This window comes from Microbacterium sp. CCNWLW134 (assembly GCF_037083565.1).
Lineage (GTDB): Bacteria > Actinomycetota > Actinomycetes > Actinomycetales > Microbacteriaceae > Microbacterium.
Genome location: NZ_JBAOJU010000001.1, coordinates 1,957,331 through 2,069,393, shown reverse-complemented (window position 1 = coordinate 2,069,393; position 112,063 = coordinate 1,957,331). Strand labels below are relative to the sequence as shown.

Annotated in this window: 109 protein-coding genes, 3 tRNA genes and 1 pseudogene (2 of these 113 cut by a window edge); 47 read left to right on the top strand and 66 right to left on the bottom strand. The window is 68.6% G+C overall.

The features are described from left to right. A protein-coding gene (locus V6S02_RS09855) for a DMT family transporter (RefSeq protein ID WP_336400686.1) crosses the window boundary here: on the bottom strand, positions 1-373 show its 5' portion. The gene continues 560 nt to the left of window position 1, outside the view; only the first 373 of its 933 coding nucleotides appear in the window; it begins with the start codon at positions 371-373; its stop codon lies beyond the left edge, outside the window. 79 nt (positions 374-452) lie between these two features. On the opposite strand from V6S02_RS09855, the gene cysS reads away from it, so the two are divergent. Further along, a complete protein-coding gene (gene cysS / locus V6S02_RS09850; protein WP_336400685.1) occupies positions 453-1,859 on the top strand; it encodes a cysteine--tRNA ligase in 1,407 nt (468 codons plus the stop codon). Further along, a complete protein-coding gene (gene rlmB / locus V6S02_RS09845; protein ID WP_124293798.1) occupies positions 1,852-2,850 on the top strand; it encodes a 23S rRNA (guanosine(2251)-2'-O)-methyltransferase RlmB in 999 nt (332 codons plus the stop codon). The genes cysS and rlmB overlap by 8 nt, the downstream gene beginning before the upstream one ends. A 63-nt stretch (positions 2,851-2,913) precedes the next feature. Here rlmB and V6S02_RS09840 read toward each other — a convergent pair whose 3' ends face one another. The 3 genes from V6S02_RS09840 to V6S02_RS09830 form a co-directional block, all read right to left on the bottom strand. After that, on the bottom strand, positions 2,914-4,341 hold the full coding sequence (locus tag V6S02_RS09840) for an amidohydrolase family protein (RefSeq protein ID WP_124293797.1): 1,428 nt from the start codon (positions 4,339-4,341) through the stop codon (positions 2,914-2,916). A gap of 69 nt (positions 4,342-4,410) precedes the next feature. Then, complete coding sequence (locus V6S02_RS09835) at positions 4,411-5,280, bottom strand: NAD(P)-dependent oxidoreductase (protein WP_336400684.1); 870 nt, start codon at positions 5,278-5,280, stop codon at positions 4,411-4,413. Further along, complete coding sequence (locus tag V6S02_RS09830) at positions 5,277-6,659, bottom strand: M24 family metallopeptidase (RefSeq protein ID WP_336400683.1); 1,383 nt, start codon at positions 6,657-6,659, stop codon at positions 5,277-5,279. The genes V6S02_RS09835 and V6S02_RS09830 overlap by 4 nt, the downstream gene beginning before the upstream one ends. Positions 6,660-6,832: 173 nt before the next feature. On the opposite strand from V6S02_RS09830, the gene V6S02_RS09825 reads away from it, so the two are divergent. Then, on the top strand, positions 6,833-7,540 hold the full coding sequence (locus V6S02_RS09825) for an SDR family NAD(P)-dependent oxidoreductase (protein WP_336400682.1): 708 nt from the start codon (positions 6,833-6,835) through the stop codon (positions 7,538-7,540). Between the two features lie 17 nt (positions 7,541-7,557). After that, positions 7,558-8,268, top strand: coding sequence for a cupin domain-containing protein (locus tag V6S02_RS09820; protein ID WP_124293793.1), 711 nt, complete (start codon positions 7,558-7,560; stop codon positions 8,266-8,268). Here V6S02_RS09820 and V6S02_RS09815 read toward each other — a convergent pair. Together V6S02_RS09815 and V6S02_RS09810 are read right to left on the bottom strand one after the other, a co-directional pair. Continuing rightward, complete coding sequence (locus V6S02_RS09815) at positions 8,190-9,308, bottom strand: zinc-dependent alcohol dehydrogenase (RefSeq protein ID WP_336400818.1); 1,119 nt, start codon at positions 9,306-9,308, stop codon at positions 8,190-8,192. The genes V6S02_RS09820 and V6S02_RS09815 overlap by 79 nt on opposite strands. 5 nt (positions 9,309-9,313) lie before the next feature. Then, positions 9,314-9,625 (bottom strand): Dabb family protein, encoded by a 312-nt coding sequence (locus tag V6S02_RS09810; RefSeq protein ID WP_124293791.1) that lies wholly within the window; start codon positions 9,623-9,625, stop codon positions 9,314-9,316. Between the two features lie 169 nt (positions 9,626-9,794). On the opposite strand from V6S02_RS09810, the gene V6S02_RS09805 reads away from it, so the two are divergent. Further along, positions 9,795-10,820, top strand: a complete 1,026-nt coding sequence (locus tag V6S02_RS09805; RefSeq protein ID WP_336400681.1) for a ketopantoate reductase family protein — start codon at positions 9,795-9,797, stop codon at positions 10,818-10,820. On the opposite strand, the gene V6S02_RS09800 is transcribed toward V6S02_RS09805, so the two are convergent. Together V6S02_RS09800 and V6S02_RS09795 are read right to left on the bottom strand one after the other, a co-directional pair. After that, positions 10,813-11,496 (bottom strand): GntR family transcriptional regulator, encoded by a 684-nt coding sequence (locus tag V6S02_RS09800; RefSeq protein WP_336400680.1) that lies wholly within the window; start codon positions 11,494-11,496, stop codon positions 10,813-10,815. The genes V6S02_RS09805 and V6S02_RS09800 overlap by 8 nt on opposite strands. Further along, positions 11,493-12,023 carry a VOC family protein gene (locus tag V6S02_RS09795; RefSeq protein ID WP_336400679.1) on the bottom strand — a complete coding sequence of 177 codons (531 nt, stop codon included), beginning with the start codon at positions 12,021-12,023 and terminating at the stop codon, positions 11,493-11,495. The genes V6S02_RS09800 and V6S02_RS09795 overlap by 4 nt, the downstream gene beginning before the upstream one ends. A 146-nt stretch (positions 12,024-12,169) precedes the next feature. Between V6S02_RS09795 and V6S02_RS09790 the strand changes: the two genes are divergently transcribed. From V6S02_RS09790 to V6S02_RS09780, 3 genes are read left to right on the top strand one after another with little or no spacing between them, the layout of a single operon-like run. Then, the gene (locus tag V6S02_RS09790) at positions 12,170-14,359 is read left to right on the top strand and encodes an alpha-ketoacid dehydrogenase subunit alpha/beta (RefSeq protein WP_336400678.1); all 2,190 of its coding nucleotides are present in this window, start codon (positions 12,170-12,172) and stop codon (positions 14,357-14,359) included. Further along, entirely contained in the window at positions 14,359-15,660 is a 1,302-nt protein-coding gene (locus tag V6S02_RS09785; RefSeq protein WP_336400677.1) for a dihydrolipoamide acetyltransferase family protein, read from the top strand. Before V6S02_RS09790 ends, V6S02_RS09785 begins: the two co-directional genes overlap by 1 nt. Before the next feature lie 60 nt (positions 15,661-15,720). Further along, on the top strand, positions 15,721-16,362 hold the full coding sequence (locus tag V6S02_RS09780) for an NAD(P)-dependent oxidoreductase (protein WP_336400676.1): 642 nt from the start codon (positions 15,721-15,723) through the stop codon (positions 16,360-16,362). An 8-nt stretch (positions 16,363-16,370) separates the two neighbouring features. Here V6S02_RS09780 and V6S02_RS09775 read toward each other — a convergent pair whose 3' ends face one another. Together V6S02_RS09775 and V6S02_RS09770 are read right to left on the bottom strand one after the other, a co-directional pair. Then, a complete protein-coding gene (locus V6S02_RS09775) occupies positions 16,371-17,681 on the bottom strand; it encodes a DUF4032 domain-containing protein (protein ID WP_124293785.1) in 1,311 nt (436 codons plus the stop codon). A gap of 67 nt (positions 17,682-17,748) precedes the next feature. Next, the gene (locus tag V6S02_RS09770; RefSeq protein ID WP_124293784.1) at positions 17,749-18,855 is read right to left on the bottom strand and encodes an ABC transporter ATP-binding protein; all 1,107 of its coding nucleotides are present in this window, start codon (positions 18,853-18,855) and stop codon (positions 17,749-17,751) included. 260 nt (positions 18,856-19,115) lie between these two features. Here V6S02_RS09770 and V6S02_RS09765 point away from each other — a divergent pair, with 260 nt between their 5' ends. Beyond that, positions 19,116-20,078: a DsbA family protein gene (locus V6S02_RS09765; RefSeq protein ID WP_336400675.1), complete on the top strand. Its 963-nt coding sequence runs from the start codon at positions 19,116-19,118 to the stop codon at positions 20,076-20,078. 34 nt (positions 20,079-20,112) lie between these two features. After that, positions 20,113-20,188 (top strand) — tRNA-Thr (locus tag V6S02_RS09760). 107 nt (positions 20,189-20,295) lie between these two features. On the opposite strand, the gene V6S02_RS09755 is transcribed toward V6S02_RS09760, so the two are convergent. Then, positions 20,296-20,958 (bottom strand): hypothetical protein, encoded by a 663-nt coding sequence (locus tag V6S02_RS09755; protein WP_336400674.1) that lies wholly within the window; start codon positions 20,956-20,958, stop codon positions 20,296-20,298. 74 nt (positions 20,959-21,032) lie between these two features. Between V6S02_RS09755 and V6S02_RS09750 the strand changes: the two genes are divergently transcribed. Beyond that, the gene (locus V6S02_RS09750) at positions 21,033-21,980 is read left to right on the top strand and encodes a DMT family transporter (protein ID WP_336400673.1); all 948 of its coding nucleotides are present in this window, start codon (positions 21,033-21,035) and stop codon (positions 21,978-21,980) included. Between the two features lie 18 nt (positions 21,981-21,998). On the opposite strand, the gene V6S02_RS09745 is transcribed toward V6S02_RS09750, so the two are convergent. After that, a complete protein-coding gene (locus V6S02_RS09745; RefSeq protein WP_124293780.1) occupies positions 21,999-22,559 on the bottom strand; it encodes a nitroreductase family protein in 561 nt (186 codons plus the stop codon). Between the two features lie 5 nt (positions 22,560-22,564). Further along, on the bottom strand, positions 22,565-22,972 hold the full coding sequence (msrB, locus tag V6S02_RS09740) for a peptide-methionine (R)-S-oxide reductase MsrB (RefSeq protein WP_124293779.1): 408 nt from the start codon (positions 22,970-22,972) through the stop codon (positions 22,565-22,567). Positions 22,973-23,092: 120 nt separating this feature from the next. On the opposite strand from msrB, the gene V6S02_RS09735 reads away from it, so the two are divergent. The 6 genes from V6S02_RS09735 to V6S02_RS09710 all read left to right on the top strand — a co-directional run bounded on the left by V6S02_RS09735 (position 23,093) and on the right by V6S02_RS09710 (position 27,955). Beyond that, entirely contained in the window at positions 23,093-24,118 is a 1,026-nt protein-coding gene (locus V6S02_RS09735; protein WP_336400672.1) for a DUF2332 domain-containing protein, read from the top strand. 30 nt (positions 24,119-24,148) lie between these two features. Then, positions 24,149-24,394: a DUF3263 domain-containing protein gene (locus V6S02_RS09730; protein ID WP_336400671.1), complete on the top strand. Its 246-nt coding sequence runs from the start codon at positions 24,149-24,151 to the stop codon at positions 24,392-24,394. 77 nt (positions 24,395-24,471) lie between these two features. Beyond that, entirely contained in the window at positions 24,472-25,074 is a 603-nt protein-coding gene (locus V6S02_RS09725) for a LytR C-terminal domain-containing protein (protein WP_124293777.1), read from the top strand. A 130-nt stretch (positions 25,075-25,204) separates the two neighbouring features. Next, positions 25,205-25,405 carry a cold-shock protein gene (locus V6S02_RS09720; RefSeq protein WP_124293776.1) on the top strand — a complete coding sequence of 67 codons (201 nt, stop codon included), beginning with the start codon at positions 25,205-25,207 and terminating at the stop codon, positions 25,403-25,405. Between the two features lie 155 nt (positions 25,406-25,560). Continuing rightward, positions 25,561-27,180, top strand: coding sequence for a chaperonin GroEL (gene groL, locus V6S02_RS09715; RefSeq protein ID WP_124293775.1), 1,620 nt, complete (start codon positions 25,561-25,563; stop codon positions 27,178-27,180). 106 nt (positions 27,181-27,286) lie between these two features. Continuing rightward, complete coding sequence (locus V6S02_RS09710) at positions 27,287-27,955, top strand: DUF2461 domain-containing protein (protein ID WP_124293774.1); 669 nt, start codon at positions 27,287-27,289, stop codon at positions 27,953-27,955. A gap of 10 nt (positions 27,956-27,965) precedes the next feature. On the opposite strand, the gene V6S02_RS09705 is transcribed toward V6S02_RS09710, so the two are convergent. The 9 genes from V6S02_RS09705 to V6S02_RS09665 all read right to left on the bottom strand — a co-directional run bounded on the left by V6S02_RS09705 (position 27,966) and on the right by V6S02_RS09665 (position 38,736). Next, a complete protein-coding gene (locus V6S02_RS09705) occupies positions 27,966-28,931 on the bottom strand; it encodes a bile acid:sodium symporter family protein (RefSeq protein WP_124293773.1) in 966 nt (321 codons plus the stop codon). Beyond that, on the bottom strand, positions 28,928-30,655 hold the full coding sequence (locus tag V6S02_RS09700; RefSeq protein WP_336400670.1) for an AMP-binding protein: 1,728 nt from the start codon (positions 30,653-30,655) through the stop codon (positions 28,928-28,930). The genes V6S02_RS09705 and V6S02_RS09700 overlap by 4 nt, the downstream gene beginning before the upstream one ends. Before the next feature lie 146 nt (positions 30,656-30,801). Then, positions 30,802-31,089: a WXG100 family type VII secretion target gene (locus V6S02_RS09695; RefSeq protein WP_124293771.1), complete on the bottom strand. Its 288-nt coding sequence runs from the start codon at positions 31,087-31,089 to the stop codon at positions 30,802-30,804. A 128-nt stretch (positions 31,090-31,217) separates the two neighbouring features. Beyond that, complete coding sequence (locus V6S02_RS09690; RefSeq protein ID WP_336400669.1) at positions 31,218-32,909, bottom strand: sensor histidine kinase; 1,692 nt, start codon at positions 32,907-32,909, stop codon at positions 31,218-31,220. 113 nt (positions 32,910-33,022) lie between these two features. Beyond that, positions 33,023-33,715: a response regulator transcription factor gene (locus tag V6S02_RS09685; protein ID WP_124293769.1), complete on the bottom strand. Its 693-nt coding sequence runs from the start codon at positions 33,713-33,715 to the stop codon at positions 33,023-33,025. Between the two features lie 96 nt (positions 33,716-33,811). Beyond that, the gene (locus tag V6S02_RS09680; protein ID WP_336400668.1) at positions 33,812-35,026 is read right to left on the bottom strand and encodes a saccharopine dehydrogenase family protein; all 1,215 of its coding nucleotides are present in this window, start codon (positions 35,024-35,026) and stop codon (positions 33,812-33,814) included. 7 nt (positions 35,027-35,033) lie between these two features. Further along, the gene (locus V6S02_RS09675; protein ID WP_336400667.1) at positions 35,034-36,677 is read right to left on the bottom strand and encodes a DNA repair helicase XPB; all 1,644 of its coding nucleotides are present in this window, start codon (positions 36,675-36,677) and stop codon (positions 35,034-35,036) included. Between the two features lie 59 nt (positions 36,678-36,736). After that, a complete protein-coding gene (locus V6S02_RS09670) occupies positions 36,737-38,470 on the bottom strand; it encodes a helicase-associated domain-containing protein (protein ID WP_336400666.1) in 1,734 nt (577 codons plus the stop codon). Then, positions 38,470-38,736 (bottom strand): multidrug ABC transporter ATPase, encoded by a 267-nt coding sequence (locus V6S02_RS09665; protein ID WP_124293765.1) that lies wholly within the window; start codon positions 38,734-38,736, stop codon positions 38,470-38,472. The genes V6S02_RS09670 and V6S02_RS09665 overlap by 1 nt, the downstream gene beginning before the upstream one ends. 153 nt (positions 38,737-38,889) lie before the next feature. On the opposite strand from V6S02_RS09665, the gene V6S02_RS09660 reads away from it, so the two are divergent. Further along, complete coding sequence (locus V6S02_RS09660) at positions 38,890-39,273, top strand: cold-shock protein (protein WP_336400665.1); 384 nt, start codon at positions 38,890-38,892, stop codon at positions 39,271-39,273. Continuing rightward, positions 39,257-39,856 (top strand): DUF3027 domain-containing protein, encoded by a 600-nt coding sequence (locus V6S02_RS09655; RefSeq protein WP_336400664.1) that lies wholly within the window; start codon positions 39,257-39,259, stop codon positions 39,854-39,856. Before V6S02_RS09660 ends, V6S02_RS09655 begins: the two co-directional genes overlap by 17 nt. A gap of 28 nt (positions 39,857-39,884) precedes the next feature. Here the strand turns inward: V6S02_RS09655 and V6S02_RS09650 are convergent, their stop codons facing one another. The 6 genes from V6S02_RS09650 to V6S02_RS09625 form a co-directional block, all read right to left on the bottom strand. After that, the gene (locus tag V6S02_RS09650) at positions 39,885-42,182 is read right to left on the bottom strand and encodes a glycoside hydrolase family 3 N-terminal domain-containing protein (protein WP_336400663.1); all 2,298 of its coding nucleotides are present in this window, start codon (positions 42,180-42,182) and stop codon (positions 39,885-39,887) included. Next, positions 42,179-43,207, bottom strand: a complete 1,029-nt coding sequence (locus tag V6S02_RS09645) for an ABC transporter permease (protein WP_336400662.1) — start codon at positions 43,205-43,207, stop codon at positions 42,179-42,181. Before V6S02_RS09645 ends, V6S02_RS09650 begins: the two co-directional genes overlap by 4 nt. A 3-nt stretch (positions 43,208-43,210) precedes the next feature. Further along, entirely contained in the window at positions 43,211-44,314 is a 1,104-nt protein-coding gene (locus V6S02_RS09640; RefSeq protein WP_336400661.1) for an ABC transporter permease, read from the bottom strand. Then, on the bottom strand, positions 44,311-45,120 hold the full coding sequence (locus V6S02_RS09635) for an ABC transporter ATP-binding protein (RefSeq protein ID WP_336400660.1): 810 nt from the start codon (positions 45,118-45,120) through the stop codon (positions 44,311-44,313). Before V6S02_RS09635 ends, V6S02_RS09640 begins: the two co-directional genes overlap by 4 nt. Then, on the bottom strand, positions 45,117-45,941 hold the full coding sequence (locus V6S02_RS09630) for an ABC transporter ATP-binding protein (RefSeq protein ID WP_336400659.1): 825 nt from the start codon (positions 45,939-45,941) through the stop codon (positions 45,117-45,119). The genes V6S02_RS09635 and V6S02_RS09630 overlap by 4 nt, the downstream gene beginning before the upstream one ends. 73 nt (positions 45,942-46,014) lie before the next feature. Continuing rightward, on the bottom strand, positions 46,015-47,670 hold the full coding sequence (locus V6S02_RS09625; protein ID WP_336400658.1) for an ABC transporter substrate-binding protein: 1,656 nt from the start codon (positions 47,668-47,670) through the stop codon (positions 46,015-46,017). A 173-nt stretch (positions 47,671-47,843) separates the two neighbouring features. On the opposite strand from V6S02_RS09625, the gene V6S02_RS09620 reads away from it, so the two are divergent. Continuing rightward, a complete protein-coding gene (locus V6S02_RS09620; protein ID WP_336400657.1) occupies positions 47,844-48,485 on the top strand; it encodes a TetR/AcrR family transcriptional regulator in 642 nt (213 codons plus the stop codon). A 1-nt stretch (position 48,486) separates the two neighbouring features. On the opposite strand, the gene serC is transcribed toward V6S02_RS09620, so the two are convergent. Continuing rightward, positions 48,487-49,599, bottom strand: a complete 1,113-nt coding sequence (gene serC / locus V6S02_RS09615; RefSeq protein ID WP_336400656.1) for a phosphoserine transaminase — start codon at positions 49,597-49,599, stop codon at positions 48,487-48,489. A gap of 119 nt (positions 49,600-49,718) precedes the next feature. Between serC and V6S02_RS09610 the strand changes: the two genes are divergently transcribed. The 7 genes from V6S02_RS09610 to V6S02_RS09580 all read left to right on the top strand — a co-directional run bounded on the left by V6S02_RS09610 (position 49,719) and on the right by V6S02_RS09580 (position 59,536). Further along, positions 49,719-50,435 (top strand): metal-dependent transcriptional regulator, encoded by a 717-nt coding sequence (locus tag V6S02_RS09610; RefSeq protein ID WP_336400655.1) that lies wholly within the window; start codon positions 49,719-49,721, stop codon positions 50,433-50,435. 208 nt (positions 50,436-50,643) lie between these two features. Further along, on the top strand, positions 50,644-51,525 hold the full coding sequence (locus V6S02_RS09605; RefSeq protein WP_336400654.1) for a M23 family metallopeptidase: 882 nt from the start codon (positions 50,644-50,646) through the stop codon (positions 51,523-51,525). Positions 51,526-51,878: 353 nt separating this feature from the next. Continuing rightward, the gene (locus V6S02_RS09600; protein ID WP_124293753.1) at positions 51,879-52,376 is read left to right on the top strand and encodes an HNH endonuclease; all 498 of its coding nucleotides are present in this window, start codon (positions 51,879-51,881) and stop codon (positions 52,374-52,376) included. Between the two features lie 75 nt (positions 52,377-52,451). Then, positions 52,452-53,720, top strand: a complete 1,269-nt coding sequence (locus tag V6S02_RS09595) for an endo-1,4-beta-xylanase (RefSeq protein ID WP_336400653.1) — start codon at positions 52,452-52,454, stop codon at positions 53,718-53,720. 102 nt (positions 53,721-53,822) lie between these two features. Beyond that, a complete protein-coding gene (locus V6S02_RS09590) occupies positions 53,823-54,536 on the top strand; it encodes a hypothetical protein (RefSeq protein WP_336400652.1) in 714 nt (237 codons plus the stop codon). Then, positions 54,536-56,104 (top strand): DNA polymerase Y family protein, encoded by a 1,569-nt coding sequence (locus V6S02_RS09585; protein ID WP_336400651.1) that lies wholly within the window; start codon positions 54,536-54,538, stop codon positions 56,102-56,104. Before V6S02_RS09590 ends, V6S02_RS09585 begins: the two co-directional genes overlap by 1 nt. A gap of 21 nt (positions 56,105-56,125) precedes the next feature. Next, entirely contained in the window at positions 56,126-59,536 is a 3,411-nt protein-coding gene (locus V6S02_RS09580; RefSeq protein WP_336400817.1) for an error-prone DNA polymerase, read from the top strand. A 16-nt stretch (positions 59,537-59,552) separates the two neighbouring features. Here the strand turns inward: V6S02_RS09580 and V6S02_RS09575 are convergent, their stop codons facing one another. The 6 genes from V6S02_RS09575 to V6S02_RS09550 all read right to left on the bottom strand — a co-directional run bounded on the left by V6S02_RS09575 (position 59,553) and on the right by V6S02_RS09550 (position 63,857). Then, on the bottom strand, positions 59,553-59,816 hold the full coding sequence (locus tag V6S02_RS09575; RefSeq protein ID WP_336400650.1) for a hypothetical protein: 264 nt from the start codon (positions 59,814-59,816) through the stop codon (positions 59,553-59,555). 105 nt (positions 59,817-59,921) lie between these two features. Continuing rightward, a complete protein-coding gene (locus V6S02_RS09570; RefSeq protein WP_336400649.1) occupies positions 59,922-60,647 on the bottom strand; it encodes a VIT1/CCC1 transporter family protein in 726 nt (241 codons plus the stop codon). Between the two features lie 46 nt (positions 60,648-60,693). Continuing rightward, positions 60,694-60,864 carry a hypothetical protein gene (locus V6S02_RS09565; protein WP_336400648.1) on the bottom strand — a complete coding sequence of 57 codons (171 nt, stop codon included), beginning with the start codon at positions 60,862-60,864 and terminating at the stop codon, positions 60,694-60,696. Between the two features lie 61 nt (positions 60,865-60,925). Beyond that, positions 60,926-61,357: an SRPBCC family protein gene (locus V6S02_RS09560; protein WP_124293748.1), complete on the bottom strand. Its 432-nt coding sequence runs from the start codon at positions 61,355-61,357 to the stop codon at positions 60,926-60,928. 19 nt (positions 61,358-61,376) lie between these two features. Continuing rightward, positions 61,377-62,159 (bottom strand): isocitrate lyase/PEP mutase family protein, encoded by a 783-nt coding sequence (locus V6S02_RS09555; RefSeq protein ID WP_124293747.1) that lies wholly within the window; start codon positions 62,157-62,159, stop codon positions 61,377-61,379. A 48-nt stretch (positions 62,160-62,207) separates the two neighbouring features. After that, entirely contained in the window at positions 62,208-63,857 is a 1,650-nt protein-coding gene (locus V6S02_RS09550) for a sulfatase-like hydrolase/transferase (RefSeq protein WP_336400647.1), read from the bottom strand. Between the two features lie 179 nt (positions 63,858-64,036). Here V6S02_RS09550 and V6S02_RS09545 point away from each other — a divergent pair, with 179 nt between their 5' ends. Continuing rightward, positions 64,037-65,314, top strand: coding sequence for an ATP-binding protein (locus V6S02_RS09545; protein ID WP_336400646.1), 1,278 nt, complete (start codon positions 64,037-64,039; stop codon positions 65,312-65,314). A gap of 30 nt (positions 65,315-65,344) precedes the next feature. Here V6S02_RS09545 and V6S02_RS09540 read toward each other — a convergent pair whose 3' ends face one another. Both V6S02_RS09540 and V6S02_RS09535 read right to left on the bottom strand, forming a co-directional pair. Beyond that, the gene (locus V6S02_RS09540; RefSeq protein ID WP_336400645.1) at positions 65,345-66,730 is read right to left on the bottom strand and encodes an LLM class flavin-dependent oxidoreductase; all 1,386 of its coding nucleotides are present in this window, start codon (positions 66,728-66,730) and stop codon (positions 65,345-65,347) included. Between the two features lie 171 nt (positions 66,731-66,901). Next, positions 66,902-69,364 carry a choice-of-anchor Q domain-containing protein gene (locus tag V6S02_RS09535; RefSeq protein WP_336400644.1) on the bottom strand — a complete coding sequence of 821 codons (2,463 nt, stop codon included), beginning with the start codon at positions 69,362-69,364 and terminating at the stop codon, positions 66,902-66,904. Between the two features lie 323 nt (positions 69,365-69,687). Between V6S02_RS09535 and V6S02_RS09530 the strand changes: the two genes are divergently transcribed. The 4 genes from V6S02_RS09530 to V6S02_RS09515 all read left to right on the top strand — a co-directional run bounded on the left by V6S02_RS09530 (position 69,688) and on the right by V6S02_RS09515 (position 73,585). Further along, complete coding sequence (locus tag V6S02_RS09530; protein WP_336400643.1) at positions 69,688-70,782, top strand: fatty acid desaturase family protein; 1,095 nt, start codon at positions 69,688-69,690, stop codon at positions 70,780-70,782. Between the two features lie 126 nt (positions 70,783-70,908). Continuing rightward, positions 70,909-71,430 carry a general stress protein gene (locus tag V6S02_RS09525; protein ID WP_336400642.1) on the top strand — a complete coding sequence of 174 codons (522 nt, stop codon included), beginning with the start codon at positions 70,909-70,911 and terminating at the stop codon, positions 71,428-71,430. Between the two features lie 465 nt (positions 71,431-71,895). Beyond that, on the top strand, positions 71,896-72,678 hold the full coding sequence (locus V6S02_RS09520) for a nucleotide-binding protein (RefSeq protein ID WP_336400641.1): 783 nt from the start codon (positions 71,896-71,898) through the stop codon (positions 72,676-72,678). Between the two features lie 253 nt (positions 72,679-72,931). Next, positions 72,932-73,585: a class I SAM-dependent methyltransferase gene (locus tag V6S02_RS09515; protein WP_336400640.1), complete on the top strand. Its 654-nt coding sequence runs from the start codon at positions 72,932-72,934 to the stop codon at positions 73,583-73,585. 55 nt (positions 73,586-73,640) lie between these two features. Here the strand turns inward: V6S02_RS09515 and V6S02_RS09510 are convergent, their stop codons facing one another. Beyond that, on the bottom strand, positions 73,641-73,988 hold the full coding sequence (locus tag V6S02_RS09510) for a nuclear transport factor 2 family protein (RefSeq protein WP_336400639.1): 348 nt from the start codon (positions 73,986-73,988) through the stop codon (positions 73,641-73,643). A 35-nt stretch (positions 73,989-74,023) separates the two neighbouring features. Then, on the bottom strand, positions 74,024-74,353 hold the full coding sequence (locus tag V6S02_RS09505; protein WP_336400638.1) for a GNAT family N-acetyltransferase: 330 nt from the start codon (positions 74,351-74,353) through the stop codon (positions 74,024-74,026). Positions 74,354-74,841: 488 nt separating this feature from the next. Here V6S02_RS09505 and V6S02_RS09500 point away from each other — a divergent pair, with 488 nt between their 5' ends. Beyond that, positions 74,842-75,366, top strand: coding sequence for a hypothetical protein (locus tag V6S02_RS09500; RefSeq protein ID WP_336400637.1), 525 nt, complete (start codon positions 74,842-74,844; stop codon positions 75,364-75,366). A 1-nt stretch (position 75,367) separates the two neighbouring features. Continuing rightward, positions 75,368-75,814, top strand: coding sequence for a hypothetical protein (locus V6S02_RS09495; protein ID WP_336400636.1), 447 nt, complete (start codon positions 75,368-75,370; stop codon positions 75,812-75,814). Here V6S02_RS09495 and V6S02_RS09490 read toward each other — a convergent pair. Continuing rightward, positions 75,811-75,996: a hypothetical protein gene (locus tag V6S02_RS09490; protein WP_336400635.1), complete on the bottom strand. Its 186-nt coding sequence runs from the start codon at positions 75,994-75,996 to the stop codon at positions 75,811-75,813. The two genes, V6S02_RS09495 and V6S02_RS09490, sit on opposite strands and share 4 nt — an antisense overlap. Before the next feature lie 31 nt (positions 75,997-76,027). On the opposite strand from V6S02_RS09490, the gene V6S02_RS09485 reads away from it, so the two are divergent. After that, on the top strand, positions 76,028-76,687 hold the full coding sequence (locus tag V6S02_RS09485) for a class I SAM-dependent methyltransferase (protein ID WP_336400634.1): 660 nt from the start codon (positions 76,028-76,030) through the stop codon (positions 76,685-76,687). A gap of 110 nt (positions 76,688-76,797) precedes the next feature. Here the strand turns inward: V6S02_RS09485 and V6S02_RS09480 are convergent, their stop codons facing one another. Together V6S02_RS09480 and V6S02_RS16960 are read right to left on the bottom strand one after the other, a co-directional pair. Next, positions 76,798-77,286: a hypothetical protein gene (locus V6S02_RS09480; RefSeq protein WP_336400633.1), complete on the bottom strand. Its 489-nt coding sequence runs from the start codon at positions 77,284-77,286 to the stop codon at positions 76,798-76,800. 93 nt (positions 77,287-77,379) lie between these two features. Then, positions 77,380-77,493: pseudogene (locus tag V6S02_RS16960) on the bottom strand (DUF2510 domain-containing protein); the annotation flags it as partial. Between the two features lie 188 nt (positions 77,494-77,681). Between V6S02_RS16960 and V6S02_RS09475 the strand changes: the two are divergent. Beyond that, positions 77,682-77,906, top strand: a complete 225-nt coding sequence (locus V6S02_RS09475) for a hypothetical protein (RefSeq protein ID WP_336400632.1) — start codon at positions 77,682-77,684, stop codon at positions 77,904-77,906. Positions 77,907-77,998: 92 nt separating this feature from the next. On the opposite strand, the gene V6S02_RS09470 is transcribed toward V6S02_RS09475, so the two are convergent. From V6S02_RS09470 to V6S02_RS09410, 13 genes are all read right to left on the bottom strand, one after another. Continuing rightward, entirely contained in the window at positions 77,999-78,703 is a 705-nt protein-coding gene (locus V6S02_RS09470; RefSeq protein WP_336400631.1) for a hypothetical protein, read from the bottom strand. Positions 78,704-79,152: 449 nt separating this feature from the next. After that, positions 79,153-79,470 carry a type II toxin-antitoxin system PemK/MazF family toxin gene (locus V6S02_RS09465; RefSeq protein WP_336400630.1) on the bottom strand — a complete coding sequence of 106 codons (318 nt, stop codon included), beginning with the start codon at positions 79,468-79,470 and terminating at the stop codon, positions 79,153-79,155. Beyond that, positions 79,467-79,724 (bottom strand): hypothetical protein, encoded by a 258-nt coding sequence (locus V6S02_RS09460; protein ID WP_336400629.1) that lies wholly within the window; start codon positions 79,722-79,724, stop codon positions 79,467-79,469. Before V6S02_RS09460 ends, V6S02_RS09465 begins: the two co-directional genes overlap by 4 nt. A gap of 354 nt (positions 79,725-80,078) precedes the next feature. Continuing rightward, positions 80,079-81,155, bottom strand: a complete 1,077-nt coding sequence (locus V6S02_RS09455) for an HNH endonuclease (protein WP_336400628.1) — start codon at positions 81,153-81,155, stop codon at positions 80,079-80,081. A 138-nt stretch (positions 81,156-81,293) separates the two neighbouring features. Beyond that, the gene (locus V6S02_RS09450; RefSeq protein ID WP_336400627.1) at positions 81,294-84,356 is read right to left on the bottom strand and encodes a hypothetical protein; all 3,063 of its coding nucleotides are present in this window, start codon (positions 84,354-84,356) and stop codon (positions 81,294-81,296) included. Between the two features lie 237 nt (positions 84,357-84,593). Continuing rightward, on the bottom strand, positions 84,594-87,980 hold the full coding sequence (locus tag V6S02_RS09445) for a DEAD/DEAH box helicase family protein (protein WP_336400626.1): 3,387 nt from the start codon (positions 87,978-87,980) through the stop codon (positions 84,594-84,596). A 201-nt stretch (positions 87,981-88,181) separates the two neighbouring features. Further along, complete coding sequence (locus tag V6S02_RS09440) at positions 88,182-89,123, bottom strand: restriction endonuclease (RefSeq protein WP_336400625.1); 942 nt, start codon at positions 89,121-89,123, stop codon at positions 88,182-88,184. Beyond that, positions 89,120-90,289, bottom strand: a complete 1,170-nt coding sequence (locus tag V6S02_RS09435) for a restriction endonuclease subunit S (RefSeq protein WP_336400624.1) — start codon at positions 90,287-90,289, stop codon at positions 89,120-89,122. The genes V6S02_RS09440 and V6S02_RS09435 overlap by 4 nt, the downstream gene beginning before the upstream one ends. After that, entirely contained in the window at positions 90,286-91,770 is a 1,485-nt protein-coding gene (locus V6S02_RS09430) for a type I restriction-modification system subunit M (protein ID WP_336400623.1), read from the bottom strand. The genes V6S02_RS09435 and V6S02_RS09430 overlap by 4 nt, the downstream gene beginning before the upstream one ends. A 133-nt stretch (positions 91,771-91,903) precedes the next feature. Next, positions 91,904-91,975, bottom strand: a tRNA-Arg gene (locus V6S02_RS09425). A gap of 77 nt (positions 91,976-92,052) precedes the next feature. Then, positions 92,053-92,337 (bottom strand): Fe-S cluster assembly protein HesB, encoded by a 285-nt coding sequence (locus V6S02_RS09420; RefSeq protein WP_124293736.1) that lies wholly within the window; start codon positions 92,335-92,337, stop codon positions 92,053-92,055. A gap of 145 nt (positions 92,338-92,482) precedes the next feature. Continuing rightward, positions 92,483-92,830, bottom strand: coding sequence for a histone-like nucleoid-structuring protein Lsr2 (locus tag V6S02_RS09415; RefSeq protein WP_124294518.1), 348 nt, complete (start codon positions 92,828-92,830; stop codon positions 92,483-92,485). 60 nt (positions 92,831-92,890) lie between these two features. Then, positions 92,891-93,718: a LuxR C-terminal-related transcriptional regulator gene (locus V6S02_RS09410; RefSeq protein ID WP_336400622.1), complete on the bottom strand. Its 828-nt coding sequence runs from the start codon at positions 93,716-93,718 to the stop codon at positions 92,891-92,893. A gap of 171 nt (positions 93,719-93,889) precedes the next feature. Here V6S02_RS09410 and V6S02_RS09405 point away from each other — a divergent pair, with 171 nt between their 5' ends. Both V6S02_RS09405 and V6S02_RS09400 read left to right on the top strand, forming a co-directional pair. After that, positions 93,890-94,243, top strand: a complete 354-nt coding sequence (locus tag V6S02_RS09405; RefSeq protein WP_336400621.1) for a DUF485 domain-containing protein — start codon at positions 93,890-93,892, stop codon at positions 94,241-94,243. Then, entirely contained in the window at positions 94,240-95,871 is a 1,632-nt protein-coding gene (locus V6S02_RS09400; RefSeq protein WP_124293732.1) for a solute symporter family protein, read from the top strand. The genes V6S02_RS09405 and V6S02_RS09400 overlap by 4 nt, the downstream gene beginning before the upstream one ends. Before the next feature lie 81 nt (positions 95,872-95,952). Here the strand turns inward: V6S02_RS09400 and V6S02_RS09395 are convergent, their stop codons facing one another. Continuing rightward, complete coding sequence (locus V6S02_RS09395) at positions 95,953-96,474, bottom strand: methylated-DNA--[protein]-cysteine S-methyltransferase (RefSeq protein WP_336400620.1); 522 nt, start codon at positions 96,472-96,474, stop codon at positions 95,953-95,955. A 200-nt stretch (positions 96,475-96,674) separates the two neighbouring features. On the opposite strand from V6S02_RS09395, the gene V6S02_RS09390 reads away from it, so the two are divergent. Together V6S02_RS09390 and V6S02_RS09385 are read left to right on the top strand one after the other, a co-directional pair. Beyond that, on the top strand, positions 96,675-100,373 hold the full coding sequence (locus tag V6S02_RS09390) for an AAA family ATPase (protein WP_336400816.1): 3,699 nt from the start codon (positions 96,675-96,677) through the stop codon (positions 100,371-100,373). A gap of 4 nt (positions 100,374-100,377) precedes the next feature. Continuing rightward, positions 100,378-100,572: a hypothetical protein gene (locus V6S02_RS09385; protein WP_124293730.1), complete on the top strand. Its 195-nt coding sequence runs from the start codon at positions 100,378-100,380 to the stop codon at positions 100,570-100,572. 21 nt (positions 100,573-100,593) lie between these two features. On the opposite strand, the gene mscL is transcribed toward V6S02_RS09385, so the two are convergent. Genes mscL through V6S02_RS09370 form a run of 3 tightly spaced genes read right to left on the bottom strand, consistent with a single transcriptional unit; the run spans position 100,594 to position 102,012 of the window. Beyond that, a complete protein-coding gene (mscL, locus tag V6S02_RS09380) occupies positions 100,594-101,049 on the bottom strand; it encodes a large conductance mechanosensitive channel protein MscL (RefSeq protein WP_336400619.1) in 456 nt (151 codons plus the stop codon). A gap of 36 nt (positions 101,050-101,085) precedes the next feature. After that, a complete protein-coding gene (locus V6S02_RS09375) occupies positions 101,086-101,385 on the bottom strand; it encodes an FmdB family zinc ribbon protein (RefSeq protein ID WP_124293728.1) in 300 nt (99 codons plus the stop codon). Between the two features lie 30 nt (positions 101,386-101,415). Then, entirely contained in the window at positions 101,416-102,012 is a 597-nt protein-coding gene (locus V6S02_RS09370) for a 5-formyltetrahydrofolate cyclo-ligase (RefSeq protein ID WP_336400618.1), read from the bottom strand. Positions 102,013-102,103: 91 nt separating this feature from the next. Between V6S02_RS09370 and galU the strand changes: the two genes are divergently transcribed. From galU to arr, 7 genes are all read left to right on the top strand, one after another. Further along, positions 102,104-102,991 carry a UTP--glucose-1-phosphate uridylyltransferase GalU gene (gene galU, locus V6S02_RS09365; protein ID WP_124293726.1) on the top strand — a complete coding sequence of 296 codons (888 nt, stop codon included), beginning with the start codon at positions 102,104-102,106 and terminating at the stop codon, positions 102,989-102,991. A gap of 38 nt (positions 102,992-103,029) precedes the next feature. Continuing rightward, entirely contained in the window at positions 103,030-103,659 is a 630-nt protein-coding gene (locus V6S02_RS09360; RefSeq protein ID WP_124293725.1) for a GNAT family N-acetyltransferase, read from the top strand. A gap of 245 nt (positions 103,660-103,904) precedes the next feature. Continuing rightward, positions 103,905-104,861 (top strand): DUF222 domain-containing protein, encoded by a 957-nt coding sequence (locus V6S02_RS09355; protein WP_336400617.1) that lies wholly within the window; start codon positions 103,905-103,907, stop codon positions 104,859-104,861. Positions 104,862-104,863: 2 nt separating this feature from the next. After that, positions 104,864-105,280, top strand: coding sequence for an HNH endonuclease (locus tag V6S02_RS09350; protein WP_336400616.1), 417 nt, complete (start codon positions 104,864-104,866; stop codon positions 105,278-105,280). Positions 105,281-105,387: 107 nt separating this feature from the next. After that, positions 105,388-106,287 carry a large exoprotein gene (locus V6S02_RS09345; RefSeq protein WP_336400615.1) on the top strand — a complete coding sequence of 300 codons (900 nt, stop codon included), beginning with the start codon at positions 105,388-105,390 and terminating at the stop codon, positions 106,285-106,287. Between the two features lie 66 nt (positions 106,288-106,353). Further along, positions 106,354-106,429, top strand: a tRNA-Ala gene (locus tag V6S02_RS09340). A 136-nt stretch (positions 106,430-106,565) separates the two neighbouring features. After that, positions 106,566-106,991: an NAD(+)--rifampin ADP-ribosyltransferase gene (gene arr / locus V6S02_RS09335; protein WP_336400614.1), complete on the top strand. Its 426-nt coding sequence runs from the start codon at positions 106,566-106,568 to the stop codon at positions 106,989-106,991. Positions 106,992-107,015: 24 nt separating this feature from the next. Here the strand turns inward: arr and V6S02_RS09330 are convergent, their stop codons facing one another. The 7 genes in view from V6S02_RS09330 to V6S02_RS09300 are tightly spaced (at most 8 nt apart) and all read right to left on the bottom strand, a layout consistent with a single transcriptional unit that may run on beyond the window. Beyond that, the gene (locus V6S02_RS09330; RefSeq protein WP_336400613.1) at positions 107,016-108,200 is read right to left on the bottom strand and encodes a hypothetical protein; all 1,185 of its coding nucleotides are present in this window, start codon (positions 108,198-108,200) and stop codon (positions 107,016-107,018) included. Further along, positions 108,197-109,357, bottom strand: a complete 1,161-nt coding sequence (locus V6S02_RS09325) for a hypothetical protein (RefSeq protein ID WP_336400612.1) — start codon at positions 109,355-109,357, stop codon at positions 108,197-108,199. Before V6S02_RS09325 ends, V6S02_RS09330 begins: the two co-directional genes overlap by 4 nt. Beyond that, the gene (locus V6S02_RS09320; RefSeq protein ID WP_336400611.1) at positions 109,354-110,475 is read right to left on the bottom strand and encodes a hypothetical protein; all 1,122 of its coding nucleotides are present in this window, start codon (positions 110,473-110,475) and stop codon (positions 109,354-109,356) included. The genes V6S02_RS09325 and V6S02_RS09320 overlap by 4 nt, the downstream gene beginning before the upstream one ends. Next, positions 110,475-111,212 carry a hypothetical protein gene (locus tag V6S02_RS09315; RefSeq protein WP_336400610.1) on the bottom strand — a complete coding sequence of 246 codons (738 nt, stop codon included), beginning with the start codon at positions 111,210-111,212 and terminating at the stop codon, positions 110,475-110,477. The genes V6S02_RS09320 and V6S02_RS09315 overlap by 1 nt, the downstream gene beginning before the upstream one ends. Continuing rightward, entirely contained in the window at positions 111,209-111,571 is a 363-nt protein-coding gene (locus tag V6S02_RS09310) for an STAS domain-containing protein (protein WP_336400609.1), read from the bottom strand. The genes V6S02_RS09315 and V6S02_RS09310 overlap by 4 nt, the downstream gene beginning before the upstream one ends. A gap of 8 nt (positions 111,572-111,579) precedes the next feature. Then, entirely contained in the window at positions 111,580-111,903 is a 324-nt protein-coding gene (locus V6S02_RS09305; protein ID WP_336400608.1) for an STAS domain-containing protein, read from the bottom strand. Further along, positions 111,887-112,063 carry the 3' portion of an ATP-binding SpoIIE family protein phosphatase gene (locus V6S02_RS09300; protein WP_336400607.1) on the bottom strand. Its footprint extends 1,401 nt past the window's final position, so only the last 177 of its 1,578 coding nucleotides appear in the window; its start codon lies off the right edge, out of view — the gene reads right to left on this strand; its stop codon occupies positions 111,887-111,889. The genes V6S02_RS09305 and V6S02_RS09300 overlap by 17 nt, the downstream gene beginning before the upstream one ends.

The window sequence follows — 112,063 nt, the reverse complement described above, 5'->3', positions numbered from 1 at the left end:
GCCGGGTAAGCAGCCACTCGAGCAATCCGGCCATCACCGGGGCCGACCCCAGGGCCACCACCGTTCCGACGGCGACGCCGTTGCGCTCGGTGCCGAGGAAGAACAGCGGCTGATAGAGCGCGAGGCAGATCCCGGTGACGGCCATGAGCAGGAGGGGGCGGACGCCCGGACGCGGCGTCGGGGGTGCGTCCGCGGGGCGTCGCCGGGCATGGCGTCGCGCGAGGAGTCCGGCCAGCAGAGCGAGTCCGGTGCCGCCGATGACCATGCGCATGACGCCGATGGACAGGGGGGTGGTGTCGTCGGGACCGAGGGCCTGCGACGTGCCGGTCGTGCCGAACAGCACAGCGGCGGCGAGGACGGCGAACACGTGCACCCTACAGTTCTACCGGCCCGGCCCTTCGCGCCGGGACAGCCCCGCGTGGGACGGACAGACGCGCCGGTAGGCTGGATCGGTGACCCTCCGGCTCTACGACACGAAAGCGCAGGCCCTGCGCGACTTCGTGCCGCTCGACCCCGCCGAGATCACCGTGTACGTGTGCGGACCGACCGTGCAGTCCGGCCCGCACATCGGGCACCTCCGCGGGGCCCTGAGCTTCGACATCCTTCGGCGGTGGCTCCGGCACCGGTACGGCCGGGTGACCTTCGTGCGCAACGTCACCGACATCGACGACAAGGTCCTGGCCAACGCGACGGACCTCGAGACCTGGTGGGCCCTGGCCTACCGCATGGAGCAGCAGTTCTCGCGCGCCTACGCCGAGATCGGCATCCTTCCCCCCACCTACGAACCCCGGGCGACCGGATCGATTCCCCAGATGCTCGCCCTCATCGAGCGGCTCATCCAGCGCGGGCACGCCTATGCCGCGGCGGGTGATGTCTACTTCGACGTGCGTTCGTGGCCGTCGTACGGCGAACTGACGCGGCAGAGTCTCGACGCGATGGAACCGGCCGCCGACGCCGACCCTCGCGGCAAGCGCGACCCCCGTGATTTCGCGCTGTGGAAGGGCGCGAAATCCGAAGAGCCCGAGTCGGCGACCTGGGAATCGCCCTGGGGCCCCGGGCGACCCGGCTGGCACATCGAGTGCTCGGCGATGTCGCGGCGCTATCTCGGTCCCGCATTCGACATCCACGGCGGCGGATTGGACCTCCGCTTCCCGCATCACGAGAACGAGCTCGCCCAGTCCGCGGCTGCCGGAGACGGCTTCGCGCGTTACTGGGTGCACAACGGTCTGGTGACCGTCGGAGACCAGAAGATGTCGAAGTCGCTCGGCAACTACCTCCTGGCCGCCGACGTCCTCCGCGAGCACGACCCCCTCGTCGTGCGCTACGCGCTCGCCGCCGCCCACTACCGCTCGAGCCTGGACATCACGGCCTCGAGCTTCGAGGAGGCGTCCGCCGCGATCGAGCGGATCCGCTCGTTCCTCGAGCGCGCTGCCCGCACGCTCGCGCAGGCCGAGGACGACACGGTGGTGGCCGCGACCGTTCCCGACGCGTTCGCCGTCGCGATGGACGACGACCTCAACGTGCCGCAGGCCCTCGCCGTCGTCCATGAGCGGGTGCGGCAGGGCAACACCGCGCTGGATGCGGGGGAGAAGGATGCCGCGCGCGCGGCGTGGGCCGATGTCGCCGTCTGCGTGGGCATCCTCGGCATCGATCCGGAAGACCCCCGCTGGCGCTCCGGGGGCGGGGCCGAGGCTGCGGCCCTCGACGCGCTGGTGCACACGATGATCGCGCAGCGCGCACGAGCGCGCGCCGAGAAGGATTGGGCGAGCGCGGATCGCATCCGCGATGCGATCGCCGCAGCAGGCGTGGTCCTGGAGGACACCGCCGATGGAACGCATTGGAGTCTGACGAATGGCTAAGCCAGGTAACCCCGCCGCCGGTCGCGGCAAGAAGAAGGGCGCCACCAAGGGCTCGGGAGGCAAGAACCGCCGCTCGCTCGAGGGTCGCGGTCCGACACCGAAGGCCGAGGATCGCGCGTGGCACCCTGCCGGTAAGCGCAAGGCGGCCGCCGAGCGGTATGCGGCTGCGGGCGGCAAGGGACGCTCGAGCGGCGCCGGTACGACCGCGCCGCGCCGTGCTCCGAAGAAGGACGAAGACACCGAGAACGTCACCGGTCGCAATTCCGTCCTCGAGGCGCTGCGGGCGAAGATCCCGGCGACCGCCCTCTACATCGCGCAGCGTGTGGAGATGGACGACCGGGTCAAGGAGATGCTCGCGATCGCGACGCACCGCGACATCCCGGTCTTGGAGGTCACCCGTCCCGAGCTCGATCGGATGGCGGGATTCGACGGTGTGCATCAGGGGGTGGCGCTCAAGGTGCCGCCCTACGAGTACGCCCATCCGCAGGACCTGCTCGAGAAGATCGTCGACAGCGGTCAGACCCCGCTGCTCGTGGCCCTGGACGGCATCACCGACCCGCGCAATCTCGGCGCGATCATCCGCTCCACCGCGGCGTTCGGCGGACAGGGGATCCTCGTGCCGCAGCGACGCTCGGCGGGGGTCAACTCGGCGGCGTGGAAGACCAGCGCGGGAGCAGCGGCCCGGGTGCCCGTGGCGCTCGCGGCCAACCTCACCACGACGCTGAAGGAGTTCAAGAAGCAGGGCGTCTTCGTGCTGGGCCTCGACGGCGGGGGAGACATCGCCCTCCCCGACCTGCAGCTCGCCGATCGGCCGGTGGTGATCGTCGTGGGCTCCGAAGGCAAGGGACTGTCGCGGCTCGTGACGGAGACCTGCGATCAGATCGTGTCGATTCCGATCTCGGCGGCCGCGGAGTCGTTGAACGCCGGCATCGCGGCATCCGTCGCCCTCTACCAGGTCGCGACGCTGCGGGCCGCGAAGCCGACGGGATGACCGGGGGCGGCGTCCGGCTTCGTCGCGACGCCGCCCCCGGCCGTCACCCGCGGAGGGGGACGGTCACTTCTTGTACTGGTAGGGGTTGTAGAGCACCTCGACCTCGGGGATCTCGGGGTGCATCCCCGCGACCCAGTCGTCGCCGACCTCACGTTCGAGGTGGGCGATCGTGTCGTCGAGCTTCGCCTTGACGCCCGCGAGATCGCCCGCCACGAGACGCCCCTCGGCCTTGACGACCTCGCCGCCGACGAGCACCGTGTGCACGTCGCCGCGCTGGGCCTGGTAGACGACCTGCCCCCAGGGGTTCACCAGCGGCGCCCAGGTGGCGGAGTGCTCGTTCTTCAGCAGCACGACGTCGGCGAGCTTGCCCTTCTCCAGCGACCCGATCTCGCCGTCCTTGCCGAGCGCCTGCGCGCCGCCGCGGGTGGCCATGTGCACGACGTCCTCCGCGCGGAGCTTCACGTGCGTCACGGTCTCGGCCGGCTCGAGCTGATGAGCGAGGTAGTGCTCGAGCGCACGGTCGGCGTTGACGGTCGCGCGCATGGCCGAGAACAGGTCGGCGCTGAACCACACACTGGTGTCGACCGAGAGCGAGGTGGGGATGCCGTACTTGCGCAGCTGGTGCACGGGCGGATAGCCCTGGCCGCACGTGTCCTCGGACTCGGTGGCGAGGGAGACGTTGCCGCCGGTCGCGGCGATCTTCTGGTACGAGTCGGCCGACAGCGTCGCAGCGTGGACGTAGGTGAAACCCTCGTCCATCACCCCGGCGGCGTAGGCGTTGCGGATCCCCCAGTCGTTGGTCGCACCCCAGACGCCCGCGTGGGTGGTGACCCGCAGACCCAGGTCCTTCGCGACGCGGTAGGCGGCGAGCTCGGGGAAGTTCTCGTCCTGGTTCGGCACGTCGAAGGCGATCTGGGTGCCGAACATGCGCGAGTCGTCCCGTGAGGCGGTGAGGATCTTCTGCACCTCGGGATCGGCGGTCCACTCCCACGGGGAGACGTGGATGTTGCCGTAGGCGAAGACGAACCGCCCGGGCGAGGTCGCCAGGGCCTCGTAGGCGGCCCACCCGTGCTCGGGGGTGCGCAGGCCGTGCGACCAGTCGACGCTCGTCGTGACGCCGGACTCGACCGCGTCGAGGGCCGAGATGAGGTTTCCGGCTGCGTAGTCCTGAGGGCGGAACTTCACGCCGTGCTGCAGGTAGTACCAGACGAAATACTGCGTCAGCGTCCAGTCCGCTCCGTAGGCGCGCATGGCCGTCTGCCACATGTGCCGGTGGGTGTCGACCATGCCGGGCATGAGGATGCCGCCGGTGGCGTCGATCTCGAAGGTGTTGTCGGGGACCGAGAGGTTCGTTCCGACCTCGGCGATCTTTCCGTCGACGACGAGGACATCGCCGTCGGGAAGGACCGTGTGGGCGTCGTCCATGGTCAAGACGATGCCGTGACGGAACACGATGGGCTGGCCGCTCTGCGGCCGCGGGGTTTCAGGCATAAACGCTCATCCTCCTTGACGGGCGGTTCGTTGCGATGGTGGGGCGAGGCGGGTGCGGGATGTCGGGTCTCAGCTTTGCCGGCGTCTGCTCACCTCCGCGATGGCGGACCAGTCCAGGTCCTTCAGCTCGGGATCGGCGAGGGCGCGATCGAACACGGAGATGAGGGCGGGGAGGGTGGCGGGATCGACGTCGACCGACGTCGCGACCTGCTGGGCGAGATCGAGGTCCTTCCGCCCGAGGGCGATGTGGAACCCCGGCGGGTCGTAGGCGCGCTCGGCGATGATCCGGCCGTAACCGGTGTACACGACCCCTCCGAACAGCGTCTCGGCGAGCAGACGGGTGAACTGGCCGGGGTCGACGCCGAGGCGCTCGGTCATCGCCACGGTCTCGCCGATCGCCTGCATGGCGTGGATGATGTTGTAGTTCACCGCCGCCTTGACCGCGTTGGCAACAGCGGGGCGGGTGCCGAGCCGCCAGGTGCGCACTCCCAGGACATCCAGCAGGGGAGCGACGGCATCCACGGCGTCGGCGGGGCCTGCGGTGAGGATGTTCAGCTTCCCCTCCGCGGCGACGGCAGGGCGCCCGAGGACCGGGGCGCCGACGTAGCGCGCGCCGACCGCCCCGAACCGGGTGTCGAGCTCGTCGGCGAGGGAGGGGCTGATCGACCCCATCGCGACGTGGATGCCGTCGCGAGCGCGGGTGACGGCCTCATCGGTGAAGACCGCCGTCATCGCCGCGTCGTCGGCGAGCATCGAGAACGACACGTCGGCGGCGAGGGCCTCGGCCGCCGACGGCGCCCGCCGGCCGCCGCGTTCGACCAGCGGGTCGGCGGCGCCCGGCGAGCGGTTCCACAGCACGACGTCGTGTCCGGCGTCGATCAGGCGACCGGCCATCGCCGACCCCATCGAGCCGAGACCGAGGAATGCGATCGTACTCACGCTTCGCCGCGCCCCCAGACGGTGTTAAGGTGCGATTGCGCATCGCGATTGAGGTTCAGCGGCCCGTCGATCGTGTAGTAGCGGCGCCCGGCGACGATGAGTTCTTCCGCGGGGAACTTGGTGATGACCTCGCAGCCGTCGACGGTGACCACCACCTCCTCTTCGATGCGCGCGGCGCCCCAGCCGTCGGCGGCCGGCCAATACGTCTCCAGTGCGAACACCATCCCCTCTTCGAGGGTCTCGGGGTGATCGAAGGAGGTGAGGCGGGAGAAGATGGGCTTCTCCCAGATCGACAGGCCTACACCGTGGCCGTACTGCAGGGCGAACGCCGCCATCTCGTCGGGGAAGCCGAACTCGCTCGCCTCGGGCCACACCGCGACGATGTCGGCGGTCGTCGCTCCGGGTTTGACCAGGGCGATCGCCCGGTCCATGTACTCGCGTGCCCGGGTGTAGGCGTCCTTCTGCGCGGGGCTCGCCGACCCGACGGCGAACGTGCGGTAGTAGCAGGTGCGGTAGCCGTTGTAGCTGTGCAGGATGTCGAAGAAGGCGGGGTCGCCCGGTCGGATCAAGCGGTCGGAGAAGACGTGCGGATGCGGTGAGCAGCGCTCGCCGGAAATGGCGTTGACCCCCTCGACGTACTCGGATCCGAGGTCGTAGAGCGTCTTGGCGACGAGCCCCACCGCTTCGTTCTCGCGCACTCCCGGGCGCAGGAATCGGTAGAGCTCCTCGTACGCGGCGTCCACCATCGACGCCGCCTGGGTGAGGAGGCGGATCTCGTCGTGGGTCTTGATGCGTCGCGCCTCCATGAACACCTGCTGGCCGTCGACGACCTCGATCCCTTCGCGCTGAAGCGCCAGAAGGACCGGCATCTCGACCACGTCGACGCCGAGCGGCTCGTTCGCCAGGCCGAACTTCTCCAGCTCGCGCTTGATCTTGCGGGCGACGTCGCCCGCGAGGTCGGCGTCGGGCGGGAACGCCCCGCGAAGCGTCGAGATCCCGGCGCGCGCGCCGCTCTCCTGCCGAGGCCGCTTGGCGCCCTCGTGCGGGGCGTGCGGGTTCGCGTCCGCCTCGGCGGTGGTGACGTCCAGCCACGGGTTGTAGAGCGCGTGATGCTTCGCCGCCGAGCCGAAGTCCCAGACGATCGGATCGGTCTTGCGGGTGAGCAACGCGAAACGGATGAGCTTGTCCATCGCCCATGTGCCGATGTGGGTGCCGCTCATGTAGCGGATGTTGGAGAAGTCGAACGCGAGGACGGCGCCCAGATGCGAGCGGTCCAGCTCGGCATGCAGGCGGGCCAGACGCGCATCACGCAGCCGCTCCATGTCGACGCGCTCTTCCCAGTCGACCGCTGCGGGACCCGTCGTTCCGGTGCTCTTCATCGAGTGCTCTCCTTCGCCGGCGAGGGTGTCTTGACTTCACCGCCCGCGTCGAGTTGACTTCATCAGTAAAGCGCTACTGGACACCGATGTCCAGTATTACTTCCGGCTCACACGCCCCCACCGAGCCCCCTCAGGTGGGATGCGACGGGTCGGCGACATCGTAAGGAGGAGATGTGAGCCAACGCACCATCGTCGTGGTCGGAGGGACGTCGGGCATCGGGCGGGAGATCGCCGCGGACTGCGTGCGACGCGGCGACAGAGTGGTGATCACCGGTCGTGACCGAGAACGCACGGAGGCGATCGCCGCCGAACTCGGACCGGCTGCCCGCGGCGTGGCCCTCGACATCTCCGAGCCCCACACCGTCGCCGACAGCCTCTCCTCCGTCGAGACGGTCGACGGACTCGTGCTCGCGGCGATCGAGCGCGATGCCAACACCATCCGCGACTACGACATCGATCGCGCCATCCGCCTCACGACCCTGAAGCTGGTCGGCTACGCGGCGACCGTCCGGGCGCTGCTGGATCGCATGCCGGTCTCGGCCGACACCGGCATCGTCCTCTTCGGCGGCCGCGCGAAGGATCTGCCCTACCCCGGCTCGACCACGGTGTCGACGATCAACGGCGGGGTGACCGGTCTCATCAACACCCTCGCCCTCGAGCTCGCCCCGATCCGCGTCAACGCCCTTCACCCCGGGATCATCGGCGACAGCCCGTTCTGGGCCTCCAAGCCCGCCGGGGTCCTCGAGCAGTACGAGCGCCATACTCCGGGCGGCCGGTTGGCCACCATGGCCGATGTCGTGGATGCCACGCAGTTCCTGCTGCGCAATCGCGGTGTCTCGGCGGTCAATCTCCCGGTCGATCGTGGCACGGCGCTGGTCTGACCAACGAGAATCAGGGGATGGCTGACAATCTCGGAGCCCGCATCCGCGCCGCGCGCGTGAGCCGCGGGCTCAGCCTCCGCTCCGTCGCCCAGTCACTGGGGGTGTCGGCGAGCCTGGTGTCGCAGGTGGAGATCGGCAAGACCCAGCCGTCCGTCTCGACGCTCTACGCCATCGCCAGCCACCTCGGGGTGTCTCTCGACGAGCTGGTCGGCGGTGCCGTGACCACCGCACCGGCCGATGCGCCTGCCGAGGAGACGGCGTCAGCGATCCAGCGCGGTGCCGACAATCCGGCGATCGAGATGGAGAACGGTGTGCGCTGGGAGCGCCTCGCGGGTCGGCCGGGCGGCCCCGCCGACGCGCTGCTGGTCACGTATCAGCCGGGCGCCAGCAGCTCGATCGAGGGGAAGCTCATGCGGCACGCGGGCGTCGAGTACGCCTACCTTCTGGAAGGGGCGCTGACCCTGCAGCTCGAATTCGATACCCACGTCCTGCACGCCGGGGACTCACTGCACTTCGACTCCACGAGACCGCACCTGTTCTCCAACCGCGGCGAGGAGCCCGCGCGCGGGGTCTGGTTCGTCGTCGGACGGCGCCAGCACCACCAGGAGATGCCCCTCGCCCCGGGCGGCCACCGGGCTGACTCCGGCGGTCAGTCCGCCGGCGGACCCGCCTCGGCCGTGGACGTGCTGAGAGCGATGGAAGGGCTGGCAGACCCCGCAGCGAGGTGACGGGCGCGGCGCGCGGAACCGATCCACGGGTCCACGAGGGTCTTGATCTGACGCGATCCGCCGGCCAGGAGCGGACGCAGTGCGGCCGCCTCGACATCTTCCAGCGGCACCACGGTCCCCGCGACATCCGACCAGTCGTCGCGGGTACCGAGCAGCCTCACCGCCTCGGGGATGTCATCGCGGAAGACATGCGCGACGGTCCCGACGATGGTGATCTCGCGCAGGGTGAAGGACCCGAGCGGGAGGGCGGGCTCGCCGCGTTGGATTCCCACCGGGACGAGGGTCGTCCCCGGGCGTGCCGCCCCGAGCACCTGCGCGAGTCCCTCGGAGCTTCCCGACACCTCGAAGAACACCTCCGGCTCGAGCCCGGTGTCCTCGATCGCCGGGGAGAGTCCGGTCGTGCGGGCGTTCCGCGCGGCGAAGGCTCCGAGCCGGAGGGCGAGGTCGAGCCTGTCGTCGTTCCGATCGAGGATGAGGACGCGCGCGCCGGTGCTGGCGGCGGCGAAGGCGATGAACGCGCCGATGCCCCCGGCGCCGACGACCACGGCATCCTGCCCGGCCGCCAGGCCGCTGCGGCGCACGGCGTGGACCGCGATCGCCATCGGCTGGGCGAGCCCCAGCGTGTCGGTGGGGAGTCCCGCGTCGCTGACGTCGTAGACGATCGCCGCCGGGGCGACGACGAACCCCGCCAGGCCCCCGTCGCGGTGGAAGCCGAGGGTGCGGTAGGTGCGGCAGAGATTCGTCCGCCCGGCGCGGCAGGGCGCGCAGTCGCCGCACGAGACCCCCGCGCCGCAGACGACCGTGGCGCCGGGGGCGAGATCGGTGACCTCCGAGCCGACCGCCTCGATCGTGCCGACGAATTCGTGGCCGAGGACGACCGGCGGTTCGGCGAGGACCTTCCCGCGGCCGAACTCCGTGGCATCCGACCCGCACACGCCGCACACCGCGATGCGGATCAGCACCTCGTCGGGTGCCGGCGAGGGGATGGGCCGGTCCTCCACGCGAAGGTCGCCGATCGCGTGCAGGACGGCGGCGCGCATCGTCGTCACGTGAGAGTGCCCGACGTCAGCGGAAGCTGCACGGCCGAGCGGTCGGCGATCATCGCACCGAGGTGGTCGCGGTACACCTCCGCGTGAAGCGGGTGGTCGAGGTAGGCGTCGAGCGCGGCCGCATCGTCGACGACTGCCGCGACGGCGTAGTCGGCTCCGCCGGGTCGCAGGTGGAGGTTCGCGCCCGCGACGTACGACCGGAGCACGTCGATGCCTTCGGCCATCCGGTTCAGTGCCTCGGTCAGCGCGGAGACGCGCTCGTCGGTGACACCGTCGACCCATCGGAAGGTGACCAGGTGGAGGATCATGGAGTTCTCGCTCTCTTCGTCGAAAGCCGGAGCAGTGTCCAGCCTCAGCGGACGTCGTCCCTACGCTAGACGGTGGCCTGCCACGCGGCAAGCCGATCTGTACACTCTGGCTTGATAGACACGCTGGCTCGACGGGCATCGCCGCCCGTCGCCGAATTCGGGAGGAACCATGGCCGGTCCCCGCGTCGCCGTCGTCGGAGGAGGCGCCAACGGCGCCTCGATCGGAGCAGACCTGTACCGCGCAGGCGTGGATGTGACGCTCGTGGAGCAGTGGCCCGCGCACGTCGAGGCGATCAGGTCGGAGGGGCTTCGCGTCATCACCCCCGACGACGAACTTCACGTGCGTCCTCGCATCATCCACCTCTGCGAGGTCGCCGAGCTGCGATCGGGCTTCGATGTCGTGCTGCTGGTGATGAAGGCCTACGACGCCGGCTGGGCGAGCCGGCTGATCGCGCCCTATCTCGCGCCCGACGGGCTGATGGCGGCGGTGCAGAACGGGATGACCGCCGACGCCGTGACCGAAGCGGTGGGCGCGTCACGTACGGTCGGCGCGGTCATCGAATGCTCCGCGACGATGACCGAGCCCGCTGTGGTGCACCGGCACACACCGCGGGAGCGATCCTGGTTCGCCGTGGGCCGGCTTCCCGGTGGGGCCGAGGGGATCGAGCCGGTGGCGGATCTCCTCGCGCTCTCGGGCACCGTGGCGCGCTTCGACGACATCCTCAGTGCCAAGTGGATGAAGCTCGTCAGCAACTGCACCCTTCTCGTGACCTCTGCGATCCTCGGCCTGCCGATGCTCGACGCGCTCCATCAGCCCGGCTTCCGCGACGTGATGGTCGCGGCCGGTGACGAAGCTCTGGCCGTCGGTGGAGCGCTCGGCCACCGCACCCTGCCGATCTTCGGTCTCGAACCCGCCGACCTCGACGACCCGAGAGGCGTGATCGAGGTCATGACCGATCGCCTGTTCGCCGGCTTCGTCGTGCCCGGTGCGACGACGACCGTGCTGCAGGATTGGCGGAAGGGCCGCCACAGCGAAGTGGACGATCTCAACGGAGAGGTGGTGCGCCGGGGGGTGGAGCTCGGCATCGCCACTCCGGTCAACGCGAGAATCACCGAGATCGCGCATCGGATCGAACGAGGGGAGATCGCCCCCGGGGCCTCTCACCTCCCCCTCCTTCTCGACGCCCTCAGGTGAGCGGGTCGGATGCGAAGATCTCGGGACTGCGCGCCAGCTGACGGCGCGTGCGCCGGATGTGGCCGGCGAGGACCCGTTCGGCCTCCTCGGTATCGCCGTCCTGGAGGGCGGCCACGATGAGATGGTGCTCCTCGTGGGCGATGCGACGGGATTCCTCGGCCCACGAGGAGACGTACGCTCGCCGGTAGGGCGCCGTCGCGTTCCACAGCCTGCCCACCAGCTCGCCGAGGTGGGCCGTGCGGGCGGCGCGGTAGCTGCGCAGGTGGAACTCGGCATCGAGCTGAAGGAAGGCGTCGGTGTCGGCGCCGACCTCGCTGATCCGCGTGGCGAGTGCGTCGAGCTCGGCGATCGCCTCGCCGGTCAGCAGCGGTGCGCTGTAGCCGAGCAGCAGCGGCTCGAGGCGCTCGCGCATGCGATAGATCTCCTCGCACTCGGCGAGGGTGAGGCGTGCCACCCAGGCCCCGGCGTTGGGGACGACGGTGATGAGCCCCTCGTATTCGAGCTGCCGGATCGCCTCCCTGACCGGCACGCGGCTAGCGCCGAACTGCTCGGCGAGATCCTCCTGTCGGATGCGCGTTCCCGGCGGGAAGATCCCGCGCACGATTCCCTCGCGTACCTGATCGGCGATGCGGGCTCCGGCGTCGCCGTCACGACTGCGGATGTCGCTCCCGCTCATTCGGCCGGCCTCGCCGGGTGCCACAGCAGCGTGTCGGCGCCGCTCTCGTACGCCTTGCCGGCGGGGAAGCTGACCAGCTCGAGCTGCAGTCCCCACGGCGCCCGGAAGTACAGCCATCGCTGTCCGGCGCTCGCTCCGGCGCTGGCGACGGGCTCTCCCATGATCTCCACGTCGTGCGCGCGCAGGTGGTCGATGGCGGCATCCATGTCGTCGACATAGATCGCGAGGTGGTGACCGCCGAGGTCGCTGTTGCGCGGGGGCGGGGCCTGCCCGTCCGCGGCGTCGTAGGCGAACACCTCGAGGTTGGTCCCGTACCCGAGACGGTAGAAGCGGATCTCGCGGATCTGCGTTCGGGGGTGGACCCCGAGCTGGACGCGCATCCAGTCGTCATCCGCCCGCTTGGGCCCCAGGCGGTAGACCGGAACGGCGCCGAGGACCTCCACGAAGAAGCGTTCGGCCTCGTCGAGATCAGGCACCGTGATGCCGATGTGGTCCATTCCCCGCATTCCGGGTAAGCCTCGCGTCATCGCGTTCACCTTCCGTTTGGATCCAGGATGCCACCTGCGAGGCGCAATCACCATGAATTCTCCGGCGAAGCCTTGATATTGGATCCAATCAGTCGTACCGTGAGGATCGCCGCCATCCGCGGCCGCCGACCATCGAAGGAGATGCGATGCCGCGACGTCGCCGGCTGGAGACCGGAACTCCGTGGGTGGAGCTGAGCACCACCGCCGCCGATTGGAAGGCGGCCGACCCGGCGCTGCTGGCGACGATGCTCGGTCAGCTGCATCTGATCCGTGCCTTCGAGGAGTCCGTCCTCGACCTCGCTGCGCAGGGCCTCGTCCACGGCCCGGCGCATTCGAGCATCGGTCAGGAGGGCGGGGCGGTCGGGTCGATCGTGACCCTGCGGTCATCCGACGCGGTCAACGGCTCCCACCGGGGCCACCACCAGTTCCTGGCCAAGGCCATCGCGCACGTCTCCGACGGCGGCCTGTCGCTGGACGCCCTGGTCACGCCCGACCTGCAGGCTCTTCTGCAGCGCACGCTCGCCGAGATCCTCGGCCTCGCGCAGGGGTTCTCGGGGGGCCGTGGGGGATCGATGCACCTGCAGTGGCTGGCAGCCGGAGCGCTGGGCACCAACGCGATCGTCGGGGGTGGGGCGCCGCTTGCCGCCGGCAACGCGTGGGCGCAGAAGCACGCGGGCACCACCGACGTCAGCATCAACTACTTCGGCGACGGCGCGAGTCAGATCGGCTCGGTGCTGGAGTCGATGAACCTCGCCGCCACCTGGCGGCTGCCGGTGATGTCCTTCATCGAGAACAACCTCTACGCGGTGTCGACCCATGCCAGCGAGGCCTCCGCCGACCCGCGGTTCTCGATCCGGGCTCAGGGGTTCAGCATCCCTGCCTGGCGCGTGGACGGGATGGATCCGCTGGCCGTCCACCTCGCCACCCAGGAAGCCCTCGAGCGCATGCGAGCAGGAGAGGGTCCCGCGGTGATCGAGGCCGAGGTCTACCGGTTCTTCCACCAGAACGGGCCCTATCCCGGCAGCGCCTTCGGCTACCGCACGAAGCAGGAGGAGGCCGAGTGGCGCTCGCGTGACCCCCTGGAGAAGACCGCCCGCGAGCTCGCCGGGCTGGGGATCGCCTCCCCGGAGGAGATCGCGGGAGTGCGCGAACAAGCCGTCAGCGCGATGGCCGATGCGGTCTCTGCGCTGATCGAGGACGATCCCGACGACGCCGGTCGCTCCCGCATCCGTCCGGAGCTGTGGCCCGATCCGGCCCACGTCGACCGCGGCATCCGCGGCGACGAGAGCGAGCTCGCCCGCCTCGTCCCCGCCGAGCCCGCGGCGCACACCGGGGGCTGGCGGGAGGTGAAGTTCGTCGATGCGGTCGCCGAGACGATGAACCGGCGGATGTCGCAGGACCCGCGCATCATCGTGCTCGGCGAGGACGTCCATCGCCTGGGCGGCGGGACCAACGGTGCCACGAAGGGCCTCGCGAAGGCGTTCGGTCCCGACCGGGTCATCGGCACCCCCATCAGTGAGAACGGCTTCTTCGGCCTTGCGGGCGGGATCGCCCTCGACGGACGCTTCCGCCCGGTCGTGGAGTTCATGTACCCCGACTTCATGTGGGTCGCCGCCGACCAGGTGTTCAACCAGGTCGGCAAGGCCCGGCACATGTTCGGCGACAACAACCGCGTTCCCCTGGTGCTGCGCACGAAGGTCGCGATGGGCTCGGGGTACGGCTCGCAGCACCTCATGGACCCCGCGGGCATCTTCGCCACGAGCGTCGGCTGGCGGATCGTCGCCGCCTCCACCGCCGCCGACTACGTCGGGCTCATGAACGCCGCGCTCGCGCTCGAGGATCCCGTGCTCGTCATCGAACATGTCGACCTCTACGGCACCGCGGACCGCGTTCCCGAGGGCGACCTCGATTACGTGATCCCTCCGCGCAGCGCCGCGATCCGTCGCGCGGGCGAGGAGGTGACCGTGCTGACCTACCTGTCGATGGTCGGTCACAGTCTCGAGGCGGTGACGCAGACGGGGATCGACGCAGAGGTCATCGACCTCCGCTGGCTCGACCGGGCGTCGCTGGACTGGGACACCGTCGGCGAGAGCATCCGCAAGACCAACAACGTCCTCATCGTCGAGCAGGGGTCGCAGGGGCCGTCGTACGGCGCGTGGCTCTCGGACGAGATCCAACGCCGCTTCTTCGACTGGCTCGACCAGCCCGTCCAACGGGTGACCGGGGGAGAGGCGAGTCCCAGCATCTCCAAGGTGCTCGAGCGCGCCGCGATCGCCCGCACCGAAGAGGTGGCGCGCGGGCTGGAACGCGTCCGGGCCGAGTGGGGAGGCCGCTGATGGCCGCGGTCGTGCGGATGCCCGCACTCGCCGCGGGGGCGACCGAAGCCGCGATCCAGAGCTGGCTCGTCGCCGTGGGCGACGAGGTGTCGGCGGGGCAGCCGATCGTCGAGATCGAGACCGACAAGGCCGTCGTCGAATACGAAGCCGAAGAGGCAGGAGTGCTCGCCCGGATCCTCGTGGACGAAGGTGCATCCGCCGACGTCGGCTCTCCCATCGCGGTGCTCGCCGCGGCGGGGGAGGACCTCGCCGTCGCAGGGCGGAGCGTGCCCGCCGGCCAGGCCGAGGAGACACCGGTCACGACCGGCGCAGCCGCGGGGACGGAGTCCTCTGAGGACGGCATCCTCCTCCCGCCGCCGGCCGTCGCCGAGCTCGAGCCCTCGCCGGACCCCGAGACCCCGCGCCGCCTCTTCGCCTCGCCGCTGGTGCGGCGCCTGGCCGCCGAGCGCGGCCTCGACCTGTCGTCCCTGGTCGGCACCGGTCCGAACGGCCGGATCGTCCGACGCGACCTCGACGAGCACTCCCTTCCCGCAGCACAGTCCCCCTCGACGCCGGCCGCTCCTGATGTGCGTGCACCCGCGGCTCCCCCCACCGCCGCACGCACGGAGGAATCCCCCGCGGCCGACGTCGAGGTGATCCCGCACTCCCGGATGCGCCGCGCGATCGCCCGCCGGCTGACCGAGAGCACGTCGACCGTGCCGCACTTCTTCCTGCGCGCCCGCATCCGGGTCGATGAGCTCCTCGCCCTCCGCACCCGGATCAACGAGGGGCGGGCGAACCGCGTCTCGGTGAACGACTTCGTGGTCAAGGCGGTGGCGGCCGCCCTCCTGGAGGTGCCCGAGGCGAATGCGATCTGGACCGACCAGGCGATGCACCGCTTCTCCCACGCCGACATCGCCGTCGCGGTCTCCGTTCCCGGAGGCCTCGTCACCCCCGTCATCCGCGGGGTCGATCGGATGTCGCTGGGCGAGGTGAGCGCGGCGATCGCGGATCACGTGGCGCGTGCACGGGCCGGAAGGCTCACGCAGGAGGAACTCGAGGGCGGCAGCTTCTCGGTGTCGAATCTCGGCATGTACGGCACGGAGGAATTCGCCGCCATCATCAATCCGCCGCATTCCGGCATCCTCGCGATCGGTGCGGCGCGCCCCTCGCCGATCGTGGTCGACGGCGAGCTCGCGGTCGGGACCGTCATGACGGTGACGCTGTCGGCCGATCACCGGGTGCTCGACGGTGCGCTGGCCGCACAGTGGCTCGCAGCGTTCGCGGCGAAGATGGAGAATCCGCTCAGCATCCTCGTGTGACGTCCGGCGCCGGTGCGATCGTCGGCTTGAATGATGCGAGGACCAGGAAAGGATCACACCATGGCTCGTATCGCCGTCATCGGAGGAACCGGCTACGCCGGAGGCCACATCGCCGCAGAGGCCGCCTCACGGGGCCACACCGTCGTCTCCGTCGCCCGCTCGGTGCCGAGCGAGCGGCTGGACCACGTCACCTACGTCGAGGGGACGATCCTGGATGTGCCCGGCCTCGTCGCCGAACTGCAGGGGGTGGATGTCGTCGTCATCAGCGTCCCCGCCCGCGGAGAGATGGCGGGCAAGGTGCGCCCCGCCGTCGCCGAGCTCGTGCGCGAGCTGCCCGCCTCGGTGCGCATCGGCGTGATCGGCGGAGCCGGGGGGAGCCTGGTGTCACCGGGTGGGCCCCGCGTCGTCGACACGCCGGGGTTCACCGAGGAGTGCAAGCCCGAAGCGCTCGAGGCGATCGGTGTGCTCGAAGACCTGCAGGCCGACGCGGTCGGTCGCGACTGGTTCTACGTCCACCCGGCGGGCGGCTTCGGGGCGTGGAATCCGGGAGAGCGGACGGGGACCTACCGCGACGGCGGCGACGTGCTCGTCACCGACGCCGACGGGGAGTCCTTCATCTCCGGTCCCGACCTCGGCGTGGCCGTCGTCGACGAGATCGAGCAGCCGAAGCATCGCCGCGAACGGTTCACCGTGGGGTACTGAGACCGGTCTCAGACCAGGTCGCGCCAGTCGACGTCGTCGGACTCGTCGGATTCGACCGCCTCGAGCTCGCCGGTGATGACCGGCAGCGACGTCGTCTCGGTGACGGGGCCCATCACCGTCGCTTCGTCTCGGCGATGGCGCAGCACGTCGTCGACGTAACTCGTCAGCACCTCGGCGAGCGGCACGGAGCGGCCGCGCTCCTGTGACATGTACCAGCGATGCTCGAGCACCTGGTGGAAGACCTCGGCGGGCTCGAGCTTGGCCCGGTACTCGAACGGGATGGCTTTGACCACGGGCTCGAACACCCGGGTCAGCCACTCGTGGGCGACCATCTCCTCGTCGGCCCCCAGCCGAGACACCCGCGCGCGGTACTCGTCGAGGTCGTTGAGGAGCCGGCGCGCCTGATTCTCCTCGACGTCCAGGCCCGTGAGGCGCAGCAGCCGACGCTGGTGGTGCCCGGCGTCGACGACCTTCGGCTGGATCGACACGCGCGTGCCGTCACGCGTGGTGTCGATGGACATCTCGCCGATGTCGAAGCCGAGGTCGTTCAGGCGATGCACGCGTTCGGTGATGTGCCAGATCTCGTCCGAGCGGAACGTCTCGGTGTCCGTCAGCGCACCCCAGAGGGAGTGATAGGACTCCATGATGCCGTCGGCGATCGCGATCGCGTCCACGCCGCCCTCCAGCCGCCCACCGGCTTCGAGATCCATGATCTCGCCGGCGATGTTCGTGCGGGCGACGTCGAGGTCGTGCGCCCGCTGCCCCGCCGTCAGCCCGCTCTCGTGCAGCTCGCCGGTCTCGGCGTCGACGAGATAGGCGGCGAAGGCTCCCGCGTCTCGGCGGAAGAGGGTGTTGGAGAGTGAGACATCGCCCCAGAAGAAGCCGACGTTGTGGAGGCGCACGAGCAGGAGCGCCAGGGCGTCGACCAGGCGGGTCGCGGTGTCAGGACGCAGAACCTGGGTGAACAGGGCGCGGTAGGGGAGCGAGAAGCGCAGATGCGAGGTGACGAGTGCGGCGGGGAGCGGCTCGCCCGCGGCATCCGTCCTCCCGGCGATCACCGCGACGCGCTCCACGCAGGGGGCATCGAGCCGGTGCAGGTTCCCCAGCATGTCGTACTCGCGGCGGGCCATCTCCTCGGTGGTCTCCTTGATGGCCACGACCCGCCCGGAGAGGGTGGCGAAGCGCACCAGGTGGCGTGAGATGCCCTTGGGGAGGAAGACGATGTGGTTCGACGGCCAGTCGGCCAGCGGTGTCGACCAGGGGAGTGTCAGCAGGCCCGGATCCACCGCGCTGGCGGTGATGCTCAGGGAATCGACCATCTTTCCTCCCGGGACATGCCGCGGCGCGGGGGGCTCAGAGAACCCGCCCGCGCCGCGTCGTGGTGTGTCAGGAGCCGGAGACGACGGGGGCGTCGTTGAGGCGCTCGCCGGTCTCCATGTCGAACGCGTGCACGTGCCCCGCGGTCGCGGCGAGGGTGACGGTGTCGCCGGCCATCGGGTGGCGGCGGCCGTCGACGCGGGCGACGATGTCGGTGCGCTTGCCGTTGATGTCGGTGTGGCCGTACAGGTACCCGTCCGCACCGAGCTCTTCGACCAGGTCGACCGTGACCGACAGGCCCTTGCCGTCGGCGGGGCCGACCACGATGTCCTCGGGGCGGACACCGACGGTGACCTCCGAGCCGTGGGCGCGGCCGACGGTGTCGCGGTCGAGCGGCACGATCTCCGAACCGAAGTGCACGCCACCCTCGGCGAGCGACGACGGGAACAGGTTCATCGCGGGCGAGCCGATGAAGCCGGCCACGAAGACGTTGTTCGGGCGCTCGTACAGATCGCGCGGGGTGCCGACCTGCTGGAGAAGACCGTCCTTGAGCACCGCGATGCGGTCACCCATCGTGAGGGCCTCGGTCTGGTCGTGGGTGACGTAGACCGTGGTGACGCCCAGGCGACGCTGGAGCGACGCGATCTGGGTGCGGGTCTGCACGCGGAGCTTGGCGTCGAGGTTCGACAGCGGCTCGTCCATGAGGAACACCTGGGGCTGGCGGACGATGGCGCGGCCCATCGCGACGCGCTGACGCTGACCACCCGAGAGGGCCTTCGGCTTGCGGGTGAGGTACTGCTCGAGGTCGAGCAGCTTCGCGGCCTCGAGCACGCGCTGCGCGCGCTCTTCCTTGCCGACGCCCGCGATCTTCAGGGCGAAGCCCATGTTCTCGGCAACGGTCATGTGCGGGTAGAGCGCGTAGTTCTGGAAGACCATCGCGATGTCGCGGTCCTTCGGCGGGACGTCGGTGACGTCGCGGTCACCGATGAGGATGCGGCCGGAGTTGACCTCTTCGAGGCCGGCCAGCATGCGCAGCGACGTGGACTTGCCGCAGCCGGAGGGTCCGACGAGGACCAGGAATTCGCCGTCGCCCACCTCGAGGTTGAGCTTGTCGACGGCGGGGCGGGTGCCGCCCGGGTAGAGACGGGTTGCGTTGTCGAACGTGACGGACGCCATTGTTTTCTTCTCCTTCACCGGCAGGTACGTGCCGGACGATCCGTTGTGAATGGAGCGGTGTGACCGCAGACGCCCACCATCGGGCGCCTGCCCTCAGTATGTCACGCGTGCGCGCGAGCGGAAACGACGGCGAAGCGGGCAGCGGTGAGGGGCGTCCGTCTGGGCTTTTCCCAGCCTGCCTGATTAGCATCGTCCCCGGCCCGCCTCGCCAGCGCCCCGCCCTGTTGCCCATCGGCAGCTCCATTCGTCCGAGAGGTTTCATGTCCCACGACCAGTCACCGAACGTTCCGGCCCACCGTGAACGCCGGAATGCGGTACGCGAGAAGGCCCAGCAGGTCCAGGCGCGTCAGTCGCGTCTGCGCTGGCTGCGTCGTGGCGGCCTGACGCTGCTGGCCGTGGGTGTCGTGACGGTCGCTGCCGTGATGGTGACGTGGGCGGTCGGATCCTCGATGTCCCGCCCCGAGCTGCGCCCCCAGAACGTCACTGACGACGGGTTCGCCGTGACGTCGGTCTCGGGTGTGGCAGCCCCCGAGGTGGCGGCGGCTCCGGATGACGCTACTGCGAGCGCCACGGTCGAGGCGACGCCCGAGGCCACCCCCACTCCCACGCCGACGCCCACCGAGGCGGCGGTCGTCGACATCCGGGTCTACGTCGACTATCTGTCGACCGGTTCGCGGGAGTTCCAGCTCGCCAACGTGCAGCAGCTGAAGACCTGGGTCTCGCAGGGCGCGGCGGATCTGACCTACCACCCGGTCGCGATGCTCACGGCCAAGTCCAACGGCACGAAGTATTCGCTCCGCGCGGCGGCGGCAGCCGCCTGCGTGGCGACGCACTCGCCCGAGGAGTTCTTCGCGTTCAACGACGCCCTGCTGCGTGAGCAGCCCGAGGTGGACACCGACGGCTTCACCGACAGCCAGCTCGCCGACCTGGCGCAGGCGGCCGGTGCCGAGTCGCCGAAGCTCGTGCGCTCGTGCATCGAGGAGGAGTCGTACCTGGACTGGGCTCGGGATGCGACCGAACGGGCGCTGAACGGAATCCCCGAGACCGAGGGCGTCACCCTGACGGGTACTCCGATGGTGCTCGTGAACGGTGTGCCCTACGTCGGCGCCCTGGACGATCCGCAGGAGTTCTCGCAGTTCGTGCTGACCATCGGCAGCGACGCGTACTACAAGACGGCTTCGCCCAGTCCGACGCAGACGCCGTCTCCGGCGGCGACTCCCTGACCGGCTCGCATCCCTCGATAGGATGGGATGCCTTGCCGGCTTGGCGCAATTGGTAGCGCACCTAACTTGTAATTAGGGGGTTACGGGTTCGAGTCCCGTAGCCGGCTCCAGAGCCCCTCCGCGAGTCGTCAGTAAACGCGGCCTCACGTCGATCCGGGCCGCGTTTTCTGACGGGTCGCGACGAATGGGCGCGGCGGGACGGGCCCCCGACCGTGCGCTACTGCGGCGGCGCGAAGCGCAGTGACACCGTCGTCGCACCGCCCTCGCGGAAGAAGGCGACCTCGGCCGTGACGGCGGTGTCCGCATCCGCTCCCGGCCCGATCTCGACCTCGAAGACCTCGCCCGATCCCGTGGAGTTGAACTCCAGCAGGCGTTCGTCCAGCCCCTCGAACTGCGACGCGTCCCAGCCGAACTCCGGCGCCCGTGCTCGCAGCCCGTCGATCGCGCCACGCCACGAGCCCGCCCCGTCGATCCCCACGGTGATCGCCGCAAGCCGATCATCCGCCGCCGTCGCGGTGGCGGTGACGACGTCTTCCACGACGTGCACCTCGTCTCCGGCGGCGATGAGCGCCCGGACCGGCCGGCGGAACTCGGCATCCTTGGTCTCGTTGGCGCGAAGCCCGAGGTCGGATGCCGGAAGGGCCCCGTCGCCGACGCGGACCCGCAGCACGCCTTCGACGTTGACGTAGTCGAATCCGGCGTCGGTCAGCATGCTCCCACCGTCGGACGCCTTCTGATCCGCCGAGGCCTCGGGCTCATCCTCGGCCCACCACGACCCCTGAACCATGAACGTTCCGACGATGACGGCGCCGATGATCAGCACGAGAAGCGCCGCGGGCAGCCAGCTGAGGAGTGTTCGGGTTCGACGGGTAACGGGCACACTTCAGCGTACGTCGGCGCACCACTCCTCGTCCCTCATCCGGACAGCGCCGCCTGTCCCTGCATGATGGAGGGATGCCCGCTCCGCGTGTTCCGATCGCCCTCGCCGTCGCGGGCGCCGTCCTCGTCGGCGTTTTGACGGCTCTGCAGGCGCGGGTGAACGGTCAGCTGGGCGTGAGCGTCGGCAACGGGGTGGTCGCCGCCGTCATATCGTTCGCGTCGGGTCTTGTCATCGTGGCCGTCATCACCGCGCTGACACCGGGCGGCCGCCGAGGGGTCACGGCGCTGCGACGGGGCGTCAGGGAACGCTCGATCCCGTGGTGGATGCTCCTCGGGGGAGCGGCGGGCGCGCTCACGGTCGCGACGCAGGGACTCGCCGTCGGCATCATCGGGGTCTCCCTGTTCACCGTGGGCATGGTCGCCGGCCAGGCGGTCGCGGGCCTTATCCTCGATCGCACCGGCTACGGACCTGCGGGGGCGGTCGCGGTCACGGTCCCCCGGCTCCTGGGCGCCCTTCTCGCCGTGGCCGCCGTCGCCTTCGCGCTGAGCGGCGACACGCTGGCCACCGTTCCCCTGTGGATGCTCATCCTTCCGCTGCTCACCGGCGCCGGCATCGCCTGGCAGCAAGCAACCAACGGTCGTCTCCGCGCGCGGGTCGGCTCACCCCTCACGGCGACCCTGGTCAACTTCATCGGAGGCACGGCGATCCTCGCGGTGGGGGCGGGGATCAGCGTCGCCCTCGTCGGTGCGCCCACGCAGTTCCCCACGAATCCGCTGCTCTACCTCGGCGGTGCGGTCGGCGTGGTCTACATCGTCCTCTCGGCGGCGATCGTGGGCTCCACCGGCGTGCTGCTGCTGGGCCTCGGCGCCGTCGTCGGACAGCTCGCGACATCCGTCCTCATCGACGCGTTCTGGCCGGCGGTCGGCAACCCCGACCCGCTGCAGGCGGTCGCCATGATCACGCTCGCCCTGCTGTCGGTGATCGTCGTGAGCCTGCCGTGGCGTCGGATGCGCCGGCGTTAGCGTGCCCGCCGGCTCGCCTCAGCGCGGGTCGCGCTTGTCGGCCGGCATGCGCGAGAGGAAACGGTCGGCCTCGATCGGCGCGCGCCGACCCGGACGAGCGTCACTCGGCTTGCCGCCGACGTAGAGCCACCCGAGCAGCTCCTCGTTCTTCTTCAGCCCGTGAGCCTTGGCCACCGCTTTGCTGCGCGTGTAGTGGCCGGTGCGCCAGATCACACCCCAGCCCGCATCGTCGAGCAGCAGGCTCAGCACGTGCGCGACGCCGGAGGCGACGGCCTCCTGCTCCCACCGCGGCACCTTGCCGCTCTTGCGATAGCTCGCGACGACGGCGAGGAGAAGGGGCGCACGCTGGGGCTTCGTGGACGCGCCCTTGTGCCCCTCGGCCTTATTGATCGCCCGGCCGAGTCGATCGCGGTCGGCGCCGCGCAATTCGATCAGTCTCCAGGGGCGCAGGGATGAATGGTCGGCCACCCTCCCGGCCGCGGCGACGAGCCGGACCAGCTCCTCGTGCGTCGGCGCGTCGGCCGTCACACGAGACCACGAGCGTCGACCGGCGACGGCGTCGTACACCGCCTCACTCATCGCACTCACGCGGACGGTTCGGGCGTGAAGTCCAGAGCGAGCGAGTTCATGCAGTACCGATCACCGGTCGGAGTGCCGAAGCCGTCGGGGAAGACGTGGCCGAGATGCGACCCGCAGGCCGCGCAGCGCACCTCGGTGCGCACCATCCCGTGACTGTTGTCCTCGATGAGCTCGACGGCTTCGGGTCGGATCGACTCGTAGAAGCTCGGCCACCCGCAGTGGGAGTCGAACTTCGTCCCGCTCTTGAACAGCTCAGCGCCGCAGGCGGCGCAGGCGTAGAGACCCGCGCGTTCCTCGTCGAGCAACTCTCCGGTCCAGGGGCGCTCGGTCGCCGACTCGCGCAGAACCGCGTACTGCTCGGGGGTGAGCTCGGCTCGCCACTGCTCGTCGGACTTGTCCACCGTGTAAGACATGGAACCTCCTGCATCCATTCAACCGCAGACCCGCGACCCGGGGCGCCTGGTCCGCCATGCGCGTACACGCGGCGACACATCGGTGATGCCGACGACGCTCGACCGCGGCACGATGGGACGATGCCCGACTCCGATGCTGTCGTTGACGTCGCCGAGCGGTATCGCAGGTTCGCCGAGATCGAAGCGCCGGGGCGCTCGATGATGTACGAAGCCTGGGCCGCCGGGGTGTCGGGCGACCGGGCGGTGCAGCGAATCCTCGCGAGGATCCCCGCGACGCACCGTCAGCCGCCTCTCGTGTTCGCCGTCACCCGTCTCCTCGGTGCACCGGAGGACGACTACCCCGCGTGGGCGGCGTGGACGAAGCGCCACGCGCGGGCCGTGGTCGAGGAGTGCGCGGCCCGCTCGCTGCAGACCAACGAGCCTCTTCGCTGCGCCGCGCTCCTTCCTGCGCTCTCCGCCATCACGGGACCGATCGCCCTGCTCGAGATCGGCGCGAGTGCCGGCCTGTGCCTGTATCCCGACCGTTATTCCTACCGCTATGCCGACGGGCCCGCCCTCGACCCCGTCGACGGGACCTCCGCGGTCATCCTCGACAGTGCGCTCCGGGGACCTGGCGCTGAACGCCTCGCCGAGACGCTGACGCTGCCCGAGGTGGTCTGGCGTGCAGGAGTCGATCTCGCACCCCTGGATGCCGCGGACGCGGCGGATCGTGCATTCCTCGCCTCCCTGGTCTGGCCGGGCGAGACGGGACGACAAGAGCGCGTCGTGGCCGCGCTCGACATCGCGGCGGCGGATCCGCCGCGGATGTGGCGGGGTGACGCCTCGGAACCGGGCGTGGTGGCGCAGGCCGCCGCCTCCGCTCCCGCGGAGGCCACTCTCGTGATCACCACCCCCGGAGTCCTCCCGCACATCCCGCGCGCGGGTCGGCAGCGTCTGCGCGCAGAGATCGACGCGCTCGGCGCCACGGTGGGGGCGCGGTGGATCACCCTCACCCCCGCGGACATGGCCGACCAGTGGCATCCCCCTCTCGATCCCCGGCGATGGTCGGGGTTCGTCCTCGCGATCGACGGGAATCCCTGCGCCGAGGTCGATCCGCTCGGCGGATTCGTGGAGTGGCGCGCGGGGGAGCAGGGGGCCCGGGGTTAGCGTGGGCGGGTGCCCCTGAGTGACAGGCCCTTGAGTGAACGAGATCGGCTGATCCTCGACTTCGAGGCGCTGTGGACTCGACACGGCAGCGCCAAGGAAGAGGCCATCCGCCTTCGGCTCGGTATGTCTCCAGGGCGGTACTACCAGCTGCTCACACGGCTCATCGACACCACCGAAGCGCAGGAGTACGACCCCATGCTGGTCAAGCGTCTGCGCCGCATCCGCGACGCGCGCCTGCGCGCGCGGTTCATCCGCACCGCCGCCACCGGGCGCTGAGGGCGGCGACGCGGCAGGGGGATCGTCCGTCCAGCTGACGCTTAGGTTGCCTCTGCCCGCTTCGGTAGCATCTTCTGGTGCCGAAAAGGACCTATCCGCGGGATCGCTTCGATGACCTCCCCGCGGACGGAGGACGTGTCGGCGCCCACCGTGCGGAGAATCCCCGGATGCGTCCGGGAGTGGTGCTGCTCTGGGCGAGCCTGGCCACCATCGTGCTCATCGTCGTCGGCATCTTCGGAACTCTGCTGACGTCGGGGCGCATCCAGCTCGCCCCCGACGCCGAGCCGACGGCGTCACCGCAACCCACGGTCGAGCCGGTGATCGACACGTCGTACTCGGTGCAGGTGCTCAACGCCACGCCGGAGCAGGGGCTGGCGACCCAGGTGAAGGATGAGATCGTCGCGGCCGGATGGTCCGCCGACGCCGTCTCGGCCAGCGGCGCCGGGACGACCGACTTCGCCGAGACCACGGTCTACTACGCCTTCCCCGGAGACCAGGCGGCCGCCGCGGGTCTCGCCGACCTCGTGCTCGGCGGCGCACGCATCGAGCAGACCGATGTCTACCAGCTCGCCGACGACCCGAACACCCCGGAGGACGAGAGCCAGGCTCTGCAGCTGACCGTCGTCATCGGGCTGGACCGCACGACCGACGCGCCCGCCGAAGAGACACCCGCTCCCTGAACCGAGAGATGTGTTTCGCCCGCGTAAATGTTTGACAGCGGGCATGTCAACAATCGCGTGAGAGCCGGTTCCCGCCTGTCGGCGGTCCCTAGCATGGGCCCTGTCCCGCCGCAGTACAGGAGAGTTCGCCATGACACAGGGCACCGTCAAGTGGTTCAACGCCGAGAAGGGTTACGGTTTCATCACCGCCGGTGACGGTCAGGATGTCTTCGTCCACTACTCGAACATCGACATGACCGGGTTCCGGGTTCTCGAGGAGGGTCAGACCGTCGAGTTCACCGTCGGGTCGGGACAGAAGGGCCCGCAGGCCGAATCGGTCCGCGTCGTCTGAGAAGCGGATGACGCGGGTCGGCGTCGCGCGCCGACCGCCACACGCCGCGTGTGCCGTGGCTTGCACTCACCCATGCCGAGTGCCAGAATGGATTAGCACTCGTGATTGTTGAGTGCTAAGTCCGAAAGCCTACGTCCGGGAGGGACGACACACACATGGCAAAGATCATCGCTTTCGATGAGGAGGCCCGTCGCGGCCTCGAGCGCGGCCTGAACACCCTGGCCGACGCCGTCAAGGTGACCCTGGGTCCCCGCGGTCGCAACGTCGTGCTGGAGAAGAAGTGGGGCGCCCCCACGATCACCAACGACGGTGTCTCGATCGCCAAGGAGATCGAGCTGGACGACCCCTACGAGAAGATCGGCGCCGAGCTGGTCAAGGAGGTCGCGAAGAAGACCGACGACGTCGCCGGTGACGGTACGACCACCGCGACCGTGCTCGCCCAGGCGCTCGTTCGCGAGGGTCTGCGCAACGTCGCCGCCGGTGCCGACCCGATCTCGCTCAAGCGCGGTATCGAGAAGGCCGTCAAGGCCGTGACCGACCAGCTGCTGGCCGACGCCAAGGAGGTCGAGTCCAAGGAGCAGATCGCCGCGACCGCGTCGATCTCCGCCGCTGACCCCACCATCGGCGACCTGATCGCCGAGGCGATCGACAAGGTCGGCAAGGAGGGCGTGGTCACCGTCGAGGAGTCGCAGACGTTCGGCACCGAGCTCGAGCTCACCGAGGGTATGCGTTTCGACAAGGGCTTCATCAACCCCTACTTCGTCACCGACCCCGAGCGTCAGGAAGCGGTCTTCGAAGACCCCTACATCCTGATCGCCAACCAGAAGATCTCCAACATCAAGGACCTTCTGCCCGTCGTCGACAAGGTGATCCAGGACGGCAAGGAGCTCGTCATCATCGCCGAGGACGTCGAGGGTGAGGCGCTGGCGACCCTGGTGCTGAACAAGATCCGCGGCATCTTCAAGTCGGCTGCCGTCAAGGCTCCCGGCTTCGGCGACCGTCGCAAGGCGCAGCTGCAGGACATCGCGATCCTCACCGGCGGCCAGGTCATCACCGAGGAGGTCGGTCTCAAGCTCGAGAACGCCACCCTCGACCTGCTCGGCCGTGCGCGCAAGGTCATCATCACCAAGGACGAGACCACCATCGTCGAAGGTGCCGGCGACGCTGCGCAGATCGAGGGTCGCGTGACCCAGATCCGTCGCGAGATCGACAACACCGACAGCGACTACGACCGCGAGAAGCTCCAGGAGCGCCTCGCCAAGCTCGCCGGCGGCGTGGCCGTCATCAAGGCGGGTGCGGCCACCGAGGTCGAGCTGAAGGAGCGCAAGCACCGCATCGAGGACGCCGTCCGCAACGCGAAGGCTGCCGTCGAGGAGGGCATCGTCCCCGGTGGTGGTGTCGCGCTGATCCAGGCCGGCAAGATCGCCTTCGAGGCTCTCGAGCTCGTGGGTGACGAGGCCACCGGTGCGAACATCGTCAAGGTCGCCATCGAGGCTCCGCTGAAGCAGATCGCCCTGAACGCCGGTCTCGAGCCCGGTGTCGTGGCCAACAAGGTCGCCGAGCTGCCGGTCGGTCACGGCCTGAACGCCGCGACCGGCGAGTACGGTGACCTGTTCGCGCAGGGCATCATCGACCCGGCCAAGGTCACCCGCTCGGCGCTGCAGAACGCCGCGTCGATCGCCGGCCTGTTCCTCACCACCGAGGTCGTGGTCGCCGACAAGCCCGAGAAGGCTGCCGCGGCGCCCGCCGACCCCACGGGTGGCATGGACTTCTGATAGCAGTCCCACACACAGAGGCGCCCCTCCTCCGGGAGGGGCGCTTCTGCGTGTGACCGGAGCATTCCGGTCCTCATCCCGGATCCCGACGGCTACCATCTGCCGCATGGCCTTCGACGGACTGGACTCCGACGCCCCGCGCTTCTACGACGACCTCGCCGCCGACAACACCCGCGAATGGTGGCTCGCGAACAAGGCCCGCTACGACGCGGTCGTGCGTGGTCCGTTCGAGGCGCTCGCCGCCGAGCTCGAGCCGGAGTTCGGTCAGCTGAAGATCTTCCGGCCGAACCGCGATGTGCGGTTCAGCGCCGACAAGTCGCCCTACAAGCTGCACATCGGGATGGTCTCGCTCACGCCGGTCGCGTACTACCTGCAGCTCTCGGCCACCGGACTTCTCATCGGCGGCGGTTCGTACGACGTTCCGCCGGCCGCGCTCGCGCGATTCCGTGAGCTCGTCGACGACGACCGTCGTGGCCCCGAGGTGGAGGGTCTCCTCTCGGCGCTTGCCGAGGACGACCTCGTGCCGATGAGCGAGGACGCGTTGCGCACCGCGCCGAGGGGGTACTCCATCGACCACCCCCGGATCGAGCTGCTGCGTCTCAAGCACCTGGCGGTCGGGCGCACCGAGCCGCTCGCGGACTGGATGTGGGGCCCCGAGGTGTTCGACATCGTCAGCGACGCCTGGCGCGGCGTGGGAATGTGGAACGGGTGGATCGCGCAGAACCTGGGGGACCTGCTGATGCGCCCCGATCGCGAGCGGCCCGGTCGGCGCTGACGGATTCCTGTCAGAGGAGGCTCGGGATCTTCTGCTCCTCCGCAAGGTTCGCGCGCCGGAACCACAGCGTCACGAACGTCGACACGATGACGATGAACAGCGAGTACAGCGCCGGGACGATCAGGATCAGCCCGATGTCGGGGTTCCCCGAGAAGCTCAGCAGCACGATCGCGATCGCGAGTGGTCCGTTCTGGATCCCCGTCTCCAGACCGATCGTGCGCGCATTCATCGGGTGCAGGCGGATGGCGCGGGCGATCCCGTACGCGATGGCGATGCCGAACAGACCGAGTCCGATCGCGACGAGATAGGTCTGCCACGGCGTGGAGGTCAGCAGTCCCCAGTTGCGCGGCACCCACGTCGCCATGAGGAACACGATGAAGAACAGGCCGAAGAAGCCGCCGAGCAGTTCCATCACCGCTCCGACGTTCGCACTGAATCTCCGCACGAGCATCCCCGCGACCACCGGGATGAGGAGGGTGGCCAGGGTGACGACGATGTTCACGATCGGGATCTGCAGGTCGGTCGATTCGGTGAAGATGAACGACCCGTAGAGGGCGAGCATCAGAGGTGTCAGCACCAGGGCCCACAGCGTGGAGTTGGTGGTCATGATCACGCTCAGGGCCAGATTGCCCTTCGAGAAGTAGGTGAAGATGTTCGAGGTCGTCCCCGCCGGCACGCACCCCATCAGCAGCGCACCGATCGCCACCGGGATGGCGTACTCCCGGGGGAGCTGGAACAGCACCAGCACGACGAGGACGTACGACAGGAGCGGCATGATGCCGAACTGGGTGACGAGACCGATGATGAGCCCGTAGGGCCGTCGGAGCGCCAGCTTGAAGTCGCGCGGCGTGAGCCCCGCGCCCAGGCCGAACATGATGACGAACACCAGTCCGACCAGCAGCACCTGCTCGAACGGGGTGACGACGTCCTGCTCGTCGACCACGGCCTGACCCGTGGCCAGGAACACCTCGATCATCGGGCTTCACCGCTCGTCGTCGGCGCAGGCTGCGCGCCGTCGCGGAGCTCCCGGCGGAGGATCTTGCCGATGGGGCTCTTGGGGAGCTCCTCGACGAACACCACCGACTTGGGAACCTTGTACGCCGCGAGGGTCTCGCGGCAGTGGGCGATCACCTCGGCCTCGGTGGGCGCCGACGTTCCTGCGACGACGTAGGCCCGAACCGCCTCGCCGGTCCTGTCATCGTCGATCCCGATCACGCCCACCTCGACGATGCCCGGCATCGCGGCGATGCGCTCCTCGATCTCGTTGGGGTAGACGTTGAAGCCGCTCACGATCACCATGTCCTTCTTGCGATCGACGATGGTGAAGTACCCCTCGGCGTCCATGGTGGCGATGTCGCCCGTATGCAGCCATCCGTCCACGACGGTGACCGAGGTCTCGTCGGAGCGTTGCCAGTACCCCTTCATGATCTGCGGCCCTCGCGCCACGAGCTCTCCGGCCTCGCCGACGGCGGTCTCCCGGCCCTCCGCATCGAGGCACCGCACGTCGGTGGAGGGAACGGGGATGCCGATGCTGCCGTCCTTGCCGTTCCCCCCGAGCGGATTGAACGTCAGGACGGGGGAAGACTCGGTGAGCCCGTACCCCTCGACGATGGGGGTGCCGGTCACCTCGCGCCACCGTGCGGCGACCGACTCGTGAAGCGCCATCCCGCCTGCGGCTGAGGCGTGCAGATGACGGGGAGGGCTGTCGACGAACCATCGTTCGTTCAGCAGCGCGTTGAACAGGGTGTTCACCCCGGTGAGCCACGTGATCCGGTAGTTCTCGAAGGCCCGCTTGAGATTGCTCGGGGGTCGCGGGGTCGGGATGAGGATGTTCCGTGCACCGAGATGGTGGAAGCCGAGGAGATTCACCGTGAACGCGAAGATGTGGTAGATCGGCAGGGCGGTCAGCACGATCTCACGTCCGCGCCGCATATGCGTGCTGCACATCGTGATCGTCTGCAGCGTGTTGGCGACGAGGTTCCCGTGCGTGAGCATCGCGCCCTTGGCGATGCCGGTGGTGCCGCCGGTGTACTGCAGCGCGGCGACGGAATCGAGGTCGACGTCGTCGAGATAGGCCGCGACGGCTTCCGCGGTCTTGCGCGCGCGGCCCGCCTTCAACGCGTCCTGGAAGGGGGTGTGCGCCACGCTGATCGCGGGGAGCGAGCGATTCCAGAATTTCTGCACCATACGGATGACGCCGGCGATGACGGGTGGGAAGAACTCGGCGATGCGCACCGTCACCACCGTGCCGATCGACGTCGAGGACAGCACCTCCGGCAGGCGATCGGCGAACATGTCGATGATGACGAGCGTCGTGGCGCCCGAGTCGGCGAACTGCCGTGCCATCTCGGTGGGCGTGTACAGGGGATTGGTGTTGACCAGGACGCATCCGGCCTTCAGGATGCCGAACGCGACGACGGGGTAGCTCAGGCAGTTGGGCATCTGCACGGCGACGCGGTCTCCGGCGGACAGTCCCACCACTTCTCGGAGATACGCGGCGAAATCGTCCGAGAGGGTATCGACGTCGGCATAGGTGAGCGAACCGTTCATGCCGTTCGGCATGCACTGTGTGAAGGCGATCGTGTCGGCGTAGTCGACGGCGTCCTGCCGGAGCATCGCGGGCAGATGGGCGAAGGGCGTCTCCTCGAGTTCGGGAGACACGTCGGGTGGATAGTGGGCGAGCCAGGGCCGTGGGGTCATCTTCGATCCTTTGCCGGGGGCGGGCAACGCCGGCGAACACACCGACGCTGGTGATTCATCTCGACTGTAGCCGACGCCCGCACGGGTGAACGGTCCCTCCGGAGGGGAGGGACCGTTCGGTCTTCCGCTGCAGCTTCGTGTGGGGGTCAGCGGAAGAGGCTCGCGGTGGCCAGTTCGGCGTCGGCGTACTGCCGGCCGGCGGAGGCCAGGGCGGCGTTGATGCCGTTCAGGCTGTCTTCGACCTGGCGCTGGGTGGCCCGCCACTGGTCCACGACGGAGTGGAAGGCGACGGCGGCGCTCCCGGTCCAGGAGCCCTGCAGATGGGTCAGCTGAGCCAGCATCGACTGCGTGTCGGCTTGGATCCGGTCGATGGTGCCGCGAATGGTGGATGTCGCCGCGAGAAGGGAGTCGCTGTCGACGGAGTAGGTGGCCATGGGTGCTCCTTTTCGAAGTGGGACACCCGTCACGCTAGAGAGCCGACGGCCTCCGGTCTTCGGTGACCGGGGGATCGGTGGAGAACGGTCTGAATCGCCCCGGTTGTGCAGGAGAGGACGACAGCGCCTCACTCCCGAGGCGGACGCGGCAGCGGCTGTGTCTCCAGCAGGAGGTGCTCGGTGGCATCCCTCGATTCCGCCAGCGGAAAACCGACCCGGAACGTCGCACCGCCACCGGGGGTGTCGAGCACGTCGACCGATCCGTGCAGCGCGTCGACGATCGACGCGACGATCGACAGTCCGAGTCCGGTGCCGCCGGTCTCGCGGGTGCGGGAGGTGTCGGCTCTCCAGAACCGCTGGAAGATCTTGTCTTTGATCTGGTCGGGGACGCCATCGCCGTGGTCGATGACCTCGATCCAGCCGAGGTTGGCATCGCGGTCCACCCCCACGCGCAGCTCGATCGGCGAGTCGTCCCGTGTGAATCGACGTGCGTTCCCGAGGAGGTTCGCGACGACCTGGCGGATGCGATTCTCGTCTCCCCAGACGACGACGGCGGAGGCCGCCGCGGCGGTGGCGGCGGTCGGCGGGGGAGCGGGCGCGACATCGGCCGCGACCGCGGGGGCATCGGGGGCCGTCCGCGGGCGGCGGCGCAGGCGCGACAGCGAGGCACCGCGCCGCGGGGTGGCCGCGGTGGCGGGTGATCCACCGCGTCGACCGGTGCCGGCGACACCCGGATCGACCTCGGGTGACAGGGCAGGACGGAGCTCGTGGACGGTGGCATCGAGCACCGTCACCGTTCGCTGGGGCGACGCGGCGCGGGCATCCAGGCCCGCGTCCCGCGCGATCGGCACCAGATCGACCGGGGTGATCGCGACGTCCTTGCGTTCGTCGAGGCGGGCGAGGGCGAGGAGATCCTCGACGAGGAGACCCATGCGGACGGCCTCCTTCTCGATGCGCTCCATCGCCTGGCCGGTCGCCTCGTCTCCCGAGATCCCCCCCATGCGATAGAGCTCCGCGTAGCCGCGCACCGTGACGAGCGGCGTCCGCAGCTCGTGGCTCGCGTCGCCGATGAATCGACGCATCTGGCGCACGGTGGCGTCGCGTTGCGTGATCGCGGCGTCGACACGCGACAGCATCGCGTTGATGGCGGTCTTCAGCCGCCCCACCTCGGTGGTCTTCGGTTCGATGTCGGTCATCCGTTGGCTGAAGTCACCGGCCGCGATGGCGTCGGCGGTCGTCTCCACCTGCCCGAGACTGCGGAAGGTCAAGGTCACGAGGAACCGGGTGAGAGCAGCGGCGACCGCGATGATGATGACGGCGAGGATGCCGTAGATCGCGATGTAATTGGCGATCGTGCGATTCACCGACGAGACGGGGAGCGCGACCATCTGGGAGTAGACGCCACCGCCGCCCGGGTACTCGCTGACGGCGACCGTCGCACGGAACTCCGCCTCGCCGTTGCGTGAGAGGAGGGTCACGATGTTCAGCTGATTGGTCTGCGCATCGGCGACCGGATAGGTGGCGGGGAATGTCGGCTGGGGTTGCGTTCCGCCTCGACCTCCCGCCGTCGTCAGCAGTTCGCCGTTTCGGTCGTAGACCGCGACGAAGTAGTCCGTCAGCGGCGCGCCCTGGATCGCGCGCGCCTGCAGAACCCCGTCTTCGACTCCGATGTCGATCAACGGACCCGCAGAATCCGTGGCCGCCAGGGCCTCGACCTGGGTGTCGAGACTGGCGATCAGGCTGTTGCGGAGGAAGATCGCGGTTCCGATGCCGGCGGCGAAGAGACCGACGACCAGCAGGGCCACCGTGACGCCGGTCACCTTCGTGCGCAGACTCGTGCCGCGCCACCATCGCGTGATCGCGTCCGGCTGTTGCCCCAGGGTCTGCTCCTCGTCGTATCCGGCGCTCGTGCGGAGCGCCGTGCTGCCCGGTGTCAGACGGTCTTGCCGGCTTTCAGCATGTAGCCGAACCCGCGCTTGGTCTGGATGAGCGCCTCGGACGAGTGGGGATCGATCTTGCGACGCAGGTAGGAGATGTAGCTCTCGACGATCCCGGCGTCGCCGTTGAAGTCGTACTCCCAGACGTGATCGAGGATCTGCGCCTTCGACAGCACCCGGTTCGGGTTCAGCATGAGATACCGCAGCAGCTTGAACTCGGTGGGGGAGAGATCGATCGAGACGTCTCCGACGCGCACGTCGTGAGTGTCCTGATCCATCGTCAACTCGCCGGCGCGGATGACCGACTCCTCGTCGGCCTGCATGGTCCGTCGCAGGATCGCCTGGATGCGGGCGACGATCTCGTCGAGGCTGAAGGGCTTGGTGACGTAGTCGTCGCCGCCGACGTTCAGGCCCGTGATCTTGTCCTCGGTCTCGTCCTTGGCCGTGAGGAAGAGGATGGGGGCGGTGTAGCCGGCGCCCCGGAGGCGTTTGGTGACGCTGAAGCCGTTCATGTCGGGAAGCATGACGTCCAGCACGATGAGGTCGGGTTCCTCCTCAAGCACGGCCGAGATCGTCTGCGCCCCGTTGGAGACGGCCCTGACCTGGAAGCCGGCGAATCGGAGGCTCGTGATGAGGAGATCGCGGATGTTCGGCTCATCGTCCACAACGAGGATGCGGGGTGCAGTCATCCCCTCATTATGGCCATCGATCTCATACCCTGCCTGGATATCGTGCGGAGGGGCGCCGACATGCCCGTCGCGAATGCGGCGGTTCGGCGGGTGGGGTCACCCGGCGGGGAGGGGCATCGTCTCCACGGTGAAGCGGTGGCGACGAAGGCGCTCGGCGAGCGCCTCGCCCATCGCCGTCATCGGGGTGAGGACACCGCCACCGGACGGCAGGTCGTCGAACGCGAGGCAGAGCGCCGACTCTCCGAGCATCACCGCGGTGCCGTCGTAGCCCGGATCGTAGGGCGCCGAGATCCGCGTGCGCGTCGGTGGGCCATCGACGGGATAGACGTCCGACTCGACGGTGAACCGGCCGGCTTCCCTCGTCCGCAGGCTCGGTCCCTCCCCGGGTGCCGGCAGGACGCGGTCGAGGATCGCGCGGGTGGGAGGGAACAGAAGCCCTGCGACGAGGACTCCGGTCGCCGCCGACACCGCGGCGGCGATGATGCGCCCCGACACGCCGGTCGTGGTGTCGACGACCTCGCGGTACCGCATCAGCTCGCCGTAGGACCAGCCGTGGAGATAGCTCGTCCGCTGCACGATCTGCTGGTTGTACGCGCCCATCACGAACGGGGCCTGCCAGATTCCGGATGTCTCGTCGAGACGCATCCCGCGAGGGCGGCTGCTCGCGGGCAGGCGGCGGGACGGGCCCGGAGTGAGTGCGTACGGGTTCCCCACGGCGCGGCGGGCGGCGGAATCCGTCCGCGCGTCGAGCAGCTGCTGTCGGAGGGAGTCGATCGTCCCGCCGCTCACACCACCCTTGATCGCGCGCACCTGCACGATCGCCTCGGCGAGCGGCCCGCCGCCGGCCGCGGCGTGGGCGAGCCCGACGCCGAGATCGGACGGGATCGAATCGAACCCGCAGGAGTGGACGATCCGGGCACCACGCTCGCGGGCTGCCGCGTGCGCCTCCGACACGCTGCGCGCGGCGAAGGTGCTCTCGCCGGTGAGATCGGCGTAGGCCGTGCCCCCGCGCGCACACGCCCTGACCAGGGGGAGGCCGTGCCGCGCGTACGGACCGACGGTCGACGCGATCACCCGCGTGGACGCGGCCACCTCATCGACGGAAGCGGCGTCGTCGACATCGACGGTGAGGATGTCCCACGGGACATCCAGCTCCCGGCGAAGGGCTGCGAGACGCTCGGGGGAGCGGCCCGCCAGGGCGACGCGCGCGCCCTCTCCGGCGCTGCGCGAGAGATGCGCGGCGGTGAGGCGCCCGACGAAACCGGTGGCACCCACCAGGACGATGTCGTACTGCCGCTCCCTGCTGTTCATGGTCCGGCTACGCCGCCGCCACCTCGTCGGCATCGAGGATCGTGTAGCTGTAGCCCTGCTCGGCGAGGAAGCGCTGGCGGTTCTGCGCGAAGTCCTGATCGACGGTGTCGCGGGCGATGAGCGTGTAGAAGCTCGCGGTGCGGCCGGATTCCTTCGGCCGCAGCAGTCGTCCGAGGCGCTGCGCCTCCTCCTGACGCGAACCGAACGATCCCGAGACCTGGATGGCGACGGATGCCTCCGGAAGGTCGACCGAGAAGTTCGCCACCTTCGACACCACGAGGAGCGAGATCTCGCCCTCGCGGAATGCCCCGTAGAGCTCCTCGCGCTCGTCCACGGGGGTGGCCCCGGTGATCTTGGGTGCCTGCAGGGCGTCGGCGAGCTCGTCGATCTGATCGAGGTACTGCCCGATCACGAGGATGCGCTCGCCGGGGTGGCGTGAGACGAGCTGCCGGACGACGTCGATCTTCGCCGGCGCGGTGGCGGCGAGGCGATAGCGCTCCTCATCCGCCGCCGCGGCGTACTCCAGGCGCTCGTCGGCGGGCAGGTCGACCCGCACCTCGTAGCAGACGGCGGGGGAGATGAAGCCCTGCGCCTCGATCTCCTTCCACGGCGCATCGAACCGCTTGGGACCGATGAGGCTGAACACGTCGCCCTCGCGGCCGTCCTCGCGGACGAGGGTCGCGGTCAGGCCCAGGCGCCGTCGCGCCTGCAGGTCGGCGGTGAGCTTGAACACCGGCGCGGGGAGCAGATGGACCTCGTCGTAGACGATGAGACCCCAGTCGAGCGCGTCGAGCAGCGCGAGGTGGGCGTACTGGCCCTTCCGCTTGGCGGTGAGGATCTGGTACGTCGCGATGGTGACGGGCTTGACCTCCTTGGCCTGCCCCGAGTACTCGCCGATCTCTTCCGGGGTCAGGCTCGTGCGCCGCAGCAGTTCGTCGCGCCACTGGCGGGCGCTGACGGTGTTGGTGACGAGGATGAGGGTGGTCGTCTTCGTCTCGGCCATCGCTCCGGCCCCGACGAGGGTCTTCCCGGCGCCGCAGGGGAGGACGACGACGCCCGAGCCCCCGTCGGCGAAGGTCTCGACGGCTTTCTGCTGGTACGGGCGCAGGTGCCAGCCGTTCTCGGCCAGATCGATCGGATGCGGCGTGCCCGGCGTGTACCCGGCGTGGTCCTCCGCGGGCCATCCGATCTTCAGCAGCTCCTGCTTGATCTGACCGCGCGCCCACGCGTCCACGACGTAGGTGTCGGGCGAGGGGTGGTCGATGAGGAGCGGCTGGATGCGCTTGTTCCGCGACACCTCCGCCAGCACCGCGGCGTCACCGGATCGCAGGACGAGCGTGCCCTCGTCGTCGCGTTGGATGACGAGTCGTCCGTACCGCCCGACCGTCTCGCGGATGTCGAGCGACACCGACGGCGGCACCGGGAAGCGCGACCAGCGGTCGAGGGTGGCGAGCATGTCGTCGGCGGCGTGGCCGGCCGCCCGGGCGTTCCAGAGACCGAGACGTGTGATCCGGTAGGTGTGGATGTGCTCCGGCGCCCGCTCGAGCTCGGCGAAGATCGCCAGCTCGTGCCGCGCGGATTCCGCCTCGGGATGGGCGACTTCCAGCAGCACCGTTCGATCGCTCTGCACGATGAGGGGTCCGTCAGCCATAGCGTTCCAGTCTACCGGTGCGGCGGGGAGACGGTCCCGCCAGGGTGGGGCGCCGGGGTTCAGGCCACGCTGCGGACGGTGACCACGTGCGAGAGCGGAAGGGTGCGTTCGACGTCGCTCGACTGATCGCGGCCGCGGAGCCGGCCGCCGCCGAATCCGGTCGCCTCCAGGGTGAAGGTGCGTTCGGCCCCGTCGGGCATGCGGACGACGACATCGATCACGGCGCGGCTGCGCACCGCCTGCACGATCTCGCGTTCGAGCCAGGCGTTCTCGGCGTCATCGCCGTGGGATCCGCGCAGCACCCGGATGAGGGCCGCGTGCGGCTCGGCCGGCGCCTCGGGCCGATCGGAGCTCTGACGCACCCGGTGACGCAGCACCACGGGGCGGCCGTCGTCGCCGACGGAGACCACGGGATACCGGGCGTCGCTGAGGGCCCAGGCCACCGTCTCCTGCGAGACCCCCGTCGTCAGGGCGTCGCCGTCGGCGACGAGGCCGAGCGCGCGCAGCCCCTGATCGACCGAGACGGCGTCGAGGAGCGAGGGATCGCCGCTTTCGACCATGGTGCGCCGCGTCGCGGCATCCGTTCGGACCCGGATCAGCCCGTGCCGGGCCGCGGTGCTGTCGATCAGGTAGCCGAGGGGCTGGGGGAGTCCGGTGAGGGACAGGCCGGTGAGGAACTCGCGGATGGAGTCGGCGGTCTCGCCCTCGGTGAGCCCCGCGGTCAGCGATTCCGCGGTGAACCGATACGTCGAGGCCTGCGCCCGCGATTCGCGTGCGGCCAGTCGGCGCAGACGCAGCTCCAGGCGCGGGGCCAGGGGGCCGGGGGCGATCGCCGTCAGGTCTGCCTGAAGGTAGACGCGGTCGATCTCGGCGGGGAGGTGCCGGGTCAGTTCCTCGGTCTGCGGGTCGTCGCCGCGGCGGAGCGCCCTCGCCCACGCCGGCTCGCGGGAATCGGGGGTGATGAGACCCCACTGCAGCGCGATGCGTGTGAGTCCCTCGGACCGGCGCTCCCACTCCCCGTCGAGCGGGTAGCGTCTCGTCCACGCCGTCACCGGGAGATAGCCGCCGCTCGGGGTGCGCACGCCGGACGGCAGGGCATCACGGAATCCGGTCACGACGAGCCGCCAGCGCTCGGGGGTCGACGCCTCCAGCCACCGAGCGCCGGAGTCCGAGACCGTCCAGTCCCGCCCACTGGAGGTGAGCAGGCCCGCCGCCGCGGCCGCCCCGACGATGTCGTCGAGCTCGTCGGACTCGCCGAGCGCCCCGGCATCGAGGAGCTTCCGTCGGTCGGCGGCGCTGACGCCCCCCGAGGTGATGCGCGCGAGCGGTGCGTGGGTGGCGGCCACGAGGACATCGGCGAGCGACCCGACGGTCGCGAACACCCGCTCGGCCGCCGCGAGTGTCTCCTCCTCCGACGCCGGCGCGGGGTCGGTCCCACCCTCCACGGGTTCGAAGGCGTCGGGGAACTGCGCGCGGATGTCACGGAGGGCGCTGACCACCGGATGCCACGGGGCGCCGTCGTCGCCCGTGAGCGCCAGTCGCGCCGACGGTGGGGTCGCCGACGCGGGGAGGGGCCTGCCGTCGACCGTCGCCGCCAGGGCGATCAGCTCACCCCGCGTGAGGTGGATCATCGCGCGATCGACCGACGTCTTCTCCAGCAGTGCGTCTGCGGCGTCGAAGAAGTCCTTCCAGGGCGCCGAGGGGGACACACCCCGGGCCAGGAAGATGTCGGCGAGCTCGCGGTCGTCGCGACCCGCGAGCCACGTCGCGAGGGCGCGCTCGTCGGAAGCCATCACCCTGCCCGGTTGGCCCGCGCCCTTCGCACGAAGCTCATGATGAGAACCGTCAGCATCAGCACGAACGCCAGAGGCGGCGCGATCCAGACGATGACACCGATCGTGGGCCAGATGCCGCCGGACATCTCCGCGCCGGCTGCCGAACCGATCATGATGGCCAGGAAGCACACGATCGACAGCAGAATCAGTCCCAGCGACATGAAGGCCAGGATGCGGTCGATCCGCCGCACCGGAAGGTCGGCGTTCGAAGTCGGCGTGCTCATCGTGGCTCAGCCTATCGGGTGCGCTCCCGCAGCGGAGATCGCAGGCGTCGCGGTGACGAGCCCGCGCGCGCCCGCGTAGGCTGGGGGAGGGCGCAACTCTGCCCGTCATCCGTCATGCCCGCGCCACGCAGGCACCGATTTCAGCGAGGTCTCATGCCCACCGGCAAGGTCAGGTTCTACGACGAGGAGAAGGGTTTCGGCTTCATCACCACCGATGAGGGCCAGGACGTGTTCCTGCACGCCACCGCGCTCCCCGCGGGCTCGGCGGCACCCAAGCCCGGTGCGCGCGTGGAGTTCGGCGTCGCGGACGGCCGTCGCGGTCTGCAGGCTCTCTCGGTGCGGGTGCTGGAGGCACCGGTGAGCCTTGCGAAGCGGTCACGCAAACCCGCCGACGACATGGCTGTCATCGTCGAGGACCTGGTGAAGCTGCTCGATGGCATCGGCGCCGATCTGCGCCGCGGCCGCTACCCCAGCTCCTCGCAGTCGAAGAAGGTCGCCGCCGTCCTCCGCAAGGTCGCCGATGACTTCGAAGCCTGAGGCCGACCCCCGGCTGCTCGAGGCTCACGACCTCGCACTCGCGGCACTTCGCGAGATCACGCCGGCCGACACGATCGGCGAGCCCGCCGATGTGCGGGTCGAAGACGACGGGGTCGTCTCACTCCGGTTCGAGAACCGCCTCAACGGGTATCCGGGGTGGTTCTGGACCGTCAGCCTCGCCCGCGTCGAGGATGCCGAGCCGACCGTGCTCGAGGTGGAACTGCTCCCCGGCGACGGCGCGCTGCTCGCCCCCGAGTGGGTTCCGTGGGCGGTGCGCCTGGCGGAGTATCAGGCCGCCCAGGCGGCCGCCGCCGACGGTGACGACGACGCCGACGCCGACGCCGACGAGGATGATGACGACGACGCCGACTTCGACGACGACGCCGATGTCGACGACCTCGATGACCTGGACGCCACGGATTTCGACGAGGACGGGTCGCCGATCCTCCACGCGGGTGATCTCGACGGCGTCGACATCGACGAGCTCGCCGAGGGTGCCGACGAGGACGAGGACGACGAGGACGACGCCGACTCCGAGGGCGACGCCGACTCCGAGGACGACGCCGACCCCGAGGACGACTGAGCGCTCGGGGCCGGCGCCGGCCCCGACGTCACCCCGTGACGGTGAAGGTCGCCGAGAGCAGCCGATCCTCGCGTGAGGACGGCCCGACCAGCAGATCGAACTCGCCCGCCTCGACCCGCCGCTCGCCGTGCGCATCCACGAGGCGGCACGCCGACACCGGCAGTTCGAACGACACCACGCGCGACTCGCCGGGCGCCAGGTCCACGCGCCGATAGGCCTTGAGCTCGCGATCGGCCCAGCTCACCGAGGTGACGCGGTCGCGGATGTAGACCTGGACGGTTTCGCGGGTGGGGCGGTCGCCGCTGTTGGTCAGCCGCACCTCCGCGCGGACGATGTCGGTCAGCTCCACGTCGGGCTCGGCGATGCGCAGATCGTCGTAGTCGACGTTCGTGTACGACAGACCCTCGCCGAAGACGAACGCGGGGCTCTGCGTCAGGTCGGCGTACCGGTCGCCGTGCTGGCCGCGGATCTGGTTGTAGTAGGTGGGCTGCTGACCCGCGTGGCGGGCGAACGAGATCGGCAGGCGACCGGTCGGCTCGGTCAGTCCGAGGATCACCTCGGCGATGGCACGGCCGCCTTCCATGCCCGGGCTCGCGGCCCAGATGAGCGCGGCGGCCCGCTCGACCGCGGGCGGCAGGACGAGGGGCTTGGAGGCGAGGAGGACCACGACGAACGGGGTGCCGGTCGCGGCGACCGCGTCGAGCAGTGCCACCTGTGCGCCGATCAGCTCGAGCGTCGCGGTCGAGCGACCCTCGCCGACCAGCTCGATCCGGTCGCCGACCACCACCACCGCCAGATCGGCGCGGCGGGCGGCGGCCACGGCGTCGGCGATCAGCGCCGGATCGGGCTCGGCCGGCACGACCACCTGCGGGCGCGGCTGTCCGTCGGGGAAGAACGCCCCCGCCGGGTCTTCCTCCAGGCTCAGGATGCGGGCGCCTTCGGCGCTTTCGATGACCCACGATTCCGGGGCGACCCGGGTCATCCCGTCGAGCACCGTGGTGATCATCTCCCGGGGGTGCCCGTCGGGGAGCCAATCCGCCTGTCCCGATGACCCCGCCCAGTCTCCGAGCTGTGTCTGCGCGTCGTCGGCGAGGGGCCCGAGAACCGCGATCCGTCGCGGCGCGGCGTGGTCCCGGGCGCGACCGGTCTCGTCTGCGGAGGAGTCGGGCAGCAGGGGGAGGGTCCCGTCGTTGCGAAGCAGGACCAGCGATCGTCGTGCCGCCTCGAGGTTCAGCGCGGCGTGCGCGGTGCTCCCCACCGACGCGTGGATGCGCGCGGGGTCGGGGCGGCGGGGATTCTCGAAGAGGCCGAACTCGAACTTCAGCAGCAGGATGCGCGCCACCGCGGGGTCGAGGTCGGACTCGGCAAGGAGGCCCCGCCCGATGGCCTCGCGGGCTCCGTCGAAGAAGCCGGGGGTCGTCATGATCATGTCGTTGCCGGCCTTGACCGCCGCGGCGGCGGCGTGGGCGTAGTCGGGCTGCACGCGCTGCTCCCACACCATCCGCCCCACGTTGTCCCAGTCGGTGATGAGGGTGCCGGTGTAGCCCCATTCCCCGCGCAGCACGTCGCTGAGAAGCCAGTCGTTGATCGTGATCGGAACGCCGTCGGTGCTCTGGTAGCCGAGCATGAAGGTGCGGCATCCCTCCTTCGCCACGCGTTCGAAGGGAGGCAGGAACCAGGACCGGAGTTTCCGTCGGGAGATGTCGGCCTCGCTGGCGTCGCGCCCGCCCTGCGTCTCGGAGTAGCCGGCGAAGTGCTTCGCGGTCGCCAGGATCGCCGTCTCGTCGGCCAGCCCCTCGCCCTGATATCCGCGCACCATCGCCGAGGCCAGCTCGCCGATGAGGAAGGGATCCTCGCCGAAGGTCTCACCGACCCGCCCCCACCGCAGATCGCGCGCGATGCACAGGACCGGTGAGAACGTCCAGTGGACTCCGGTGGCCGAGACCTCCTCGGCGGTCGCGCGGGCGATCCGCTCCACCAGCTCGGTGTCCCACGACGCGGCCATTCCCAGCTGAGTCGGGAAGATCGTCGCGCCCTCGAAGAAGGAGTGTCCGTGGATGCAGTCTTCGCCGACGAGGAGCGGGATCCCCAGCCGGGTCTGCGCGACGAGGTCGTGTGCGCGCAGCAGCCGTTCGGGTGAGGCGTGCAGGATCGATCCCACGTGGCGCCTCAGAACCTGGTCCTCGATGTCGTCGCGCGCATCGAGCTGCATCATCTGCCCGATCTTCTCCTCCATCGTCATGCGCGACAGCAGATCGGCGATGCGTTCGGCCACCGGCCGTGCCGCATCGAGGTAGAGCGGGGCGGCGATGTCGGCGGTGGTCACGGGTTCTCCTCGGATGCGGATGCGGATGCGGATGCGGGGACGGTTCGGCGTTCGTGCGAGGGGCCCGTGCGGACGACCGTCACGGTGTCGTTGACGTTCATGCCCTTCTTCTTCATCGCACGGGCCCGTTCGCCCGCCGAGCGGAGCCGGGGGTTGACGTACTCGTCGATGCCGAAGTTGATCAGCGAGAGTGCGACGCCGATCGCGGCGATGCACAGCCCGGGCGGCAGGTACCACCACCACTGGTTCTGCCGGAAGGCTCCCTGCGCGGACGCCCAGTTGAGGATCGTGCCCCAGTTGTACGTCGTCACCGGGATGACCCCGATGTAGGACAGCGTGGTCAGGGCGAGGATCGCGGCGGTGACGGTGCCGACGAAGCTCGCGGCGATGAGCGCCATCAGGTTCGGCAGCATCTCGACGGTGATGATGCGACGCAGCGGCTCGCCGTTCGCCCGTGCCGCCTGGATGAAGTCGCGGTTGCGCAGCGACATCGTCTGGGCGCGCAGGACGCGGGCCCCCCATGCCCATCCCGTGATGCCGAGGACGGCGGCGATCACCGCCAGCGGGGGGTCGTCGAACATCGAGGCGACGATGATGATGAGGGGAAGTCCAGGGATCACCAGGAAGACGTTGGTCAGGGCGGACAGGCTTTCGCTCCGCCATCCGCGGACGTAGCCGGCGATGACGCCGATGACCACGGCGATGAGCGTGGCCATGAGCGCTGCCAGGAAGCCGACCACGATGACGCCGCGCGTGCCGTGGATGACCTGGCTGAGAACGTCCTCACCAATGTGGGTCGTTCCCAGCCAGTGCTCCGCCGACGGCGGCTGGAACCGCGCGCTGTTGTCGACGGCCGTGGGGGAGTAGGGCGCGAGCACGTCGGCGAAGACGGCGACGAGCACGAAGAAGCCCAGGATCGCCAGGCCCGCCATCGATTTCCGATTGCGGAACATCGCGAAGGCTGAGGCGAGCTTGGAGCCGAAGGTCGGCTCTGCCGCCGCGGGGCGGTTGTCGCGAGCATCCATGGTTCAGGCCTCCGTCTGGCGCGTGCGCGGGTCGAGGAATGCGTAGGCGAGGTCGGCGAGCAGATTGGCCAGCAGGACCGAGATCGTGAGCACGAGGAACACGCCTTGCATGAGCGCGTAGTCCTTGGCGTTGGTCGCATCCAGTAGCAGCTTCCCGACCCCCGGGTAGCTGAACACCATCTCCATGACGATGGTGCCGCCGACGATGAAGCCGATCGACAGCGCGAAGCTCTGCACCTGCGGCAGCACGGCGTTGCGCGCGGCGTAGCCCCACAGCACGCGGCGGCCCGTCATGCCCTTGGCCTGTGCGACGGTGATGTAGTCCTCATCGAGGACGGTCAGCATCATGTTGCGCATGCCGAGCATCCATCCGCCCAGCGAGGCGATGATGATCGTGACGGCCGGCAGGGTCCCATGGTGGATGACCTGGCCGATGAATTCCGGCGACCACTCGGGCGAGATCCCGACGCCGTAGGCCTTGCCGATCGGGAACCAGCCGAGGTTCACCGAGAAGACGGCGATCGCCAGCAGTCCCAGCCAGAAGTACGGGATGGTGCTGAGGAACGTGGTGATCGGGATCAGACCGTCCATGCGGCTGCCCCGACGCCAGCCCACGATTGCACCCCCGATCGTTCCGATTGCGAACGAGATGACCGTCGCGAATCCGACGAGCCCGATCGTCCAGGGGAGGGCCTGACCGATGACCTCCGTCACCGGGCGGAGCCCGTGGAGGAGCGAGACCCCCAGGTCGCCTCGCAGCAGAAGACCCCAGTAGTCGAGGTACTGCTGCCACAGGCTCTTATCGGTGTCCAGCCCCAGCAGCGAGCGGAGGGCTTCCGCGGCTTCCGGGCTGATGTTGCGGTTGCGGGCGAGGTACTGGGTGACCGCATCGCCTTTCATCAGGCGCGGCAGGAAGAAGTTGATCGTGATCGCCGCCCACAGGGTGAACAGGTAGAAGACGGCCCGTCCGCCGAGGAAGCGCCAGGGGATCCGCGGTCCGGAGGCCTCGGCGACGGTCGCCGTGGTGCCCTGGGTGACCGCGTCGGCGGCGAGATCGCCTGCCGGGTCACCCGCGTCGGTCGGGATCTGAGGCTGGACCGCGGTCATTGCGCACCTCCATGGATGCCGGATGCCACACCGAAGAAGGTGTCGGGATCGGGGGAAGCCGCCAGCAGCTCGCGTGTGTACGGATGCTGTGGGCGCAGGATGACGTCGTCGGCGTCGCCCCGCTCGACGACGCGTCCGTGGTTGAGGACGAGGATCTCGTCGCTGAAGTGGCGTGCCGTGGCCAGATCGTGCGTGATGTAGAGCACGCCGAGCCCCTCCTCGCGCTGGAGGTCGGCGAGGAGGTTCAACACGCCGAGGCGGATGGAGACATCGAGCATCGAGACGGGCTCGTCGGCGACGAGCAGCTTCGGGCGCGACGCCAGAGCGCGGGCGATGGCGACGCGCTGACGCTGACCCCCGGAGAGCTCGTGCGGGCGGCGGTCGATGACGGCATCCGGGTCCAGCCGCACCCGATCCAGCAGGCGGCGCACCTCGCTGTCCACGTCACCGGCGGGCACGACGTCGTGAAGGCGCAGCGGCCGCACGAGGTGGTAGCGGATGGAGTGGTACGGGTTCAGGGAGGCGAAGGGGTCCTGGAACACCATGCGCAGCTGTTGCCGGTACGCGCGAAGCGCGCGTCCGCGGCGCGGGATCGGACGCCCGTCCAGGCGCACCTCGCCGCTCGTCGGCGTCTCGAGCTGGGTGAGGATCTTCGCGATCGTCGACTTGCCGCTGCCGGACTGGCCGACCAGGCCGATCGTCCGGCCCGACTCCAGTCGGAAGCTGACATCGTCGAGGGCGGTGATCTGCCCGGCGCCGCGCACGGCGTAGCGCTTGGTGACGGCGTCGAATTCGAGGACGGTCATCGCCGCACCACCCCCCGCTCGCCGGTGAGGCGGGGGAAGGAGCCCAGGAGTGTGCGGGTGTACTCGTCCTGCGGATCGGTCCAGATCTGCTCGGCGGTGGCGAGCTCGACGATGCGCCCGTCGCGCATGATCGCGATGCGGTCGCTGATTTCGAGCAGGAGGGGGAGGTCGTGGGTGATGAAGATCACCGAGAAGCCGAATTCGTGACGGAGGGCCGAGATCTGTCGGAGGATCTCGCGCTGGACCAGCACGTCCAGCGCCGTCGTCGGCTCGTCCATGATCATCAGCTGGGGCCGGAGGGCGAGAGCCATCGCGATCATCACGCGTTGGCGCATGCCGCCGGAGAGTTCGTGGGGGAAGGAGCGTCGCCGCTGCGCACCGACCTTGACGATGTCCAGCAGCTCGGCGGCGGCGCTGCGCCGCTGCGCGCGGGTCATCTCGGGGCGGTGCACCTCGAAGACATCCTCGAGCTGCGACCCCACGGTGGCGACGGGATTGAGGGAGTTCATCGCCCCCTGGAAGACCATCGAGATCTTGTCCCAGCGGAATCGTCGCATCTCCTCGGCGTCGAGGTGATTGACGTCGATGTCGTCCCCCGAGGCGTCGTGGAAGACGACCGTGCCGTCGGTGATGACCGCCGGGGGCTTCAGCAGCCGCTGCACGCCGTAGGCGAGGGTGGTCTTGCCGCAGCCGCTCTCCCCGGCGAGGCCGAGGATCTCGCCGCGGCGCAGCTCGAGGGTGATGTCGGAGACGGCCCGAACGGGGGGATCGACGTCGTAGACGACGGAGAAGTCGCGGACGGAGAGCAGGGTGTCGCTCATCGGTGCGTGCTCGCTTTCGTGATGACGGGCCCGGGCGGGACGGGAGCGCGGGCTCCCGCCCCGCCCGGACGGTTCAGCCTGCCGGCTGCAGCTTCGTCAGGATCTGGACGATTGCGGGCTGCGTCGGGTCGGCCGAGGCGTACTGGTCGTCATCCGTGGGGAATCCGACGTAGCTGCGGGTGTTGTACTGGCCCAGCAGCGGGTGCGATCCGAGCGGGATGGCCGGCACGTTCTCCACGAACGCCCGCTGCATCGTCGCCAGCGCCGCCTGGCGCTCGTCTTCGGACGCGGTGTTGGCGTAGGTGTTCAGGGCCTCGGTCACCGCGGGGTCCTCGAAGCGACCGAAGTTGAACTGCGCGCGGTCGTCGACGATCCACTTCGGGTCCATCGTCGAGGTGTACAGCCCGTAGGCGTTGCCGGTCTCCTCGAGCCAGTGGATGATCGCCTGGAAGGTGCCCTCCTGACGGGCGGCGTCCCAGCCGCCCCAGTCCGGCTGGTCGACCTGGACCTCGATGCCGAGGGCCGCGTCGAGCTCTTCGGCGAGCAGGGCCTGCTCGGTGTTCCAGTCGCTCCAGCCCGCGGGAACCGAGATCGAGAACGACACCGCCTCGCCGTCGGGATCGATGAGGGTGTCGTCCTCCCAGGTGTAGCCGGCCTCGCTCAGGATGTCGCGCGCCTTGTCCACGTCGACCGCGTACTCCTGGTCGGCGAACTCGGGCAGCACCTCGTTCTCGAGCAGGTTCCCGAGACCGGTGACGCTCCAGACCGCCTCGCTCGCGCCTTCACGGGCGATGTCGACGTAGGCCTGACGGTCGATGGTCCAGGCCAGGGCTTCGCGCAGGGCCGGGTCGTCGAAGGGCTCTGCCTGCAGGTTCATGAACAGCGTCCCCGAACCGGCGGTCGGCGAGACGAGGTAGTGGTTGTCTTCGTCGGCGGCCAGGTAGCTCTCCTGGATCTGCGGGATGAAGGCCTGCGCCCAGTCGGCCTCGCCCGAGACGAGGGCGGTGGTGAGGGCGGCGTTGTCTCCGTAGGAGACGTAGTTCAGCGCGGGAACGGCCAGCTCGCCGCCCCAGTAGTCGGGGTTGGCGGTGAGGGTGACCGATTCGGTGGACCAGTTGTCCAGGACGTACGGGCCGGTTCCCACGGCCAGGCCCTCCCCGGTCAGCGGGTCGGTGTTGGGGTCGTCGATGTTCTCCCAGATGTGCTTGGGCACGATCGGGGTGTGCAGCACGCGCGCCTGCGAGACGAACTTCGAGTCCGCGAAGGTCAGCGTGATGGCGTCGCCGTCGACCGTGGCGCCCTCGTACTTCAGTCCCGAGGTGTCGGCGAGACGGCCGTCGAGGAACTGGTCGAAGGTGAAGACGATGTCCTCGCCCGTGAACGGCGTGCCGTCGCTCCAGGTCACTCCGCTGCGGGGGACCACGGTCAGCTGGGTGTAGTCGTCGTTCCACTCGACCGACTCGGCGAGCCACGGGGTGGTGCCGAGGTCGCCGGTCGGGTTGACCAGGGCCAGGGGCTCGAAGATCACCTTCGCGTAGCCGTACTTCGATGCCGACGAGTCGCCGAGGAACGGGTTGTGCGATTCGGTCGTGATCGCACCGTCGGGCTTCGCGATGGTCAGCGCGGCGCCCGACTCCGCGGAGCCGGTGTCGCTGCCGCCGCCGGCGCAGCCCGTGAGTGCGAGCGCCGTGATGATCCCGGCGGCGCCGAGTGACGTTCTGAGCCTCATTGCTTCTCCTTCTGCACGACACCGTGCGGGTTCTCGGCCGCGGCTGTCCGACGGCTGGCGAGTGATTGCCTGAGAAACTTACAATCAAGTAAGTAAGTTTTGCAAGCGCGTCTGCCGACCCACCCACGGGGGTCTGCGTAGACTCTGAGCCGGATCGCGAGAGGGGGTGCGAGATGACGACGACGCAGCGACGGCAGCCGCGTTCACGTCCGGCGACGCTGGCGCGCAAGCGCGACATCCTCGATGCCGCGGTCGAGATCTTCGGCAGCAAGGGCTTCGCCGCCGGCACACTGCAGGACATCGCCGATCAGGTGGGGATGACCCACGCGGGGATCCTGCATCACTTCGGGTCGAAGGACCAGCTGCTGCTCGAGGTGCTGCGGCACCGCGACGAGACCGACGTCGCCGACCTCGAGGAGCAGCACATGCCCGACGGGCTGGAGCTGTTCCGCCATCTCGTGCAGACGGCCTTCGTCAACGCCCGGCGCGCCGGGATCGTGCAGGCCTACGTGGTGCTCTCGGCCGAGTCGGTCACCGACGACCATCCGGGGCGCGTGTACTTCGAGAAGCGCTACGAGACCCTGCGCCGGGAGGTCGCCCAGGCCTTCCACGTGGTCTGCGCGGAGCGGGGGATCACCGCACCTGACACGATCGGGCTCGCCTCGGCGAGCATCCTCGCCGTCATGGACGGGCTGCAGGTGCAGTGGCTGCTCGACCCCGAGAACGTGGACCTGGGGCAGGCGTCGGCGTTCGCCATCGAGGCGATCCTGGCCTCGGTTCTTTCGACGGAGCCCCTTCAGCCCGGGCTGACGTAGCTCAGAGTCGCTCGAGCGTGTAGTCGATCGCGCGGATCAGGGTGCGGACGTCGTCGGGCTCGATGGAGACGAACGTGGCCACCCGCAGCTGGTTGCGGCCGAGCTTGCGGTACGGCTCGGTGTCGACGATGCCGTTCGAGCGAAGGCTCGCCGCAACAGCGGCGGCATCCACTGTGTCGTCGAAATCGATCGTCACCACGACCGGGGATCGGTCGGCCGGATCTTCGACGAAAGGTGTGGCGACCGAGGACGCCTCGGCCCACTCGTAGAGCGCCCCCGACGACTCGCGCGTCCGCGCGTCGGCCCACGCGAGGCCGCCGCTGTCGAGGATCCATTCGAGCTGCTCGTCCAGCAGCACGAGGGTCGCCACCGCGGGGGTGTTCAGCGTCTGCTGCAGCCGGGAATTGTCCAGGGCGTTCTTCAGACTGAGGAACTCGGGGATGTAGCGATCCGAGGCGGCGATCCGCTCGATCCGCTCGATCGCGGCCGGTGACACCGCGGCGAACCACAGACCGCCGTCGGAGCCGAGGTTCTTCTGCGGGGCGAAGTAGTACACATCCGCCTGGGACATGTCGAGGTCGATCCCGCCCGCGGCGCTGGTCGCATCGATGACCGTCAATGCTCCGTCGTCGCCGATGACGCGTTCGACGGGCGCGGCGACGCCGGTGGAGGTCTCGTTGTGAGGCCAGGCGTACACGTCGACACCGTCGACGGCCTCCGGCCGGGCGCGGCCGCCCGGGTCGGCGGTGCGGACATCCGGCGCCTGCAGCCAGGGAGCGCGCGCGGCGGCCGCGAACTTGCCGCCGAACTCACCGAAGACGAGGTTCTGGCTGCGTCGCTCGATCAGCCCGAACGCCGCGGCGTCCCAGAACGCGGTCGAACCGCCGTTGCCGAGGAGGATCTCGTAGCCCTCGGGCAGCGAGAAGAGGGAGGCAAGTCGCTCGCGCACCGACCCCACGAGGTTCTTCACGCCCGACTGGCGGTGCGAGGTGCCCAGCAGGGTCGCGCCGCGGGTGACGAGTGCCTCGAGCTGTGCACCGCGGACCTTCGACGGACCGCAGCCGAAACGGCCGTCGGTGGGCAGCAGGTCGTGGGAAAGTGCGACGTGGGCCATGCGAGTGATTCTAGGGATGTCGCGTGCGCGCCGTTTCCGCCTGGGTGCCGGCCCGGGCTCGGCGTCGGTGACGACGACTAGGCTGGAAACGCCCCTGAGACCCGCGAGGACACCGCCACATGACAGACCTCATCGACACCACCGAGATGTACCTGCGGACCATCCTCGAGCTCGAGGAGGAGCGGATCGTGCCGTTGCGTGCGCGCATCTCCGAGCGTCTCGGTCACTCGGGCCCGACGGTGTCGCAGACGGTGGGGCGGATGGAGCGCGACGGTCTGGTCGTCGTGTCCGAAGACCGCCGGCTCGAGCTGACCGATGCGGGGCGTCAGAAGGCCGTCGACGTGATGCGCAAGCACCGTCTTGCCGAACGGCTCCTCTCCGACGTCATCGGGCTGGACTGGGCCTACGTCCATGAAGAGGCCTGCCGCTGGGAGCATGTCATGAGCGAGCAGGTCGAACGGCGTCTCGTCGAGCTGCTCGGCCACCCCACGGAGTCTCCCTACGGCAATCCCATCCCCGGGCTCGACCAGCTGGGAGACGTCCCGGCGAACAACTTCGAACAGGGCGTCATCGGGCTGGTGACCAAGCTCAACGCGGCAGGAGGTCCGTTGCGCGGCACGGTGCGGCGCCTGGCGGAGCCCGCCCAGGTCGACCCCGAACTGCTGCAGCAGCTGAAGGCGGCCGGCGTCGTTCCCGGCGGCACCGGCAGCTACCGCTACAGCGAGGGTTACGTGCTCGTGGAGATGGACGACAACGACGAAGCGCTGGAGCTTCCCGTCGAGGTGGCATCGCACATCTTCCTCGTCGACGACGAGGTCCAGATCCTCGCAACGTGACTTATTCGTTACCTTCGGGTAGCCTCTGAGGGTCCACAGGCGAGAAGCCCGCCGACGGACTCCGCGTGAATTGCCTCATCGGCTCGTCGTTCACGCGGCCCGCCCCGCACATCGTGCCCCCACACTGAGTGTCGACGAGCCAGCGCAGACCGCGCGGAGGCGCCGGAGGACAATGGCCGATCATCAGAACACCCCCGAGTCTCCATCGGTGACCGACGGACCGGGGCTGGAACGCCGAGACCGCACCCGACGCAAGGCCTCGGCCCGCACGACATCCGTCACGACCGCCCGCCCGGTGGTGACCGCTCAGCCCAGGAGCAGACGGCCCCGAACGGGCCGCAAGCCCGCGCGCACCCTCGTCATCCTGACGATGGTGGGTGGGCTGATCGCCACCGTGGCGCTGCCCGCCTATGCCGCGGTCGAGAGCGCCACCGCCGATCCGATGACGCTGCAGCAGGTGGCCGTCGACGACGCCCAGTCGCTCGTGGTCGCCTCCGACGCGGGCGCGGCGGAACTCTCCCGCAGCAGCTACTCCGCCACCACCGCGGAGGAGATCGAGAAGAAGAAGGCCGAGGAGGCCGCCGCTGAGCGTGCGCGCATCGCGGCCGAACTCGCTGCGTCGGCGGCGGCGTCGTCGTCGTCCTCGTCGGGCTCCCGTGCCAACGTCGACCTCACCATGGTGGCCCCGGGCACCGGCGAGGTGCGCTGGCCGCTCTCGGGCTTCACCGTCGGCGACCGCACGTTCGCGCGCGGCGGCGCCCACATGGGCACCGACATGCTCGCCCCCTGCGGCGAGCCGCTGTTCGCCGCAGCGGCCGGCGTGGTCCGTGTCTCGCAGGAGAGCTACGGCGGCTACGGCGTCGCCGTCACCATCGACCACGTCATCAACGGCCAGCGCGTGTCCACGCTCTACGGCCACATGACCTACGGCAGCCGCGCCGTCCAGGCCGGCCAGACCGTCTCGGCCGGTCAGATCATCGGCCTCGTGGGCAGCACCGGGCGCTCGACCGCCTGCCACCTGCACTTCGAGACCTACATCAACGGCTCCGTCGTCGACTCCTACGAATGGCTGCTCGCCAACGCGGGATGACGCACAGCACTGAATGACGCGGGCGCCGGGAGAGATCCCGGCGCCCGCGTCGTTCGTCGACACGTCACACGATGTTCACGTCGCTGAACCCCCGGGCGTGTCGCGTGCATTAGCCTGAGGTCAGCTGACGCTCTAGAGAAGCGGAGGGAGCCGATGGACGGCGCACCACGTATCCGAACCATGGATGCGTTGGGCCTGCTCGTCCTTCGGCATCATGTCGATGGAGGCCACGGTGTGACCGTGGCGCCAAGGCGCTGTCTGTAGACAGCGCCTTTTTTCATGCCCTCAGCCCCTCGAAACGTCACGAGTCGAATAACCGTGAAAGCCGTCCCGGCCATTCGAGGGGAACAGGAATGCGCACTCTGGTGCTGAACGCGGGCTACGAGCCCCTGGCCGTCGTGTCGTTCAAGCGGGCGCTCGTGCTCGTGATGAACGATAAGGCCACCGTCGTGGAGCACATCCACGACGAACCGGTCTGGGGGGCGACCGGGGCGTACGATCGCCCCGCGGTCATCCTCCTGACCAGATATGTGCGCGTCCCGGGAGCCCGGCGCGTGCCGGTCACCCGACGGGGCGTGCTGCGCCGCGACGGGCACCGCTGCGGGTACTGCGGAAAGACCGCGTCGACGATCGATCACATCCTGCCGCGTTCGCGGGGCGGAGCGGACTCGTGGGAGAACCTCGTGGCCTGCTGCCTGCGCTGCAACAACGTCAAGGGTGATCGCACGCCGCAGGAGATGGCGTGGGAGTTGCGCATCACCCCGCAGCCACCGCGGGGCGGGCAGTGGACGGTGCGCGGCACCGAGCGCTCCGACCCCCGGTGGGAGCCGTATCTGGCCCTGGCTGCCTGAGCGCCGCGGCGCAAGCTCTTTCGAAAAGAGCGCCGGCATGGCGGCGCTGAACTGCGCGGTTCGTAGCATCGACGGATGCACACTGTCGCGCCACCCGCCGTCGCCCTCGGCACCGTTCCCGCACACCGCCTCGGTGAGGCCGTCGTCACGGTCGTCGGTGTCGACGACGAGCCGATCGCGAACGCCGAGGTCACGATCATCCAGACTCGTCACGAGTTCGCCTTCGGCAACACTGGATTCGACGTCGGTGACGGCGAGGACCTGACCGGGGAGTGGCAGCTGACGGCGGCCGAGGCCGAGCTCTGGCTGCAGATCCACAACGCCGCGACCCTTCCGTTCTACTGGGGGAGGTTCGAGCCGACCCGCGGCGCTCCGCGCACGGCCGAGATGCGCCGAACCGCGCAGTGGCTGCGACAACGCGGTGTGGCGCTGAAGGGGCATCCGCTCGTCTGGCACACCGTGACCGCGCCCTGGCTGCTCGACCTCGAGCTCGACGAGATCGAGCGCGCGCAGCGTGGGCGCATCCGCCGCGACGTCGCCGATTTCGCGGGGATCGTCGACACGTGGGACGCCATCAACGAGACGGTGATCATGCCGGTCTTCGACAACGGCGACAACGGCATCACGAGGCTGGCGAAGGATCGCGGCCGCCTGGCGATGCTGCGGCTGGCCTTCGAAGAGGCGCGAGAGGCCAACCCGAACGCCTTTCTGCTCGTGAACGACTTCGATCTGTCGCCGGCGTACGAGCGTGTCATCGAGGAGATGCTGGATGCCGGCATCCGCCCGGATGCGATCGGACTCCAGACTCACATGCACCAGGGGTATCGCGGAGAGGACGAGATCCTCGAGGTCGCCGACCGCTTCGCGCGGTTCGGGCTGCCGCTGCACTTCACCGAGACGACCCTGCTGTCGGGCGACCTGATGCCGCCCGAGATCGACGATCTCAACGATTACCGGGTCGACCACTGGCCGTCGACACCGGAGGGCGAGGCGCGGCAGGCCGACGAGATCGAACGGCACTACCGGTCGCTCGTGTCGCATCCGGCGGTCGAGGCCATCACCTTCTGGGGATTCAGCGACCGCGGCATGTGGCTGGGGGCGCCTGGCGGGCTGGTCCGCGCCGACGGTTCACCGAAGCCCGCGTACGACGCACTGCACCGGATGATCGCGGACGAGTGGTGGGTGTCGCGGGCGACCGTGCGCACCGACGCCGACGGGCGCGTGCGCGTCACAGGCTTCCGGGGCGACTACGAGGTGAGCGTGGCGGGGGATCCGCCGGTGCCGCTCGGCATCGGCAGGGACGCGCTCGCAGAGACGATCCGGATGTCGCCGACGCACCCGTGATTCGAACATCCTCCGCGTTTCCCCGCGCTGAGGATGTCGGAGGCCCCTCTTACGCTCACCACAGGCGTTGAGTTCGTAGAACACATGTTCTACCCTGTGGAGGTGAGGGCGATCGTGCAGAGCGAGACGACCCGCGACGAGGTTCGCGGTGAAGTGCATCGCCTCCGCGCGCAACTCGAACGTGTGCAGGGGCGCCGGATGGATGCCCCGGTGCTGCCGGTCCTCGCCCCGTTGACCGGCATCCTGCCCGGGGGAGGGCTGCGCACCGGATCGGCCTACTCGCTCACCCGCTCCGCCTCGCTGCTGGCGGCGCTGCTGGCCGGTCCCTCGCAGGACGGCACCTGGTGCGCCGTGGTGGGCATGCCCGATTTCGGCGTCGAAGCCGCCGAGAGCGCGGGCGTGGATCTGTCCCATCTCGTCCTCGTGCCCGATCCCGGCCCGCGGTGGCTGGCGGTCGCCGCGACCCTTGCCGAGGTCATCCCCGTGGTGGCGGTGCGCCCAGCGGCCAGAGCGGCAGATGCCGAGGTGTCTCGGCTGGGTGCGCGCCTGCGGGATCGCGCAGCGGTGCTGCTGGTGCAGGGTCCGTGGCCCCAGGCCGAGGCCTCGCTCGACCTCGCCGAGCCGGAGTGGTCGGGGGTGGGGAGAGGACACGGGTACCTGGCGGCGCGCGAGGTCACGATCGATGTGCGCAGCCGGCGGTGGCCGATGCCCCGGCGGGCGCGGATGCTGCTGCCCGCGGCCGATGGCGTCGTCGGTGCCGCCGAGACGGAGGCGGCGTCGGTTCCGGCTCTTCCCCGCCTCGAGGCGGTCGGCTGATGCGCCCCGACGCCCCGGTGCGCAGTCTCGTGCTGTGGTTCCCGGATTGGCCGGTGGCGGCGCTGGCGCGGGATGCCGCCGGCTCGGCGCCTGAGGCCGACGATACCCCGGTGGCCGTCATCGCCGGGGGGATGGTCACCGCCTGCTCGGCGACGGCTCGTGCGGAGGGGGTTCGCCGCGGGCAGCGTCGCCGCGACGCGCAGTCCCGGTGCCCGGGACTGCGCGTGGTCGACGCCGACGAGGCCCGCGATCACCGGGCGTTCGCGCCGCTCGTCGCGGCGCTCGAGGAGCGGGCGCCGGGGGTGCAGATCATCCGCCCGGGACTGTGCGCGCTGCGCGCCCGCGGACCTGCCCGGTACTACGGGGGCGAGACCGAGGCCGCCCGCATCCTCGTGAGCACGGTCCGTGCGCAGGGCGTCGCCGACGTGCGCGCGGGTGTCGCCGACGGGCCCTTCACCGCCGAACAGGCCGCGCGCATCACCCGCGCCTCCGATCCGGTCTCGGTCGTTCCCACCGGGGGTGCGGCGGGCTTCCTCGCGCCGCTTCCGATCACGGCCCTCGCCGATCCCGATGTCGTGGCGCTGCTGGCGCGCCTGGGGGTGCAGACGCTCGGCGACTTCAGCCGCCTCGACCCCGAGCGGGTGCGGGAACGCCTCGGAGAGCCGGGGATGCGGCTGCACCGGCTGGCGTCGGGTCTGGATTCGCGTCCCGTCGAGCCGCGCGTGCCTCCTCCCGAGCTCCACCGCGAGGTCGCCTTCGAACCGCCTCTCGAGATCGCCGAGCAGGTGGCGTTCGCCCTGCGCATCGCGGCCGACGAATTCATCGCGCGCCTCGGCGCGATCGACCTCGTCTGCACCGAGTTGAGGGTCGAGCTCACCGGCGACCGCGGAGAGCGCAGCGAGCGGGTGTGGCTGCATCCGCACTCCTTCGATGCGGCGGCGGTCGTCGACCGGGTCAGATGGCAGCTCGCCGAAGAGGCGACGGGCGACGGCGGGGGAGTGCTGGCCAGCGGCGTGGCGCTCGTGCGCGTCTCTCCCGAGGCGGTGGACGCAGCCTCCCACCACGCCCCGGCGATGTTCGGCGCCGGCACCGACGAGCGGGTCCATCACGTCCTCTCCCGCGTGCAGGCGATGCTCGGTCATCGCGGCGTGCTGACCGCCGAGGTGGGAGGAGGGCGGTGGCTCACCGAGCGCCAGGTGCTCGTGCCGTGGGGCGACCGCACCGTCGTGACCGCGGAGCGCACCCGCCCCTGGCCGGGAAGCCTCCCCGATCCCCTCCCGGGCACCGTCTTCCCCGAACCGGTGCCGGTCCGCGTCGTCACCGGCGAGGGTGCGCCGGTCGCCGTCGACGAGCGCGACCGGATGACGGCGACACCTGCGGTGCTGGTGGAAGCCGGGCGCCCCCGGGCGATCCGGGAGTGGGCGGGTCCCTGGCCGATCGTGGAGCGCACGTGGGATGCCGCTCGCAGCCGCCGGGCGCACCGGTTCCAGGTGGTCGACGCCGACCGCACCGCCTGGCTGCTGGTCTGCACGGGCGGGACGTGGATCGCCGAGGGCCGCTATGACTGATCGATGCGGACGGGGCCGCTGATGGGCTTCAACAACCCCGGCGTCCCCTGGTCGGAGCTCGAGCGCGTCCTCAGCGACCGGCGTCGGCCGCGCAACATCCCCGCGGGGGCCGACGGGGGCGACAGCCCCGCCTGGTCGCACAAGCGCGGCCCCTACGTCCCGCCCGCCATCGAGCGCCCGGCCGAGACGGTGCCGTATGCCGAACTGCACGCGCACTCGTCGTTCTCGTTCCTCGACGGCGCGTCCTCGCCGGAGGAACTGGCAGAGGAGGCCGAGCGTCTCGGCCTGCACGCCCTGGCCGTCACCGACCACGACGGGTTCTACGGCATCGTGCGCTTCGCCGAAGCCGCCGAGAACCTGCAGGTGAAGACCGTGTTCGGGGCGGAGCTGTCGCTCGGTCACGTCAATCACGCGCCCACCCCGTCGCGGGCGGGTGACCCCGACCCCGAGGGGTCGCACCTGCTCGTGCTCGCCCGGGGGGAGGAGGGCTATCACCGCCTCGCCGCCGCCCTCACCCGCGCCCAGCTCGCGGGGTCTGAGAAGGGGCGTCCCGCCTACGATCTCGACGAGCTGGCCGCGCGGGCGGAGGGGCACTGGGCGATCCTCACCGGATGCCGCAAGGGGGCCGTTCGCCGGGCGCTCGCCGACGACGGACCGACGGGCGCCGCCGCGGCGCTCGACCGCCTCGTCGCCCTGTTCGGCCCGGAGGCGGTGAACGTCGAGCTGATGGATCACGGCAACCCGACCGACACCCGCGACAACGACATCCTCACTGCGCTCGCCCGGGAGCGTGGGCTGCCGGTGCTGGCGTCCAACAACGTCCACTACGCCGCCCCCGAACGGGCACGGCTCGCGGCCGCCGTCGCGGCGATCCGCGCGCGCCGAGGGCTCGACGAGCTCGACGGGTGGCTGCCCGCCCATGCCGCGGCTCACCTGCGTTCGGGCGCCGAGATGGCCGAGCGCTTCGCCCGGTACCCCGGAGCGGTGGCGCGCACGGTGGAACTCGCCGACGAGCTCGCCTTTCCGCTCCGTCGTGCGCGCCCGGCGCTGCCGCGACAGAAGGTTCCCGAGGGGCACACGCCGATGTCGTGGCTGCGGCACTTGGTCTGGGAGGCCGTTCCCCGCAAGTACCCCGACCTGTCCGCCGACAACCGCGCCCGCATCGAGCGCGAGCTGCAGGTCATCGAGACGAAGGACTTCCCCGGCTACTTCCTCATCGTGCACGGCATCGTGCAAGAGGCGCGGCGCCGCGGCATCCTCTGTCAGGGCCGCGGGTCGGCGGCCAACAGTGCGGTCTGCTACCTGCTCGACATCACCGCCGTCGACGCCATCGCCTACGAGCTGCCCTTCGAACGCTTCCTCTCCAGCCTCCGAGACGAAGAGCCCGACATCGACGTCGACTTCGACTCCGACCGGCGCGAAGAGATCATCCAGTGGGTCTACGCCACCTACGGCCGCGACCGCGCCGCCCAGGTGGCCAACGTCATCCAGTACCGGCCCAAGAACGCCGTCCGCGACGTCGCCAAAGCCCTCGGCTACTCCACCGGGCAGCAGGACGCGTGGTCGAAGCAGGTCGAGCGCTGGGGGGCGTCGCTGGAGTCGGGCCCCGACAACGATATCCCGGCCCAGGTGATCGAGTACGCCTCCGAGCTGCTGAAGGCCCCGCGCCACCTCGGGATCCACTCCGGGGGGATGGTGCTCACCGACCGCCCCGTCGGTGAGGTCGTCCCCATCGAGCACGCCCGGATGGAGGACCGCACCGTCATCCAGTGGGACAAGGACGACGCGGCCTGGATGGGGCTGGTGAAGTTCGACCTGCTGGGCCTCGGGATGCTCGCCGCGCTGCAGTACTGCTTCGACATGATCCACACCGCCACCGGTGAGCGGTGGGAGCTGGCGACCCTGCCCAAGGAGGAGCAGGCGGTGTACGACATGCTCTGCCGGGCCGACTCGATCGGGGTGTTCCAGGTGGAATCCCGTGCCCAGATGGGACTTCTCCCGCGACTGCAGCCGCGGCGGTTCTACGACCTCGTCGTGGAGATCGCCCTCATCCGCCCCGGCCCCATCCAGGGCGGGGCGGTGCATCCGTTCGTGCGTCGAAAGCTCGGTCAGGAGCCGGTGACCTACGCGCATCCCAAGCTCGCGCCCGTGCTGCAGCGCACCCTGGGGGTGCCGGTCTTCCAGGAGCAGCTCATGCAGATGGCGATGGCCATCGGCGACTGCTCGGGAGAGGATGCCGACCTGCTGCGTCGTGCGATGGGCTCCAAGCGGGGAGTCGAGCGCATCGAGTCGCTGCGCGAACGCCTGTACGAGGGAATGGCCCGCAACGGCCTCGTCGGAGAAGATGCCGACGCGATCTACCGTCAGATCCAGGCCTTCGCGAACTTCGGCTTCGCCGAGTCGCACTCGCTGTCGTTCGGGCTCCTCGTCTACGCCAGCTCCTGGATCAAGCTGCACTATCCCGCCGCCTTCCTCGCCGGGCTCCTGCGGGCCCAGCCGATGGGGTTCTACTCGCCCGCCACCCTCGTCGCCGATGCGCGCCGGCACGGGGTCGAGGTGCAGCGCCCCGACCTGCTCCGCTCCGACGTGCACGCGACGCTCGAACCGGTCGGCGACGCGCGCGGTGCCACCGGCCGCCCCGAGTGCGCGCACCGGAACCAGCCTCCGGTGCCGGTGTTCGACCCGAAGGCGCCCGATGAGTCCGCGGCGCATCGGCGCGACGGCCATCACGCCGTGCGGCTGGGGCTCGCGGCGATCAAGGGGATCGGTGAGACCCTCGCGGCGAAGATCGTGACCGAGCGACGGCAGCGGGGCGATTTCCGCGACATGCGGGATCTCGTCCGCCGGACAGGAGCCAGCGCGGCGCACCTCGAGGCGCTCGCGACCGCAGGAGCGTTCGAGTGCTTCGGGATCACCCGCCGCGAGGCGCTCTGGATCGCCGGCTCCGCCGCACAGGACCGCGCGGAGTTCCTCCCCGACTCGATGGTCGCGGTGCAGCCGCCGCTCTTCCCGGATCAGTCCAGCTACGACATCCTCGCCGCAGACCTGTGGGCGACCGGGATCTCCACCGACGACCACCCCCTCACGCATTTCCGCTCGGGTCTGGATGCCCGCGGGGTGCTCACCTCACAGGAGCTGCGGACCCACGACCCGGGGCGGCGCGTAGAGGTGGCGGGGCTCGTCACCCACCGTCAGCGACCCGCCACGGCGTCGGGCATCACCTTCCTCAACCTCGAGGACGAGCACGGCGTGGTCAACGTCATCTGCTCCGTCGGGGTGTGGAACCGCTATCGCCGTGTCGCCAGAGATGCCCCGGCCCTCATCGTGCGGGGAATGCTCGAGAGATCGGAGGAGGGCGTGACGAACCTCGTCGCCGATCGCTTCGAAGATCTGCGCGTGGGCGTCGGGCACCGGTCGAGGGACTTCCGCTGACGGCGCCGTTCCGCGCTCAGGCGACGCGGCGCTGCCGGCGGGCGCGAGCCTCGTCGAGGATCGCCTCGAGCGAGTCGAACCATCCCGTCCGCACCGGGGCCTGGACCCAGACGACCTCGAATCGCGCTCCGTCCTCCTGCACGTAGGCCAGGAGGCAGGCCGGATCGTCGTGAGGCAGGGCGAGATCGGTGATGACCCAGCCGCCTGCCGCAAGCCGCACCAGCTCGAACTGTTCTGTGTCGAACGGCTCCGGCGATGTGCGCGGTGACTCGGTCAGCATGGCGTCCTCGTCCTTCTGCCTGGGAAACCAGTGAAGCGCCTTTCCTCCGTTCTGACTGCTCCCTTTCGCTTCCGGCGCCGGTGTGGCAAGATCCGCCCGCAGCGGTCAGGCCACTCCGGTTCCGAGCAGTGTGCCGATGAGGAAGGTGGCGCCGAGCGCGAGGGCTCCGCCGACGACCGTGCGGATGACGGCGCGAAGCCGTCGCGCGCCGCCGATCCATGCCGCGACGTACCCGGTGACGGCCAGGGCGACGAGGACGCTCGCGAAGGTGAGCCAGATGCGGGCGGGGTGGGGGACGAAGAGGATCGTGGCGAGGGGGAGGAGCGCGCCGATTGTGAAGGCGACCGCCGAGGCGATGGCCGCCGACCAGGGGCTCACGACGTCGCTCTGATCGATGTTCAACTCGATCGAGAGGTGCGCGGCGAGGGCATCGCTCTCGGTCAGTTCCTTCGCGACCGCGGTCGCCGTCTGCTCGCTCAACCCCTGCGCGCGGTAGAGGCCCACGAGTTCGGCGAACTCGCCGTCCGGATCGGTGGCGAGTTCGCGACGCTCCTTCTCGATGAGCGCGTGCTCGCTGTCGCGCTGACTCGACACCGACACGTACTCGCCGAGCGCCATCGAGACGGCGCCGCCGACGAGTGCCGCGGCGCCCGCGAGCAGGACGGGCCCGACAGCCGAGGTGGCACCGGCGACACCGACGACCACCGCCGCAGTGGAGACGATGCCGTCGTTGGCACCGAGAACTCCGGCGCGCAGACCGTTGAGGCGCTGGGCGAGCCCCGGCCGGTGCGGTTCATCGGGATGCGTCGTGGAAGGCCGATCGTCGCTCATGTCCCGACGTTAGCGGCGGGACCGTGCCCCGGCCAGGGGGAGCCGATCAGGCGACGAGAGTGAGCGCGTGGGCGAGCGCCTCGGTCGACTCGTGGTTCTCGGTGAAGGGGACGATGCCGAAGTAGCTGCCGATCACCAGCAGGAAGACGAAGACGATCGACAGGAACAGGATGCCGAGCGACGCCAGGGAGAGCAGGAGGGGAAGGCGGGAGGTCACCCCTCCATGATGGCGCATCCGCGTCATCCCGTGCCCGAGGATGTCTCGACGACGGGCCTGATCACGCCTCCAGGATGCGGACGACGCGACCGAGACCGGTCGCCAGGGTGGAGCGGATGGTGTCTTCGATCATCGGCTCCACCAGCCGCAGCATCCCCGACGGCTCGCCGTCGATCGTGGCGCTGACCCGCGTTCCGGCGGCGTGGTCGGCCAGGTCGAACAGCAGGGATGTCGGGAACGTCCCCCGCGTACTGACGATCGCCATCCGTCCCGGCGGCACGAACTCGGTGACGCGCCAGTCGAACTCCACCTCGCGGCCCATGACCCGCATCCGGCTGTGGATCGTGCTCCCCACCCCGACCGGGGCGGCCGAGGTCAGCGTCTCGGAGATGACGGTCTCGTCCCACTCGGGGCGCCGGCCGGCGTCGGTGAGATAGGCGAACACGTCGGAGCGCGAACGCGCGATCACGACGACCTCGGTGACGGTGAACATGGCGGGAACGGCGCCGGCGTCAGTTCAGCGCGGGGGTGTCGTCGGGGATGACCCCGTCGGCGTACAGCGACTCACCGAGGTCCCGAAGCGCGCGGAGCGCGACCCGCTGCGTGAGCGGACCGTACGAGATGCGGGCGACGCCGAGCTCCTCGTACTCCTTCGCCGGGAGGGCACCGGGGAAGCCGATGACCGAGAGCTTCCCGCGCCCCAGCCCCTCGACGATCCGCTCGACGTGAGCACGATCGATGGCGCCCGGGACGAACACCACCGCGGCGCCCTCGTCGAGGAACGCGCGGCCGCGCCGGATGGCCTCGTCGAGCTGCTGGTCGATCGGGGCATCGCCTCCGCGCAGAAGCGCGTCGGTGCGGGCGTTCAGCTGGAAGGGCACGCCCTCGGCCTCGGCCGCACGCACGATCGCACGGACCCGCGCGACGGCTTCGTCGAAGGGGCGCATGCGGTCTTCGACGTTCGCGCCCACGATGCCGAGCCCGATCGCGCGGCGCACCGTCTCGCCCGGCTCGTCGTACCCGTCGTCGAGGTCGGCGCTGACCGGCAGGTCGACCGACTGTGCGATCCGCCCCGCCGCCTCGAGGGCGGTGTCGAGCGGCATGCCGCCGTCGGGGTACCCCAGGCTCGCGGCGATCGAGTGCCCGGCGGTCGCGAGCGCGCGAGTCTCGGGCAGGTCGGCGATCGTCCGGGCGCTGATGACGTCCCAGACGTTCACCACCCGCAGGATCTCGGGTGCCTGGTGGAGCGTCTGAAGAGTCTGTGCCTTGTCCTGGATGGTGGTACCGGAGGTCATACCGCGACGCTACCCGACGGTGGGGGCCTGCCGGCGCAGAGGTCGGGATCAGCCGCTGAACGCCGCGACGAACCGGTCGCGGAACGCGTCCATGCGCCACACCGGCGCATCCGCGGACGGGCGGAACCCGGCATCCCATCCCCACGCCTCGATCCGCTCGAACACCGCGCGGTCTTTCGACACGATCGTGACGGGCACGTCGCTGTCGGCATGCGGCCCGCTGACGACACGGGAAGGCTGGTGGTCGCCGACCAGCACAAGCACAAGATCTGAGGGGTCGTAGGTCTCGACGAACGACAGGGTCGCCCCGAGCGAGTACTCCATCGATTCGGCGTAGTCGGCGCGGGTGCGCCGCTCGTCGGGCCAGAAGCTCGCCGCGGCCGTGTCATCCAGCTGACCGGCGAAGAGGCCGCCGTCACCGAGGTCCGCCCACGGCACGAGCCGGGGCGTCGGCGTCCACGGCGTGTGCGACGAGACGAGGGAGATCTCGGCCATGACCGGCGCGCCGTCGCCGGCGAGCTCCTCGTCGAAGAAGCGCTGCCAGGTGAACTGATCGGGCACGCGCGCGAAGCCGAAGGCGGGGCCGGCGTAGGTCAGTTCCTGCTCGTCGAGCATCCGATCGAAACCGTAGAACGCCTCACCCTCCGGCCAGGGCTCGGTATGGGCGGGGTTGACCGTGACCGTGCGCCAGCCGGCCTCGCCGAACAGGCGGCTCAGCGTCATCCGCTCACTCGACAGCAGCGCGTCGTATTTCTGCTGGGTGTCGACCCACGCGCCGCTCTGCAACGTGCCGTGGGCGAGCCAGCTCACGCCGCCGAAGGTGGGGGAGGTGAGGAACGCGCTCTCGGCGCGGTATCCGTCCGCGGTCAGCCGCTCGGCGCTCTCGTCGATCAGCCGGGTGATGCCCGCCACCTCGTCGGCGTCCGACACCGCGACCTCGCCGTAGCTCTCGACGAAGGCGATGACGACGTCCTTGCCGCGGAGGCCGGCGAGAGGGTCGTCGGGAGCGGCGTCGGCAAGCGAGTCGTCCTGGAGCGCTCGTTCGAAGGCCTCCTGGTCGGGGACGCTCTCCGCCGCCTGCACGGCTTCGCCGAAGAGGGTTCTCGTGACATCCGCCGCCGCGACAGCTGCTCCGGTGGGATGCTGCGCCCCGACGACCGACAGGATCACCCACGCCGTCGCCGCGGCGGCGACCGCCATCCGTCCCCGCGCACCGAAGTGCGACAGCGACCGTGCGCACCGCAGCACGCACCGGCCGACCACGAACACTGCGGCGACAGCGACCCCGATGACCACGAGCGCCGCGAGGGCGGCGGTGAACGGACCCACGACGTCCTGGACGACCCTGTAGGCGTTGACGACGGCGCGCCAGTCTTCGGTGGCGGCGAATCCGCGATCGATCGTTCCCCGGAACGACAGGTCGAGCAGGGCGACGAGCGCAGCCAGCACCGTGACCGCCCCGAACGCATACGCGGCGACCCGGCGGAACGCGCCCACGGGAACGGCGACGACGAGCAGCAGCACGAGGATCGTCTCCACCGGCAGCCGTGCCGCGAGGCCCGTACCGGCGTCGAGCGCGCCGGGGATGAGCGGAGCGCCGAACACCGTCACCCAGGCGAGCGCGGTGACGACGAGCTCCCGCGTCCGGGCCTGCGGACGACGGGCCGGGAGAGTGGGTGCCACCCCCTGGGCCGTCATACCGTGACGGTACCCGACCCCGCGGCACTCGTCGCGCGGATGATCGACCCACCGGCCGAACGGGGTGGTTCCTGTGTCAAGGTGGTGCCCTGACCACCGCGTCGAACACGGCGAACGGCAGGTCTGCGGTTCGCGGACTGACGCCGCCTGTGCTCGGCCGATGAGGGGACGGAGAAGACGTGGCATCGTGGCGCATCCGTGACTATCACGCGGAAGATGTCGACGGCATCCTCAGCCTCTGGGAGCAGCTCTCGCGCGATGGTGCCGAAGCGGTCTACGGCCTGTCGGAGGTTCTCGCGTCGTGCGCGAAGGACCACGCGGTCGTCGCCGTTTCCGGGGAGCAGATCGTTGGAGCAGCGGTCGGGCGCGCTGCGCACGCCCAGGGGTGGGTGGTCTTCCTGGCCACTGCCACGGGATTCGGCCCAGGGGGTCTCGGTTCCTCGCTGCTCGCGGCGCTCGAGGTCCGCATGGCTCCGCACGGAATCTCCAAACTCTCCGCACTGATCCCGGCGACCGAGACGAAAGTGGATGACTTCCTGTCGCAGGGCTTCGAGCTGAAGCAAGATCTCCACTATCTCGAGCGTCACATCCCGGTGCAGGGCAACGAACTTAAGCGGCTCGCCGAGCTGGGCGGACGTGTCCTTCCGCGTGGCCTGTGGGACGCCGTCGGGGGGATGAACGCTGAGAAACAGCTTCTCGAGCGCCGCGTCGTGCTTCCGCTCGCGCAGTCGGATCTCGCGGAGCGGTTCGGTGTGGTGCCGCCGCGCGCCATCGTGCTCTTCGGCCCGCCCGGAACAGGCAAGACGACCTTCGCCAAAGCCATCGCGTCACGACTGGAATGGTCGTTCGTCGAAGTCTTCCCGTCGCGCCTCGCCGCTCACGCCGGCGGGCTGGCCGGTGCGCTGCGCGAGACCTTCGCGTCGATCGCAGAGCTCGAGCACGCCGTGGTGTTCATCGATGAGGTGGAAGAGATCGCTTCGCATCGGCAGGGAGAGCCGCCGTCGCCGACCCAGGGCGTCACCAACGAGCTGCTGAAGATCATCCCCGCGTTCCGTGAGCAGCCTGGCCGTCTCCTCATCTGTGCGACCAACTTCATCCGGTCGCTGGACGCGGCCTTTCTCCGGCACGGGCGATTCGACTACGTCATTCCGATCGGGCTTCCCGATGGCATGGCACGCGAAGCCATCTGGCGCCGGTACATCCCGGAAGCGGCGGTGGGCGTGGATGTCGCCGAGCTGGTGGCGATGAGCGAGGGATTCTCGCCCGCCGACATCGAGTTCGCCGCGCGGAAGGCCTCGCAGTCCGCCCTCGAGAACGCGGTCGATTCGGGAGCAGCCGAACCGCAGGGCCCCTTCATGGCCGACTACACCACCGCGATCGCCGGAACGCGGGCAACGGTCTCCGCCCAGGTGGCCGCCGACTTCCTGGAAGACATCGAGACGGTGGGTCGGATGTAAGGAGCGGAAGCGCCGCCCGATATGCCGCCGCTACCCGACGGTGACGGCCTGCCCGACGGTGTAGCGCGATCCGTGGTGATCCTCCGGCAGCCGGTCGCCGCGCCCATGCAGCTTCTGCCGCAGGGTGCCGGGCTCGTACGCCTCGGGGTAGACGCCCCGGCGCCGCAGCTCGGGAATGACCCACTGCACGATGTCTTCGAACGTGCCGGGGGTGATCGCGTAGGCGAGGTTGAACCCGTCGACGTCGGTCTCATCGACCCAGGCCTGCAGCTCGTCGGCGATCTCTTCAGGCCCTCCCACGATCAGCGGACCGAGGCCTCCGATCGCACTGTGACGGCCGATGTCGCGCACGACCCACTCCTCGCCGTCGTCGTTCGCGGCCTGGAAGTTCGACACCGTCGACTGGATGGCGTTGCTCTTGACGTTGCCGATCGGGTCGTCGAGGTCGTACTCCGACAGGTCGACGCCCATCCACCCCGACATGAACACCAGGGCGCCCTCGGGGCTGGCGTACTGCAGAAAGTCGGCGTGCTTGGCCCGCGCCTTCTCGGGGGTCTCATCGGTGATGATCGTCAGCAGGGTGTAGATCTTCGCGGCGTCGCGCGGACGCCCCGCAGCTTCGAGGGCGTCGCGGATGCGCGCGACGGTCGCCTTCAATACGTGCTTGGTGGGGGCTGCGACGAAGATCGCCTCGGCGTTGCCGGCGGCGAACGCGATGCCGCGAGGGGAGGCTCCCGCCTGGTAGATCACGGGAGTGCGCTGCGGCGACGGTTCGCTGAGGTGGATGCCGGGGACGGTGTAGTGGGTGCCGTAGTGGCCGATCTCGTGCACCTTGCTCGGGTCGGTGAAGACGCCGCTCTCGCGGTCGCGGACCACCGCGTCATCCTCCCAAGATCCCTCCCAGAGCTTGTAGAGCACCTCGAGGTACTCGTCGGCGACGTCGTAGCGCTGGTCGTGCTCGAGCTGGTCGTCGTGCCCCATGTTCCGCGCGGCGCTCGGCAGGTATCCGGTGACGACGTTCCAGCCGACCCGTCCCTTGGTGAGGTGGTCGAGCGTCGACATGCGCCGGGCGAACGGATACGGGTGCTCGTACGCGGTGCCCGCGGTCACCCCGAATCCGAGGTTCTCGGTGACGGCGGCCATGGCCGACACCAGCAGGATCGGGTCGTTCACCGGTACCTGCGCGCCGTGACGGATCGCGGCCTCGTTGGAGTTGCCGTACACGTCGTAGGTGCCGAGCACATCGGCGATGAAGATGCCGTCGAAGGTGCCCTGTTCGAGAAGCCGGGCGAGGTCGGTCCAGTACGACAGGTCTTTGTACCGGGCGGACTGATCGTCGGGATGACGCCACATGCCGGATGACTGGTGCGCGACGCAGTTCATGTCGAAGGCGTTGAACCGGATCTGCTTGCTCATGTCTCCAGCATCGGGACCTAGCCTGCGGTGGCCGAACCGGCCGTCATCGAGCGTCACACAGCGGGGTGACGGCGGGGGCGCCGGCGCCTCGCTCTGTCGCTCGACGCCCGAGGGAACCGACTGCGCAACGCCTTTATCGGCCACACCGAGCGGTCGCCCTGTCGGACTGGATCAGACCTGGTGTCCATCTCGCGCCCGACGGGCGAAGCGAACAAGGAACCCACCTGCGATGAGAAGACCTCCGGCGGCCCCGACGAGAACGAGCACATCACCCGCGCCGGTCGCCGGAAGCGCATCGATCTCCGGCGGGGCACCAGCTCCCGGCATGCCGCCATCGTCCTCGGCGTCCTCGCCGCCCTGCGGCACAGACTCCCGCTCCACCGCTCCGATGTCGCAGCCTGGCCCCTCGGGACGGGTCACCGAGCGCTGATCGACGGGTGTCTCGCTGAGACAGCTATCCAGCGGGATGGCGTCGACCAACGGACTGGTCGCCGAGGGAAGGTGGGTGGCCGTCGACCCTCCGTTATCAGCGAGCGCGCCCAATTCCGGATCAGCCCCGCCTTCGACATCGCTGCCTGCGGCCAGGTCGCACGACTGGTCGGCGGCGTAGTTGTGGCCACCCGACTCGACATCGACGGCGTCCAGTCGGCAACCGTCGGTCGCAGCCGGTCCCAGGGCCGTCGCCGTCGGGATGAAGGTCGCTCCCGGCGTCTCCATCGCGAGGTGTGCGCCGCTCGGGGCCTCGTTTTCCATGAGCGTCACATGGATGAGGCGCACATCGCTCTCGCTGCCGATGCCGCCACCGACCAGACCTGCGCGGTTGCCCGAAATGGTGGTGTTGGTGGCCGTCATGGTCTGCGCGGCCGAGATGGCGCCACCGGCATCGGGTGTGGAGTTGTCGTGCAGAGTCGAGCGTTCAAGAGTGAGGGGGCCCTCGGCAGAGATGGCACCGCCCGACGACTGTGCCTCGTTGAAGGCGTAGGTGCTGTCGATCACCGTTGTCGTTCCCTCGCCGGTGGCGATCGCACCACCCCCGAGGCCGGCGACGTTCTCTTCGAAGAGGCTCGCCGTGACGAGGAGCGAACCCGCTTCGATCACCGTCACCGCTCCTCCCTCGCCCGAGATCGCGCGGTTCGCGGTGAAGGTCGACCCTTCGCTGGAGGTCGAAGCGTTGCTGTGCACCGCACCGCCGTCGGCGGATGACGTGTTGCCGGCGAACAGCGACGTCTCGATCGTGAGCGGCGCGTCGAACGCGAAGATCGCTCCACCGGCCGTAGTGGCGGAGTTGTCCTCGAAGGTGGATCCGACGACGTTCGCACCCCCGCCGGTGCGCATGGCGCCGCCCTCGCTGCTGGTCGCGACGTTACGCGCGAGGGTGGATCCCATGATCTCCACGAAGCCGTCCGCGTAAATGCCGCCGCCCTGGGCGCTCTCGTTGTCAGCGATGGAGGAGTCCGTGACGCGCAGATCGTCGTAGGCGGCGATTCCGCCGCCGATTCCCACGGAGGTGTTCGCGGTGGCGTCACTGGCCGCGAATGTGATCGCCGCGTCGCCGGCGATCGCGCCACCGTGTCGGGCGCTCGTGTTCCCGATGAGAGACGAACCCTGATCGACCGTGAGCGTCCCGCTCATCCAGATCGCTCCGCCGTCGAGCGCCGTCGTGGCGTTGGATTGCATCGTGGTGCCAGACACCGTGGCGGTCCCGAACCCGGATAGGGCACCACCCTGTCCGGCGGTGTTGCCAGAGAACGATGAGTCCGCGATCGCAATGTGCGATGGGTCCGTTCCATCGGCGGCCGCGACAGCCCCGCCGGCAACGGGTGCGGCGTTGAGATCGAAGTCGGTGGAGTTCACCGTCGCGTCGGCGCTCACCAGATACAGCGCTCCGCCGGAGCTTGTGCGGGCGTTGTTCCCCGTGAACGAGGACGAAGCGACCGTGATCGAGGTGAAGACCTGCACGGCGCCGCCGGCCTCGGCCTCGTTGCCCTGGAACGCGGATCCGGTCACGGTGATGGTGCCTGCCGAGACCACACCGCCGTTGCTCCCGGCGTCGTTGTCCGCGAAGGTCGAGTCGCTCAGTTCCACGGCCGCGTCGGAGAACAGCGCGCCTCCGTTAGCGGACGAGGAGTTCGCGGCCACGACGGAGTTTTCGATGGTGATCGTTGCGAGCGGACCGCTGGTCATGATCGCGCCACCGATGGAGGCCGTATTGGCGCTCAATTCAGACATGTTGCGAACGAGCACCGGGCCGTCGCTGGAGATCGCGCCGCCGCCGCCCGCGGCAGGTGCGCCGCCACTGAGGCGCAACTGATCGACGACGATCCCTCCGCCGCCCGTGAGCGTGAGGAGGCGTTCGCCGGGGCAGGTTTGCTGCAGCGTGAAGCCATTCCCCTCGATCGTCACCGTCGTGGCACTGACGCGTGCGAGATCGCCGGCCGCGCAGTCCGTCAGGTCGATGTCGGAGGTCAGTGACACCACGCTTTCGTTCGGGTCGCTGAGGGCGATCCGAAGGGCGGCCTCGTCACCGACGGTGATGGCGTTGGCCGATGACACCGGAACGATGACCAAGGCCGATCCGAGCAGAAGGCCGGCGAGGGTCGCCGCGATGAGCGAGCGGGGCGTGTTTTCGGGCATGACTCTCCTGTGTCGAATCCTCCGACCCAGTGTGCGGATCGCGACCATGGTCTCCGTGAGTAATCGATACTCAGATTCGCGACGCCGTTCAGCGCCGCCGAGTTGCGAGCCGCACTAGCCACTGATCGAAGCTCATGTGCGATCGAACGCATTCCGATGGCGTCGACGACCGATCGAAGGCGTCAGAGAGCGGGGCGACGACGGGGGAGATCCCTTACCTGAGAGCCGCACAGAATCCAGGCGTACTGTCCAGACATGAATACCCCCTTACAGGCGCACCTCGGCCGCTGACGCGGCCACCGACGCCGGCGACGATCCCCCCGATGTCCGCCATCCGCTCCACCACTCCACGCCCGGAAGGCGCCGCGCGTGCGGCGAGCGCCTTCACCGATCTGGCCGATCACATCCGCGAAAGCGGGTTGCTGCGACGCCGGTACGGCTACTACTGGGCCAAGCTGATCGTGCTCCCGCTCGTTCTCGCTGCGACCCTCGTGCTCTTCGTCTGGGTCGGCGACACGTGGTGGCAGCTGTTCACCGCCGCCGCACTCGCCGTCGTCTTCACCCACATCGCGTTCCTCGGGCACGACGCCGCCCACCGGCAGATGTTCGCGTCGGGCCGATGGAACGACTGGATCAGCCTCGTCCTCGGCGACCTCCTTGTAGGCATGAGCTACGGGTGGTGGCAGCACAAGCACACCCGCCACCACGCCAACCCGAACAAGGTGGGTGCCGACCCCGACATCGACCTGCCCGTCATCACGGTCGCACCCGGGTCGGCCCCGCGGCCGAGAGGACGCGTCGTGTCGTGGCTCCGCGCGCACCAGGGTCTGTTCTTCTTCCCCATCCTCTTCCTCGAGGGCATCTCGCTCCACGCCTCCGGCGTGCGCCGGGTGTTCGCCGGCGGTGCGCTCAAACGCCGGTGGGTCGAGATCGCCTTCTTGAGCGTTCGACTCATCGGGTTCACCACCCTGGTGTTCCTCGTCCTCTCGCCCGGGATCGCCTTCGCCTTCCTCGGGGTGCAGCTGGCGCTGTTCGGCTTCTACATGGGGATGTCGTTCGCCCCCAACCACAAGGGCATGCCGATCGTGCCGAAGAACATGTCGCTGGACTTCCTCGAGCGTCAGGTGAGGATGAGCCGGAACATCCGCGGCAACCGGATCGTCGACTTCCTGATGGGCGGCCTCAACTACCAGATCGAGCATCACCTCTTCCCGTCGATGCCGCGCCCGCACCTTCGTCGCGCGGCGCCGATCATCGCCGCCTACTGCCGTGATCGAGGTGTGCCGTACACCCAAACCGGCTTGTTCGCCTCTTACGCCATCGTCGTGCGGTACATCAACCGTGTCGGACTCGGCGAACGCGATGTCTTCACCTGCCCCCTCGTAGACCAGCGACGTCACCTGATCGCCGGCGGGTGACGGTGGGAGACCGGGCGGAGCGGCGTTTTCGCAGGCTGTTGACGCGATCGACGTGGTGTCGCACCATGGGCTCAGGACCCAGCCGGGGGAGTCGGCGAGGGGCGCGATACCGCAGGAATCGGGGGGATGACCGTGACCGACGCAGCACCTTCCAGCCAGGCACGCTCCGTGCTGGCCAGCTTCACCGAGTACGCCGACGCGCAGGCGATGGTCGACAGGCTGTCTGATCAGCAGTTCCCCGTCGAGCACGTCGCGATCATCGGCTACAACGTCCGGATCGAGGAGCAGGTGACCGGGCGGATGACGAACTGGACGGCCGCCGGCTACGGTGCCGCCTCCGGCGCCTGGTTCGGCCTCCTCATCGGCCTGCTCTTCGGGCTTCTGGCCGACAACATCGCGGCGTGGATCCTGCTGCTGCTTCTCGGCCTCGGACTCGGCGCGCTCTGGGGAGCGGTGTTCGGCTTCGTCGGTCACCTGGCCACCCGGGGCCGCCGAGACTTCAGCTCCGTCAAGCAGTTCCTCGCGGAGCGATGGGACGTCACCGTCAGGTCCGACGAGCTGCTGCGGGCGCAGAGCGTTCTGGCGAACACGGCGCAGGGCGCGTCGGCCGGTCCTGCCGCGGAGGATCCGGCGACGCCGCGGGCGTGACGCCAGTGACTTTCCCGTGAAGCTCGAGGCGGGGCTCGAATGCGACTGGTTCTGCGCAGTTCAGTTGAGTCCTCGATTCGAGTGAGGGTTCTTCTTCACGCATCTCTGCAACCCTTCGACCGTTCCTCGCGCCGTGCTGCGACCCCCATGATCTTGGCTCGGGTTAGCTTCACGTCCGGTTGCACTAGCCCGAAGGGGCCAATCGTCTTCCGCCCGCTAAAGGCGCCCCGATCGTTCAACTTTTCGAGCTGGTGATCTGCGACTCCAGTCTCAGACACGTTCATTGCGATCGGCGCCGTACGTGGCTCGACCAGTATCCACCCGCATCTGAGCCCGGTGCGGGACCGGCATTCGCACCCCGCGCCCGGGAAGACGCAGCCGGGACGCCTTTACCGCCGCCCTCGCCCAGCGGCGCTCAGCTCACCAGCTGACACTGACATGCGAGTCGGCCGATAGTGTTTCGGCATGCACTCCGCGCGCGCAGTTGAGCTCATTGACCAGCAGATCGCGGACGCGCGAAACGGCAGTCCGACCAACTTCGACGAGTGGCTTAATAAGACGGAGGTCGTGATCAGGTCAGTGTTTGGCGAAGGTAGCCCGATTCACCGGAAACTCAATGAGGTGCGCTACTCGCCGGGGATCTGGACCGAGAACACTGACTTTGCTCCATATCGCCGTGCTGGCGTTCAGCAGGCAGTGACTGTCTTGGAAGCTGCGAAGTTCGAAGTCGAACTGTCTGCAGACAAGGAAACTCCGAACGCAGCTGCGAGCGCCACAACATCGGAGCAATCAACTCGCATATTCATCGTCCACGGACGGGATGATGGGCGGAAATTCGAGCTGGCATCACTGCTGCAGAACATCACAGGCGAGCAGCCGGTGATCCTGCACCAACAGGCGAACGGCGGCAGGGTCCTCATTGAGAAACTCGAGGAGCACGGCGGCGCGGTGGGGTTCGCCGTCGTCCTGTTGACCGGCGACGATGTAGGACGTTCCAAAGAACTGGACGTCTCCGACGATCAGGCCCGCGCTAGGCAGAACGTCGTGTTCGAGATGGGGTTCTTCTTCGGCTTGATTGGACGCGAACGTGTCGCGGTGCTTTATGAGCCCTCCGTCGAGCTTCCCAGTGACATCAATGGCCTCGTCTACACCGAGCTTGATGCTGCCGGCGGCTGGAAGCCAAAGCTCGCGTCCGAACTCAGCCGTGCAGGCATACCTGTCGACTGGGCGAAGCTCGCTCAGAGCTAGGTCCAAGCACCGTAGGCGCCCGCTACTGTCGACCCCGCCGCGTTCTCATCGAAGCGCATCCGACGTTCCGTCAGCGCGCGAGTCCCGCAAGACGACCGGTTTGCGGACGACGAACGACCGGCTGTCGGTGCTGGCGGAGGGATCGTGGAACTATCATCGGCGGGTGACCGACGTCGATCTTGCCGCGACCTTCATGTCCATTGGTGCGGACTAGGAAAGGTACCGTCCAGGGTTCCCTGAGGAGATTGCGGCGATGGTCGCACCCTCCCGAATAGGAACCGTCTTGGATCTAGCGGCCGGAACGGGAAAGTTCACCGAACGGCTCGTCACCCGCGCGCGCGAGGTGATAGCGGTCGAACCGTCCGAGGCAATGCTCACCGAGCTGCGCCGCAAGCTCCCCCGGGTTCCGGCATTGATCGGCACCGCCGAAGCGATCCCGATTGCGGATGGGATGTGCGATCTCATCACCGTCGCGCAGGCATACCACTGGTTCGACCCGGATCTCGCATCGCGGGAGATCCGTCGGGTGCTCACCCCCGGAGGCCGGTTGGCATTGATCTGGAACGCCCCCGACCCGCGGTGCGAGTGGGACGCCGCTGCGCACGCGATCGCGCACCCATCGGAGGGCCAGGACACCGCACGAAGCGGCGAGCTCCCCGCCCTCAAGGTGCCGGGGTTCATCCACATCCGCACCGCTCGCGTCAGTTGGTCGGAAGATATCTCCCGCGAGGATTACCTAGCCCGATGGCTGACGGTCAGCACATTCCTCGCCGCAGATGACACAACCCGGGCCGAAATGGTGCAGGAGGTCGAGGCGACGCTCGACGCCCACCCTGACACATCCGGACTGCGGATGCTGCAACTCCCGCACCTCACCGACGCCCTCATCTATGAGCCGAACGACTAAGCACGGTCAGCCACTCCCGTTAGAGGGTCGCCAGACGCGGTCGTAAGCGGACCGGCTACTGGGTGGTAACGAACGTGCCCTGATGGAAAAGCATCCGTGGTTCCCCGCCCTTCGACGTCCAGATCGAGGAGTGGCGGCTGTCCTGAACCGGACCGCGGATGACGTAGGCGACCAGTGCAATGTCGGCTCCCAGGTCGAGGAGTTCCCACTCGTCCGTGACCGCGCGCTCACGCTCACCCTCGACCTCAAGGGCTGCCACGATGTCGTCGCGGGACCAGCGGGTTCCTGAGCGTCCGATCTCGATGAAGTCCGGGTGCAGGAGCTCACGAACCCGCGCAGGGTCGCGTCGGGTTGCTGAGGTCAGCAGTTCCTCTTCGACGGCGCGGATCTCATCCAGGTCCATCCGACAACCTTCCCACGGCGGGCGCGTCCCAGTCGTCAGTTGGCCGCCGGCTTCATGTCGTAGGTGACCCACGGCGTCTCCGCGGCGACCTTGTCATAGACACGTCTGGCCTCCGTGTTGTCTGCTGCAGTGATCCAGCGGACCACGTTCGCACCCTCCGCGGCTGCAACTTTCGCCGCTTCCCTCAGGAGCGCGGTCGCTACCCCGGCGCCACGCGCGGCGGGTGCGGTGAACATGTCGTCGAGGTAGAGCCCGAGAGACGCCGTCGAAGGGCGCGCAAAACGACGAAGGTTCGCGAGCCCGACAACCGCGCCCTCCTCATTGACGGCAACGAGGCCGATGAAGCCGTACTCACCGGCGGACACTCAGCTCCATGCGGTCCGCACTGGGCCCGGGGCATCAGGGAGTTTGTAGAACGCACGGTAGCCGGCGTAGAGGCTGCTCCACTCGCGCTCATCAGCAGGCACCACGGGACGAACCCTCACAGACATCCCGCCAGACTATGCGGCCCAGCGTCCGCGCCCGAACACCCACGGTCCTGCGCGCCGACAGACGTGACAATCTCCCGGCATGGGCTAAGACCCTGAGCGCCTTGACCAATCCTCGATTAGGAATCCTGCTGATCTGGGATTTCCCGACTACAGGACTAGTAGCTCGCCCTATGACCTCTCACACTTCACCACCGACCGCAGGGCGCACGTAACCGTCGGCGCGGGTGTTGCCAGCGCAGCACAAAATCGCGAGGCTTCCTGCGAGCACTTACCGCGATGCGATTCGGCGTGGGTGTCGGATGCCCTGGCTACATTGGAGTCTCCGGGAGAAGGGCTTCCGTAGTAACCGTCTGGGGGAAGACATGGCCGAAGCCAATCGTGACGTGCTGCAAGAGCACACGGCTGACCTGGTGGATAAGCTCCACGAGAAGCTCACAGAGGAGTCCGCATTCGCTCGTCTCGCGCTCGACTACGACCTCGACGTCGAAGCGCGTCGCTGGTATGCGTCGACGCTGAGCGAAATCGCTCTGCTCGTCGGCGATGAACCGCTCGAGTACGTCAAGGCGTCGGCCAGCCATCACCAAAGCGATTCCTGGCTCTACGTCATCGTGGTCCTCACCAAGAGCATGGTCATCACCTCTGCGGGCGCGGTGGAAGCCGAGTCCACCTCGTCCGATCACGGCGCTGTGGTTGCGATCGCGCGGTCCGCACTCGCTTCACTCGAAGTCAGCGCAGTGCGGGCCGATCCGTTCGAGGGCTCGACGTGGCCCGGAACGATCAATGTCCTCGCCAAGTACAGCGGCCACGAGACTGGTGTGGTGTTCACCGTCAAGGGCGCAGAGTCCGCCGACGCGCTCATCGAAACGCTCCGCGGCGACCTCGGCTGACATGTCCTGGGCAAGCCTGTTGCCGCTCCTGGTCGGTGCCGCGCTGACCCTGGTCGCTGGAATCGTGGGCTCGCGTTTCCAAGCGATGAGCGAGCACAAGAAGTGGCTGCGGGAACGCCGCTTCGACACCTACGTGGCGTTCGCCACGTACACCGACAACGCGACCGAGCTCATCGAGCAGGTACGAAGCGGACGCGACGCGATTGGCAGTGAGAAGTTCAAGATCAGCGACGAACTTCATGCCGAACGCAAGGCACTCTCAGCCAAGAAGAACGAGGTGTTTGCGCCGCTCACTTTGCTGGGCCCCAAGAGCGTATCGGACGCCGCGAAGGGCTTCATCGACGCTCTCGGGGAGTTCCCGCCCGACAAGTCGACCAAGGAGAAGGTCTCGAAGGCACGCAAGGAATACATGGAGGCGATGAGGAAGGTCCTCGACGTCGACTACTAGGCCGGGTCCACGACCCACGGGCCGACGCCCTGCGCTGCCAGCGCTCGCCGCAGACCTCCGAGGTCGACGTGCTCCCACGCGGTCGCGTTGGCCGGTCGCCCGGTGACGCACGGACCTCCGGGCGGGCTGCTGATGAGCATCGGGGGCTCGAACCCGTCACCCGCCCAGGCGCCTCTGAACATGACATATCGGTCGGTTAGATATGTTCGTGCGGTGAGAGACGAGCTGCGTGAGCAAACGCGGGGCGCGTACAACGTCGTCGCTGCCGACTATGCCGCGATGATTCCCGATACGAGCTTCGAAGCACCCCTCGACCTGGCCATGGTCGACGAGTTCGTTCGGCTTGTCGGCGCACGACGGTTGCGCCGAGTACTGGATGCCGGTTGCGGCGCCGGACGCATGGTTACATACCTCCAGTCAGCGACGCCGCGCCTCGAGGTCACCGGCGTTGACCTGTCGGAGGAGATGATCGCCCTCGCACAACAGGCACACCCGACCGCCAGGTTCGTCCAAGCCGACATCACCTACACCCCGTTCCAGGCCGAACAGTTCGACGCTGTCCTCGCTTGGTACTCGATCATTCATCTCGCGCCGGCGCAGATGCAGAATGTCGTCACCGAGTTCGCACGCCTCCTCACGCCCGGCGGACTCGTCCTGCTCAGCTACCAAATCGGAACCGGCGAGCGTCAGCTGATAAAGCCCTACGGGCACGACATCGAGCTGCGGGCCTTCTTGTACCAGACCGATGGCGTGGTGAAAACGCTCGCGGCCGCGGGCTTTGAGATAATCGCACGCCTAGATCGTTCACCAAGGAAGACGGAGCGGCACGCCCAGGGGTTCGTCCTCGCCGAGCGCCCCTATCAGCATCAATGAACGACCGTGCTACGCGCAGCGTTGATCGAAGGCACCAGCGTTCGCCCGGCGAACCGCGCAAACTGGCGACTCGGCCGCCACCCACCCTGCTCGCCCGGGGCAGGCAGGCGCTACCTGGCCGGCACGGGCGCGCTGAACAGGCTTGCTACGAATTGCTCGGGTCGATACGCGGTGCCATGCTCCACGACCACGTCGTCCCGAGCGCAGTAGTAGGCGGCGCGGAGCCGCTCATCATTGCGGTCCCACCCTTCTTGCCGGACTAGCCACGTGCGCCTCTGCGACCGCTCTGTGAGGAGGGCGATGATTCCGCCTGGAATCCACGTCACGAACAGGCTAAGGAAGCCGGCCATGAATGCGCCGACGCCGCCTCCGGAGCTGACGGCGCTCCACACTCCGATCGCGGCGGCAAGCCCGAAGGTCCATGCCAGAAAATGAGTCCGCCAAGGGAAGGTGGGTCGCGGTGGCGGGGTGAGCCGCGCCGAAAGCTGAGTGATGCTGTCTGAGCTGAAATGCGTGGTGTCCACGCGATTGCGGCCCTCGCGCCTCGCGTAGGTGACCGCGGTACCCTGCGTCGCGCTGGTTCCTTCACCGATGATCACGGAGACTCTCCGCATCTGATCGCTCGCATGACAAACGGGACAAGTCACGCCCGCGGGCTGAGACGAGGCTAGGGGCACTGATGGCGTCGAGTGCGCCGAGCGTGTGTGAGGTGTCCAGGTCGTGCCATCCCACCACTGTTCAACCCCGGGCTGTGACGGTTGGCCGTACCAACCCGCCGGCGGCAATTGAGGCCCACTACCCGACACTCTGTCCTCCGTTGGCGCGAGCACATGATGTCGCCCGATCAGGCGAACGATACCGCGGGTCCCATCGATCCCTGGGAAAGGCGCGCGGTTGGTCAGCGCCTCACCGGAGCTGTTCGCATCGAGTGCATGCGACGTTGCGTTGAACGACCCTCTTACGCTTGGCGGTATCGGGATGAGACTCTACGTCAGTGGAGAGCATCGAATGGTGGCCGTCCTTGGACGCGACGACGAAGGACTGGCTGATCGCGCACAATGGTGAGGCGTTGCCGGCTGACGTGGTCAGCAAGGTTGTCGCCGCCGGCGGCATCGTCACATCGAACGCTTGGTGGATCGGCGAGGACGGACCTGACGGCTTCCTATCCGACGAGGCAGTGGACTGGATCGAAGCCGTGGGGAACGCCGAAGAGCCCTGAACCCGTGCGCTGAGGGACCGGCTTGCGCCCCCTGGGGCATCTCGTTCGCCGCAGCCGGAGTCGGCTGGTCCGGACGACAGTCGGCTCACTCTCTACAAGTCGTGCCCATCCGCACGGGCGTCCAGGATCCATTGACGCAACGGCGGGATGATGTCCTTCGCGGCGCTGAGCACTCTGATCTCTGCGCACTTTCGATACTGCTTCTTCATGAACTCGGATGCCGCTTGATACTCCATCGACTTGTTCGTGTCTGAATGCCAGACCATTGCGTTGAGATACGTGTTCGCGTAGTCGAAGTCGGTCGCAAGGCCCTCGGTGGCGATGCCAGACGGCGAGCGACCCGGCGGCCCGATCCTAACCTGCTGCGAGCGCTCCTCGCCGGCAACAAGTCCGGGTGGTGCCACCTCGAAATTGCCGAGGTAAACAAACGCGTGGCGTTTCCAGGCAGACAACCGCTGCCGAGCTTGCTTGAGACGTCCGCGCAGCGCCACATGCTCCCGCTCGATCTGTGCAGTCAGCTTGCTTAGACTCACGGGATCATCCTCGAGGAAGATGATCGGCCGCATACGAGCGGCCATTGCCAACCAGTCGTCCTCGGGGAGCACTCGCGGGTCGAATCCGGTAGCACTGATCTCACCAGTTTGAATGTCCTTCCGCATGCGCACGGTGAACTGCGCGTCTTGCCCAGCCAGCGGATTGCCGGCGATTCGCTCTGCCCTCTCCATGAAGTTCGCGACGTTGGCCTTGAGTTCTACGCTACTTGGGCCACATCCGGGTGGTTCGGTAGCAGCAGTCATGCCCCAAGTGTAAGAACCATGTGCTAGTTCGCCGCGATCCAGACACGCAGGGCGCTCTCGCCAAGGCTCTCGGTCGTACGGTCGCCGGCGTCGACTGGAAGATCGACGGCACGGCCTCGAACTTGGACCAGTTCCGCACTGCGAACGAGAAGCCGCTGGACTCAACGTGAGGGAGGTGAAGCTTCTTGGCGACTATCAGCGCGAGCCCGTCCACGTCGCTGGGGGTGCCGTCGGTCCTATGAGCGCCTCGAGGCGGGCGAGAGCCCTGCAGCACTATCTGCAGAGCTCCGAGGCGTCGAACAGGAGCGGCGCACCTGCGGCAATTGCCTATAGAGTTCGCTGCAGACGGCCCGTGAAACGTGTGGCTGGCTGAAGTGCACTCGCGATGCGGCAGTGAGGCACCAGCTTTCGCCCACCCGAGCGCGGTGGGGCCCTTTGGGCTCCTTGGGTCAGAGCTCGATGTCGAGGTAGCGGGCGACGACGGTCATCAGCGCGCGGTAGTCGTCGTGGGAGAGCAGGCCGACCATGTCGCCGACGTAGCGTTCATCGATCGAGCGGATCTGGTCGACCAGCAGGCGGGTGGTCTCGCCGACGACCTCCACCTCCGGGCGCACCACGGACGGCTGGGCGCTTCTCGAGGTGGGGACCACGGTGACCACCGACAGTCCGATGTCGGTGGGTGAGACCACCACGCCGTACCGTCTGCCGCCCTGCTCGTGGCCGCGCGGCTGGCCGAGGTCTATCTGGTAGACGCCGCCGCGGATCACCAGGCGTCAGCTTCGGCGTTCAGGTCCTCGTCGGCCAGGCTCGCGGCCTCGCGGCGCAGCTGGTCCTCCCACTGCTCCTGCTGGACCCGGCGGATGCCGCGACGCAGGACGTCGGTGACACCGGCTCGGCTCTCCTTCATCAGGCTGACCAAGATGATGGCGTCCTCGGCGTTCACTCGCATGGTCACGCCGGCGCTCTGGGTCTTGCCCTCGATCACATCTAGGAGACGCTGTTCGGGCGTGATGGTAGCCATAGCCCCAGTGTAATACATCTGTATCACGCAGGGGTAGGCGGCGAGTGGTAGGGCCGCGCCGCTCGCCGAATCTTGGCCCGTTCCGCATACGGGCAAATTCTGCTCGAGATCGTCGACATCGCTTCAGAAAAGCCAACGCACCGACCAGTCTCCATACGGAGCGCACTCGCCGAGTCACGAGCGGCGGCAGCCGGCCGGGCGGCTTCAAGCTGTCGATATGGGCACCTGCGCGACGTGGTTCCGCATCCATTAACCACTTCGCAATTGATGGGCTCTGTAGTGCAGTTGCGTCTGTCGGCAGCGCCCGGCCGTTGCTCCTCCGACGAGCAGGTTGGCTCCCCGCAACATTGCCCATCATTGCCCGGCCGCGTGCGCCCTTGGCTCAGCGGAGAGGCTCGGGTCGAACGAGCGGATATTCAAACTACGACCGTTCCTGGGGTCGCCGCCTCGAAGTTCACTCTTGACCCGCTCTTTGATGTCGCTCAGGTCGTAAGCCTTCGGGAACATCTCCCATATGAGCGGCTCGTACCGTGGGTGCGAAGACCACATCCCCCAAAGTGGGTCGCCCTCGATCATCTGAAGGGATCCGTCGTTGAACCTGTACAGCGGGAGGAGTTCTTCGTTGACGGCTGTTACAACGAGGTTGATCGAACGGGTCAGCTCGTGGATTAGCGCGCCAGTCACGGCGTCATTGATTCCGAACTCGGAGATTGCCTCGGTGTATCTCTGCTCGCCATCGGCGCCGCCGAACCAGATTTCCTTATGCCTGCGCCGGATCGTGTAGGTATCACCGTCCAGGACAAACGAGTCCAAGATGTGCTTGACCAACAGGTCAAGCACCGCTCGATGCGTCTCAAACGCGGCGGAAAGCTTTGGGTACTGCGGCGGCCAGACGACTCCTGCCAGCCAGCTGGCTGTTTCGGCGAGTGACTGCCATTCCGAATTGCTGAGGTAGGGGTGTACCCAGTTGAGACGACGCGTGAGGTCCTCCCATGCCGCCAGATCGAGGGCGGCTTCCCAGCGGTCAATCCGGGCGGCCAGCGCCACCTCGAGCTGTTGTCTGTCTTTCGAGTCGTCGCTCATGGCGGCATCCACCTTCGCCTCGTGCGTGCTCTTCATCGACACCACCTTGGCGACGGGCCACGCACGGCCGTTCTCTTTATCGATGACGGTGTGGTGGGTGGGACAAAGGAGAATGAGATTCGCGTATTCATTGAGATCCTCGGTCGGATAAGACGGATCGTGACGCGGTCCCGTGACTTTCGACGAACGGATGTGCGCCTCTTCGCCGACGACACGCTGGTGCATGCCGAGCTCCTGGCCCGGGGATTCGAGATTGCTGACCAAGCGCTGGCTGCAGCCACCAAACGCGCACCTGTTGCCGGCGTTGCCCCACAACATTTTCCGCACCTCAATGCGCAGGTTGACCACAGTTCCCCGTTCTCGTGCGATACCACGTCGATGCGAACCCATCGTGCTTTAGGGTATCGACGGCGGTGGACAAGTCGTCGCCCTCGGAGCGACCGGCTAGCGGGCGGCTCCGGACAGAACCCGTATCTCGACTTAGAGTCAAGCTGGGGTGAGATCCGGATCCGCCTGACCGATGAGGGCATCGTGCGAGGTGTCGTCCTCCCAGTAGCGATACCGCACGCCGAGAAACTCAAGGAGAGCGTCTGACGGTATTGGCCCCACATGGATCGTTAGGCCAAGGGTTGTCATCCCGGCCGCGGCGGCCGAGGCGAGGTGGAATCGCAGTGCCTCCTCATCGAAGTAATCCGCAGTTAGGACTGGATCCGTCGTGAGTGCTGGTGTGTATGCCAGATTGATGAACTCTTGTCGTTGAGTGTCTGTCATCTGCCGGGTGAGTGTCATTCCTCGAGACGTCGCGCGGTGGTTGATGACGATGTTTGCTGTGGCGATCAGCAGGTGCCAGTCGAGCCACCCCTCCGACTGGAGGCGTTTCGCAGTGCGGGTGAACTCCGCGTTGGCAAGCAAGGATCCGAGGGTTGGGCCGATCACCGCAGGGAGCGTCTTGTAACGGTAGGCAATGTTCTCGAGGATCTTCTCGCGGTTCTTCTCGTAGGTTGAGGCGAGATTCCTCGGCCATTGCATTTCGGCGCTGGGATTGACGAGGTCGAACGGGGCCCTCCAGCCGATGGGCAGCTCGGGGCGTTGAGACATGACGCGGATCTGTTCGGCGGTAAGGAAGTCGGCCAATTCGTCGTACGGGCGGACGATTGCGGACTTGTGCATCAGACCGCCAACGAACACTTTCTCTATGAGGGATGAGAAGTCTTGTTGGGAGAGCAGGGATTTGCTAACGAGGAAGTGCATGACGGCGCCGACGGTCTCTAGGTGTATCGCTTCGGGGTCGCAATCTGCAGCCGGGGTGAGGTGGAGCTTCCATGTTCCAGCTGATGTTTGTTCGACGGAGCCGGCACCACCCTGACCGTTGGTCGCGTACGCGTCGACTTCGATGCTCAGGGTTCCGCGGAAGAAGTGTGCATCGTGTCGTGCGAAGTCCGCGAGGACGACTTGAGCGGCGGCGACGAAACGTTCAGTGACCAGGACCGCCTGACGAGCGTTCGGGCATCGAACCGACCAGGTCAATCCGAGCGCGCTCCAGTGATACTTACGCTCCGGACCAACATCGCTGAAGAGCCGCCCCATCCCGGATCTGTCGGTGATCTCAGCTATTTCCTTCTCAGTAGAAGCAGGGAGTTCGCTGACCGCGTTGAGCATGCCTGTGATCACTGGCATCAGCCCAGAAGGCTCGAGGATCGACTCGAGCAGCGGCACGAGGGTTGGGCGAACCGTGTGCGCGGCGCGGAGAATATGACACTGGTCCTGCAGCATGTTCATGAGTGCAGGATGACTGCGAAGGCTCATTGGGTCGTCAAGGTAGGCGTGCTGGGCGAGCACACCCAGATAGAACGTGTGCGTGGCGGTCAGAGACTGGCCAGCGTGATGGTCGCAAGTGGCCGCGACGAGGAGGCCCTCCGCCATGTACCGGTTCAGCGACGGGTCGGTTGCACCACGGGCTGCAACGGCGGCTGCGAGCGCGTGCTGCTTGGCCGCGTGTGGAAGGTTCAGCTGGTAGTAGATCCTCGCTGCAAGCAGCAGCATGTTGATGCCACCCTCGATGGTGTCGCCGTGCCACCAGTTGATCTTTGCTGCATGAATTTCGTGGAGCGCGTCGAGGAGTCGTCCTTCACCGTGGAATTGGAAAGCGCGATCAAGTGCACGGTCGCCGCGCGCTCCTTCGCCCTCCACCCGCTCTATAGCCGAGTCCAGACCGTCACGCACACGCTCGTACTGGGGGTGCTTCGCCAACTTTGTTGTGTACAGGCCGAAGATTTCGGCGGTGTCTTTGACCGGGAACAGTGGTGTGTCTTCGAGGATGTCGACGAGAGCGCCCAGCGCGGTCATGCCTTTGTCAATGTCGATCAGTTCGACGTTGGACAGGTCTGCCGATCGGATTCGGTCGACAAGCCCAGCCCTGGTTCCGGAGAACGGAATCGCCTCACCGCCCTCATGACCCAGGTCAGCTGGATACTTCTGGTGCAGCGCTAGGTATGCCTCCTGCGACAGTAGGAGCGCCCGCATGTTCGGGTACGGGTCCGTGGCGAGCTGATCGTCGATGCTGTTGACAAGGGTCTGGTGCCAAGTCTCGAGCTCGGAGCGTGAGGTATCCGTGACGCCCCGGAGCATGGCTCCGTAGCCAAGGTCAAGCAGCATTGTCGCGTCGCGAACGATTCCTGGGTCGTCAAGCGTCTCGGGGACAAGCGAGAAAAATGCTCGTACGTGCCTGTCTGCAGGGCGTAGCGTCTTGGTGCCCCGCATCGTTGCCCACGCGATTTCGAACTGCGCGCGGACAGTAACTTCGTCGCTGTCGGCGTTCTCAAGGAGTGTTTCTGCGAAAGCGAGCCACTCGGGTAGATCAGCTACGAGCGACGGGTCTGTGCTTGCAGATCGGAGTCCATCACGCAGATCGATGAGGTCTCCGAGGCTAGAAGCGGGGAGCGTACGGGCCCGCCACCGGGCCAAGTCGTCCTCGTACCAGTCGGGTCGCGGGGTAGCGGATGCTGGCCGCTCCGGGGCAAGCGCCGCTGGCAGGTGGAGGTAGTCGACGGCGAGGTGGTACAGGTCGTGCTCGGCGAGCTCTTTAGAGATCGCGAGGGCATCCCAGATGTCGAGCGCGATGTTGTGATCAGCCCGTGCATGCTCCTGCAGTTCGTGGCGCTTCCCGACTGCGACGGGAGTCAGGGTGAAGTAGACGACGCGATTGACAGTCTCACCGCGACCGCAAATCGACTGTATGTCGGACCGGATCTTGGTCGTGACGTCACCTTGCTGAGTCGTGCATGCGAGGACGACGTTCTCGTTGGTGGCGCCGACGATAAAGAGCGATGTCGGCCCCTCCTCATTCATGAGGTTGGTCCAGTAGCTTTCCGCGTCACGTCCTTGGTCACCGCCGGCCGCAACGGGTCCGGTTGCTGGCATGAGGTTGGTGGCGATGCGCTTTCGAGCGAGCCCGAGACTAATGATCTCGAAGTCGTGGTGTGAGTTCGTCTCCTTGAGCGTACTCAGCCCAAAGCGGATGCGTGCCTCAAGCTCTGCCCGGCTGGTCATGAGCCAATAATCTCCCGACCCACGGACAAACCGTTGCGTTCGAAGGATTGGATTGACGTGATCGCGATGGGCGCCGACGACAAACGAGTTCGCGGCAGCGCTCGGGATTCGAGACGTCGATGATCGCGCGGCAGAACTAAGTCCGTGCTCGGCGCCGAGGGTAGAGCGACGCGCGCCGACACGGCAGGGCCCGGCCACGGCACCGCTAGCGCACACCGCCCGGTTAAGGATCCCTGCTCAAGCACTCGCGGTTTTACTCGGCTTCGCCGATTCATCAATCCGCCGCAGGCGAGAGATCAAGTCCGTTACTTGAGCGTCGCTGAAGAGTGCGTCCGGGCCCTCAGGTGCCAGACCATCAAATGGGTCCTCGTACAGCCGCCGCGGATCCAGATAGCCGGCGATGGTCAGCTGTTGCACGACGAGGTCGACGAACGCGTGCTGCCGGTGAGTGAAGCCCGGCGCCGAGACGAAGTCGGCGAGAGCCTCCTCGACGGCAGAGCGTTCCATGCCGACGATCGAGCGGATGAGCCGGCCGAGTCCACCGGCGTCCGCCGCCTCGTCGCGCAGCTGCGCACCGTCGACGACACCGGCCGAGGTGAGCGCCTCCTCGAGCTGAGCGAGGTCGACCGCGGTGAGTGGTCGACCCGTGCGCAGCTTGTGCAGCGCCACGTCCGACCGGCCCGAGAGGAAGCCGAAAAGCTTCTCGCGGAACGCGCGGCGGTTCAGGCCCGGCACGACGCGCGTGAGTACGGCCTCGCGCGCAGGGTCGAGGGTGTCCTCGAAATCTGAGTACACGATCGCCTGATTCTCGCGTCCGATGAGGCGCACGAGGTCGCGGAGCTTGGCCCGCACCCGCTCGAGCATCACCACGTTGAGGTTCTCCCACCACGTCGGGTCGACGAGAGCGTCGATCAGTTGCGCCTGCGCGCCGACGACCGGGATGCTGCGCTGATCGCCGAGCGCCTGAGCGATCCCGACGATGCGCGACACGACCCCCGCGGGCACGGGCTCGCCGCTCGCCACCGCGACCTGAGCGTCGAGGACGAGCGCGTCGAACCGTTTGGCGGCTTCGTCGGTGTCGTGCTCGGCCGCCGACGGCAGGCCCGCGAGTTCCGCGGCGGCCTCGACGTCATCGGCGTCGAACGTTTCCCACGCGCGCGGGTCCCCGAACCGCTCCACCGCGCGCAAGTGGCGCCGCACCAGGAAGTTATCGCGGTTCATGCCGGCAACCGCGGTGTGCAGGCGCCCGGCGATCGCCGCGCGGAGGGCGGCGGCATCCGTCTCGTCGACATCGCGCAGGGCCGCGAGCAGGCGTGTGCGCTGGAGGAAAGTGCGCTCGGAGAGCGACAGCGAGCGTGCCGTCGGCGCTTCGGACAGCTCCTGGTTGAAGAAGTCGATGTTGCCGCAGACGTCGAAGATCACGAAGTCCCGCTTGTCGTCGCCTGGACCGTAGAGGTCGGGGCGCAGGCGCGTGCCGCGGCCGACCATCTGCCAGAACTTGGTGTGCGAGTTGACCGGCTTGAAGAAGACGAGATTCACGACGTCGGGCACGTCGATGCCGGTGTCGAGCATGTCGACCGAGATCGCGATCTGCGGAAGCTTCGCCGGGGTTGAGAACGCGTCGATGAGCGTCTGCGCGTACGGTCCCGCCGCGTAGGTGATCACACGCGCGAACTCGCCCCGAAGTTCGGGGAAGTTCGCGTCCCACCGCGACTCGATGAACTCCGCGTGCCGCTGATTCTTCGCGAACACGACAGTCTTGCCGAGCACATCGCCGCCGCCCACGCGACGTCCTTCGGTCACGAGCACGTCGAGCACCTTGTCGACGGTGTCGGCGTTGAAGAGCCAGCGGTTCATCGCGGCGGCGTCGATCGCGTCGGGAATCTCGCCGTCCTGCCACTCCAGCTCGTCCCACCGCTCGCGTTCGGCCTCGCTCAGGTCGGCATAGCGGATGCCGCGCGTCATGAATCCGAGATCGATAGGCCGCGCCACCGGAGGCACGAGGTAGCCGCCCGCGATCGCATCGTCGAGTTCGAACGCGTCGGTGGGCACCCCGTCGTCGAGCTCGAACAGCCGGTAGGTGTTGTGGTCGACGTCGGCACGCGGGGTCGCGGTCAGACCCACGATGAGGGCATCGAAGTACGAGAAGATCTCGCCGTAGCGGTTGTAGATCGACCGGTGCGCCTCGTCGACGACGATGAGGTCGAAGTACCCCGGACCGAAGCGGCGCAGCTCGTCGCCGCCCGCATCGATCAGGCCCATCACGGTCTGGTACGTCGAGACGAACACGCGCCCATCGCTGTCGCGGTCGGTCACGAGGTTGACCGGCGCACTATCGGGAAGGTGGGTCTTGAACGCGCCGACCGCCTGGGTGACCAGCGCCGTGCGGTCGGCGAGGAACAGCACCCGTTTGACCCAGTTCGCCTTCTGCAGCACGTCGACCAGCGCGATCACCGTGCGTGTCTTGCCGGTGCCGGTGGCCATGACGAGCAGCGCGCGGCGGCGCTTGTGCTCGAACGCTTCGGACACCGCGCGGATTGCGCGAAGCTGATAGGGACGCTCGACGATCGTGCGATCGACGGATGCCGTGGCGAGCGGCTTCAGCGAGGCGCGGCGCTGGATCGCGAGCGCGAGCTGATCCTTCGTCATGTACCCGGCGACGGCGCGCGGCGGGTAGCGCCGGTCGTCCCACAGCCAGGTCTCGAAACCGTTCGTGTAGTAGATCAGCGGGCGCTGCCCGAAGTCGCGCTCGAGGGCATCGGCGTAGATCTCGGCCTGGAGCCTGCCCTCTTTCGCGTTCTTCGTCGTGCGCTTGGCTTCGACGACCGCGAGCGGCTTGCCGTCGTCGCCCCACAGCACGTAGTCGACATTGCCGTTGCCCGACGGGCTCGGGATGCCGGTCACCACCCATTCGCGATCGCGGGCGTCCTCCAGTGCCCAGCCCGCTTCGCGCAGCTGCAGATCGATGAGGTCGCGCCGCGTCTCGGCTTCGGTCGCGATCGTCGGGTCGGGGATGCCCAGTTCGGCGTTCACGACCTCGTTCGCCGCCTTCGCCGCGGCGGCTTTGGACTGCAGTCGCTCGAGCTCCTCCTGGAGCGCCGCGTTGCGTTCGCGCTCTTCGGCCAGGGCGCGCCGTGTCTGATCGAAGTCCTCCTGCGCGCGCTCGAGCTCGGCGCGGGTGCGCTGGATTACCGCGGCCGGCGCCGGCGGAACCTTGGCGAAGTCGAAGGGCGGCGGGCCGGCGGTATCCGGATCACCGTAGCCGTGGTCGAGCCACCGGCAGACCGTGTGCAGCTGCTCGAGCGACCCGCGGGCACGACCGAGCGGCATCGCCTCTTCCTTGTGGACGGCGTCGTTGCCGATCGTCCGCACGATGCGCAGGCTCCCCGCGACATTCGGGCCGACGGTCGCCCGGAACTCGCTCTGGGCGGTGAGATTCGCGAACGAATCGTCGTAGGGGCGCGAGAGTGCTTCGGCGGCGTAGATCCACTCGGTGAACATCTCGCCGGCCCGGCGGGTGTACGTTGCCGACGCGCGCGGGTCGCTGCGTAGGTACGACTCAGCGCGGGATGCGGCCTCCCAGACTTTCGGCCAGCGATCCCGGACGAAGTCGAAATTCCCCAACGTGCGGCCCCCTGCGACAGGCTCAGCCCCTGCCTTCCGTCATGCTAGCCAACAGCGGCTGCCCGGGCGTGCGAGAACCGCTGCGCGGTTCCCGGTCCTCGAGCGGGCCTGTCGCTGTCTTGCCCGGCGCCGGCCCCTCCCGGGCATGGCACCGGTGGCTCGAGTCGAATCCGTGAGCGCTCCGCTAGCCGCGCGTGGTGCTCACTCGCCGGCGAAGAAGTCCTCGTCGACCTTGACGATCTCGATCTGGCGGGCGATCTGTACTCCCACGCGGTGTCGAATCATCAGTTCAGTCAGCCGATTGCCGTCGACGAGTGCGATTTCTTGCGGAACCCGCTGGGCGGCGTCAACGGCTTCGGCGCTGAACCGGCTTGTCGTGAAGAAGACCCCGACGTTCGCGCCACGCGTGGCGAGGGCCCCGACGAACTCCTGCACCTTCGGTCGACCGATTGTCGCCTCGGCGTAGCGCTTGGCCTGCACGTAGATCTTGCTGAGCCCGAGTTCATCGCGGTCGATCACGCCATCCAGGCCCCCATCACCGGAACCTTTGAGCGGCGTCATCCTGCCGTCGCGGCCGTAGCCCATTTTCACGAGCAGTTCGCGGACCACGCGCTCGAAATCGTACGGGTCGCTCTCTTTGAGGCGCGTGAGCAGGGTGGACTTCGTGTCTTCGTTGATCAGCCGGATGCCCGAGCTGATCAGCTCATCGGGGTCGGTCTCGTCGAGGTCGACGATCGGCGGAGCGTCATCGCTCGAGGTCGTCTTGCCCTTGACGGGCACGTAGTCGTTGTAGGCCGGGAGTGACTTGATGACGTGCTCCGAGATGTCTCCCGGATGCTGCGCCAGCAGGTCGCGGCCAGCCTGAGTGATGCGGAACTGCGCGCGAACCGGAGCCTCGATGAGCTTGGCGCGACGCAGCGCCGAGGTAGCCCATCCGATGCGGTTCCAGGCGCGCAGCTGACCGGAGTCGAGCACCTCTTCGAGCTGTTCTTCGTTGAGCCCAGCGCGGTCGGCGATCGCCCGCTCCATGTCACGCTTGCGCCAGGTCTGCCCGTCGGAGAGCACTTCGAGCAGCGGGCGGATGAAGCCCGGCCAGCGGGGGATCGTCGAGACGGGCGTGTAGGCGGATGCTGCGTCGGTCACAATTCTCCTCGAAATGCGCGGTGCTGAAGGGAGGCGAAAAGGGTTGCAAATGCGTCGACCCGACGCGCTGATGTCGCCTCCAGCGCTTCGGATCGATCGAGTCGCTCTCTGAAGGCCGCGATGGCGACCTTGGACGGCACCCTCACAGGGAAACTTCGCAGTTGACTCGAGTTGATCGTCGCGATACCCGTCGTCTGCTTGGCCGCGCGCAGGAAGTAACGCTTCCCGTAGTCACTACCGATCTCCCAGCTCAGCCATGTCATGTCTATAGAAGGATCGATCCTTCGGACGCGGAATACGTGGTTCTGATGAATGCTGACCGGAAGTTCCGAGTTCCACACAACGCCGCGGCCGAGCTTGTCCGGATCGCCGCCTTCAGTCAGAAGCAGGTCATTCGTGAGGAGCCGATATCGCTCAATCTCCGCTTCGCTGGCTTCGATCGTCTTCACGTTCGACAAGTCGAGACGTTTGTCCTGGACGTTCGCGACGGTCATGTACGGAACCTCGACGAGCCCAGCCGGGGGCGCCTTGCGGCCTTTCGTGATGCCCGAGCCAACCGTGGCGATCTCGGAGAGCGGCACGACATCTCTGCCACTGAGAGTCATCTCGAGTTCCCGGAACGCGGACTCGGAAATTGACGCGCTCGCCCGGGTGAGTCTCATGGCTGTCGAGCGGACGGCGTCGGCCTCGTCGAGGATCGCGGCGATGCGGCGCTGCTCAGGGAGGGGGGGGAGGGGCATCTCGAGGGACTGCAGGAATGACACCGGAACGCGCCGCTGCCCAGCGCTGCCGGTCATACGGAGCGTCCCATTCGCGCGGACCAACGAAGTACGGAGATAGTGCAACGCATAGCGGTCGTGGAGGGCGTCCGCGTGAGGCCGAACCACGTGGAACTCTGTTGACCCCCAACCGAGCTTCGTGGGAAGGGTGGCTTGAGCGATCTTTCCGTTCTCGAAGCACGGCGTGATCTTCGCGACCAGGATGTCGCGGTCTCGAAAGGGCGTGTATCCCGACTTGAGATCTCGGGGCTCGACGCGGATCCCTGTCGAGGTCGTACCGTTCTCGGAGACGTCCGCCATGCCCAGGAACGTTCCTGGCTCGATGTTCGAGTCGCTTCGTGGGTTCAGCGACGCCAGCCTTCCCAGCGGTACTGTCTCCCAGGTCACGCGAGCATCTCCCGCAGACGCTTCAGCCCGTCCTGGATCTCGACCTCGATCGCGTCGAGTTCGTCGAGGATCTCGGCGGGTGAGCGGTGCTCGACCTCCTCGATCTCGAGCTCCTTGTAGCGGTTCAGGCTCAAGTCGTAGCCGTTGTCGACGATCTCCTGTTTCGGCACGAGGAAGCTCTGGTTGGTGCGAGAGCGCGCGGCCTCGGCATCCCGCGCCCGCCAGCGCGCGACCACATCAGGCAGGTCGTTCGCCTCGATCGGGGTGCGCTTGTCGTCGAGGGTCATGCCGTCGGCGCGCACGTCGTAGAACCAGACCTGATCCGTACCGCCCGACGAGGTCTTCGTGAACAGCAGGATCGCGGTCGAGACACCGGTGTAGGGCTTGAATGTTCCGCTCGGCAGCTTGATGACGGCATCCAGCTTGTGATCATCGACGAGGAGCTTTCGCACCGCCTTGTGGGCGTTCGACGATCCGAACAGCACGCCCTCGGGAACGATGACGGCCGCGCGGCCGCCGTTGCGCAGCATCCGGATCATGAGAACGAGGAAGAGAAGCTCGGTCTTGCGAGTCTTAATGACCTTCTGCAGGTCCTTCGCGACCGTCTCGTCGTCGAGCGAGCCCGCGAACGGGGGATTGGCGAGCACGAGCGTGTAGCTGTCGTCGCTGGGGTGGCCCTCGGTGAGCGAGTCAGCCCGCTCGATCGTCGGGTTCTCGACGCCGTGCAGCAGCATGTTCATGCTCGCGATGCGGGCCATGGCGGCATCCGAGTCGTAGCCGGTGAACATCGGGCCGTTGAAGTGGGACCGGGTGGCGGCATCCGACCAAATCTCGGGGTGGTGCGCGCGCAAGTATTCCTCGGCGGTCACCAGGAAGCCGGCGGTGCCGACCGCGGGGTCGATTATGCGGTCGTCGGGCCGGGGCTCGGTGAGGTCGACCATGAGCTGGATGATGTGCCGCGCGGTGCGGAACTGGCCGTTCGTGCCGCTCGTCGACAGCTTCATGAGCATGTACTCGTAGATGTCGCCCTTCGTGTCGCGGTCTTCCATCGGAATCTCGGCGAGCAGGTCGACAACCTTGGTCAGCAGCGCGGGAGTCGGAATGGTGAACCGCGCATCGCGCATGTTGCGGGCGTAGCTCGAGCCCTCGGCGCCGAGGCGGCGCAGCCAGGGGAAGACGTGCTCGGAGACGACCTCGAACATCTCGGCCGGCGCGAAGTTCGTGAACCGGCTCCACCGCAGGTCGGCGTACGGACGGCGTCCGGGCGCGTCGCTGTCGTAGCCGTCGGGGTAGACCGGGTTCTCGACCTCTTCGCCGAATCGGGCGGCCTTCTTCTCGGCGAGCAGCTGCAGATCGTCAAGGCGCTTGATGAACAGCAGGTAGGTGATCTGCTCGATCACCTCGACCGGGTTCGCGATCCCGCCCGACCAGAAGGCGTCCCACACCTTGTCGACCTGACGCCTCAGTTCACCCGTGACCACATCTTCTCCCTACCAGCCCCAAACGTTCCCGCGGTAACCGCGAGGTGCGTGCGGATCTTCAGCTGAAGACTGGTTAAGAGCCGGATGCGCTCCGATGATTACGGATCCTCAGGGCCGAACCCTCACCACAACGTGCCCCTGGAGGGACTCGAACCCCCAACCGTTTGCTTAGGACGCAACTGCTCTTCCATTGAGCTACAGAGGCTGGCGAACAGAGTCTATCCGCCGACGACAAGGGCCCCGGTGCGTGTGCACCGAGGCCCGTCGTCAAACTTCAGGTCGTTACGCCTGCGCCGCGAGGGCGAAGCGCACCGAGCCGTCCTCGTTCATCTGCGCGTCGAGGACCTGGTCGTCCAGCGCCGCCTGAGCGGTGCTGTCGAGGAAGACGCGAGCGCCGTCCGCTTCGACGACGGCGTCCGCAGGCTCGGGCTGCGGGGCCAGGGTCAGTTCGAAGCCGGCGGTGGGTGCCTCGGCTCCGCGGATGCGGATTCCTGCGGCCTGGACGTCGGGGGTGCCTGCGACCACAGCCTTGACGGCGGTGGCTGCGTTCTCGGTGAGAGTGAGCATGTGCTTCTCCTTCCGTGGTGGAGTCAGCCACGCTTCCGAGAATCACGCCCAATCGCAAGCGAGAGCGCCGATACCCAGCGTTCTCCAACCCGATCCCCACGAAACACGGAAAGAGCCGCGATCCCGCCGGAAGGACTGGATGCGCCTAATTCGCTGCCTCGTACGCTTCCATCACCGACGCCGGAATACGCCCCCGCTCCGACACCGACATTCCGCGTTCCTTCGCCCATTGACGAACGGCGGTGTAGTCGGCCTGTCCGGTGCGACGGCGCTTGCGGGATGCCGCGGATTCGGCCTGCCGACCGGTCGACACCGAGCGGGCGGCATCCACATATCGCGACAATGCGTTACGGAATTCGGCGGCGTTATCGACGGTGAGGTCGATCTCATACGCGACGCCGTCGAGAGAGAAGAGAACGGTTTCACCTTCGCCGACTTCGAGGACGGTTCCGTCCAGATCGTCGACGAGTTGATGCACAATTTTTCGGGCCATGGTCACACATTATGGGGTGACAAAGACGCGAAAGGCGCTTCGCCGAGGAATTTCGGCTTTTCAGGGGAGAAGGCCCGCACGACGCGCTTGCATCACTGCGGCATGGCGGGTCGAGACATCCAGTTTCGCCATCGCCGATTTCAAATACGACTTCACCGTCGCTTCGCGCAGCCCCAGGGTGTCGCCGATCTCGGCGTTCGTTTCTCCGAGGGCAGCTCGGGCGAGAACATCCGTTTCCCTGGGGGAGAGGTGGATGTCGCCGATCGCCGGGTCGGTCTCGTCGTGGGTGAGGGCGGCCAGCCGCTGCTCGACGCGCGCCAAGCGCTGGCGCAGACCGTCGTCATCCACTCCGGCGGCGATGCTGCGCAGTTCGGCGTAGCTCTCCCGCAGCTCTTCGCGCGCCGCGGCGGGCATCGCGGCCGCGGGCAGCTGCGACGGGGCGAAGGTCTCCAGTCGCCGCGCGACCTCGTCGCGCACGCGGAGCTCGGTCGCGAGCTCTTCGGCGACCTGGAAGGCGGGGCGGGCGATGACGTCACCGACGCGGCGTTCGCCCCACGATCCGCAGTAGATGACGCCGCGCGGTTTGCCTGACACGAGGACCGGCACCGCGAACAGGGTGGCGATCCCCTCGCCGAGGATCGCGCGGTCGTAGTCGTGCGTGATGCTGCGCGCAGTGCGGTAATCCAGGGCAAGCCGCGGCCGCTTCTCCACATAGGCGCGGCCGCCCAGCCCCTTCATCGGGTGGACGACAAGTCCCTCGAGGTAGCGCGTGCGGGCACCGGAGATGGCCGACACGTGGATCGCGTCGTCGCGCGAGAGGCCACCGAACGCGACGGGGAAGCCGGTGCGGCGAGTCAGATCTCCCACCGCACGGGAAACGAGTTGCACGTCGCTCGGAGCGTTCGACGAACCGACCACGAACTACCTACTTCCGGGGGTGACGGCTGCGTCGCCGCCTTTCGTAGCGTCGACCATAGCAGGCGCTCTCCGACGACGGCGGGCGTCTTCAGTTCGGGACCGGCGCGACGCGCGCCCAGGGATTGTGTGCAAGGAGGCCACATGTCCGATCGACGCACCGAATCCGCCCCGCCGGGTGGAATCGATTACGTTGCGGTGGAGGAATCGCCGCGTTTCGTTGAATTGAAGAAGCGGCAACGCAGCTTCATCTTCCCCTTCGCCATCGCCTTCCTCGTCTGGTACTTCGCCTACGTGCTGCTGTCGTCTTTCGCCGTGGACTTCATGTCGCAGCGCGTGTGGGGTGACATCACCGTCGGCCTGCTCCTCGGGCTCGGACAATTCGTCACCACCTTCGGCATCACGATGCTTTACGTATCGTTCGCGAACAGGAAGCTGGACCCCATCGCCGAGGAGATCCGCGAAGAACTCGAGCAGCGAGAGGCGGCCGGCGCATGAACGACTTCTTCGCCTCGGTCGGGTCGGCCGTCAGCGCCGCGGTGGACACCGCCGAGAACAATCCGATCCTGAACATCTCGATCTTCGGGGCTTTCGTCGCGGTGACGCTGTTCATCGTCATCCGCGCGAGTAGGAACAACAAGACCGCCGCCGACTATTACGCCGCCGGCCGGTCGTTCACCGGGCCGCAGAACGGGTTCGCCATCTCGGGCGACTATCTCTCCGCAGCATCCTTCCTGGGTATCTGCGGCGCGATCGCCATCAACGGATACGACGGCTTCCTCTACTCCATCGGATTCCTCGTCGCGTGGCTCGTCGCCCTGCTGCTGGTCGCCGAGTTGATGCGCAACACCGGCAAATTCACGATGGCCGACGTGCTCTCCTTCCGTCTGAAGGAGCGGCCCGTGCGCATGGCGGCGGCGATCACGACGCTCGCGGTGTGCTTCTTCTATCTGCTCGCGCAGATGGCGGGAGCCGGCGGACTGGTGGCCCTGCTCCTCGGCATCACCGAAACAGTGGGCCAGTCGATCGTCGTGGCTGTCGTCGGCGTCATCATGATCGTCTACGTGCTGGTGGGCGGCATGAAGGGCACCACCTGGGTGCAGATCGTCAAGGCGTTCCTGCTCATCGGCGGCGCACTGATCATGACCATCTGGGTGCTCGCGATCAACGGATTCAGCCTTAACACGCTGCTCGAGAACGCCGTGGCCGCATCCGTCACCGAACCCGCCGACGCGATCCTCGGGCCGGGCCTGCAGTACGGCGGCAACCCGTGGGACTTCATCTCCCTCGCGATCGCCCTGGTGCTCGGCACCGCGGGTCTGCCGCACGTGCTGATGCGCTTCTACACGGTGCCCACGGCCAAAGAGGCGCGGCGCTCGGTCGTCTGGGCGATCTGGCTGATCGGCCTGTTCTACCTGCTCACCCTCGTGCTGGGCTACGGCGCTGCGGCGCTCGTCGGCCCGGAACGGATCGCCTCGGCGCCCGGCGGGGTCAACTCGGCCGCGCCGCTGCTCGCGCTCGAACTCGGCGGGCCGCTGCTCCTCGGCTTCATCAGCGCGGTCGCGTTCGCGACGATCCTCGCGGTGGTCGCAGGGCTCACCATCACCGCGGCGGCGTCGTTCGCGCACGACATCTACGCCAACGTGGTGAAGAAGGGCAACGTGCCGCCCGACGGTGAGGTGAAGGTCGCCCGACGCACCGTCATCGTGATCGGCATCCTCGCCATCCTCGGCGGCATCGCGGTGCAGGGTCAGAACGTCGCGTTCCTCGTCGCGCTGGCTTTCGCGGTGGCGGCATCGGCCAACCTCCCGACCATCCTGTACTCGCTGTTCTGGCGGAACTTCACCACGCGCGGCGCGGTGTGGAGCATGTATGGGGGCCTCGCCGCCGCGATCATCCTCATCGTGCTCTCGCCCGTCTTCTGGGGTTCGGAGACGAGCGTGTTCAAGGTGGGCACCGCCATCTGGCCGCTGAACAACCCCGGGATCGTCTCGATCCCGCTCGGGTTCTTCCTCGGCTGGCTGGGATCGGTCACCTCGCGCGGTGGGGAGAACCGCACCAAGGCGGCCGAGATGGAGGTCCGCTCGCTGACCGGCTTCGGTGCCGAGAAGGCGACCAACCACTAGGGCGTCTTCGATCCGGATGCCACGGCCTGGCGGCCCCGCGGAGAGGAAACTCCCGCGGGGCCGCTGCGCGCGACCGGCGGCCTACACGCCCGTCGCGCGCTCGAGGTCGACGAGGAATCGCTTCACCTCGGGATGGCCGCCGTACTCGCCGAGCGATCCGTCGGACCGCACCACCCGGTGCACCGGAATGACGATGGAGAAAAGCGTGTGGGCGCAGGCGGTGCCGACCGCCCGTGCCGCGCCGGGGCTTCCCGCCGCGATCGCCACCTCGCCGTATCCGGCGGTCTCGCCGTAGGGGATCTGCCGGATCGCCTCCAGCGCGAGCCGGGTGAAGCCCGTCGTCGCACCGAGGTCGAGAGGGAGGTCGAACTCCCGGCGCTCGCGGGCGAAGTAGTCGTCCAACTGATCGGCCGCCCGGCGGGCGAGCGGATGCGCGGGACCGGGCTCCACATCGCCGTACCGGCGGGCGAGGCCCTCGAGCTCGGGCTCTGCCGGCCCGTGGATCGGATGAACCGTGAGCAGGGCGTCGTCGCGCGCGACGATCAGCACCTCGCCGACGGGGGAGGGGTGCAGGAGGAACCGGGGAGCGAGAGCGGCGATCATGACCACATCCTCGCCCGTCGCGCCCGCGCCCCGCGGGTGCCGGAGCGTCATCTGTGAGCGATCGGCCATCGGGGGCGCCTGTGCAGGAAAGGCCGATCACTCGGCGTGTCGTCAATACCGCGAAAACCCGCCCCGCCTAACGGCGCCTGACGGGGCGGGCGCTTAGTGTGGCTGACGTGTGGCGAGTCGAGTCCGATGTCATGGAGAACCGGGGAGGAACCGTGTCCGGTCCGGCCGTGAACCCCGGCGACCTCGGTCTCTCAGAGCCGGGTGTCACGGTCGCGCATATCGCCGACCCCGCGCGGGAGACCCTGCGTCGCCAAGCGTCGCAACTGGGCGGACGATCGACCCTGCTGCACTACAGCGACTCCCGCGAGGAGGGCATCGAGATCACGGGGGCCCACCCCGGGAGCCTCCCGCAGTTCATCACCGGACGCTCGACACTGCTCTCGGGCCTCTTCCGTGACGAGGTGGCGTTGCGAAACGCCCGGCTCGCCGCCGAGCGCATCACCGCCAAGAACGTCGAACTGCGCACCTCGCGAGGAATCGACGCCGTGCACCTCGCGGTGGGCCTCGCCTCCTGGCGACTGGGCGGGCTCGCGTGCACCGCACCGGTGCTCTTGCGCCCGCTCGCCATCCGGCGGCACCACTCCGACTTCGAGTTGAAGCTCCGCGGCTCGTTCCACGTCAACCCCGAGCTCATCCGGGCGCTGAAGACCCACTTCGGCATCACCGTCGATGCGCGGGCGCTCGCCGCACTCGCTTACGACGGAGGCGTCTTCAAGCCCCAGCCGGTCATCGACCACCTGCGGGCCCTCACCGCCTCGCTGCCGAACGTCGCCGTGCAGCCCCGACTGGTGGTGTCGACCTTCGCCGACGTCGCCTCGGTGATGTCGCGCGACGCCGCCCACCTCGATCACCCTGTGCTCAACGCTCTGGCGGGGCATCCTGCCGATCGCGAACGGGTGATGCACCGTCGCGAGATCCCCTCGATCCTCCCCGCCGACGAACGTCCTCCCGCCGCCGACGCCCTGCTTCTCGATGCCGACGCCGAGCAGGAGGGCGTGCTCGCGCGGATCGCGTCAGGCCAGTCGCTGGTCGTGCATACACTCCCCGGCACCGGCGGAACCCAGACGGTCATCAACGCCGTCGGATCGCTCGTTCGCGAGGGGCGCCGCGTGCTGGTCGTGAGCGCTCGCCGTGCCACGCTCGAGGGCGTTCGCCACCGCCTCGCGGGGGTGGGCCTGCCGGGCCTCACCGTCTCGCCCCGCCACGTGCGTCGAGACCTCATCCGCGCGATCGGGCGCAATGAGAAGGCCGAGAAGCCCGCTGTGGCCGAGGTCGATGACGCCCTCGTGCGGCTGCGGACCGTGCTGCGCGACTACCGTCACGCCCTCACGACCACGCACTCCGACCTCGGCGTCTGCACCCTCGACGTGCTGCGCCGGCTCGCCGAGCTCTCGGCACTCGAGCCCACCCCGTCGACCGCCGCGCGCTTCGACGTCAGTACGCTCATCCGCCTGGCGGGGAAACGCCGAGAGGCTGCGACGAAGCTCGCCACCGCCGCGCGGCTGGGCGAGTTCCGCTTCGGCCCGCACGACTCGCCGTGGTTCGGCGTCTCGTTCGCCACCACCGCCGACGCCCGTCGCGCGCACAGCCTCGCCGCCCGCCTCCACCGCGCCGACGTGCCGGCCCTCCTCGAGCGCGGATACGCCATGGTCGGGCAGACCCACATGCGCCCGTTCCAGAGTGTCGCCGAACTCGGGGTGCAGCTGCGCCTTCTCTCCGGCATCCGCGATTCGCTCGACCGGTTCAGCCCGACCGTGTTCGAGCGACCGCTGGGCGAGCTCATCCAGGCCCACGGTCCGCGACGCGATGCCGCATCGATGAATGCGGCCAATCGCCGCCGACTCAAGCGGCTCTCGCGGGAGTACATCCGCCCCGGAGTGCACATCGTCGACATGCACGAGGCCCTGCTGCGCGTGCAGCAGCAGCGCACCGAATGGCACCGCTACGTCGAGGCCGGCGTCATCCCCGAGGTGCCCTTCGGGCTGGCCGACGTCCAGGTCGCGTGGCAGCGGGTCGATGCCGACCTGGCGGAGCTCGATGAGGTGCTCGGCCGCACGGGTGCCGACGCGCTCGCGTCGATCCCGGTGTCGCAGCTGGTGCGCACCCTCGCCGAGCTGGCCGCAGAGTCGGATGTCTTCGACAACCTCGTCGAGCGGGCGACCCTGCGTTCGGAGCTGGCCGGGCTCGGCCTCGACCCGCTCCTCACCGAGCTGTCGGTGCGCCATGTTCCCGAGCAGCAGGTCGGCGCCGAGCTCGAATGGGCCTGGTGGCAGTCGGCGCTGGAGTACCTGCTGCGCACCGACCGCGCGCTCCTCGGCGCCAACACGGCGGTCGTGGATCGCCTCGAGCGCGACTTCCGCCTCGTCGACGAGGCGCACACCGGCGCGTCCGGCCCGCTCCTTGCTTCGCAGCTGGCCACCCAGTGGCGCATCGGCATCGTCGACGAAGCCGATGAGGCCGCGGCGCTCCGCACCGCCCTGAAGTCGGGTGACATCAGCCCCGCTCAGTTCCTCGACGCCGCTCCCACCCTCTCCCGCGCCCTCGCGCCGGTGTGGCTGGCCTCGCCCTATGACGTGCCTCTGATTCCCGACACCCTCCGGTTCGACGTGGTGATCATTGCGGATGCCGGGGCGCTCTGTCTCGCCGAGGCGACACCGGCGCTGCGGCGCGGTGGGCAGCTGGTGGTCTTCGGTGACCCGGTGACGCAGAAGCCCACGCCGTTCCGGGTGGCGTCGGCCATACCGACCGACGACCCCGACGCGCCTGACGAGCCGTTCGACGACGAGAGCGTGTTCGTGCGGCTCTCCGAGCTGTTCCCCGTCGAGACGCTCACCCGCAGCTACCGCGCCGGGGGAGAAGACCTCGCGGCGCTCGTCAACGACGCCTTCTACGGCGGCGAGATCGTGTCGCTGCCCTGGGCTGGGTCGTACCTCGGTCGCGGAAGTCTCAGCGTCGACTACGTCGAAGGCGGCACGGGCGCTCCCGACCCGATCAGCGGCGCCGTCGAAAGCCCCGACGCCGAGGTGGCGCGCGTGGTCACCCTGGTGGTCGAGCACGCGGTCAACCGCGCGTCGGAGTCGTTGATGGTCGTCACCGCCTCGCGGCGTCACGCCGAGCGCATCCGCGCGGCGGTCGGCGCGGCGTTCGCCGGACGAGCCGATGTGGCGGACTTCGTCGGCCGCGACACCGCCGAGCCGTTCGCCGTGCTCAGCCTCGAGGAGTCGGTGGCCGAGAGCCGCGACCGCGTCATCTTCTCGCTCGGGTTCGGCCTCACCAAACACGGTCGCGTGCTCAGCGACTTCGGCGACCTCTCGACCCCCGACGGCGAGCGTCTCCTCACGGTCGGCATGACCCGCGCGCGCCGGTCGATGGTGATCGTGTCGTCGATCCGTCCCTCCGCGTTCGACGAGGGACGTCTCGAGCACGGGGCGGCCACCCTCATGGGCATCCTCGGCGGCATCGCCGCCCGCTCGCGCGAGGCGCGCTTGGAAGACCTCGCCGACCCTCTCACCCGGTCGCTGGCGCGCGAGCTCCGTCGACTGGGCGTCTCGGTCGACGTGCAGTACCGGGGGCTCCTGCCCCTGGTCGCCCAGTACAACGGCAAGGCGGTTGTCGCCGAGACCGATCCCGAGACCCGCGGCGAGTCGCTCCGCGAAGCGCTGCGCCTTCGCCCGCAGATTCTGCGGCGCCTCGGATGGCACTACGTCCGCGTGCACTCGTTCGACCTCTACAGCGATCCGGCCGGAGTGGCCGCCCGGATCGCCGAGCTGCTCGGCGCGCCCACGGTCACGGCCGACCCCGACACGCAGCCGGTCGACTTCATCGAGTGATGCCGTGAGCGAGGACGAACCCCGCCAGCGCATCGAACGGGTTCCAGGCTCGCGTCGCGCGCGGCTGACCCCTGCGCCCGATACGGTGGCCGAGCCCGCGGCCGTCGACGATCGCGATGACGCCGCCGAGGCGGCATCCGATGGTCTTTCCGGGCCGAATGACGAACGGATGCGGCGCGAGAAACCGCCCCACTACTGACCGGCGCCCGCGGCGAAGCCGCTACGGCGTCGGGGGAGTGGTGCGCGAGGCGCCTGCGCCGGCGCCCGGCTGCGCCGCGAGCAGGTCGCGGATCTGCATGAGCAGCTCCTGCTCGGTCGGCACGGGGTCGGCTGCGGCCTCGGTCGCCGCGCCCGCGCGTGCTTCCTGGCGCTTCTTCCAGTGGTTCATCGGCATGACGAAGACGAAGTAGACCACGGTGGCGACGGCGAGGAAGTTGATCACCGCGGCGATGATGGCGCCGAACGAGAAGACCGAGACGCCGCCGAGCAGGGTGGGCACCTCGACCATGAACGCGGTGTCGAGGTCACCGGTCTGGAAGACCAGCCCGATGAGGGGATTGATGAAGGCTGTGACCAGGATGTTCACGATGCCGGTGAATGCGGCGCCGATGACGACGGCGACGGCCAGATCGATCACATTCCCGCGGAGGATGAACTCCTTGAAGCCTTTGATCATCGATGGTGCCTTCCGACCTCGCCGGCTGCCGCCGGACTACGAACCGCTGGACGCGGGCGAGGCCTTCGCCTCGGACTTCGATGATGGCGAAGAGCCGGTCGAATCGCCACCGGAACTCGCCGGTGCGCTCTCACTCTTCTTCGACTCTCCGCCGCCTCCGGCGCGAGAGTCGGTGCGGTAGAAGCCCGAACCGTTGAAGGTGACGCCGATCGAGCCGTATTCCTTGCGCAGCGGCCCGTCGCACTCGGGGCAGGTCGTCAAGGCCGGGTCGGCGAAGGACTGCACGGCGTCGAAGCGGTGCCCGCACTGCTTGCAGGCATAGGCGTAGGTGGGCATGTCGGTGTCTTTCGTCGAGGGTGCGCCGCGTCAGCGTCGGGTTGTCGCGAGATCGATGGTACGCGTCGGGGTGACCACGCCCGACACCGGCTGGTCGTGCACGTCGCGCGGCACCTCGTCGAGCAGCTCGGTGTCGTAGATCACGGCGTAGACCGGGGGGCATCGCTCCATCGACCCGATCGTCTTGTCGAAGAAGCCTCGTCCCCAGCCGAGGCGCGTGCCGTCCTGCCCGACAGCGGCGGCGGGGATGACGAGAAGGTCGACGTCGTTCACCGCGATGGGGCCGAGCACGTCGCCGACCGGTTCGGGCAGGCCGTACATCCCCTCGGTGATGTCGAGGTCGGGGGTGGCGACCGACCAGTCCAGCAGTCCGTCGGTGCGGGTGATGGGAAGAAGCACCCGGATGCCACGGCGGACCGCCTCGGAGACGAAGCGTCGCGTGCCCGGCTCGGTCGTGGTGGAGAGGAAGCACGACATCGAGTTCACGCCGAAGCGTTCGACCAGGGCGTCCAGCTGGGCCGTGATGCCCTGTTCCGCGGTTTCCCGGGCCGTCGACGACATCAGGTTCCGGCGCTCGCGCAGGTCAGCGCGGAGCGCTCGTTTGGCGTCGGCGATCGCGTCTGACATGGGTCGATCTTAGGCGGACGGCTCGCGCGGATCCCGGCGGTCGGGCGCGGCTCACGCTTTCCCGAGACATCGACCCCCTACAATCGGGGGCGTGCCTCGTAGCTCTTTCAAAGCCGTGATCCCCGCCGCCGGACTCGGAACGCGTTTCCTGCCCGCCACCAAGGCCATGCCCAAGGAGATGCTCCCCGTCGTCGACAAGCCGGCGATCCAGTACGTCGTGGAGGAGGCCACCGCCGCCGGTATCGACGACGTGCTGATCATCATCGGCCGGAACAAGAACAACCTCTCGAACCACTTCGACTCCGTTCCCGAGCTGGAATCCACGCTCGAGCGCAAGGGCGATCACTCCAAGCTCGCGAAGGTGCAGCACTCCAGCGACCTCGCCGACATCCACTTCGTCCGCCAGGGCGAGCCGAAGGGTCTCGGTCACGCGGTTCTGCGCGCGCGCGCCCACGTCGGCGACCACCCGTTCGCCGTGCTGCTGGGCGATGACCTCATCGACGAGCGCGACCCCCTGCTGACCACAATGCTCGAGGAGCACACCAAGCGGGGCGCGGCGATCGTGGCGCTCATGGAGGTCGACCCCGACTCGATCCACCTCTACGGCGCGGCAGCGGTCGAAGCCACCGACGACGACGGCGTCGTGAAGGTCACGGGCCTCGTCGAGAAGCCCGCGAAGGAGGACGCCCCGTCCAATCTCGCGATCATCGGGCGCTACGTGCTGTCGCCGTCGGTGTTCGACATCCTCGAGCGCACCGAGCCCGGCAAGGGCGGCGAGATCCAGCTGACCGACGCCCTCCAGGAGATGGCCGCCGACCCCGACGGGCCCGGCGTGTACGGCGTGGTGTTCCGCGGCCGGCGCTACGACACCGGCGATAGAGTGGATTACATCAAGGCCATCGTGCAGCTCGCTGCCGACCGAGAGGACCTCGGTCCGGAGCTGCGTCCCTGGTTCAAGGAGTTCGCGGCGAAGCTGTGACCTGACACACGGCATCATCGCCGTAGCGAGGGGGGTGTGTGGACCTGTCAGCCCCTCGTCACCACGGCCCGATCGCGATCAGGCTCATCCGCCAGCGCGATGCGCGGGTCGTGCAGAACGAGCTGTTGACCAATCGGTCATGGCTTCGCCCGTGGGAGGCCACCAGCCCCGACGGCCCGGTGTCGTTCGACATGCGCGCGGGCATCCGCCGTCTGCTGCAGCAGTACCGCGACGGCGCCGGCATCCCCTTCGTCATGGAGTACAACGGCGAGATCGCCGGACAGCTCAATGTGTGGGGGATCGCGCGGGGGTCTCTGGCGACCGCCACCATCGGGTACTGGGTGAGCGAGCGGTTCGCGGGACGTGGCATCACGCCCACCGCTGTGGCGCTGGCCACCGACGTGTGCTTCACCGAGGCGCGGCTGCACCGGATGGAGATCTGCATCCGGCCCGAGAATCGCGCGAGTCTGCGCGTGGTGGAGAAACTCGGGTTCCGCTACGAGGGTCTGAGGCGCCGCTACATCCACATCGACGGTGACTGGCGCGACCACTACTGCTTCGCGCTGGTGCGCGAGGACGTTCCCGGGGGAGTGCTTGCCCGGTGGCTCGAAGGGCGTGTTCCGCAGGATGCGGCGACGATTCCCCCCGCGGATCGGTTGCACGCCTGATCGCGATCGGCCCGGGTCGGGTTGGTTGGGCTCGTGCCGCCTGGGGCTGATCTTGCCTGGTGTCCGGGTGCCACCCCTGTCGTCGCCGATCTGCTTCAACCTGTGGTTCGTGCCGCCTGGGGTTCGTGCCGCCGCGCGCGGCGTGCGTGGTGTCCCGATGCCAGCTCTGCCGTCGCCAAATCTGCTTCAACCTGTGGCTGAGGGTTTCGAGTGTGAATGTCGGAGGGTGGTGCCATAGTTCATACATGCGTTCGAACCCACGCCTCACCCTTCTCAGTGACGAGGACCGGTCTGAGCTGACGGGTGTGCTGAGCCGGGTGGAGGCCGCGCAGGCGGCGCTGGCTGCCGCGGAAGCGGAGCAGGCGCGGGCGCTGGCTGAGGCAGGCGCGTTCGCGGTACGGCTCGCGGAGGGATCGTCGGCGGTGGTGCGGGACAGGGACATGGCGCTCCGGGGTGTAGCGGCGGAGATCGCCGCGGCGGTGCGATTGTCGGATCGTTCGGTGCAGCGCCAGATCGATTCTGCGTTCGCATTGGTGACCGAGTATCCCGCGACGCTGCACTGCTGGGAGAAAGGGCTGATCACGCGGGCGCATGTCGCGGTGGTGGAGGACGTCGGGCGGCGGTTACCGCCGGAGGTGAAGGGGGAGTTCGATCAGCTCGCGGCGGAGATCTGCCTCGACGAGACCCCGGGTCGTGCCCGGGCGGATCTGGAGATCCTCGCCGAACGCCTGCACCCCCGAACCCTCACGGACCGGCGCACCGAGGCGTACCGGGAGCGGAAGATCACCCGCTACACGATCGGGGAGGGGATGTCGGAGCTGCGGTCGGTGCATTCCACGGTGCTGGTGGAGGGGATCTTCCAGCGGGTCACTGATCAGGCGAACGAGGTCATCGCCTCTCGGGAACCGGGAGCCGGTGACACCCGGTCTCTGGACGAGGTCCGCGCCGACCTGTTCGCCGATATGCTCCTCACCGCTGTCCCGAGCCTTGAGCCGACCGGTTGCGGCGACGGTAGCGGTGGGCTCGGGGCGATCACGGCGAAGGTGCAGGTCGTGATCCCCGTCATGGCGCTCATGGGGCAGAGTGACGTCCCGTGTGACCTTGCCGGGGTGGGACCGATCGACGCGGACACCGCCCGGCTGCTCGCGGGAACAGCGACGGGACGTGGGAGCGGCTGCTCGTCCATCCGATCACCGGGTTGACGATGGCGGTGGATCAGTACCGCCCGACCGGGGCGATGATGCGGTTCCTCAAGGGCCGTGACAAGCACTGCCGGTGGCCGGGATGCCGGATGCCCGCCCGAAAATGCGAGATCGACCACAACCACGACGCCGCCCTCGGCGGGAGAACCGAGATCTGCAACCTCTGCTGCCTGTGCCAACGACACCACAGCATGAAACAGTTCACGGCCTGGAAGGTGAAACAACTCGACGGCGGGGTCATCGAGTGGACCTCCCCCACCGGGCGGGTCTACACCGACAACCCACCGGGTCATGGGGTGCATTTCTCCCCAGAGGAGGACGTCCCCGACGACCTGTGGGTGAAGTGGACCACCTTCACCGGCGAATTCCGAATCACCGACGAACCCGCCGACGACCCCCACGAACCCGCACCCTTCTGAGGTCGGACCGGCGTGGCAGCAGCATTCTTCGTGCGCAGCCGAATGAGACACCGCGACACGCACCGCCTTGCCGGGCCGGGGTGCCGGTGTCGCATACCGTTATGCGCATGGGCGGACAGGTGCTGGGTGGCGGGGTGATCGTGCTCGTGGCGGTGCTGCTGTGGCTGGTCTACCTCTTGCCCTCATGGCACAGCCGTCGTCAGTTCGACGCCGCAGAACGAAACGCCGTGCGACTGAACCAGGCCCTGCGCGTCCTCGCAGAGACGAGTGAGACGCCGGCCGAGGTGCACCTCGAGCTGTCGGCCCGCACGGCGGCAGCGCAGCAGAAGCTCGCCAAACGCGCGATGGCCGAACGCGAGGAGGCCGCACTCGAACAAGCCCGCGTCGATCTCGAACGGGCACGCGCCGAGAAGGCCGCCGCCAAAGCTGCTCCCGAAGCCCGACAGGCCCGCGCTCGGCGCCGCGTGCGGCTTGTTGCGACGACGTTGGGTCTGGGTGGCCTGGGTCTCGCCGGATGGGGCGCCTGGCTGACCGTGTCGACCGGATCGACCGGCGCACTCGTCGGGGGATTGAGCCTCGTCGTGGTGGCACTCTCGGTTCTGGCGCAGATGGCTCGCGTCGCCGCGCGGGTGGCACGCAGGTCTGCGGCATCCTCTGTCCCCGTCGTCCGCCAGGCGCCGGTGGTGCAGGATGTCGCGCTCCCGGCCTCCCGTCAGCGGGCGGTGTGGGCACCGCGCGAGCTGCCGAAGCCTCTCACCGTGTCGGCGGGCTCGCAGGCCGCTGCGGTGCGCGACGTCGAGGACGCCCGCGAGGAGCTCCGTCAGGCCGCGGTCGCCGAAGCGGCGCGGATGCGCGCCGAGGCCCAGCGCCCCCCGTCGATCGAGGTCGCCCGCGCTGCGCGCGCCGTGCAGCCGGGGCCGAACTTCGCTCGGATGGGCTACGTCGACGACGCCGAGATCGAAGATCACGTTCGTCGCCTGCTCGAGCGTCGCGCCGCCGGCGCGTGATCCCCGGGCGGGCCGGACGGCATTCGTCGGTCGCCCGGCGGGGGTGATAATGTAACGGAGGTTCTCGGGCCTGTGGCGCAGTTGGTAGCGCGCTTCGTTCGCAATGAAGAGGTCAGGGGTTCGAATCCCCTCAGGTCCACCAACCGGAAAAGAGCTCGCCCGTAGGGTGAGCTCTTTTTCCGGTTCAATGGCGCTGTGACTCGAGGAGGAGGGGAGCCGAAGGCGACCCGACGGAGTCGGGTCTGTCAGGTCGCCGGCGGCGCGCTCATAATGGGCGGATGGCCGCGCATCCTCCCCTCCACGACGGACCGTTCTACCACGGCACCCGTGCGGAGCTGGCCCCGGGCGATCGCCTGAGCCCAGGGTTCGCCTCGAACTACCGCTCCGACGTCATCATGAATCACGTCTACTTCACCGCCGCGCTGGACGGCGCCGGCTTGGCGGCGGAGCTCGCCGTGATGCTCGGGCCCGAGAATGCCCGGCCGCATGTCTACCGCGTCGAGGTGACGGGGGATTTCGAGGACGACCCGAACGTCACGGACAAGAAGTTCCCGGGCAACCCGACGCAGTCCTACCGATCGGACTCGCCGCTCATCGTGATCGAAGAGGTCAGTGACTGGACGCCACTGAGTCAGGACGCGCGGGAGATCTGGCGCGAACGCCTCGCCGCGCTCGCCGCGAGTGGGGCCGAGATCATCAACTGAACCTGCCGCTGCGGCGCCATCAGGTCACGACCCCTGCGGCCGCGTCCAAACGCCGACGACCGAAGGCTCGAGAGTCCGGTCGACGGCGTCGGCGAGATCGGAGGCCGCGGTGTGGGGGTCGGCGCCGGTCCGGAGGCGTTCGCCGAAGGCGTCGACCACGCGTTCGGCGTTGTACTGCGTCCGGTTGAAGCGTCTGTCGAGAAGTCGACGTACCACGCGGAGAAGCGGCAGGAAGGCCGCCGCCGCGATCAGGGTGGCCAGGGCCACACCGAGTGTCGTCGCATCCGGCAGCAGCCACGCAACCGACGTGACCACCAGCGCGTAGATCGACACCGCGGATGCGGTGACGAGCACATAGGCCGAGGTGCGAGAGATGACCCGGTCGATCTCGTACAGGCGGTAGCGCAGCACCGCGATCGCGATCGCGACGGGGATCAGCCCGTACGAGACGAGCACGAGGCTGTTCGCCCCCGCCCAGTCGTCTGCGACGACCCAGCTGGAGATCAGGATGACCACGACGAGACATACCGCCCACAGCATCCACCGCAGCTGCGCACGCTGCATCTCGCCCGCGCTCCGGTACCGGGCCGCGAGCGACGCCAGAGATCCGACGAAGGCGACGGCGAGGGCGCCGAAGCACACCACGATGGCGACCGGCTCACCGAGGAGGGCTCCGCTGTGGACGGGATTCGGAACGCCGGGGTACACCTCCGCCGACGCGGTGGAGAGCACGGCGCTGACCACGACGAGCGTGATGATGGTGAACCACGAGAACCACCGCCATCGCGGCGAGGGGAGGGCGCCGTCGGGGAATCGCAGCGGGATCTGGGTGAGCAGCAGTCCGATCGGCGGCAGCCAGATCCACGTGTCCTCCCGGTCGTACCCGTACCAGAAGAGCCAGGCCGAGACAGAGGGAGCCGGATCGAGCAGGGCCTCACCGAGAAGCATCGCGGGCGTTGCCAGGGCGAACAGGCCCGGGATGACCAGCAGCAGCCACCCGATGGGATTGCCCGGGCGCTTCCACGCCAGCAGCGAGCCGACGCCGACGAAGACGGCGAGGAGGACGAGGAACGGTGCCGACTCGGGCCCTGGACGATCTCGCACGAACGAGGTGACGGCCGTCACGGCGAGCATCGCGCACACCAGCCCGCCGACCACAATCGCCGGCCACGCCGCCGTCCGCGAGGCCGTGCGACGGCGCCCGCTCATCGCCGCGCCCCCGTCGTCCAGATGCCGATGGAGGTCGGCTGAAGGGTCCGCTCGACGGCGCGCGTGAGGTCATCCGGTGTCGTCAGGGGGTCGGTGCCGGTGCGCAGTCGCTCTCCGAACGCCCCGACGACCTCGTCCGCGTCGTAGTGCGCGCGGTCGAACCGCCGGTCGATCCGGCGCTGGACGAGCCGCAGCGCCGGAAGCGCCGCGGCGGCGGCCACCAGCGTCGCAAGCGCCACGCCGAGGGCCGGAAGGCCGGGGAGCAGCCACGTCACCGAGGTGACGACAACCGCGTAGATGCCGACGACCATGGCGGTGACGATCGCATACGACACCGTCCGCGAGACCACCCGTGCGATCTCGTAGAGACCGTGACGGGTCACCGCCACCCAGATGGCCAGCGGGAGAGCGAGGGCGGTGGCTGCGAGGAAGACCGAACCGATGACGGCGGCCTCACCCAGCAGGGCCGCGCTGACGAGCGCCAGGACCATCCCGATCGGCAGGATGAGGAATCCGAGCCCCAGCCACCGCACCTGCAGGCGCTCGACGTCGTCACCGCGGCGATAGCGGAGGAGCACCGAGATCACGGCGAGCACGAGGACGCCCAGCAGCCCCGCCATGCTGACGACGGAGACGGCGGTCGTTACAGCTTCCCCGGGAAGCGGGGGCGGTTCGAGCCCCGAGTACCGCCACTCCGACGGAGACAGGAGGATGCCGGCGAGGCACCCCGCGACGACCGCCGGAACGGCCCAGAGGGCAAGCCGCCACCACCGCGAGAGCGCCCTGCCATCGGGGAAGGTGAACGCCAGAAGCAGCGGCGCGATGAGCCAGAACGGCCACGAGATCGCGCTCGGCACGATAGTCCAGACGGTGTCGGCCAGCCACAAGGGAATCGCCCAGACGGTGGTGATCAAGGGCACCGCACCGACGGCGACGAGCTGGGCGCCGACCCACAGGAACGGCCGGCGAAGAAGGAGAAGTGCCCCCACGACGATCGAGGGGGTGGTCACGACGACGGTGATCAGAACGGATGTTACGGTGCCGGCCGTGATGCCGGAGGCGACGGCGCTGACCACGAGGGTGATCGCCGCGAGGATTAAAGTCGCACCCACGACGGCCGCCCAGGGAACCCCGCGGCGGTGGGGACCGGTGCTCACGTCGCGCCCCCGACCCAGATCCCGACCGTCCGCGGCTGGAGCGTGCCCTCGACCGCGGCGAGGAGATCGTCGCCGGTGGCGGCGGGGTCGGTGCCGGTGCGCAGGCGCTCGCCGAAGCCGTCGACCGTCTTCTGCGCGTCGAAGTGCTCGCGATCGAAGCGCCGGTCGACGCGACGCTGCACGACGCGGAGGACGGGGAGGAAGATCGCTGCCGCGGCCAGGGTCGCCACCGCGACCCCGAGGGCGGGAAGGTCGGGGACCAGCCACGTCGTCGAGGTGACCGCCACCACGTAGATGCCGATGACGACGGCGGTCACGATCGCATACGAGACCGTCCGCGAGACGACCCGGCCGATCTCGTAGAGCCCGTGCCGCGTCACGGCGATCCAGATCGCGACGGGGATCGCGTTGATCCCGAGGGTCAACGCCACCGTCACGACGGGCGGCGGATCCTCGAACAGCAGCGAGCTGCCGAGGATGAGCACGGTGACGGCGGTTCCGTACGCCAGCCACCGGAACTGCAGCCGCGTCGGTCCGTCCGCTCGTCGCCACCGGAGGACGAGGTCCACCAGGGCGACGGCGCCGACGAGAGGTACCGCCAGGAAGGTGTCGTCGCCGAGGATGACCGTCGACAGCGGGGCCGCCGCCGGAATGCCGAGGGGGTTCGGCCGCTCCGAGAAGGCCAGGGGGCCGGGATGGATCGCCGCGGCGGTCACGACGACCCCGACGACGCCCAGCGCGAGAACCGTCACGATCATGTCCAGCCTCGTGGTCACCCGCCCCGTGGGGAACACGACGATGAGGACGGGAAGCAGCATCCACACTCCGTACCCGAGGGAGGACAGCGCGAGCTCGAAGACGGCCGGCAGCTCCTCGGCGACCCTCGGAATAGTGAACGCCCCGTAGAGGCCCCAGTAGAGGGCGAGCCCGAGGAGGATGCGCCCGATCGCATTGCCCGAGCGGCGGAGGAGCAGGAGTGCCCCGACGACGGCGAACCCTCCCCACGCCACGAGGCTCCAGGTCTCGCCCGTCGAGGCGATCGTCAGCCCGCAGAGCGCAAGATAGCCGGCGAAGAGCATCAGGATGCCCGCCCGCCGTACGACTTCACGCGCCGCCATCAGGTCGCCCTTTCCGCCCGGGTGCGACGGATCGGCGCGGAGAGCGCGTGGACCACCGTGCGGATACCGCTGTTGTGCCGGATGTTCCGCCAGTTGGCCCAGAGGCGTCGACGGTCCACGCAGACCGTCCGCTCGGTGATCGTCACCTCGGTCACCCCGTGGGCGTGGGCGAGGTTGCGGAGGACCCCCGGCCAGAAGACGTCTTCGCCGCGTCGCGCGAGCGGCCACATGCTCTCGAAGAGCGGATCGGAGCAGCGCAGGAGCATCGAGATCCGCGCGATCGTCCGCTCCGCGGCATCCTCATCGGCGGTGTCCTTCTCCGCCGAGAACGTGATCATCGCCGCGAACATGTGTCCCTCCGGGGTGAGGAAGGTGAACGACGTGTCGTCGGCGTAGAGGACCATGATCCCGGTGGTCACCCCGCCCGCGGTGAGCGCGGTGACATCCCCCGGCTGGATGGTGGAGAACGAACTGTGGAAGCGACCCATACGGGGCCAGTAATCGCCGAAATGCGCGCGCCAGTCGGCGACGACGGCCTCGGGCGTGACCGTCGTGCCCAGATCGGCGAGGTAGGTGCGCTGCCAGAGCCGGCCGAAGCCGTTCATCGGACCCGCCACGCGCTTGCCCTGGATGTTGTAGCCGTGAGGCTCGGCCGGATCGGTGACCTGAAGGCGGTCGACCTTCCGGGCCCAGTTCGCCGCATCCCGCGGCCCGTTCCCGACCGGTCCGTCCATCACCGTCCCTCCTTCGGGGCGAGCGCGCGGAGCGCCGAGGCGGTGTCGTCGTGGAGCACGATCGCCTCATCGAGCCGGGTCAGCTCGAAGATCTGCCGGTAGTGGTCGGTGAGTCCCACGGCGGCGATGCGCTGCTGGCGTCGCTGCGCGCGGACGAGAAGGGTGACGAGCATGCCGATGCCGCCGCTGTTCATGTACTCCATCTGCGCGAAGTCCAGGACGATGACGGTCGCGCCGGCGTCGGAGGCCTCTTCGTGAGCGGTCATGAGGTCGTCTTCGCAGGCGGCGGTGACGTCACCCGCGATCGCGATCTCGGCGGCGCCGGGTGCGGGGCGGGTGACCGCCATGTGTGCCGATCCCATGTCGATTCCTAGCTCGGGGTGGGTTGGACGATCTCGATGAAGTCGCTCAACCGGGTGATCTCGAAGATGTGACGGTAATGCTCCGTCAGGCCGGTTGCCCGGACGGCGATCCGCTGGGCGCGGGCGCGGGCCAGGAGCGCGACGATCAGCGCGATGCCCGTGGAGTTGATGTAGTCGACGCCCGAGAAATCCAGGAGCATCGACCCGGGCGGACCCTCGGATGCCGCGATCCCGGCCCCCTCCAGCGCGACAGCCGCGTCGCGGTCGATCCGGCCGCTCAGAACGATCTCGACGACGTCGCCTTGTCGCCGGATCTCATGACTCAGACTCATGTCCCCTCCGTTCCGGCGCCGCGGCGTCCGCCGCATCCGCCCCCTCCGTATGCATGACCAGTCGGACGACGTGACGGTCGGCGTCGCTGTGCTCTTCGACGCGGTCGACCAGCTCGCGCACGAGGAAGAGTCCCCACCCGCGTGGTGTCTGGAGACCGGC

Excerpts from the sequence above, each read along its gene's own strand:
- V6S02_RS09770 (WP_124293784.1), bottom strand. The coding sequence starts at position 18,855 with ATGGCGTCCGTCACGTTCGACAACGCAACCCGTCTCTACCCGGGCGGC.
- V6S02_RS09670 (WP_336400666.1), bottom strand. The coding sequence starts at position 38,470 with ATGGCTTCCGACGAGCGCGCCCTCGCGACGTGGCTCGCGGGTCGCGAC.
- V6S02_RS09595 (WP_336400653.1), top strand. The coding sequence starts at position 52,452 with ATGCACACTGTCGCGCCACCCGCCGTCGCCCTCGGCACCGTTCCCGCA.
- V6S02_RS09625 (WP_336400658.1), bottom strand. The coding sequence starts at position 47,670 with ATGAGGCTCAGAACGTCACTCGGCGCCGCCGGGATCATCACGGCGCTC.
- V6S02_RS09750 (WP_336400673.1), top strand. The coding sequence starts at position 21,033 with ATGCCCGCTCCGCGTGTTCCGATCGCCCTCGCCGTCGCGGGCGCCGTC.
- groL (WP_124293775.1), top strand. The coding sequence starts at position 25,561 with ATGGCAAAGATCATCGCTTTCGATGAGGAGGCCCGTCGCGGCCTCGAG.
- V6S02_RS09550 (WP_336400647.1), bottom strand. The coding sequence starts at position 63,857 with ATGACGGCCCAGGGGGTGGCACCCACTCTCCCGGCCCGTCGTCCGCAG.
- V6S02_RS09495 (WP_336400636.1), top strand. The coding sequence starts at position 75,368 with ATGTCCTGGGCAAGCCTGTTGCCGCTCCTGGTCGGTGCCGCGCTGACC.
- V6S02_RS09710 (WP_124293774.1), top strand. The coding sequence starts at position 27,287 with ATGGCCTTCGACGGACTGGACTCCGACGCCCCGCGCTTCTACGACGAC.
- V6S02_RS09330 (WP_336400613.1), bottom strand. The coding sequence starts at position 108,200 with ATGAGCGGGCGCCGTCGCACGGCCTCGCGGACGGCGGCGTGGCCGGCG.
- V6S02_RS09510 (WP_336400639.1), bottom strand. The coding sequence starts at position 73,988 with ATGGACCTGGATGAGATCCGCGCCGTCGAAGAGGAACTGCTGACCTCA.
- V6S02_RS09555 (WP_124293747.1), bottom strand. The coding sequence starts at position 62,159 with ATGACCTCCGGTACCACCATCCAGGACAAGGCACAGACTCTTCAGACG.
- V6S02_RS09490 (WP_336400635.1), bottom strand. The coding sequence starts at position 75,996 with ATGTTCAGAGGCGCCTGGGCGGGTGACGGGTTCGAGCCCCCGATGCTC.
- V6S02_RS09530 (WP_336400643.1), top strand. The coding sequence starts at position 69,688 with ATGTCCGCCATCCGCTCCACCACTCCACGCCCGGAAGGCGCCGCGCGT.
- rlmB (WP_124293798.1), top strand. The coding sequence starts at position 1,852 with ATGGCTAAGCCAGGTAACCCCGCCGCCGGTCGCGGCAAGAAGAAGGGC.
- V6S02_RS09585 (WP_336400651.1), top strand. The coding sequence starts at position 54,536 with ATGCGCCCCGACGCCCCGGTGCGCAGTCTCGTGCTGTGGTTCCCGGAT.
- msrB (WP_124293779.1), bottom strand. The coding sequence starts at position 22,972 with ATGTCTTACACGGTGGACAAGTCCGACGAGCAGTGGCGAGCCGAGCTC.
- V6S02_RS09405 (WP_336400621.1), top strand. The coding sequence starts at position 93,890 with ATGTCCGATCGACGCACCGAATCCGCCCCGCCGGGTGGAATCGATTAC.
- V6S02_RS09420 (WP_124293736.1), bottom strand. The coding sequence starts at position 92,337 with ATGCTCACTCTCACCGAGAACGCAGCCACCGCCGTCAAGGCTGTGGTC.
- V6S02_RS09700 (WP_336400670.1), bottom strand. The coding sequence starts at position 30,655 with ATGACCCCACGGCCCTGGCTCGCCCACTATCCACCCGACGTGTCTCCC.
- V6S02_RS09460 (WP_336400629.1), bottom strand. The coding sequence starts at position 79,724 with ATGGCTACCATCACGCCCGAACAGCGTCTCCTAGATGTGATCGAGGGC.
- V6S02_RS09620 (WP_336400657.1), top strand. The coding sequence starts at position 47,844 with ATGACGACGACGCAGCGACGGCAGCCGCGTTCACGTCCGGCGACGCTG.
- V6S02_RS09570 (WP_336400649.1), bottom strand. The coding sequence starts at position 60,647 with ATGAGCGACGATCGGCCTTCCACGACGCATCCCGATGAACCGCACCGG.
- V6S02_RS09795 (WP_336400679.1), bottom strand. The coding sequence starts at position 12,023 with ATGACGCGAGGCTTACCCGGAATGCGGGGAATGGACCACATCGGCATC.
- V6S02_RS09525 (WP_336400642.1), top strand. The coding sequence starts at position 70,909 with ATGACCGTGACCGACGCAGCACCTTCCAGCCAGGCACGCTCCGTGCTG.
- V6S02_RS09415 (WP_124294518.1), bottom strand. The coding sequence starts at position 92,830 with ATGGCCCGAAAAATTGTGCATCAACTCGTCGACGATCTGGACGGAACC.
- V6S02_RS09350 (WP_336400616.1), top strand. The coding sequence starts at position 104,864 with ATGGCGGTGGATCAGTACCGCCCGACCGGGGCGATGATGCGGTTCCTC.
- V6S02_RS09575 (WP_336400650.1), bottom strand. The coding sequence starts at position 59,816 with ATGCTGACCGAGTCACCGCGCACATCGCCGGAGCCGTTCGACACAGAA.
- V6S02_RS09600 (WP_124293753.1), top strand. The coding sequence starts at position 51,879 with ATGCGCACTCTGGTGCTGAACGCGGGCTACGAGCCCCTGGCCGTCGTG.
- serC (WP_336400656.1), bottom strand. The coding sequence starts at position 49,599 with ATGGCCCACGTCGCACTTTCCCACGACCTGCTGCCCACCGACGGCCGT.
- V6S02_RS09630 (WP_336400659.1), bottom strand. The coding sequence starts at position 45,941 with ATGAGCGACACCCTGCTCTCCGTCCGCGACTTCTCCGTCGTCTACGAC.
- V6S02_RS09370 (WP_336400618.1), bottom strand. The coding sequence starts at position 102,012 with ATGTCAGACGCGATCGCCGACGCCAAACGAGCGCTCCGCGCTGACCTG.
- V6S02_RS09675 (WP_336400667.1), bottom strand. The coding sequence starts at position 36,677 with ATGGCTGACGGACCCCTCATCGTGCAGAGCGATCGAACGGTGCTGCTG.
- V6S02_RS09830 (WP_336400683.1), bottom strand. The coding sequence starts at position 6,659 with ATGAAGAGCACCGGAACGACGGGTCCCGCAGCGGTCGACTGGGAAGAG.
- V6S02_RS09805 (WP_336400681.1), top strand. The coding sequence starts at position 9,795 with ATGGCCGGTCCCCGCGTCGCCGTCGTCGGAGGAGGCGCCAACGGCGCC.
- V6S02_RS09645 (WP_336400662.1), bottom strand. The coding sequence starts at position 43,207 with ATGGATGCTCGCGACAACCGCCCCGCGGCGGCAGAGCCGACCTTCGGC.
- V6S02_RS09390 (WP_336400816.1), top strand. The coding sequence starts at position 96,675 with ATGGAGAACCGGGGAGGAACCGTGTCCGGTCCGGCCGTGAACCCCGGC.
- V6S02_RS09785 (WP_336400677.1), top strand. The coding sequence starts at position 14,359 with ATGGCCGCGGTCGTGCGGATGCCCGCACTCGCCGCGGGGGCGACCGAA.
- V6S02_RS09320 (WP_336400611.1), bottom strand. The coding sequence starts at position 110,475 with ATGGCGGCGCGTGAAGTCGTACGGCGGGCGGGCATCCTGATGCTCTTC.
- V6S02_RS09540 (WP_336400645.1), bottom strand. The coding sequence starts at position 66,730 with ATGAGCAAGCAGATCCGGTTCAACGCCTTCGACATGAACTGCGTCGCG.
- V6S02_RS09735 (WP_336400672.1), top strand. The coding sequence starts at position 23,093 with ATGCCCGACTCCGATGCTGTCGTTGACGTCGCCGAGCGGTATCGCAGG.
- V6S02_RS09840 (WP_124293797.1), bottom strand. The coding sequence starts at position 4,341 with ATGCCTGAAACCCCGCGGCCGCAGAGCGGCCAGCCCATCGTGTTCCGT.
- V6S02_RS09535 (WP_336400644.1), bottom strand. The coding sequence starts at position 69,364 with ATGCCCGAAAACACGCCCCGCTCGCTCATCGCGGCGACCCTCGCCGGC.
- V6S02_RS09640 (WP_336400661.1), bottom strand. The coding sequence starts at position 44,314 with ATGACCGCGGTCCAGCCTCAGATCCCGACCGACGCGGGTGACCCGGCA.
- V6S02_RS09695 (WP_124293771.1), bottom strand. The coding sequence starts at position 31,089 with ATGGCCACCTACTCCGTCGACAGCGACTCCCTTCTCGCGGCGACATCC.
- V6S02_RS09355 (WP_336400617.1), top strand. The coding sequence starts at position 103,905 with ATGCGTTCGAACCCACGCCTCACCCTTCTCAGTGACGAGGACCGGTCT.
- V6S02_RS09685 (WP_124293769.1), bottom strand. The coding sequence starts at position 33,715 with ATGACTGCACCCCGCATCCTCGTTGTGGACGATGAGCCGAACATCCGC.
- V6S02_RS09680 (WP_336400668.1), bottom strand. The coding sequence starts at position 35,026 with ATGAACAGCAGGGAGCGGCAGTACGACATCGTCCTGGTGGGTGCCACC.
- V6S02_RS09820 (WP_124293793.1), top strand. The coding sequence starts at position 7,558 with ATGGCTGACAATCTCGGAGCCCGCATCCGCGCCGCGCGCGTGAGCCGC.
- mscL (WP_336400619.1), bottom strand. The coding sequence starts at position 101,049 with ATGATCAAAGGCTTCAAGGAGTTCATCCTCCGCGGGAATGTGATCGAT.
- V6S02_RS09450 (WP_336400627.1), bottom strand. The coding sequence starts at position 84,356 with ATGACCAGCCGGGCAGAGCTTGAGGCACGCATCCGCTTTGGGCTGAGT.
- V6S02_RS09395 (WP_336400620.1), bottom strand. The coding sequence starts at position 96,474 with ATGATCGCCGCTCTCGCTCCCCGGTTCCTCCTGCACCCCTCCCCCGTC.
- V6S02_RS09790 (WP_336400678.1), top strand. The coding sequence starts at position 12,170 with ATGCCGCGACGTCGCCGGCTGGAGACCGGAACTCCGTGGGTGGAGCTG.
- V6S02_RS09810 (WP_124293791.1), bottom strand. The coding sequence starts at position 9,625 with ATGATCCTCCACCTGGTCACCTTCCGATGGGTCGACGGTGTCACCGAC.
- V6S02_RS09635 (WP_336400660.1), bottom strand. The coding sequence starts at position 45,120 with ATGACCGTCCTCGAATTCGACGCCGTCACCAAGCGCTACGCCGTGCGC.
- V6S02_RS09705 (WP_124293773.1), bottom strand. The coding sequence starts at position 28,931 with ATGATCGAGGTGTTCCTGGCCACGGGTCAGGCCGTGGTCGACGAGCAG.
- V6S02_RS09775 (WP_124293785.1), bottom strand. The coding sequence starts at position 17,681 with ATGGTCGATTCCCTGAGCATCACCGCCAGCGCGGTGGATCCGGGCCTG.
- V6S02_RS09745 (WP_124293780.1), bottom strand. The coding sequence starts at position 22,559 with ATGAGTGAGGCGGTGTACGACGCCGTCGCCGGTCGACGCTCGTGGTCT.
- V6S02_RS09800 (WP_336400680.1), bottom strand. The coding sequence starts at position 11,496 with ATGAGCGGGAGCGACATCCGCAGTCGTGACGGCGACGCCGGAGCCCGC.
- V6S02_RS09560 (WP_124293748.1), bottom strand. The coding sequence starts at position 61,357 with ATGTTCACCGTCACCGAGGTCGTCGTGATCGCGCGTTCGCGCTCCGAC.
- V6S02_RS09400 (WP_124293732.1), top strand. The coding sequence starts at position 94,240 with ATGAACGACTTCTTCGCCTCGGTCGGGTCGGCCGTCAGCGCCGCGGTG.
- arr (WP_336400614.1), top strand. The coding sequence starts at position 106,566 with ATGGCCGCGCATCCTCCCCTCCACGACGGACCGTTCTACCACGGCACC.
- V6S02_RS09765 (WP_336400675.1), top strand. The coding sequence starts at position 19,116 with ATGTCCCACGACCAGTCACCGAACGTTCCGGCCCACCGTGAACGCCGG.
- V6S02_RS09655 (WP_336400664.1), top strand. The coding sequence starts at position 39,257 with ATGACTTCGAAGCCTGAGGCCGACCCCCGGCTGCTCGAGGCTCACGAC.
- V6S02_RS09665 (WP_124293765.1), bottom strand. The coding sequence starts at position 38,736 with ATGAGCACGCCGACTTCGAACGCCGACCTTCCGGTGCGGCGGATCGAC.
- V6S02_RS09470 (WP_336400631.1), bottom strand. The coding sequence starts at position 78,703 with ATGACTGCTGCTACCGAACCACCCGGATGTGGCCCAAGTAGCGTAGAA.
- V6S02_RS09500 (WP_336400637.1), top strand. The coding sequence starts at position 74,842 with ATGGCCGAAGCCAATCGTGACGTGCTGCAAGAGCACACGGCTGACCTG.
- V6S02_RS09520 (WP_336400641.1), top strand. The coding sequence starts at position 71,896 with ATGCACTCCGCGCGCGCAGTTGAGCTCATTGACCAGCAGATCGCGGAC.
- V6S02_RS09580 (WP_336400817.1), top strand. The coding sequence starts at position 56,126 with ATGGGCTTCAACAACCCCGGCGTCCCCTGGTCGGAGCTCGAGCGCGTC.
- V6S02_RS09720 (WP_124293776.1), top strand. The coding sequence starts at position 25,205 with ATGACACAGGGCACCGTCAAGTGGTTCAACGCCGAGAAGGGTTACGGT.
- V6S02_RS09515 (WP_336400640.1), top strand. The coding sequence starts at position 72,932 with ATGGTCGCACCCTCCCGAATAGGAACCGTCTTGGATCTAGCGGCCGGA.
- V6S02_RS09815 (WP_336400818.1), bottom strand. The coding sequence starts at position 9,308 with ATGCGCGCCGCCGTCCTGCACGCGATCGGCGACCTTCGCGTGGAGGAC.
- V6S02_RS09305 (WP_336400608.1), bottom strand. The coding sequence starts at position 111,903 with ATGAGTCTGAGTCATGAGATCCGGCGACAAGGCGACGTCGTCGAGATC.
- V6S02_RS09345 (WP_336400615.1), top strand. The coding sequence starts at position 105,388 with ATGGGCGGACAGGTGCTGGGTGGCGGGGTGATCGTGCTCGTGGCGGTG.
- V6S02_RS09610 (WP_336400655.1), top strand. The coding sequence starts at position 49,719 with ATGACAGACCTCATCGACACCACCGAGATGTACCTGCGGACCATCCTC.
- V6S02_RS09310 (WP_336400609.1), bottom strand. The coding sequence starts at position 111,571 with ATGGGATCGGCACACATGGCGGTCACCCGCCCCGCACCCGGCGCCGCC.
- V6S02_RS09375 (WP_124293728.1), bottom strand. The coding sequence starts at position 101,385 with ATGCCCACCTACGCCTATGCCTGCAAGCAGTGCGGGCACCGCTTCGAC.
- V6S02_RS09660 (WP_336400665.1), top strand. The coding sequence starts at position 38,890 with ATGCCCACCGGCAAGGTCAGGTTCTACGACGAGGAGAAGGGTTTCGGC.
- V6S02_RS09780 (WP_336400676.1), top strand. The coding sequence starts at position 15,721 with ATGGCTCGTATCGCCGTCATCGGAGGAACCGGCTACGCCGGAGGCCAC.